Annotated in this window: 97 protein-coding genes, 1 tRNA gene, 3 pseudogenes and 1 other annotated feature (2 of these 102 only partly in view); of the genes and pseudogenes, 68 read left to right on the top strand and 33 right to left on the bottom strand. The window is 64.1% G+C overall.

Translation table 11 applies throughout. The features are described 5' to 3' along the window. From U6958_RS07340 to hisA, 28 genes are all read left to right on the top strand, one after another. Positions 1-2,591: the 3' portion of a bifunctional glycoside hydrolase 114/ polysaccharide deacetylase family protein gene (locus tag U6958_RS07340; RefSeq protein WP_016445566.1), read on the top strand. 229 nt of this gene lie to the left of the window's left edge; 2,591 of the gene's 2,820 nt are visible here — the last part of the coding sequence; its start codon lies beyond the left edge, outside the window; the stop codon is at positions 2,589-2,591. Next, positions 2,557-6,405: a tetratricopeptide repeat protein gene (locus U6958_RS07345; RefSeq protein ID WP_074921476.1), complete on the top strand. Its 3,849-nt coding sequence runs from the start codon at positions 2,557-2,559 to the stop codon at positions 6,403-6,405. The genes U6958_RS07340 and U6958_RS07345 overlap by 35 nt, the downstream gene beginning before the upstream one ends. 25 nt (positions 6,406-6,430) lie before the next feature. Further along, on the top strand, positions 6,431-6,982 hold the full coding sequence (locus U6958_RS07350) for a hypothetical protein (protein WP_016445568.1): 552 nt from the start codon (positions 6,431-6,433) through the stop codon (positions 6,980-6,982). A gap of 22 nt (positions 6,983-7,004) precedes the next feature. Beyond that, a complete protein-coding gene (locus U6958_RS07355) occupies positions 7,005-8,384 on the top strand; it encodes a PelD GGDEF domain-containing protein (protein WP_016445569.1) in 1,380 nt (459 codons plus the stop codon). Beyond that, positions 8,377-9,399, top strand: a complete 1,023-nt coding sequence (locus U6958_RS07360) for a hypothetical protein (RefSeq protein WP_016445570.1) — start codon at positions 8,377-8,379, stop codon at positions 9,397-9,399. The genes U6958_RS07355 and U6958_RS07360 overlap by 8 nt, the downstream gene beginning before the upstream one ends. Further along, the gene (gene pelF / locus U6958_RS07365) at positions 9,396-10,952 is read left to right on the top strand and encodes a GT4 family glycosyltransferase PelF (protein WP_074921475.1); all 1,557 of its coding nucleotides are present in this window, start codon (positions 9,396-9,398) and stop codon (positions 10,950-10,952) included. The genes U6958_RS07360 and pelF overlap by 4 nt, the downstream gene beginning before the upstream one ends. Beyond that, the gene (pelG, locus tag U6958_RS07370) at positions 10,952-12,325 is read left to right on the top strand and encodes an exopolysaccharide Pel transporter PelG (RefSeq protein WP_016445572.1); all 1,374 of its coding nucleotides are present in this window, start codon (positions 10,952-10,954) and stop codon (positions 12,323-12,325) included. Before pelF ends, pelG begins: the two co-directional genes overlap by 1 nt. A gap of 208 nt (positions 12,326-12,533) precedes the next feature. Further along, positions 12,534-13,340 (top strand): amino acid ABC transporter substrate-binding protein, encoded by an 807-nt coding sequence (locus U6958_RS07375; protein ID WP_016445573.1) that lies wholly within the window; start codon positions 12,534-12,536, stop codon positions 13,338-13,340. A gap of 131 nt (positions 13,341-13,471) precedes the next feature. Next, positions 13,472-14,125 (top strand): amino acid ABC transporter permease, encoded by a 654-nt coding sequence (locus tag U6958_RS07380; protein WP_012207336.1) that lies wholly within the window; start codon positions 13,472-13,474, stop codon positions 14,123-14,125. Then, positions 14,106-14,894 (top strand): amino acid ABC transporter ATP-binding protein, encoded by a 789-nt coding sequence (locus U6958_RS07385; protein WP_269431530.1) that lies wholly within the window; start codon positions 14,106-14,108, stop codon positions 14,892-14,894. Before U6958_RS07380 ends, U6958_RS07385 begins: the two co-directional genes overlap by 20 nt. A gap of 218 nt (positions 14,895-15,112) precedes the next feature. Next, a complete protein-coding gene (locus tag U6958_RS07390; RefSeq protein ID WP_016445575.1) occupies positions 15,113-15,952 on the top strand; it encodes an ABC transporter ATP-binding protein in 840 nt (279 codons plus the stop codon). After that, positions 15,949-16,731: a lipid asymmetry maintenance ABC transporter permease subunit MlaE gene (gene mlaE / locus U6958_RS07395; RefSeq protein WP_074921474.1), complete on the top strand. Its 783-nt coding sequence runs from the start codon at positions 15,949-15,951 to the stop codon at positions 16,729-16,731. Before U6958_RS07390 ends, mlaE begins: the two co-directional genes overlap by 4 nt. A gap of 43 nt (positions 16,732-16,774) precedes the next feature. Continuing rightward, positions 16,775-17,260 (top strand): outer membrane lipid asymmetry maintenance protein MlaD, encoded by a 486-nt coding sequence (mlaD, locus tag U6958_RS07400; protein ID WP_016445577.1) that lies wholly within the window; start codon positions 16,775-16,777, stop codon positions 17,258-17,260. Next, positions 17,257-18,057: a VacJ family lipoprotein gene (locus U6958_RS07405; RefSeq protein ID WP_047473033.1), complete on the top strand. Its 801-nt coding sequence runs from the start codon at positions 17,257-17,259 to the stop codon at positions 18,055-18,057. The genes mlaD and U6958_RS07405 overlap by 4 nt, the downstream gene beginning before the upstream one ends. A 115-nt stretch (positions 18,058-18,172) precedes the next feature. Next, positions 18,173-18,814: a phospholipid-binding protein MlaC gene (locus U6958_RS07410; RefSeq protein ID WP_016445579.1), complete on the top strand. Its 642-nt coding sequence runs from the start codon at positions 18,173-18,175 to the stop codon at positions 18,812-18,814. 20 nt (positions 18,815-18,834) lie between these two features. Continuing rightward, a complete protein-coding gene (locus tag U6958_RS07415) occupies positions 18,835-19,122 on the top strand; it encodes a lipid asymmetry maintenance protein MlaB (protein WP_016445580.1) in 288 nt (95 codons plus the stop codon). A gap of 73 nt (positions 19,123-19,195) precedes the next feature. Next, a complete protein-coding gene (locus U6958_RS07420) occupies positions 19,196-20,125 on the top strand; it encodes an ABC transporter ATP-binding protein (protein ID WP_013800798.1) in 930 nt (309 codons plus the stop codon). Then, a complete protein-coding gene (locus U6958_RS07425; protein WP_016445581.1) occupies positions 20,122-20,877 on the top strand; it encodes an ABC transporter permease in 756 nt (251 codons plus the stop codon). The genes U6958_RS07420 and U6958_RS07425 overlap by 4 nt, the downstream gene beginning before the upstream one ends. 126 nt (positions 20,878-21,003) lie before the next feature. Then, the gene (locus U6958_RS07430) at positions 21,004-21,252 is read left to right on the top strand and encodes a BolA family protein (RefSeq protein WP_012207326.1); all 249 of its coding nucleotides are present in this window, start codon (positions 21,004-21,006) and stop codon (positions 21,250-21,252) included. A 104-nt stretch (positions 21,253-21,356) separates the two neighbouring features. Further along, complete coding sequence (gene murA / locus U6958_RS07435; protein ID WP_016445582.1) at positions 21,357-22,625, top strand: UDP-N-acetylglucosamine 1-carboxyvinyltransferase; 1,269 nt, start codon at positions 21,357-21,359, stop codon at positions 22,623-22,625. Next, on the top strand, positions 22,622-23,266 hold the full coding sequence (hisG, locus tag U6958_RS07440; RefSeq protein ID WP_017405470.1) for an ATP phosphoribosyltransferase: 645 nt from the start codon (positions 22,622-22,624) through the stop codon (positions 23,264-23,266). The genes murA and hisG overlap by 4 nt, the downstream gene beginning before the upstream one ends. Before the next feature lie 13 nt (positions 23,267-23,279). Then, positions 23,280-24,596: a histidinol dehydrogenase gene (gene hisD / locus U6958_RS07445; RefSeq protein ID WP_034364866.1), complete on the top strand. Its 1,317-nt coding sequence runs from the start codon at positions 23,280-23,282 to the stop codon at positions 24,594-24,596. A gap of 77 nt (positions 24,597-24,673) precedes the next feature. After that, positions 24,674-24,979: a hypothetical protein gene (locus tag U6958_RS07450; RefSeq protein ID WP_174538854.1), complete on the top strand. Its 306-nt coding sequence runs from the start codon at positions 24,674-24,676 to the stop codon at positions 24,977-24,979. Further along, on the top strand, positions 24,976-25,413 hold the full coding sequence (locus U6958_RS07455) for a PIN domain-containing protein (RefSeq protein WP_012207320.1): 438 nt from the start codon (positions 24,976-24,978) through the stop codon (positions 25,411-25,413). Before U6958_RS07450 ends, U6958_RS07455 begins: the two co-directional genes overlap by 4 nt. Before the next feature lie 53 nt (positions 25,414-25,466). Further along, on the top strand, positions 25,467-26,591 hold the full coding sequence (gene hisC, locus U6958_RS07460; RefSeq protein WP_074921556.1) for a histidinol-phosphate transaminase: 1,125 nt from the start codon (positions 25,467-25,469) through the stop codon (positions 26,589-26,591). After that, positions 26,588-27,193 (top strand): imidazoleglycerol-phosphate dehydratase HisB, encoded by a 606-nt coding sequence (hisB, locus tag U6958_RS07465; RefSeq protein WP_016445588.1) that lies wholly within the window; start codon positions 26,588-26,590, stop codon positions 27,191-27,193. Before hisC ends, hisB begins: the two co-directional genes overlap by 4 nt. 81 nt (positions 27,194-27,274) lie before the next feature. Beyond that, the gene (hisH, locus tag U6958_RS07470) at positions 27,275-27,943 is read left to right on the top strand and encodes an imidazole glycerol phosphate synthase subunit HisH (RefSeq protein ID WP_017405475.1); all 669 of its coding nucleotides are present in this window, start codon (positions 27,275-27,277) and stop codon (positions 27,941-27,943) included. Positions 27,944-28,004: 61 nt separating this feature from the next. Continuing rightward, positions 28,005-28,745, top strand: a complete 741-nt coding sequence (gene hisA, locus U6958_RS07475; RefSeq protein ID WP_016445590.1) for a 1-(5-phosphoribosyl)-5-[(5-phosphoribosylamino)methylideneamino]imidazole-4-carboxamide isomerase — start codon at positions 28,005-28,007, stop codon at positions 28,743-28,745. An 85-nt stretch (positions 28,746-28,830) separates the two neighbouring features. Here the strand turns inward: hisA and U6958_RS07480 are convergent, their stop codons facing one another. Continuing rightward, entirely contained in the window at positions 28,831-30,015 is a 1,185-nt protein-coding gene (locus U6958_RS07480) for a spherulation-specific family 4 protein (protein WP_074921473.1), read from the bottom strand. 85 nt (positions 30,016-30,100) lie between these two features. On the opposite strand from U6958_RS07480, the gene U6958_RS07485 reads away from it, so the two are divergent. Then, positions 30,101-31,003 carry a D-hexose-6-phosphate mutarotase gene (locus U6958_RS07485; RefSeq protein WP_223275110.1) on the top strand — a complete coding sequence of 301 codons (903 nt, stop codon included), beginning with the start codon at positions 30,101-30,103 and terminating at the stop codon, positions 31,001-31,003. Positions 31,004-31,073: 70 nt separating this feature from the next. Here U6958_RS07485 and U6958_RS07490 read toward each other — a convergent pair whose 3' ends face one another. Then, on the bottom strand, positions 31,074-32,225 hold the full coding sequence (locus U6958_RS07490) for a S1C family serine protease (RefSeq protein WP_012207313.1): 1,152 nt from the start codon (positions 32,223-32,225) through the stop codon (positions 31,074-31,076). 317 nt (positions 32,226-32,542) lie between these two features. On the opposite strand from U6958_RS07490, the gene U6958_RS07495 reads away from it, so the two are divergent. The 9 genes from U6958_RS07495 (at position 32,543) to U6958_RS07535 (ending at position 53,275) form a co-directional block, all read left to right on the top strand. Beyond that, the gene (locus tag U6958_RS07495; protein ID WP_083393585.1) at positions 32,543-37,057 is read left to right on the top strand and encodes an IPTL-CTERM sorting domain-containing protein; all 4,515 of its coding nucleotides are present in this window, start codon (positions 32,543-32,545) and stop codon (positions 37,055-37,057) included. Positions 37,058-37,383: 326 nt separating this feature from the next. Further along, complete coding sequence (locus tag U6958_RS07500; protein ID WP_074921470.1) at positions 37,384-38,004, top strand: hypothetical protein; 621 nt, start codon at positions 37,384-37,386, stop codon at positions 38,002-38,004. A 124-nt stretch (positions 38,005-38,128) separates the two neighbouring features. Continuing rightward, the gene (locus U6958_RS07505) at positions 38,129-41,845 is read left to right on the top strand and encodes a hypothetical protein (RefSeq protein ID WP_350337305.1); all 3,717 of its coding nucleotides are present in this window, start codon (positions 38,129-38,131) and stop codon (positions 41,843-41,845) included. A gap of 13 nt (positions 41,846-41,858) precedes the next feature. Further along, positions 41,859-46,343 (top strand): Ig-like domain-containing protein, encoded by a 4,485-nt coding sequence (locus tag U6958_RS07510; protein ID WP_074921468.1) that lies wholly within the window; start codon positions 41,859-41,861, stop codon positions 46,341-46,343. 109 nt (positions 46,344-46,452) lie between these two features. Further along, positions 46,453-50,679, top strand: coding sequence for an RHS repeat-associated core domain-containing protein (locus U6958_RS07515; protein WP_167368400.1), 4,227 nt, complete (start codon positions 46,453-46,455; stop codon positions 50,677-50,679). 11 nt (positions 50,680-50,690) lie between these two features. Continuing rightward, on the top strand, positions 50,691-51,107 hold the full coding sequence (locus U6958_RS07520; protein ID WP_143044522.1) for a hypothetical protein: 417 nt from the start codon (positions 50,691-50,693) through the stop codon (positions 51,105-51,107). A 543-nt stretch (positions 51,108-51,650) separates the two neighbouring features. Then, the gene (locus U6958_RS07525) at positions 51,651-52,025 is read left to right on the top strand and encodes an RHS repeat-associated core domain-containing protein (RefSeq protein ID WP_074921465.1); all 375 of its coding nucleotides are present in this window, start codon (positions 51,651-51,653) and stop codon (positions 52,023-52,025) included. A 250-nt stretch (positions 52,026-52,275) separates the two neighbouring features. After that, positions 52,276-52,584, top strand: coding sequence for a hypothetical protein (locus U6958_RS07530; RefSeq protein WP_143044521.1), 309 nt, complete (start codon positions 52,276-52,278; stop codon positions 52,582-52,584). Positions 52,585-53,074: 490 nt separating this feature from the next. After that, the gene (locus tag U6958_RS07535; RefSeq protein ID WP_143044520.1) at positions 53,075-53,275 is read left to right on the top strand and encodes a hypothetical protein; all 201 of its coding nucleotides are present in this window, start codon (positions 53,075-53,077) and stop codon (positions 53,273-53,275) included. 1,178 nt (positions 53,276-54,453) lie between these two features. Here U6958_RS07535 and U6958_RS07540 read toward each other — a convergent pair. Then, complete coding sequence (locus U6958_RS07540) at positions 54,454-55,845, bottom strand: LamG domain-containing protein (protein ID WP_083393583.1); 1,392 nt, start codon at positions 55,843-55,845, stop codon at positions 54,454-54,456. Positions 55,846-55,923: 78 nt separating this feature from the next. Further along, positions 55,924-56,601 carry a hypothetical protein gene (locus tag U6958_RS07545; RefSeq protein WP_143044519.1) on the bottom strand — a complete coding sequence of 226 codons (678 nt, stop codon included), beginning with the start codon at positions 56,599-56,601 and terminating at the stop codon, positions 55,924-55,926. Positions 56,602-57,349: 748 nt separating this feature from the next. On the opposite strand from U6958_RS07545, the gene U6958_RS07550 reads away from it, so the two are divergent. The 3 genes from U6958_RS07550 to pdxA all read left to right on the top strand — a co-directional run bounded on the left by U6958_RS07550 (position 57,350) and on the right by pdxA (position 60,663). Beyond that, on the top strand, positions 57,350-58,675 hold the full coding sequence (locus tag U6958_RS07550) for an MFS transporter (RefSeq protein WP_043789739.1): 1,326 nt from the start codon (positions 57,350-57,352) through the stop codon (positions 58,673-58,675). 74 nt (positions 58,676-58,749) lie between these two features. Continuing rightward, on the top strand, positions 58,750-59,511 hold the full coding sequence (locus U6958_RS07555; RefSeq protein ID WP_016445595.1) for a Nif3-like dinuclear metal center hexameric protein: 762 nt from the start codon (positions 58,750-58,752) through the stop codon (positions 59,509-59,511). A gap of 90 nt (positions 59,512-59,601) precedes the next feature. After that, complete coding sequence (pdxA, locus tag U6958_RS07560) at positions 59,602-60,663, top strand: 4-hydroxythreonine-4-phosphate dehydrogenase PdxA (RefSeq protein WP_043789741.1); 1,062 nt, start codon at positions 59,602-59,604, stop codon at positions 60,661-60,663. Between the two features lie 92 nt (positions 60,664-60,755). On the opposite strand, the gene mscL is transcribed toward pdxA, so the two are convergent. Next, on the bottom strand, positions 60,756-61,184 hold the full coding sequence (gene mscL / locus U6958_RS07565) for a large conductance mechanosensitive channel protein MscL (protein WP_012207302.1): 429 nt from the start codon (positions 61,182-61,184) through the stop codon (positions 60,756-60,758). A 149-nt stretch (positions 61,185-61,333) separates the two neighbouring features. On the opposite strand from mscL, the gene petA reads away from it, so the two are divergent. The 6 genes from petA (at position 61,334) to U6958_RS07595 (ending at position 65,665) form a co-directional block, all read left to right on the top strand. Further along, complete coding sequence (gene petA / locus U6958_RS07570; protein ID WP_016445597.1) at positions 61,334-61,930, top strand: ubiquinol-cytochrome c reductase iron-sulfur subunit; 597 nt, start codon at positions 61,334-61,336, stop codon at positions 61,928-61,930. Between the two features lie 14 nt (positions 61,931-61,944). Continuing rightward, positions 61,945-63,360, top strand: a complete 1,416-nt coding sequence (locus tag U6958_RS07575) for a cytochrome bc complex cytochrome b subunit (RefSeq protein WP_016451018.1) — start codon at positions 61,945-61,947, stop codon at positions 63,358-63,360. A gap of 17 nt (positions 63,361-63,377) precedes the next feature. Then, positions 63,378-64,133 carry a cytochrome c1 gene (locus tag U6958_RS07580; RefSeq protein ID WP_016445599.1) on the top strand — a complete coding sequence of 252 codons (756 nt, stop codon included), beginning with the start codon at positions 63,378-63,380 and terminating at the stop codon, positions 64,131-64,133. Between the two features lie 104 nt (positions 64,134-64,237). Further along, entirely contained in the window at positions 64,238-64,849 is a 612-nt protein-coding gene (locus tag U6958_RS07585; protein ID WP_012207298.1) for a glutathione S-transferase N-terminal domain-containing protein, read from the top strand. A 110-nt stretch (positions 64,850-64,959) separates the two neighbouring features. Continuing rightward, positions 64,960-65,490: a ClpXP protease specificity-enhancing factor gene (locus U6958_RS07590; RefSeq protein WP_017405520.1), complete on the top strand. Its 531-nt coding sequence runs from the start codon at positions 64,960-64,962 to the stop codon at positions 65,488-65,490. Between the two features lie 99 nt (positions 65,491-65,589). Further along, positions 65,590-65,665 (top strand) — tRNA-Thr (locus U6958_RS07595). A gap of 69 nt (positions 65,666-65,734) precedes the next feature. Here the strand turns inward: U6958_RS07595 and U6958_RS07600 are convergent. Next, on the bottom strand, positions 65,735-66,040 hold the full coding sequence (locus U6958_RS07600; RefSeq protein WP_016445601.1) for a hypothetical protein: 306 nt from the start codon (positions 66,038-66,040) through the stop codon (positions 65,735-65,737). Positions 66,041-66,350: 310 nt separating this feature from the next. On the opposite strand from U6958_RS07600, the gene secA reads away from it, so the two are divergent. The 4 genes from secA to U6958_RS07620 all read left to right on the top strand — a co-directional run bounded on the left by secA (position 66,351) and on the right by U6958_RS07620 (position 72,160). Then, positions 66,351-69,098, top strand: a complete 2,748-nt coding sequence (gene secA, locus U6958_RS07605; RefSeq protein WP_074921463.1) for a preprotein translocase subunit SecA — start codon at positions 66,351-66,353, stop codon at positions 69,096-69,098. A gap of 150 nt (positions 69,099-69,248) precedes the next feature. Then, the gene (argJ, locus tag U6958_RS07610) at positions 69,249-70,481 is read left to right on the top strand and encodes a bifunctional glutamate N-acetyltransferase/amino-acid acetyltransferase ArgJ (protein ID WP_074921462.1); all 1,233 of its coding nucleotides are present in this window, start codon (positions 69,249-69,251) and stop codon (positions 70,479-70,481) included. 165 nt (positions 70,482-70,646) lie between these two features. Next, a complete protein-coding gene (locus tag U6958_RS07615; protein WP_047217092.1) occupies positions 70,647-71,603 on the top strand; it encodes an ATP-binding protein in 957 nt (318 codons plus the stop codon). A 50-nt stretch (positions 71,604-71,653) separates the two neighbouring features. Then, positions 71,654-72,160, top strand: a complete 507-nt coding sequence (locus tag U6958_RS07620) for a (deoxy)nucleoside triphosphate pyrophosphohydrolase (protein ID WP_016445605.1) — start codon at positions 71,654-71,656, stop codon at positions 72,158-72,160. Positions 72,161-72,170: 10 nt separating this feature from the next. Here U6958_RS07620 and U6958_RS07625 read toward each other — a convergent pair whose 3' ends face one another. From U6958_RS07625 to pilB, 6 genes are all read right to left on the bottom strand, one after another. Continuing rightward, entirely contained in the window at positions 72,171-72,425 is a 255-nt protein-coding gene (locus U6958_RS07625; protein ID WP_074921555.1) for a DNA gyrase inhibitor YacG, read from the bottom strand. After that, positions 72,425-73,180, bottom strand: a complete 756-nt coding sequence (gene zapD, locus U6958_RS07630; RefSeq protein ID WP_016445607.1) for a cell division protein ZapD — start codon at positions 73,178-73,180, stop codon at positions 72,425-72,427. The genes U6958_RS07625 and zapD overlap by 1 nt, the downstream gene beginning before the upstream one ends. An 89-nt stretch (positions 73,181-73,269) precedes the next feature. Then, entirely contained in the window at positions 73,270-73,908 is a 639-nt protein-coding gene (gene coaE / locus U6958_RS07635) for a dephospho-CoA kinase (protein WP_016445608.1), read from the bottom strand. A 14-nt stretch (positions 73,909-73,922) separates the two neighbouring features. Further along, the gene (locus U6958_RS07640; protein ID WP_016445609.1) at positions 73,923-74,816 is read right to left on the bottom strand and encodes an A24 family peptidase; all 894 of its coding nucleotides are present in this window, start codon (positions 74,814-74,816) and stop codon (positions 73,923-73,925) included. Beyond that, complete coding sequence (locus U6958_RS07645) at positions 74,816-76,033, bottom strand: type II secretion system F family protein (protein ID WP_016445610.1); 1,218 nt, start codon at positions 76,031-76,033, stop codon at positions 74,816-74,818. Before U6958_RS07645 ends, U6958_RS07640 begins: the two co-directional genes overlap by 1 nt. Before the next feature lie 38 nt (positions 76,034-76,071). Next, on the bottom strand, positions 76,072-77,814 hold the full coding sequence (gene pilB / locus U6958_RS07650) for a type IV-A pilus assembly ATPase PilB (RefSeq protein ID WP_034364744.1): 1,743 nt from the start codon (positions 77,812-77,814) through the stop codon (positions 76,072-76,074). Positions 77,815-78,066: 252 nt separating this feature from the next. Here pilB and U6958_RS07655 point away from each other — a divergent pair, with 252 nt between their 5' ends. After that, positions 78,067-79,179, top strand: coding sequence for a site-specific integrase (locus U6958_RS07655; protein WP_016445612.1), 1,113 nt, complete (start codon positions 78,067-78,069; stop codon positions 79,177-79,179). Positions 79,180-79,432: 253 nt separating this feature from the next. Here the strand turns inward: U6958_RS07655 and U6958_RS07660 are convergent, their stop codons facing one another. Next, complete coding sequence (locus tag U6958_RS07660) at positions 79,433-79,681, bottom strand: helix-turn-helix domain-containing protein (RefSeq protein WP_016445613.1); 249 nt, start codon at positions 79,679-79,681, stop codon at positions 79,433-79,435. A 119-nt stretch (positions 79,682-79,800) separates the two neighbouring features. On the opposite strand from U6958_RS07660, the gene U6958_RS07665 reads away from it, so the two are divergent. Next, on the top strand, positions 79,801-80,934 hold the full coding sequence (locus U6958_RS07665; RefSeq protein WP_016445614.1) for a hypothetical protein: 1,134 nt from the start codon (positions 79,801-79,803) through the stop codon (positions 80,932-80,934). A 2-nt stretch (positions 80,935-80,936) separates the two neighbouring features. Beyond that, positions 80,937-81,410, top strand: a complete 474-nt coding sequence (locus U6958_RS07670; protein WP_143044518.1) for a hypothetical protein — start codon at positions 80,937-80,939, stop codon at positions 81,408-81,410. A gap of 102 nt (positions 81,411-81,512) precedes the next feature. Here the strand turns inward: U6958_RS07670 and U6958_RS07675 are convergent, their stop codons facing one another. From U6958_RS07675 to U6958_RS07685, 3 genes are read right to left on the bottom strand one after another with little or no spacing between them, the layout of a single operon-like run. Beyond that, on the bottom strand, positions 81,513-83,711 hold the full coding sequence (locus tag U6958_RS07675; protein ID WP_016445615.1) for an ankyrin repeat domain-containing protein: 2,199 nt from the start codon (positions 83,709-83,711) through the stop codon (positions 81,513-81,515). Positions 83,712-83,713: 2 nt separating this feature from the next. After that, a complete protein-coding gene (locus tag U6958_RS07680) occupies positions 83,714-83,914 on the bottom strand; it encodes a hypothetical protein (protein ID WP_227468498.1) in 201 nt (66 codons plus the stop codon). 48 nt (positions 83,915-83,962) lie between these two features. Further along, entirely contained in the window at positions 83,963-84,130 is a 168-nt protein-coding gene (locus U6958_RS07685; protein ID WP_074921461.1) for a hypothetical protein, read from the bottom strand. Positions 84,131-84,396: 266 nt separating this feature from the next. Here U6958_RS07685 and U6958_RS07690 point away from each other — a divergent pair. Together U6958_RS07690 and U6958_RS07695 are read left to right on the top strand one after the other, a co-directional pair. After that, a protein-coding gene (locus U6958_RS07690) for an IS3 family transposase (RefSeq protein WP_390889472.1) occupies positions 84,397-85,622 on the top strand; the annotation gives its coding sequence in 2 pieces (ribosomal slippage) (positions 84,397-84,685 and positions 84,685-85,622; 1,227 coding nt in all). Beyond that, positions 84,675-84,791 (top strand) — a sequence feature (AL1L pseudoknot). Its footprint overlaps the gene before it by 117 nt. A 79-nt stretch (positions 85,623-85,701) precedes the next feature. After that, a complete protein-coding gene (locus U6958_RS07695) occupies positions 85,702-86,670 on the top strand; it encodes an IS5 family transposase (RefSeq protein WP_016445619.1) in 969 nt (322 codons plus the stop codon). A gap of 532 nt (positions 86,671-87,202) precedes the next feature. Here the strand turns inward: U6958_RS07695 and tnpC are convergent. Beyond that, positions 87,203-88,198 (bottom strand): annotated as a pseudogene (gene tnpC / locus U6958_RS07700) (IS66 family transposase); the annotation flags it as partial. A gap of 353 nt (positions 88,199-88,551) precedes the next feature. Here tnpC and U6958_RS07705 point away from each other — a divergent pair. From U6958_RS07705 to U6958_RS07720, 4 genes are read left to right on the top strand one after another with little or no spacing between them, the layout of a single operon-like run. Then, positions 88,552-89,982 (top strand): TolC family protein, encoded by a 1,431-nt coding sequence (locus U6958_RS07705; protein ID WP_016445621.1) that lies wholly within the window; start codon positions 88,552-88,554, stop codon positions 89,980-89,982. After that, positions 89,979-91,013 (top strand): HlyD family secretion protein, encoded by a 1,035-nt coding sequence (locus tag U6958_RS07710; protein WP_016445622.1) that lies wholly within the window; start codon positions 89,979-89,981, stop codon positions 91,011-91,013. The genes U6958_RS07705 and U6958_RS07710 overlap by 4 nt, the downstream gene beginning before the upstream one ends. Beyond that, entirely contained in the window at positions 91,010-92,194 is a 1,185-nt protein-coding gene (locus tag U6958_RS07715; RefSeq protein ID WP_016445623.1) for an ABC transporter permease, read from the top strand. The genes U6958_RS07710 and U6958_RS07715 overlap by 4 nt, the downstream gene beginning before the upstream one ends. Before the next feature lie 57 nt (positions 92,195-92,251). Next, positions 92,252-93,388, top strand: a complete 1,137-nt coding sequence (locus U6958_RS07720; protein WP_390889473.1) for an ABC transporter permease — start codon at positions 92,252-92,254, stop codon at positions 93,386-93,388. Here the strand turns inward: U6958_RS07720 and U6958_RS07725 are convergent. The 5 genes and pseudogenes from U6958_RS07725 to U6958_RS07745 all read right to left on the bottom strand — a co-directional run. Continuing rightward, positions 93,324-93,594, bottom strand: a pseudogene (locus U6958_RS07725) (MFS transporter); the annotation flags it as partial. The gene U6958_RS07720 and the pseudogene U6958_RS07725 overlap by 65 nt on opposite strands. A gap of 316 nt (positions 93,595-93,910) precedes the next feature. Further along, the gene (locus tag U6958_RS07730) at positions 93,911-95,677 is read right to left on the bottom strand and encodes an oleate hydratase (RefSeq protein WP_016445625.1); all 1,767 of its coding nucleotides are present in this window, start codon (positions 95,675-95,677) and stop codon (positions 93,911-93,913) included. A gap of 32 nt (positions 95,678-95,709) precedes the next feature. Further along, positions 95,710-95,982 carry a 3-hydroxyacyl-CoA dehydrogenase family protein gene (locus tag U6958_RS07735; protein ID WP_346727161.1) on the bottom strand — a complete coding sequence of 91 codons (273 nt, stop codon included), beginning with the start codon at positions 95,980-95,982 and terminating at the stop codon, positions 95,710-95,712. A gap of 92 nt (positions 95,983-96,074) precedes the next feature. Further along, positions 96,075-96,474, bottom strand: a pseudogene (locus U6958_RS07740) (3-hydroxyacyl-CoA dehydrogenase NAD-binding domain-containing protein); the annotation flags it as partial. A 4-nt stretch (positions 96,475-96,478) separates the two neighbouring features. Continuing rightward, complete coding sequence (locus U6958_RS07745) at positions 96,479-97,087, bottom strand: TetR/AcrR family transcriptional regulator (RefSeq protein WP_016445627.1); 609 nt, start codon at positions 97,085-97,087, stop codon at positions 96,479-96,481. Between the two features lie 112 nt (positions 97,088-97,199). Here U6958_RS07745 and U6958_RS33325 point away from each other — a divergent pair, with 112 nt between their 5' ends. The 3 genes from U6958_RS33325 (at position 97,200) to U6958_RS07760 (ending at position 98,564) form a co-directional block, all read left to right on the top strand. Further along, entirely contained in the window at positions 97,200-97,391 is a 192-nt protein-coding gene (locus tag U6958_RS33325; protein ID WP_390889471.1) for a transposase, read from the top strand. Between the two features lie 318 nt (positions 97,392-97,709). Beyond that, the gene (locus U6958_RS07755) at positions 97,710-97,976 is read left to right on the top strand and encodes a hypothetical protein (RefSeq protein ID WP_143044504.1); all 267 of its coding nucleotides are present in this window, start codon (positions 97,710-97,712) and stop codon (positions 97,974-97,976) included. A 33-nt stretch (positions 97,977-98,009) separates the two neighbouring features. Then, positions 98,010-98,564, top strand: a complete 555-nt coding sequence (locus tag U6958_RS07760) for a hypothetical protein (protein WP_016445629.1) — start codon at positions 98,010-98,012, stop codon at positions 98,562-98,564. On the opposite strand, the gene istB is transcribed toward U6958_RS07760, so the two are convergent. After that, the gene (gene istB, locus U6958_RS07765; protein WP_016445630.1) at positions 98,544-99,335 is read right to left on the bottom strand and encodes an IS21-like element helper ATPase IstB; all 792 of its coding nucleotides are present in this window, start codon (positions 99,333-99,335) and stop codon (positions 98,544-98,546) included. The two genes, U6958_RS07760 and istB, sit on opposite strands and share 21 nt — an antisense overlap. Positions 99,336-99,351: 16 nt before the next feature. Continuing rightward, the gene (istA, locus tag U6958_RS07770; protein ID WP_051170575.1) at positions 99,352-100,890 is read right to left on the bottom strand and encodes an IS21 family transposase; all 1,539 of its coding nucleotides are present in this window, start codon (positions 100,888-100,890) and stop codon (positions 99,352-99,354) included. Between the two features lie 285 nt (positions 100,891-101,175). On the opposite strand from istA, the gene U6958_RS07775 reads away from it, so the two are divergent. The 4 genes from U6958_RS07775 (at position 101,176) to U6958_RS07790 (ending at position 102,464) form a co-directional block, all read left to right on the top strand. After that, complete coding sequence (locus tag U6958_RS07775) at positions 101,176-101,367, top strand: hypothetical protein (protein ID WP_143044503.1); 192 nt, start codon at positions 101,176-101,178, stop codon at positions 101,365-101,367. A 109-nt stretch (positions 101,368-101,476) separates the two neighbouring features. Further along, a complete protein-coding gene (locus U6958_RS07780) occupies positions 101,477-101,854 on the top strand; it encodes a BPSL0761 family protein (protein ID WP_016445633.1) in 378 nt (125 codons plus the stop codon). Between the two features lie 214 nt (positions 101,855-102,068). Beyond that, positions 102,069-102,194 (top strand): hypothetical protein, encoded by a 126-nt coding sequence (locus tag U6958_RS07785; RefSeq protein WP_264567131.1) that lies wholly within the window; start codon positions 102,069-102,071, stop codon positions 102,192-102,194. A 72-nt stretch (positions 102,195-102,266) separates the two neighbouring features. Further along, positions 102,267-102,464, top strand: a complete 198-nt coding sequence (locus U6958_RS07790) for a hypothetical protein (RefSeq protein WP_016445634.1) — start codon at positions 102,267-102,269, stop codon at positions 102,462-102,464. 220 nt (positions 102,465-102,684) lie between these two features. On the opposite strand, the gene U6958_RS07795 is transcribed toward U6958_RS07790, so the two are convergent. Further along, positions 102,685-103,266 carry an NHL repeat-containing protein gene (locus U6958_RS07795; protein ID WP_034399618.1) on the bottom strand — a complete coding sequence of 194 codons (582 nt, stop codon included), beginning with the start codon at positions 103,264-103,266 and terminating at the stop codon, positions 102,685-102,687. 136 nt (positions 103,267-103,402) lie between these two features. After that, positions 103,403-104,983, bottom strand: a complete 1,581-nt coding sequence (locus tag U6958_RS07800; RefSeq protein WP_016445636.1) for an AAA family ATPase — start codon at positions 104,981-104,983, stop codon at positions 103,403-103,405. A gap of 119 nt (positions 104,984-105,102) precedes the next feature. Here U6958_RS07800 and U6958_RS07805 point away from each other — a divergent pair, with 119 nt between their 5' ends. Next, positions 105,103-105,861 (top strand): helix-turn-helix transcriptional regulator, encoded by a 759-nt coding sequence (locus tag U6958_RS07805; RefSeq protein ID WP_016445637.1) that lies wholly within the window; start codon positions 105,103-105,105, stop codon positions 105,859-105,861. An 18-nt stretch (positions 105,862-105,879) separates the two neighbouring features. Here the strand turns inward: U6958_RS07805 and U6958_RS07810 are convergent, their stop codons facing one another. From U6958_RS07810 to U6958_RS07840, 7 genes are all read right to left on the bottom strand, one after another. Beyond that, on the bottom strand, positions 105,880-106,746 hold the full coding sequence (locus U6958_RS07810) for a hypothetical protein (RefSeq protein WP_016445638.1): 867 nt from the start codon (positions 106,744-106,746) through the stop codon (positions 105,880-105,882). Beyond that, positions 106,746-109,499: a hypothetical protein gene (locus U6958_RS07815; RefSeq protein WP_016445639.1), complete on the bottom strand. Its 2,754-nt coding sequence runs from the start codon at positions 109,497-109,499 to the stop codon at positions 106,746-106,748. The genes U6958_RS07810 and U6958_RS07815 overlap by 1 nt, the downstream gene beginning before the upstream one ends. Then, complete coding sequence (locus U6958_RS07820) at positions 109,499-110,110, bottom strand: condensin complex protein MksE (RefSeq protein ID WP_016445640.1); 612 nt, start codon at positions 110,108-110,110, stop codon at positions 109,499-109,501. Before U6958_RS07820 ends, U6958_RS07815 begins: the two co-directional genes overlap by 1 nt. Then, complete coding sequence (locus tag U6958_RS07825) at positions 110,107-111,366, bottom strand: hypothetical protein (RefSeq protein WP_016445641.1); 1,260 nt, start codon at positions 111,364-111,366, stop codon at positions 110,107-110,109. Before U6958_RS07825 ends, U6958_RS07820 begins: the two co-directional genes overlap by 4 nt. A 489-nt stretch (positions 111,367-111,855) precedes the next feature. Then, complete coding sequence (gene mcrC, locus U6958_RS07830; protein WP_016445642.1) at positions 111,856-112,977, bottom strand: 5-methylcytosine-specific restriction endonuclease system specificity protein McrC; 1,122 nt, start codon at positions 112,975-112,977, stop codon at positions 111,856-111,858. Then, positions 112,977-115,181 carry an McrB family protein gene (locus tag U6958_RS07835; RefSeq protein WP_016445643.1) on the bottom strand — a complete coding sequence of 735 codons (2,205 nt, stop codon included), beginning with the start codon at positions 115,179-115,181 and terminating at the stop codon, positions 112,977-112,979. Before U6958_RS07835 ends, mcrC begins: the two co-directional genes overlap by 1 nt. Before the next feature lie 144 nt (positions 115,182-115,325). Further along, positions 115,326-115,343, bottom strand: the final stretch of a protein-coding gene (locus U6958_RS07840) for a DEAD/DEAH box helicase (RefSeq protein ID WP_016445644.1). Its footprint extends 2,658 nt past the window's final position; 18 of the gene's 2,676 nt are visible here — the last part of the coding sequence; its start codon lies off the right edge, out of view — the gene reads right to left on this strand; the stop codon is at positions 115,326-115,328.

A 115,343-nucleotide genomic window follows, 5' to 3' on the forward strand; every position in this document is an offset into this window, starting at 1 on the left:
TGCTGCCCGAGCGCGCCTACTTCGGCAAGATTCCCGAGGCCTGGAAGATGGCGCGCAACGGCGCCTGGCAGTCCATCGTCCTGGACCAGACACCCGCGCAGTGGCCCGCCTTCTTTGCCGACGAGGTGATCGCGCCGCTGTGGAAGCAGGGCTTTCGCGGCTTCTTCCTGGACACGCTGGACTCCTACCGCCTGGCCACGAATTTCGACGAAAAGGCCCAGCAGGACGGCCTGGTGCGCGTCATCGAGACGCTGCACCAGCGCTATCCCGGCATCCGCCTGATCCTGAACCGGGGCTTCGAGATCGTGCCGCGCGTGAGGGACAAGGTACAGATGGTGGCGGCCGAGTCGCTGTTGCGGGGCTGGGATGCCAGCCTCAAGCGCTATGTGAGCGTGCCCGAGAAAGACCGCGAATGGCTGCTGCAGCAACTGCAGACCATCCGCGAGCGCGACCGCCTGCCGGTGCTGTCCATCGACTACGTGGCCCCGCATGACCGCGACGCCACGCGCGAGACCGCCCGCCGCATTGCGCAGCTGGGCATCATCCCCTGGGTTTCCGATGCCGGGCTGCAGACCCTGGGCATAGGCCAGGTGGAGGCGGTGGCGCGCAGGGTGTTGATTCTCTACAACGGTGCCGACTATCCGTCCATCAACGGCGCATCGGCGCACCGCTTCCTGGAAATGCCCCTGAACTACATGGGCTACGTCGCCGACTACGCCGATGTGCGCGAGCCCCTGCCCGAAGGCGTGTCGCGCGACCGCTATGCCGGCGTGGTGAGCTGGTTCGGCGGCGCGGTGCCCGAGATGCGGGCCAAAAGCGTGCGGCAGTGGCTGGCCAACCAGGTGCAGCAGGGCATGCCGCTGCTGGTGCTCAATACGCTGGGCCTGTCCCAGGACCGCACCATGTCGGCCGCCCTGGGCACGCGCAGCACGGAAGCGGCACCCGTGTTCCCGCTGCGGCGCGCCGAAAAGGCGCCGGTCATGGGTTTCGAGATACAGCCGGCCGAGCCAGCGCACGATTACGAAGGCTGGGAGTTCACGCCGCAGATGGCCAGGGGCAGCCGCGAGTTGCTGTCCTTCGACGACAAGCGGGGGCGCCGCTTCGTGTCGGCCGCCATCACGCCCTGGGGCGGCTTTGCACTCATGCCCTATGTGGTGGTGGGCATGCCGGGCACCGACCAGTCGCGTTGGGTGATCGACCCCTTCGCGCTGTTGCGCGAGGCGCTGCGCCTGCAGGACTTTCCCGTGCCCGACGTCACCACCGAGAACGGCCGCCGCCTGCTGCTGGCCCATGTGGACGGGGACGGCTTTCCTTCCAAGGCCGAGCTGCCGGGCACGCCCTTCGCGGGCGAAGTGCTGCGCCGCGAGATCCTGGAGCGCTACAGGATTCCGCACACCATCTCGGTCATCGAGGCCGAAGTCTCGCCGCAGGGCCTGTATCCGCAGTGGGCCGACCAGCTGGAGGGCATTGCCAAGCGCATCTTCGCCATGCCCCATGTCGAGATCGCCAGCCATTCCTATTCCCATCCCTTCTTCTGGGAGCCCGGGGCAGCGCCCGACGGGGATGACAGCAAGGAGGTGAACCTCAACCTCCACATCCCCGGCTACCAGATGGACATGAACCGGGAGATCAATGGCTCGGTCGACTACATCCGCAAGCGCCTGGCGCCGCCCGGCAAGCCGGTGGACGTGTTCCTGTGGACCGGCAACACGGCGCCCAGCGCCGAGGCCCTGGCCATCTCCGACGCGGCGGGACTGCTCAACATGAATGGCGGCGACACGGCCATCACGCGCAGCAATCCCTCGCTGACGGAGGTGCGCAGCTGGGGCCTGCGCAAGGGCGGCCATCTGCAGATCTATGCGCCCGTCACCAACGAGAACATCTACACCAACCTCTGGCACGGGCCGTTCTACGGCTTCGAGCGCGTCATCGAAACCTTCGAGATGACCGACGCGCCCCGGCGCATGAAGGCCGTGGACATCTATTACCACTCCTACTCCGCCAGCAAGCAGGCCAGCATCAAGGCCCTGCACAAGGTCTACCAGTGGGCGCTGGCGCAGCGGCTGAACCCGGTCTACAGCTCCGAGTACATCCGCAAGGTGCAGGATTTCTACGAATTCGCCATCGGCCGCGACGCGCAGGGCTGGCGCCTGCGGGGCCCGGGCCAGTTGCGCACGCTGCGCATGCCGCCCGGCATGGCCCTGCCGTCCATGGCTGCCAGCCGCGGCATCGCCGGCTATGCCAAGGGCACGGACGGAAACTACCTTCACCTGGCCGGCGGCGCCGGATACCTGGTGCCGCAGGATGCCGCAGGCGCGGCCGCCTCCGCGGCGCGCCCCTATCTGGTGGATGCCAATGCCCGGCTCACGCAATGGCTGCCCCAGGCCGATGGCGGCGTGCGCTTGACCCTGCAGGGCCATGTGCCGCTGGAGCTGCGCATGCACCTGCCGTCCGGCTGTGCGCTGAGTTCCCTGAACGCCGCCAATCCCCTCATTGCCGTGGCGGGTGCCGATACGGGCAGCTCCAACCTCCGTTCCTTCAGAAGTACCCATCACAGTGTTGAACTCCAAGCGCAATGCCGGGGGCTCTGAGCGCCCCGTCACGGTTCCCTTCTGGCTGATCGTGCTGCTGGCGGTACTGATCGGCGGCGCCCTGTGGATGCTGTTTCCCAAGCAGGATCTGGAGCGCCGGCTCTCCGTCACCGGAGATGATTCCGAGCTGTCCTACAACTACCTGAGCAACCTGCTCAAGAGCGACCCGGGCAATGAAAACCTGCGCGCCCTGCTCAAGGCCAAGGAGGAGCGCCTGAAAGCCATCAAGCTGGCGCGCGAAGAGGCAGCCAAGCAGGCGCTGCCCAGCGCCGCCGTCCAGGCCTGGGAGCGCTGGCAGGCCGCCTACCAGAACTATCTGGAGGCGCAAAAGCAGGACCATCGCGCCGGAGGGCAGGCCGATGCCCTGGCGCTCCAGGTGATGCAGGCGCTCAAGGAGGTCCCGCTGGCGGGTCTGACCCAGGAGCAGGCGCTGTACCTGGCCTCTTCGGCGCTGGTACTCAAGGACGCACCGCTGGCCCTGGGCATCTACGACGACGTGGCAGAGCGCCAGGCCGATCCCGCGCGCAAGGCGCAGGTCTATGAGTCCGCTGCGCGGCAGGCGCTGGGCATGTCCCTGTACGAGGAATCGGCCCGGCTGCTGCGTCAGGCCAGCGCCACGACCGAGGACGTCCAGCAGTCGCGCGCCTATCTCTGGCAGGCCCTGCAGGTGCTGCAGTCCGGCAACCGTGCCAGCGAAGCGCTGGCGCTGGCGCGCCAGCAGGAAGAACTGTTGGGCAGCGACCCGGAAACGCTGCGAAGGCTCATCGGCCTGGCGCGTGCGGCCGGCAACCGGGCCGAGGCCGAGCGCTATGCCAAGCGGCTGCTGCAGCTGTCCCTGCTGCAGCAATGGCAGGTGCAGGTGGCAGGCGCTTCGGGAGCAGGCCCGGCCTTAGCGTCCACAGTGGCCGACGACGGCGCCTGGGCACTGCAGCCCGTGGCCTGGACCGCCCCGGGCTGGCGCATGCTGCGCACGGCCGACCCCGCACGCAAGCCGCCGCCGGGCCTGCCCTTTGACGACAAGACCTACCAGCTGGGCTACGAGGTGTTCCTCGAAAACCGCAACCTGGAAGATGCCTGGCGCGTGGCCACGGCCGCCGTGCGCCAGGCGCCGCAGGACATGGCCTGGCGCGAGCGCCTGGCCCAGGTGTCCGAATGGATGGGGCAGCAGCAGCAGGCCCTGGACAACTGGCTGGTCATTGCGCAGAACACGGGCCGTGAAGATGCCTGGAAGACGGTGATGCGCCTGGCGCCGGGCCTGTTCGACGACCGCGCCCTGATTGCCGGCCTGCGCCACCAGTTGAGCCGCCGTCCCCAGGATGCCGCGCTGCTGCAGGCGCTGGTCCAGGCCTATGAGCGCCAGGCCGAGCCGGGCGCGGCCATCGACTATCTGCAAAAGCACGGCAGCACGCCGCAGTCGCAGATTCTGCTGGCCCAGCTGGCCGAGCGCGCAGGCCGTTCGCCGCTGGCGCTGCAGGCATGGAAGCGCGTGCTCAGCGATCCCGAGCAGCGCACGCCGGCCCATGTCATGCCCGCCGCCGTGCTCGCGCTGCTGCAGGGCGAGCCGGCGCTGGGCCTGCGCTGGCTGGAAGACGCACAGACGCGCGTTCCGGCCGGCATGCAGGACGAAGGCGAGTACTGGCGCCTGCTGGGCGACCTGGCCCAGGACCAGCGCCAGGAGGCGCTGACGCTCAAGGCCTACCGCCGCCTGCTGCAGACGCCGCACGCCGGCATCAGCGACTACGACGAAGTGATCCGCCTGCTGCAGCGCACCGACCGGCGCGAGGCGGCCCAGATGTCCCTGCATGCCTGGGAGCAGTTCCAGGACGTGCGCCATCTGACACAGGCCTTCTACCTGCTGGAGGACCAGGAGGACTGGACGCAGATCGGCCGCCAGGTCGAGCGCATCATGGCCGACCCGGCCTTGCTCAAGCGCCTGATGGGCCAGCCCACCTTCTTCCAGATCCTGGGCGCCTACTACCAGCGCACTGCGCAGCCGAAAAAGGCCATGGAAGCCTTCGAGAAGGGCCTGGCGCTGGACCCCGGCTCCACGCCGCTGCGCCAGGGCCTGATGTGGCTGCTGATCGACACGCAGAACGCGGCGGCCCTCAAGCTGCTGCTGGCGGCGGCCGAGCCCGTGTGGGCACGTGATGCCGACATGCACGGCGCCCTGGCGGCGGCCTACATGACGCTGTCGCGCCCGGCCGTTGCGCTGGAGCGGTATCTGAAGCCGCACCGCACGGAGCATGCCGACGACTTCCTGTGGATGATGCAGTACGCGGATGCGCTGGAGCAGAACCAGCAGGCGGACCAGGCCTGGAACCTGAGGCAGCAGCTGTGGCAGCGCGAGAAGGCGCGCACGCGTGCGCAGCAGGGCCCTTCGGCCGATGCGGCCCGCCGCTGGCTGACCGCCGAGGGCCTGGACGAGGTCCAGCGCCAGGCACGCAGCCGGCTCATGCTCTTTCATACCCAGGGCGATGCCGAATTCGCCCTGATGCGCGAGCTGCTGCGCATGGACCTGGAAGGCGGGCGCCGCGAGCATTCCGCCGCTGCGGCCGAGCTGGCCATCGCCTGGCTGCAGGAGCGCGGCGAATACCAGGCCGAGCGCGGCTACCTTTGGCAGCAGTACGCGCGCAGCCGCAGCAAGAGTGCCAGCGCACCGCTGTGGGCCGAGATCACGGTGGCCCTGGCGGAAAAGGATGTGGCCCAGGCCGGGCAGCTGCTGCAGCGCCATGACGAGGCACTGCCGCGCTACGACCGCATCAACGCGGCGGCCATGGTGGGCGATGTGCGGCTGGCGCAGACCGCGGGCTTCGAGAGCATGGCCTACCAGCCCGACGACGATCCCCTGCACCTGGGGCTGACCGAGCAGTTGCTGGCCTTCAGCGACTACGGCGGCCTGCAGTTGCGCAATCGCCGCATGGACGCCATCGACGAGCAGGTCTCGCGGCTGCGCTGGCATGTGGGTCTCAACCCCCGCTGGGCGCTGGACCTGGATGCCGAGGACGTGCGCCGCACGGTCAACAAAAGCACCCTGGTGCGCGGACCCTCCCAGGAGCGTGGCATCGGCCTGCGCCTGACGCGCAAGACGCAGTCGGCCTCCAGCGAGTTCATGCTGGGCCGGCGCGAAAGCCTGGAGAGCTACACGCCGATGCAGTTCACGCAGACCTACAACGTGGACAGCCGCTGGAGCCTGCAGGCATCGCTGGGCCGGCACCTGGCCACGCAGGAAACGCTGGCCATGCGCATGGGCGGCATGAAGGACCGCGTGTCGCTGGGCAGCAGCTACCAGCTCTCGCGCCTGGACCAGATCACGCTGGAGCTGGCATCGGAGCGCTACCGCGTGCAAAGCGGCGCCCGCGTGGGCTCCGGCAACCATGCGATGCTGCAATACCTGCACACCTATCGCAGCGAGGCACCCACCCTGCAGTTCGGCGCCTTCACCTCCTGGCACCGCTACAGCCGCACCGACCCGGCGCTGCTGCAGGGCAGGGATGCGGCCATCCTGGGCTACCTGCCTGCGTTCAACGATCCCACCATCGACTATCTGTTGCCGCGCAGCTTCCGCTTCTCGGGCCTGCAGATGATGTTCAACACGGGCTACGAGCAGCAATACACGCGCGCGCTGCGGCCCTATGCCAGCCTGGCCCTGACGCACCACAGCATCAACGGCGCGGGCTACGAGCTGGGCATGGGCCTGGCCACCAGCCTGTTCGGCGCGGACCACCTCGCGCTGGGCCTGAACCTGTCCAAGTCGGGCATCAACACCGTGGGCAATACCCGCGAGCTGTTGCTCACCTACCGCCTCCACTACTGATCCGAAGACTTCAAGGAGCCTTTCCATGACACACCGCACTTCTTTTGCCTCCCGCCTTCGCGTGCTCACGGGTATGGCCCTTGTCGGCCTGCTGTCTGCCTGCTCGACCATCGACCGGGGCACGGCGCCCGCTCTGGAGACGAACGCCAGCTGGGCCGTGCTGCCCTTCGAGAACCACACCGAGACACCCATGGCCGGCAACCGCGCCGCCGCCATCGCCACGGCGCTGATCAATGCGCGCGGCGTGGGCCAGGTCAAGCGCTACACGGGCGATGCGCTGCAGGAGACGCTGTTCGACGGCCGCGACGCCAAGCGCCGCGAGGACGCCCTGGCCTGGGCGCGCGGCGAAGGCGTGCGCTATGCGCTGACGGGCGCGGTGGACGAATGGCGCTACAAGGTCGGAGTGGATGGCGAACCGGCCGTGGGCGTGACGCTGGAGATCGTGGACGTGGGCACCGGCGCCACCGTGTGGAGCGGCGCGGGCGCGCAAAGCGGCTGGAGCCGCGAGGCCCTGGCCGCCGTGGGCCAGAAGCTGATCCGCAATCTGCTGGGCACGGGCCTGGCCAACGCCCGATAAGCGCATCGAGGAACGATTTTCCATGCCAGACCAAGCCACCACGCCCAAGGCGGCACCGCATCCCGATGCACCGCGCCGAGCCGGCATTGCCGCGGAATTCAGGGGTTCGCCCCTGGGCCTGCTTGTGCAGACAAGCGCCAAGCCCTGGGTGGTGGTGGGAGAGACGCTGCTTTTGCCGTTGCTGGCCCTGTTGGTCGGCATGTGGGCCAACCCCGCCAATCCCCTGTGGGTGGAGGCGGAGTTTCCCTGGGCCTGGCTGGCGCCCGTGGTCGTGGCCCTGCGCTACGGGCCCGTTGCCGGCCTGTCGGCGTCCGGTGTGCTGCTGCTGGCATGGCTGGGCGTCAACCAGCGGGATCTGTCGCTGTTTCCCGAACAGTATTTCCTGGGCGGCCTGATCCTGGTCATGGTCGTGGGCGAGATCTCCAGCCTGTGGCGCGCGCGCATACGCCGTGCGCGCACGGCGCAGAACTACATGGACCAGCGCACCGAGCAGCTGATCCGCCAGCACTACCTGCTGCGCCTGTCGCATGACCGCCTCGAGCAGGAGCTCATAGGCCGTCCCGTGTCCATGCGCGACGCCATCAACGTGCTCAGCGGCCTCAGCGGCGCCGAGGGCGATGCGCAAAGCCTGCTCAACCTGCTGGCGCGCTTCAGCCAGATCAGCGTGGCCAGCCTGGTGCCCGTGCGCAACGATGTGCTGGACCCCACGCCCATTGCCCAGCTGGGCGGCGAGCGGCCCATCCATGTCCATGACCCGCTGGTGCGCCAGGCGCTGGACAGCCATGTGCTGTGCCATATCTCGCAAAGCATGGCGCAAGGCCAGCAGACGCAGTACATCGTCGTGGCGCCCATGCTGGACCTGGAGGGCGAGATCTACGGCCTGCTGCTGGTCGAGGAAATGCCTTTCTTCGCACTGCAGGAAGAAGCGCTGCAGACCATCAACCTGCTGCTGGGCTACTACACCGACAGCGTGGCTGCCAACAGCCTGGCCGCACCGCTGCTGCAGGCCTATCCCGACTGCCCGCCGCACTTCGCCTTCGAGGTGCAGCGCATGGAGCATGTGAACCGCAGCGCGCGCCTGAGCAGCGTGGTGGTGGCGCTGGAGCTGTCGCCGTCGGCCGTCCAGGCGCAGATGGCCCAGCAGATCATGCGGCTGGAGCGCATGCTGGACCGCTCCTGGCTGCAGGAGCGCGATGGCCGGCAGCTGCTGGCCATCTTCATGCCGCTGGGCACCAACGCCACGGCCGAGGGCTACCTGAACCGCATCGAGGCCTGGCTGGCCCAGCGCGGCGTGGCCTCGCTGGCCGATGCGGGCATCTTCCCGCGCACCATCTTGCTGGACCGCTGCTCGGCCATCAGCGTGCTGGAGCGGCTGCACCAGATGGGGCAGGGCCATGCTTAACCTCAAGCTGGCCCTGGGCGCGCTGGCCGCGGAAATCGCCTCCTGGAGCAGCCTGTGGCTGCTGCGCAGCCAGTCGGATGCCGCCCTGCTGGGCTATCTCATGGCCCATGGATTGGCCAGCGGCCTGCTGGCGCTGTGCCTGGCGCCGTTCCTGGCCACCTCGGCCAGGTCGGTGCGCCAGCGCCTGGCCCTGGTGGCGCTGATGGGGCTGTTTGCCTATGCCGTGCCGGTGGCCGGCATCCTGGGCGCCGTCGTGGCCACCATTGCGCTGCACACGCAGCGCGGCCCGCGCGGTGGCCAGCGCTTTCCGGTGATGCCCCTGCCCGATTTCGACCCGCACCAGCAGTCCGGCACCAGCCGCCGCCAGGCGGGCCTGCAGTCCTTCCTGGCCAATCCCAATGTGCCCGTCGCCTCGCGCATGCGGGCCATGGTGGCGCTGGGCAGCGTGCCGGGGCGCATTGCCTCGCCCATGCTGCGCACGGCGCTGGGCGATTCCAGCGAGGACCTACGCCTGCTGGCCTACAGCATGCTGGACGCCAAGGAGCGCGAGATCAGCAAGACCATCCATCAGGAGCTTCAGCTGTTCGAGCATGCCCGCCAGTCCGAGGGCGATGCGCCCTGCGGGCCGCGCGGACTGCAGGCGGCTCGGGCGCTCACCGACCTGTATGCGGAGCTGGTCTACCAGGGCGTGGCGCAGGGCGATGTGCGTGACCACGCCATCCAGCAATCCCTGCACTACTGCGACCTGGTGCTGGCCCAGCGGCCCGACAACGCGCTGCTGCTGTTGCGCCGTGGCCGGCTGTTGCATCTGCAGGGCAGGCAGGTGGAGTCGCTGGCCTGCTACGAGCGCTCGCTGGCGCTGGGCATGGAGCCCGCGCGCGTCGTGCCCTACCAGGCCGAGCTGCTGTTCGAGCGGCGCGAGTTCGCCAAGGCGCAGGCGCTGATGCGATCGCTGGACATCGAGCATGCCCTGCCGCGCCTGAAGCCCAGCATCCGCTACTGGAGTGCCTCATGAGCCGTGCGAGCCAGTTCCCCACGGCGGCCAGTGCGGACATCGCGCTGCTGCTGGAGGGCACGTTTCCCTATGTCAGCGGCGGCGTGTCCAGCTGGGTCAACCAGATCCTGCAGGCCTATCCCGAGCACCGCTTCGCCATCGTCTTCCTGGGAAGCCGGCGCGAGGACTATGGCGATTTCCGCTACGCGCTGCCGCCCAACGTGGTGCACTTCGAGCAGCATTTCCTCTTTGACGCCCTGCACTCCAACATCCAGCCCGCGCCCTCGCGCGGCCATCCCGAAGCCCTGGCCAAGGCCCGGGAGTTCCTGCAAGCGCTGGAGGCACATGACGGCAGTGCCGAAAGCCGGGCCAAGGTGCTGGCGGCCATGCGCTCGATTGCGCTGGAACTGCAGCCCGGCGGCAGCCTGCCGCTGGAGGATTTCCTGCACAGTGAATTCGCCTGGGACCTGATCCGCGACAGCTACCGGCGCCACTGCACCGATCCATCGTTCGTGGACTTCTTCTGGACCGTGCGCATCATGCTGCAGCCGCTGTGGCTGATGGCGCGCATCGCCCACGGGCTGATCCCGGTGCGCGTGCTGCATACGGTCTCCACGGGCTATGCGGGGTTTCTGGGGGGGCTGCTGCACCATTCGCGCGGCCTGCCGCTGGTGCTGTCCGAGCATGGCATCTACACCAAGGAACGGCAGATCGACCTGCTGCAGAGCACCTGGATCCGCGACAACCGCAACATCTTCCAGCGCGACCCCATGGAGGTGTCGTTCTTCCGGCAGATGTGGATCCGCTTTTTCGACTGGATGGGGCGCTTTTGCTATGGCGCGGCCGACCCCATCATTGCGCTGTACGAGAACAACCGCCTGCGCCAGGTGGCCGATGGCGCGGCGGCAGAGCGCACGGTCAGCATTCCCAACGGCATCCGCATAGAGCGCTTTGCGCCGCTGCGCGCCCAGCGGCCGGCTGGGACGCCGCCCGTGCTGTGCCTGATCGGCCGCGTGGTGCCCATCAAGGACATCAAGACCTTCATCCGCGCCATGCGCCGCGTGGTCAACCGGATGCCCCAGGCCCAGGCCTGGGTGGCCGGCCCCACGGCCGAAGACCCGGCCTATGCCGATGAATGCCAGAACCTCGTGGACAGCCTGGGCCTGCAGGCCAACGTACGCTTTCTGGGCATGCAGAAGGTGGAGGAGTTGCTGCCCAAGGTGGGCGTGGTCGTGCTGTCGTCCATCAGCGAGGCGCTGCCCCTGGTGATTCTCGAAGCACAGGCCGCCGGCGTGCCCGTCGTCAGCACCGACGTGGGCTCGTGCCGCCAGCTCATCGACGGGCTGGGGCCCGAGGACCAGGCCCTGGGCTCGTGCGGGCGCGTGGTCGGCATTGCCAACCCCGAGGCACTGGCCGATGCCTGCCTGGAGCTGCTGGCATCGCCCGGGCAATGGCAGGCCGCCAGCGCGGCCGGGATTGCGCGCGTGGAGCGCTACTACTCCGACCGGCTGCTGTTCGAGCGCTACAGGCAGGTCTATGACAGGGCGCTGCAACAGTCCGAGGAAAAACACTGATGGCTGGCATTGGATTCGAACTGCGCCACCTGCTGCGCAAGAACACGCTGACCAGCGTGCTCCAGGCCTACGCCTATGCGGGCGTGATCGGCTCGGGGCCGTGGGTGTTCTCCATCATCGGCATCCTGCTGGTGGGGGTGTTCAGCGTCAGCGTGGTGGCGCCGCCGCTGCTGGTCACGCAGTTCCAGACCTCGGTCACCTACCTGGTGGCCAGCAGCCTGATCCTGACCGGGGCGGCGCAGCTGGCATTCACGCGCTTTGTCTCGGACCAGCTGTTCCTCAAGAAGGACGAGAGCATCCTGCCCAACCTGCATGGCCTGCTGCTGGTGGTCGTGGCCACTGCCAGCGCGCTGGGCACGCTGGCGCTTTTCGTGGTGCTGCCGGGCCAGGGCCTGCTGTACCGCGTGCTGATGCTGGCGGGCTTCACGCTGATGTGCGTGGTCTGGGTCATGACCGTGCTGCTGTCGGGCCTCAAGCACTACCGGGCCATTGCCGGGCTGTTCGGCGCCACCTACCTGCTCATCGTGCTGCTGGCGCTGCCGCTGCGCTACTGGGGGCTGGAAGGGCTGCTGGCCAGCTTCGTGATCGGCCACGTGCTGCTGCTGGCCGGCATGTGGCTGATCGTGCTGCGCAGCTTTCCGCTGCAAAAGCGCTGGATCGCCTTCGACTTCACGCAGCGCTCGCTGATCTTTCCGGCGCTGATCGCCATCGGCGTGCTCTACAACCTGGGCATCTGGATCGACAAGTTCATGTTCTGGTACTACCCGCCGACCTCGCAGCAGATCATCGGTGGGCTCAGGGCCTCGCTGATCTACGACCTGCCGGTGTTCCTGTCCTACCTGTCCATCATTCCGGGCATGGCGGTCTTTCTGGTGCGCATCGAGACCGACTTCGTCGAGTACTACGACAAGTTCTTCGATGCCGTGCGCGGCGGCGGATCGCTCGAGTACATCGAGTCCATGCGCAACGAAATGGTCTACGCCATCCAGGCGGGCCTGGGCGAGATCGCCAAGGTGCAGACGCTGGCCGTTCTCGTCACCCTGGTGGCCGGACCGGCCATCCTGCAGTTGCTGGGCATCTCCCAGCTGTACCTGCCGCTGCTGCATGTGCAGGTGGTGGGCGCCGGGCTGCAGGTGGGCGTGATGGCCGTGCTCAACGTGTTCTTCTATCTGGACGAGCGGCGCATCGTCTTCATGCTGTGCCTGCTGCTGGTGGTGCTGAACATCGCCTTCACGGGCATTTCGCTGGCGCTGGGCGCCGCGTTCTATGGCTACGGCTTTTGCCTGGCCATGCTGGTGACGCTGTGCGTGGGCCTGTTCATGCTCTCGCGCGAACTCAACCGGCTCGAGTACAAGACCTTCATGCTGCAGTGACCGGCAGGCATCTCTCGCCCTTTGCCGATTTGCACGGTCTTGATCCAGCGTGTTGGCGGGGGGCGCCGGTCTGCGCGACAATACGGGATTCGGCGCCGGCACCCAACCGAGACAAAGGTTCCGCCAAGGAACCATTCATTACAACGATTGCGCACCTTGCGTGCAGCGGCCGCCGCCTTTCGCTTTTTCCACTCCAAAGCTTTAAGCCATGAAAAAACGCACCCTCTTGGCCATGGTGGCCCTGTCTGCACTGCTGGCAGCCTGCGGCAAGAACGAGTCCGCATCGACCGCCGCCGCGCCGGTTGCCGCCCCCGTGCCGGCAGCCATGACCAAGTTGGTGATCGGCCTGGACGACAACTTCCCGCCCATGGGCTTTCGTGACGACAAGAACGAGATCGTCGGCTTCGACATCGACATGGCGCGTGAAGCCGCCAAGCGCATGAACGTGGAGGTGGACTTCAAGCCCATCGACTGGAGCGCCAAGGAGGCCGAGCTGGTCGGCAAGCGCGTCGACGCGCTGTGGAACGGCCTGACCATCACCGAAGAGCGCAAGAAGAACATCGCCTTCACCGCGCCCTACATGGAGAACCACCAGATCATCATCGTGCGCGCCGACTCCGACATCAAGGACAAGGCTGGCCTGGCCGGCAAGGTCGTGGGCGCGCAGGATGGCAGCTCGGCCGTGGACGCCATCAAGAAGGACGCCGCCGTGGCCGCCAGCTTCAAGGACCTGAAGACCTTCGGCGACAACATCACCGCGCTGATGGACCTGTCGGCCGGCCGCCTGGACGCCGTCGTGGTCGACGAGGTCGTGGGGCGCTTCCACGTGGCCAAGAAGGCTGGCGAGTACCTGGTGCTCGAGGACAACTTCGGCACCGAGGACTACGGCGTGGGCCTGCGCAAGGAAGACACCGAAGTTCTGGGCAAGCTCGAAGCCGCGCTGGCCGAGATGAAGAAGGACGGCAAGGCCGCCGAAATCGCCTCCAAGTGGTTCGGCAAGGACATCATCAAGTAAATCCGGCACACCATGCGACCGGCAAGGCCAGCCTGGCATTGCCGGTCTTTTGCGTTCTGGGACGCACGCGCCCGTGGCTGCCCGGATCCTGCCGATGCCGGCGGGGCCGCGCACCGCACTGAGGCCATTCGATGGAATATGTAATCTCGCTCATGGGGCCGCTGTCCGCCGGCGCCCTGGTCACCCTCAAGCTCTTCGTCATCACCCTGGCGCTGTCCATTCCCCTGGGACTGTCGCTGGCGCTGATGCGCATCTCCCGCTTTCCCGCCCTGAGCCGGCTGGTCGGCGGCTACATCTGGCTGATGCGCGGCACGCCGCTGATGCTGCAGATGCTGTTCATCTACTTCGCGCTGCCCTTCGTGCCCGTGATCGGCGTGCGCCTGCCCGATTTCCCGGCCGCCGTGGTCGCCTTCGCGCTGAACTACGCCGCCTACTTCGCCGAAATCTTCCGCGCGGGCATCCAGTCCGTGGACCGCGGCCAGTACGAGGGCGCCAAGGTGCTGGGCATGAGCTACGGCCAGACCATGCGCCGCATCATCCTGCCGCAGATGTGGGCGCGCATCATCCCGCCTGTGAGCAACGAGACCATCACCCTGGTCAAGGACACCTCGCTCATCTACGTGCTGGCCCTGAACGATCTGCTGCGCGCGGCGCGCGGCATCGTGCAGCGCGATTTCACCATCACGCCCTTCGTGGTGGCCGCAGGCTTCTATCTGGTCATGACTCTCGTGTTGACCTGGATCTTCCAATACCTAGAAAAACGCCATGCCAAATACGACGCGTGATAACGCGCCCGAGACCATGATCTCGGCGCAGAACATCTGCAAGGGCTTTGGCGGCGTGCCGGTGCTGCGCGGCGTTTCGCTGGAGCTGGCGCGTGGCGAGGTGGTGGCCATCATCGGTCCCTCGGGATCGGGCAAGAGCACCTTTTTGCGCTGCCTCAACCACCTGGAAACCATTGACAGCGGCCGTGTCGCCGTCGAGGGCGAGGTGCTGGTGGACAGTGGCGCGGACGGCCGCGCCCACTACGTGCCCGAGGCGCAGATCCGCCAGATTGGCCGCAAGATGGGCATGGTGTTCCAGTCCTTCAACCTGTTCCCGCACCTCACGGTGCTGGAGAACATCATCGAGGCGCCGATCGTCGTCAAGGGCCTCAGGCGCGAGCAGATCGTGCCCAAGGCCGAGGCGCTGCTGCACAAGGTGGGCCTGCTGGAAAAGCGCGATGCCTATCCCAACCGTCTGTCGGGCGGGCAAAAGCAGCGCGTGGCCATTGCCCGGGCCCTGGCCATGGAGCCCGACATCCTGCTGTTCGACGAGCCCACCTCCGCGCTGGACCCCGAGCTGACCGGCGAGGTGCTGCGCACCATGCGCGAGCTGGCGCAGGAGCACATGACCATGCTGGTCGTGACCCACGAGATGGGCTTTGCCCGTGAAGTGGCCAATCGCGTGATCTTCATGGACAAGGGGGAGATCGTCGAGCAAGGCCCTGCGGAAGCATTCTTTGCGGCGCCGCAGCACACGCGGACCCAGGCATTCCTGCAGAACATGTTGTAAAAAAACATCTGTCCAGTCCGGATTTTCCCCAGGTCCAGAGAGCGTGCAACGCTTGTGTAGCAAGCAAAGCATGCTCTTTTTTTTATGGCGGTTTCTGCCATGACTTTTTGAGAAACATACACGGATGTATGTTTATCTCAGGGGGTGGTGAGCAAGCAGCGGCACCTGTCTGCACAATAGCGGGCTTGCCTGCGAACATTTATCGACCGCACCACAGCATGATCCCAACCGCCTCTTTCGTGGAGTTGCGCAACGTCACCTTCGGCTATGGCGAGCGTGTGATCCTGCGCGACCTGTCGCTGCAGGTGCCGCGCGGCAAAGTCACGGCCCTGATGGGCGCATCGGGCGGGGGCAAGACCACCGTGCTGCGCCTGATCGGCGGCCAGCAGCATGCCCAGCAGGGGCAGGTGCTGTTCGATGGCAAGGACGTCACCACCATGGACGCCGCGGGCCTGTACGCTGCGCGTCGGCGCATGGGCATGCTGTTCCAGTTCGGCGCCCTGTTCACCGACATGAGCGTGTTTGACAACGTGGCCTTCCCGCTGCGCGAGCACACCGACCTTCCCGACGAACTGGTCCGCGACATCGTGCTAATGAAGCTGCATGCCGTGGGCCTGCGCGGTGCGCGCGACCTCATGCCCAGCGAGATATCGGGCGGCATGGCCCGCCGCGTGGCGCTGGCGCGGGCCATTGCACTGGACCCCGAACTGGTCATGTACGACGAGCCCTTCGCCGGGCTGGACCCCATTTCCCTGGGCACCGCTGCCCAACTGATCCGAGAACTCAACGACGCCATGGGCCTGACCTCCATCCTGGTGTCCCATGACGTGGAGGAAACCTTCCATGTGGCCGACCATGTCGTCATCCTGGGCAACGGCGGTGTCGCCGCCCAGGGCTCGCCCGAGGAAGTCAAGGCCAATCCCGATCCGCTGGTGCAGCAGTTCATCCACGCACGCGCCACCGGCCCCGTACCCTTCCATTACCCCGGCGTGAGTGCCGAAGAGGATTTCGGCACGCCTGAAAGCCCGGTCAAGGCCAACGGCCGGAGGCGCGCATGAACCGGCTGCATCCCGCTAGCATCGGCGCGGCAGTGCGCCACCAATTGACCCAGCTGGGCATGGGCACCCGCCTGTTCGGCCGCCTGCTCGCGCTGATGGGGCCGGCGCTGGGCAGGCCGCGGCTGATTGGCGACCAGATCCATTTCCTGGGCAACTATTCGCTGGCCATCATCGGCGTGTCCGGCCTGTTCGTCGGTTTCGTGCTGGGCCTGCAGGGCTACTACACCCTGCAGCGCTACGGCTCGGCCGAGGCGCTGGGCCTGCTGGTGGCGCTGTCCCTGGTGCGCGAGCTCGGCCCCGTCGTCACGGCGCTGCTGTTTGCCGGCCGTGCCGGCACGGCGCTGACGGCCGAGATCGGCCTCATGAAGGCCGGCGAGCAGTTGTCGGCCATGGAAATGATGGCCGTGGACCCCGTGCGCCGCATCCTGGCGCCGCGCTTCGTGGCCGGCCTGATCGCCATGCCGCTGCTGGCCGCTGTCTTCAGCGCCGTCGGCGTGATCGGCGGCTGGCTGGTGGGCGTGGTCATGATCGGCGTCGATGGCGGTGCCTTCTGGGGCCAGATGCAAAACGGCGTGGACTGGTGGTATGACCTGGGCAACGGCGTTCTCAAGAGCCTGGTGTTCGGCGTGGCGGTGACCTTCATCGCGCTGCTGCAGGGCTATGCAGCCAAGCCCACGCCCGAAGGCGTGTCCCGCGCGACCACGCGCACGGTGGTGATGGCCTCGCTGGCCGTGCTGGGGCTGGACTTCCTGCTCACGGCCACGATGTTCAGCCTTTGACCTGGCACCGAAGCCACCCCCGCAAAACAAGGAAAAACAAACCATGCAGCAATCCAAGAGTGATGTCTGGGTCGGACTGTTCGTGCTGATCGGCGCTGCGGCGCTGGTGTTCCTGGCGCTGCAGTCGGCCAACCTGCTGAGCCTGAGCTTCCAGAAAACCTACACGCTGACCGCGCGCTTCGACAACATCGGCGGACTCAAGCCCAAGGCGGCCGTGCGCAGCGCGGGCGTCGTCGTGGGCCGCGTGGAATCCATCACCTTCGACGATCAGGTCTTTCAGGCCAGCGTGACCATGGCCATGGAAAACCGCTACGCGTTTCCCAAGGACAGTTCCCTGAAGATCCTGACCAGCGGCCTGCTCGGCGACCAGTACATCGGCATCGAAGCCGGCGCAGATGACCACAACCTCAAGGATGGCGACCGCGTCGTCGCAACCCAGTCGGCCGTTGTGCTGGAAAATCTGATCGGACAGTTCCTCTACGGCAAGGCCGAGCAGGGTGGCAGCTCCGGTGCAGGAGGCAAAGAATGACAACCAACCATGAACAGGCGACCGTGGGTCGCCCTGCAGTCCAGGCAGCATCCTGGCAGCGCGCAGCCATGCTGGGCACATTGGCCGCCGCTTCGCTGCTCGCCGGCTGCGCCACCGCGCCGGGCGAGGCCCGCAATCCCCAGGACCCGTTCGAGCCGTTCAACCGCAGCGTCTACTCGTTCAACGACGGCCTGGACCGTGCCGTCCTGAAGCCGGTGGCCACGGCCTACCGCGACGTCACTCCGCGTCTGGCTCGCGATGGCGTGAGCAATTTCTTCTCCAACCTCAGCGATGTCTGGTCCTTCGTGAACAACGCGCTGCAGGGCCAGGCCGAAGGCGCCTACAACTCCGTCGTGCGGTTCTCGGTGAATACGGTCTTCGGCCTGGGCGGCTTGCTCGACATCGCCAGCGAGGCCGGCATCGAGCGCCAAAAGCAGGACTTCGGCCAGACCCTGGGTCGCTGGGGCGTGCCCACCGGGCCGTACCTGGTGCTGCCGCTGCTGGGCCCGTCCACGGTGCGTGACACTGCGGCTCTTCCGGTGGACGCCTGGGGCAACCCCATGTCGGCGATCAACGACATCCCGGTTCGCAACAGCCTGTATGTGCTGCGACTGGTGGATACACGTGCCCGCCTGCTCAATGCCTCCGACACGCTGGACTCCGTCGCGCTCGACCGCTACAGCCTGACGCGCGATGTCTACCTGAACCTGCGGCGCGGCAAGTCGGGTGATGACGGTCGCATCGAGGATTACGACGACGATGCCGGCAAGCTGCCGCCCGAAGACGGCGCGAAGTAAGCAGTTCGTAACATCCCGAGATGAAAAACGGCCGCTGCCTGACATGGCGCGGCCGGAAAAATGTGCAATATCAACCCGGTCCGGGGCATGAGGCCCTGCTGGGAAAGGAAGAGTGATGATCAATCGACGTGCCTGGAGCGCTGCCGCTGCAGCCATGCTGGCCATGGGAACCCTTGGCGCGGCACTGCCGGCCCGCGCAGCCGGCGAGACCCCCGATGCGCTGATCAAGCGTGTCTCCACCGACGTGCTGGAAACCATCAAGAAGGACCCCTCGCTGCGCGAGGGCGATGTCTCCAAGGTCAATGCGCTGGTCAATGACAAGGTCATGCCGTATGTGAATTTCCGCCGCATGACCTCCGCCTCGGTGGGGCCGGCCTGGCGCCAGGCCACGCCTGCGCAGCGCGAGAAGCTGGAGACCGAGTTCAAGGCCCTGCTGATCCGCACCTATTCGGGCGCGCTGACGCAGGTCAGCAACCAGACCATCAACGTCAAGCCCCTGCGCGCGGCAGCCGGCGACACCGATGTGCTGGTGCGCACCGAAGTGCTGGGCCGCGGCGAGCCCGTGCAGCTGGACTACCGGCTCGAGAAGTCCGGCGACGGCTGGAAGATCTACAACCTGAACGTGCTGGGCGTGTGGCTGGTGGAAACCTACCGCAACCAGTTCAGCCAGGAAATCAATGCCCGCGGCATCGACGGCCTGATCGAGACCCTGGCCACGCGCAGCAAGATGCCGGCCACGCCGCCCTCCAAGGGCTGACAGCCGCGGACGCACGCGCCATGCTGCAGCTCCCCCGTGAACTGACCTACCGCCAGGCGCGCAGCTGTCTCGTGCAGCTGCGGCCCCAGGTGCAGGCCTTCGATGGCGCCCAGGTGCGTGTCGATGCCAGCGGTGTCGAGGTCTTCGACTCGTCCGCACTGGCCGTGCTGCTGGCCTGCCGCCGCACCGCGAAGGCGGCAGACAAGCAATTGGTGGTCGTGGGCCTGCCGCAGGGCCTGCAGTCCATGGCGGCGCTGTATGGCGTCGACGGGCTGCTGGCCGACACGGCCGCATCCTCCCCCTCCTGAGCCGGCGCAGCGCGCCGCTGCAAAGAGCCCTGCAAGGCAGGTTTGGCTGCAAGGGCCTAGAATCGCGCCTCGCATGTCTGCCGTCTCATTCCAATCCATCTCCAAGACCTACCAGACCCCCAAGGGGGCCTTCCAGGCGCTCAACCACGTGAGTCTGGACATCGAGGAGGGCGAGTTCTTCGGCCTGCTCGGTCCCAATGGCGCTGGCAAGACCACGATGATCAGCATCCTGGCCGGCCTGTCGCGCGCCACCAGCGGCCGCGTGCTGGTCCAGGGCAGCGACGTGCATGCCGACTACTCGGCTGCCCGGCGCAAGCTGGGCATCGTGCCGCAGGAGCTGGTCTTCGATCCCTTCTTCAATGTGCGCGAGGCGCTGCGCTTTCAGTCCGGCTATTTCGGCGTCAGGAACAATGACGACTGGATCGACGAGCTGCTGCACAGCCTGGGGCTGACCGACAAGGCCAATTCCAACATGCGCCAGCTGTCCGGCGGCATGAAGCGCCGCGTGCTGGTGGCCCAGGCGCTGGTGCACAAGCCGCCCATCATCGTGCTCGACGAGCCCACGGCCGGCGTGGACGTGGAGCTGCGCCAGACGCTGTGGCACTTCATCGCACGCCTGAACCGCGAAGGCCATACCGTGCTGCTCACCACCCACTACCTGGAAGAGGCCGAGGCGCTGTGCAGCCGCGTGGCCATGCTCAAGCAGGGCAACATCGTCAAGCTCTCGACCATGTCGGATCTGCTCAAGTCCGCCTCCTCCAACGTGCTGCAGTTCAAGACCGATACCGCCTTGCCGCCGGCCCTGGCCGCGCGTGCGCGGGTGACCGGCCGCATCGTGCAGATACCCGCCAACGACGCCAGCGATGTGGAGCGCCTGCTCGCCGCGCTGCGCGAGGGCTCCGTCGTGCCCGAGGACGTGGAAATCCGCCGCGCCGATCTGGAGGACGTCTTCATCCATGTGATGAATGAGCAGGGACAGACTTCGCAGGGAGCTTCGGCATGAACGGCTGGCAGACCCTGCTCAAGAAGGAAGTGCTGCGCTTTTGGAAGGTCAGCTTCCAGACCGTGGCCGCACCCGTGCTCACGGCCGTGCTCTATCTGCTGATCTTCGGCCATGTGCTCGAAGGCCGGGTGCTGGTGTACGACCGCATCAGCTACACGGCCTTCCTGATCCCTGGCCTGGTGATGATGAGCGTGCTGCAGAACGCCTTCGCCAACAGCTCCTCCAGCCTGGTGCAGAGCAAGATCATGGGCTCCATGGTCTTCGTGCTGCTCACGCCGCTGTCGCACTGGGCCTGGTTCGGGGCCTATGTGGGAGCGTCGGTGCTGCGCGGGCTGCTGGTGGGCGCGGGCGTGTTCGTCGTCACGCTGTACTTTGCCATTCCCGAATTCACGGCGCCGCTGTGGATTCTGGTCTTCGGCCTGCTGGGCGCGGCGCTGCTGGGCACGCTGGGCGTGATCGCCGGCCTGTGGGCCGACAAGTTCGACCAGATGGCGGCCTTCCAGAACTTCCTGATCATGCCCATGACGTTCCTGTCGGGCGTGTTCTATTCGATCCAGTCCCTGCCGCCTTTTTGGCAAAAAGTCAGCCATCTGAACCCGTTTTTCTACATGATCGACGGTTTCCGCTACGGCTTCTTCGGCCAGAGCGACGTATCGCCCTGGGTCAGCCTGGCCATCGTCGGCTCGGCCTGGCTGGCGGTGAGTGCCCTGGCCGTGCATCTGCTGCGCATCGGCTACAAGATCCGCGGCTGAGGTTTTTCCTCAGGCTGCGGCGGGCGCTGTGCCGGCATTTTCGAACCCACCCATGAACAGGCGGCCGGCGCCCGGCGCCGCCGCCAACCAAGGCCATGCCGCGATGCATGGCAGGAAAGCTTCCCCATGACTGCAGACCAACTCAAGGAACTGATCGCCACCGGCCTGCCTTGCGAACACATTGCGCTGGAAGGCGACGGACGGCACTGGTTTGCCACCATCGTCTCGGCCCAATTCGAGGGCCAGCGCCTGCTGCAGCGCCAGCGCCTGGTCTACGCCACGCTGGGCCAGCGCATGCACACCGACGAGGTCCATGCCCTGTCCATGAAGACCTATACGCCCGCCGAGTGGGCTGCCCAGGCCGGCCAGGCCTGAGCGCACAGCCCGGTCACGACGCCTCAGACTTTCTGCCGCAACTGGTCGATACGGCCCGTGCGGCATCTCCTTTTTCCCGATTTCCAGATTCAAGTCTGTCAGCCATGGACAAACTCCTGATTCGCGGTGGCCGAGCGCTGCATGGCGAGGTGACGGTCTCCGGCGCCAAGAATGCCGCCCTGCCCGAGCTGTGCGCCGCGCTGCTGTCGTCCGAGCCCGTCACCCTGCGCAATGTGCCGCGCCTGCAGGACGTGGCCACCATGCTCAAGCTCATCCGCAACATGGGTGTCGGCGCCGAGCACGATGACAGCGGCACCGTGCGCATCCACGCCGGCTCTCTGTCCAACCCCGAGGCACCCTACGAACTGGTCAAGACCATGCGCGCCTCGGTCCTGGCCCTGGGCCCGCTGCTGGCCCGATTCGGCCAGGCCCGCGTGTCGCTGCCCGGCGGCTGCGCCATCGGCTCGCGCCCCGTGGATCAGCACATCAAGGGCCTGCAGGCCATGGGTGCCGAGATCGTTGTCGAGAACGGCTACATGCACGCGTGCCTGCCCGGGCATCTCAAGCGTCTGCAGGGCGCCCGCATCACCACCGACATGGTGACGGTCACGGGCACCGAGAACTTCCTGATGGCCGCCGTGCTGGCCGAAGGCGAGACGGTGCTGGAAAACGCCGCCATGGAGCCCGAGATCGGCGACCTGGCCGAAATGCTCATCAAGATGGGCGCAAGGATCGAAGGGCACGGCACCAGCCGCATCGTCATCCAGGGTGTGGAGCGGCTGAGCGGCTGCGAGCACCAGGTGGTGGCCGACCGCATCGAGGCCGGCACCTTCTTGTGCGCCGTGGCGGCCACGGGCGGCGAGGCGCTGCTGCGCAATGGCCGTGCCGACCACCTGGGCGCGGTCATCGACAAGCTCAAGGACGCTGGGGCCGAAGTGTCCGCCGAGGAGGGCGGCATCCGCGTGCGCGCTGCCGGCAAGCTCAAGGCCCAGAGTTTCCGCACCACCGAGTACCCGGGCTTTCCCACCGACATGCAGGCGCAGTTCATGGCGCTGAACTTGGTGGCCGAAGGCTGCAGCATGGTCACCGAGACCATCTTCGAGAACCGCTTCATGCACGTCGACGAGATGCTGCGCCTGGGCGCGCAGATCACCACCGACGGACGCGTGGCCACCATCACCGGCAGCCAGTCGCTGTCGGGCGCGGCCGTCATGGCCACCGACCTGCGCGCTTCGGCCAGCCTGGTCATCGCCGGCCTCGTGGCCAAGGGCGAGACCCTGGTCGATCGCATCTATCATCTGGACCGCGGCTACGATCGCATGGAAGACAAGCTGCGCGGCCTGGGTGCCGACATCGAAAGAGTTTCCCAATGACCATCACGATTGCCCTGTCCAAGGGCCGCATCTACGACGAAACCGTGCCGCTGCTGGCCGCTGCCGGCATCTCGGTCACCGAAGACATTGAAAAGTCGCGCAAGCTGATCTTCGAGACCAACCAGAGCCACGTGCGCGTGGTGCTGGTGCGCGCCTCCGACGTGCCGGTCTACGTGCAGTACGGCGGCGCCGACCTCGGCGTGGCCGGCCTGGACTCCCTGATCGAGCATGGTGCCCAGGGCCTGTACCAGCCCCTGGACCTGAAGATCGCGCGCTGCCGCGTCAGCGTCGCCGTGCGCAACGGCTTCGACTACGCGCTGGCCGTCAAGCAGGGCGCCCGCCTGCGCATCGCCACCAAGTATCCCGAGATCGCGCGCAACTTCTTCGCCACCAAGGGCGTGCACGTGGACATGGTCAAGCTCTACGGCTCCATGGAACTGGCCCCGCTGACCGGCATGGCCGACGCCATCGTCGACCTGGTGTCCACCGGCAACACGCTCAGGGCCAATGACCTGGTCGAGGTCGAGCCCATCATGGAGATCAGCTCGCGCCTGGTGGTCAACCAGGCCTCGCTCAAGCTCAAGCAGGCCCCTCTGCGCAAGATCATCGATGCCTTCGCATCGGCCATTCCCCAAGACTGAAGCCCTCTGCACCATGGAATACCAAGCCGCTCCCGCCCGCCTGTCCACGCTTGACGCCAACTTCGAACACGATTTTGCGCAGCGCCTGCATTGGTCGGCGGACACGGACGCGGCCATCGAGCAGCGCGTGGCCGACATCCTGGCCGATGTGCAAAAGCGCGGCGATGCGGCCGTGCTGGAGTACACGGCGCGTTTTGACGGATTGCAGGTGGACGGCATGGCAGCGCTGGAGCTGACGCAGGCCGAGCTCAAGGCCGCCTTCGACAGCCTGGGCGATGAGCAGCGCGATGCGCTGACGGCCGCCGCCCAGCGCGTGCGCACCTACCACGAGGCACAAAAGCGCGCCAGCGGCGAGAGCTGGAGCTACCGTGACGCCGATGGCACCCTGCTGGGCCAGAAGGTCACGCCGCTGGACCGCGTGGGCATCTATGTGCCCGGCGGCAAGGCGGCCTATCCGTCCAGCGTGCTGATGAATGCCATTCCCGCCCATGTGGCTGGCGTGCAGGAAATCATCATGGTCGTGCCCACGCCGCGCGGCGAGAAGAATGCCCTGGTGCTGGCCGCCGCCTATGTGGCCGGCGTCACGCGCGGCTTCACCATCGGCGGCGCCCAGGCCGTGGCGGCCCTGGCCTACGGCACGGCCACCATCCCCAAGGTGGACAAGATCACCGGTCCCGGCAATGCCTATGTGGCCAGCGCCAAGAAGCGGGTGTTCGGCACCGTGGGCATCGACATGATTGCCGGCCCCAGTGAAATCCTGGTGCTGGCCGACGGCAGCACGCCGCCCGACTGGGTGGCCATGGACCTGTTCAGCCAGGCGGAGCATGACGAGCTGGCGCAAAGCATCCTGCTGTGCCCCGATGCCGACTACATCGCCGCCGTCCAGCGCGAGATCGACCGCCTGCTGCCCGAGATGCCGCGGCGCGCCATCATCGCCAAGAGCCTGAGCGACCGGGGTGCCCTCATCCTCACGCGCGACATGCAGGAGGCCTGCGCCATCAGCAACCGCATCGCGCCCGAGCACCTGGAAGTCTCCAGCAACGATCCCCACCAGTGGGAGCCGCTGCTGCGCCATGCAGGCGCCATCTTCCTGGGGGCCTACACCAGCGAGAGCCTGGGCGACTACTGTGCCGGCCCCAACCATGTGCTGCCCACCAGCGGCACGGCGCGCTTTTCCTCGCCGCTGGGGGTCTATGACTTCCAGAAACGATCCAGCCTCATCGAGGTCAGCGAGCAGGGCGCCCAGACCCTGGGCCGCATCGCCTCGGTGCTGGCGCATGGCGAAGGCCTGCAAGGCCATGCGCGCGCGGCCGAAATGCGCCTGAAGTAGACACTCGCTTCCTATTGGACGAAGGCGCCGTCACCGAAAGGGGCGGCGCTTTTTGCTGCCTGAACGCTAGAGCAAGTATGTCAAGAATCGACACGAAATCAGTGGAGCACGAATTTCGTGTAGACTTGCACCCTGTGAAAAACCTCACCATCACCGTCGAAGACAGCGTGCTCGAATGGGCGCGCATCGAGGCCGCGCGCCGCGGCACCAGCGTCTCGCGCATGGTGGGCGACTTCATGGCCGAGATGCAGCGCCGCGAGGACGCCTACGAGCGCGCCTACCTGGCCTGGCGCACCGACGAGCGCGGCTGGGACGGCGGCCAGCCGTCATCCACGCAGCCCGCCCAGCGCAGTGCCGCGCTGCGCCGCGAGGGCCAAGCATGAACACCGTCTTCGTCGATACCTCCGTGCTGGTCGCTGCCGAAGACACGGGGCAGGGCGCCTTGCATGCCGCCGTGCTGCAGTGGCTGGACCTGCTGTGGCGCACGCGCAGCGGGCGCACCGGCAGTCAGTCGCTGTGCGAGTTCTATGAACAGGTCACCACGGCCGCCCAGCCTTTGCCGCAGGGCGATGCGCGCGCCGCCATCCGCCGCTACCAGACCTGGACGCCCTGGAAGACCGATGCCGCCACGCTGGAGACCGCCTGGGCCGTGCAATCGCGCCACCAGCTGGCCTTTGGCGACTGCCTGGCCGTGGCCTGCGCCCAGCACAGCGGCTGCGAGCAGATGCTGACCCTGCACCTGCCGCACGGCACCCAGTTCGGCGGCGTCGCCATGGTGCACCCGCTGCACCAGGCGCCGCCGCAGCAGCAGGCCTGAGCGGCTTCGCTGATGGATTTCTTCCCCCACTGACTCGTGAAAGTGTGCATGCCATGACAGCTTCCATTCCGCAGGTTCAGGCCCTCGCCCTGGAGCGCATCCGCGCCGATGTCCGCTCCATGCATGCCTACCATGTGCAGCCCTCACAAGGCCTGCTCAAGATGGACACGATGGAGAACCCCTTCCGCCTGTCGCCCGAGCTGCAGGCCGCGCTGGGCGAGCGCCTGGGCCGGCTGGAGATCAACCGCTACCCTGGCGAGCGCCAGGAAGTGCTCAAGGACATGCTGGCCCGCTACGCGCAGGCGCCGGCCGGCAGCGCCGTACTGCTGGGCAATGGCTCGGACGAGATCATCACGCTGCTGGCCCTGGCCTGTGCCCAGCCCCACGCCGAGGGCCGCGCCACCATGCTGGCGCCCATGCCGGGCTTCGTCATGTATCCCATGAGCGCCAGGCTGCAGGGCCTGGACTTTGTGGGGGTCGACCTGACGGCCGACTTCGAGCTGGACGTGCCCGCCATGCGCGCCGCCATTGCCGAGCACCGCCCCGCCATCACCTATATCGCCTATCCCAACAATCCCACGGCCACGCTCTGGGCCGAGGCCGATGTGCAGGCCGTGATCGACGCGGTCGGCGCCATCGGCGGTCTGGTCGTCATGGACGAGGCCTACCAGCCCTTCGCCCGCCGCAGCTGGGCAGAGAACATGCGCGCCGACCCGGCCCGCAACGCCCATGTGCTGCTGATGCGCACGCTCAGCAAGTTCGGCCTGGCCGGCGCGCGCCTGGGCTATCTGATCGGCCCGGCCGCCATCGTCGGCGAGATCGACAAGGTGCGCCCGCCCTACAACATCAGCGTGCTCAACTGCGAGACGGCCATCTTCGCGCTGGAGCACGAGGCGCTGTATGCGCAGCAGGCCGTGGCCATCCGCGCCGAGCGCCAGCCGCTGATCGACGCGCTGACCGCGCTGCCGGGTGTGGAAAAGATCTGGCCATCCGAGGCCAACATGGTCTTGCTGCGCGTGCGCGATGCCGCGCGTGCCCAGGCCGAGATGAAGGCCCGGGGCGTGCTGGTGAAGAACGTCAGTGCCATGCACCCGCTGCTGGCCAATTGCCTGCGCCTGACCGTGGGCACCCACGAAGAAAACGCCCAGATGCTGGCGGCCCTGAAGGAATCCCTATGAGCAATGCAGTCCCCGCACGCACCGCCGAAGTGCAGCGCAACACCGCCGAGACCCGGATCAAGGTCGCCATCAACCTGGACGGCACGGGCAAGGCCAGCCTGCACTCGGGCATCGGCTTTCTGGACCACATGCTCGACCAGATCGCGCGCCATGGCCTGATCGACCTGGACATCGAGTGCGAGGGCGACCTGCACATCGACGGCCACCACACGGTGGAGGACATCGGCATCACCCTGGGCCAAGCCTTCGCCAAGGCCGTGGGCGACAAGAAGGGCATCCGCCGCTACGGCCACGCCTATGTGCCGCTGGACGAGGCCCTGAGCCGCGTGGTCATCGATTTCTCGGGCCGTCCCGGGCTGCACATGGACGTGAAATTCACGGCCGGCAGCATCGGTCAGCTCGACACCCAGCTGGTCTACGAATTCTTCCAGGGCTTCGTCAACCATGCGGGCGTGACCCTGCACATCGACAACCTCAAGGGCTTCAATGCCCACCACCAGTGCGAGACCATCTTCAAGGCCTTCGCACGCGCCCTGCGCTTTGCGCTGGAACATGACGAGCGCATGGCCGGCGTCATCCCCTCGACCAAGGGCGCTCTGTAAAGAGAAGCGATTGGCATCGGCCAGAACTTGATCTGACCGGGCAATCCCGCCGAAAATCCGACAGAACACGCGCCACACGCTATGAGTTTGACTGACAACACCGTCGCCGTCGTCGATTACGGCATGGGCAATCTGCGCTCGGTTTCACAGGCCGTGCGCACGGCCGCCGCCGATTCCGGCTGGCAGGTCGTTGTGACCTCCGATCCCGAGGTGGTCCTGGCCGCCGACCGCGTCGTGCTGCCGGGCCAGGGCGCCATGCCCGACTGCATGCGCGAGCTGCGCGAATCCGGCCTGCAGGAAGCCGTGCTGCATGCCGCTGCCAACAAGCCCCTGTTCGGCGTCTGCGTGGGCATGCAGATGCTGCTGGACCACAGCGACGAAGGTGACGTGCCCGGCCTGGGCCTCATCCCCGGCAACGTGCGCAAGTTCGATCTGGCGGGCCGCACCCAGGCCGATGGCAGCCGCTTCAAGGTTCCGCAGATGGGCTGGAACCGCGTGCACCAGACGCACAACGCCGGCCATGCCCACCCGCTGTGGCGTGGAATTCCCGAAGACAGCTTCTACTACTTCGTGCACAGTTTCTATGCCGTGGTGCAGCAGCCGCAGCATTGCGCTGCGCAGGCCGACTACGGCGGGCGCTTTGCCTGCGCCATCGCGCGCGATAATATTTTCGCCACGCAGTTTCACCCCGAAAAAAGCGCTGACCAGGGCCTGGCCCTGTTCCGCAACTTTCTGGGCTGGAAGCCCTGAATCCCCTTTTCTTCCCCGCACCGGCCGCTGAATCCCAGGCCTTCATTGCTCGCAAACCATCATGCTGCTCATTCCTGCCATCGACCTCAAGGACGGCCACTGCGTACGCCTCATCCAGGGTGATATGGACCAGTCGACCACGTTCGGCGAAGACCCGGCCATCATCGCCCGCCGCTGGCTCGACGCCGGCGCGCGCCGCCTGCACCTGGTGGACCTCAATGGCGCGTTTGCGGGCCAGCCCAAGAACCTTGCGGCCATCAAGGCCATCCTCAAAGAGGTGGACGGCCGGATTCCGGTGCAGCTCGGCGGAGGCATCCGCGATCTGGACACCATCGAGAAATACATAGATGCCGGCATCAGCTACGTGATCATCGGCACCGCTGCCGTGAAGAACCCCGGCTTTCTGCAGGACGCCTGCAGCGCCTTCGGCGGCCATGTGATCGTCGGGCTCGACGCCAAGGACGGCAAGGTCGCCATCGACGGCTGGAGCAAGCTCACGGGCCAGGACGTGCATTCGGTGGCCAAGCGCTTCGAGGACTGGGGTGTGGAGTCCATCATCTACACCGACATCGGCCGCGACGGCATGCTCACGGGCATCAACATCGATGCCACCGTCAATCTTGCCCAATCGCTGAAGATCCCCGTCATCGCCTCGGGTGGCCTGGCGGGCATGGCCGACATCGAGGCGCTGTGCAAGGTCGAGGACGAAGGCATCGAGGGCGTGATCTGCGGTCGCGCCATCTACTCGGGCGATCTCGACTTCGCCGCAGCGCAGGCTCGCGCCGACGAACTCACGGCCTGAGCGGCCTGCGCCTTCTCGATATTCGCGGGCGCCTGTCCCTGACAGGCGCCCGCGCTGCATTCAGCGCCGGGGTTTCAAGCGGCCTCTACGAGCAGGCGGGAAGGGCTTGCCCGGCATTGGTGGCGCGCACGGTCTGCACAAAGGCTTCCCAGTAATTCGGCAGCCCGGCCCAGGGGTTGCCCACGCCGGTGCTGGGCTCGAACTCCAGCTGGGTCACATAGATCCATCCCGCCTGGTAGCGTGCCGAGGCGGCCGACTGCACGGCCGTCTGCATGGCCGCGCAGCCCGACACGTTGTGCACCAGCGAGGCCTGGTGGCTATTGGCCAGCCCGTACAGCCAATCGAAACTGGTCGTGCGCGGATCGTAGGTGGCGTACGTGGAGCCCTTGCCCTCGAACGTGGTCAGCACATCGGCCACATCGGCATAACCGGCCACGGGCACGAGGCCTGGGTTGCCGATCACGATCAGGTCGGGATTCTTGGCCTTGATGTACTGGTAGATGCTGCGGTAGAAGTCCAGCCGGTTGGCGGTGGCCGCCATCTCGTCAATGAAGAAGCCCTTGACCAGGCCTGCGCCGTAGTGCGTGAAATAGTTGTCGATATTGGCCTGGATGCTGGCCAGCGATCGCGTGCCCGTGCCATAGCTGGAGCTCACATAGCCCACCAACTGCCCGCCCGCGTTGGCAAAAGCGGTTGCGGCGCGCGTGATGTTCGCATCCGGGCCACTGAAAATGCCGTTGGCCGGGTTCAGGATGGCCGTCATCTGCACGTTCGGATTTGCCTGGGCGCTGGCTGCCAGCGCATTCCAGGCCGTGGCCCCCGCGCCCGTGGGATAGAAATACGCAGGCACCAGCACCCGCAGCGGCGCAGGAGCCGGGCGCAGATAGAAGGTCTGCGAAGCGCTGCCCGTGCGGCCTGCCACGGTGGCGCTGGCCTGCACCTGCTGGCGGCCCGGCGTGGCGCCGGTCAGAAAGGCAGTTGCCACGCCGGAGCTGGTCAGCGCCGAGGTGCTGACGCCTGTGGCTGCGCTGAAGCTCACCACGGTTCCATCGGCGGCATTCACGCCATCTGCGAGAACACCTGCGCGCAGGGTCAGTGCCGAGCCTGCAGTCACCACATCCCTGGCGGCCGGGGCCGTCCATTGCACGGTGACCGAGGTCACTCCGGGCTGGCCGGTGCCGCCGCCATCGCCCCCGGTGCCGCCGCCAGCGCTGCTGTCACCACCACCGCCTCCGCCGCAGGAAGCCAAGGAGGCGGCCAGGGCGAGCATGCCGAGTCGCAGGACAAGAGGAGAGGGAGCGTGGGAGCGTTGCATGACAGAGGAAGGCTGGGCGGGGGAAAGGCTATATTCAAGCATGAAAGTTACATCTTCCTTTCCCGCAGTAACAGCTTTACCTGCGGCCGCGCAAGCTCCCGGCGCCTGCGCTGATGCATGGCAGGGCCTGCCCGCCATCCGCCTGCGCCTGGCCTGCGGCGATGCTGCCCTGGTGGCCTTGCAAGGGGCACAACTGCTCTCCTGGCAGGCAGATGGCGAGGAGCAACTGTTCCTGAGTCCCCTGGCGGCCCATGACGGCCACACACCCATACGCGGCGGTATTCCGGTCTGCTTTCCCCAATTCAACCAACGCGGCCCGCTGGTCAAGCACGGCTTTGCGCGCACCCTGCCGTGGCAGGCTGATGCAGCACAGGCCGAGGTTCTTGCCGGCGATGGCTTGTTCCTGCGGCTCAGGCTCGCCGACACGCCGCAGACGCGCGCCGTCTGGCCGCCTTCCTTCGAGACCTGGCTGGAGGTGACGCTGTTGCCCGGCCGGCTTGACGTGGAGCTGGTAGTGCACAACCGGGGCGACACGCCTTTGGTTTTCACTGCCGCCTTGCACAGCTACCTGCGCGTGGCGGACGTGGAGCAATGCCGGCTGCAAGGCCTTGACGGCCTGCCTTACTGGGATGCCGTGGCCGACACCCATCCCACGCAGCACGGTGACGTGCGCTTTGGCGAAGAGCTCGATCGCGTCTACCCCCGGCCCGGGAACGCCATGGAGCTGGCCGCACCTGGCGGCGGCTTGCGGATCTCGCAGGATGCCGCCTGGACCGAGACCGTGGTCTGGAACCCCGGCCCCGCGCTGTGTGAACGTCTGCCCGACATGCCGCCGCAGGGGTGGCGGCAGATGCTGTGCGTGGAGGCCGCCGCCATCGATGCGCCCGTGCATGTGGCGCCCGGCGCGCAATGGCGCGCGGCCCAGCGCCTGCACAAGCTGTAGCTCAGCACCGGCCCTGCAATGAAAAAGCACCTGTGAACAGGCGCTTTTTTCGTTGGGGCGGGGGGCCGGGTCAGCGGCGCTGCATGCGCTGTGCCGACTGCGCAGGGCGCAGGCCCGGGGTGATCTGCAGTTCCACGGGGCCTTCGCCCCGGCGCACATCGAATTTCGCGGCCTCGCCGGGCTTGAGCGCGGCCACGGCGGTCAGCAGCTCGGACACATTGCGGATGGGCTTGTCGCCCACCTGCACGATCACATCGCCCGGGCGCATGCCGGCCTGGGCAGCGGGGCCTGCCTGCAGCACGCCGGTGATGATCACGCCGGAGTCGGCCTTCACGCCAAAGGTCTCTGCCAGCTCCGGCGACAGCTCATTGGGCTCCACGCCGATCCAGCCGCGCACCACGCGGCCGTCCTTGACGATGCCGTCCAGCACCAGCTTGGCCGTGGACACGGGAATCGCAAAGCCGATGCCCATGCTGCCGCCCGAGCGCGAATAGATGGCGGTATTGATGCCCAGCAGATTGCCGCTGGCATCCACCAGCGCGCCGCCCGAATTGCCGGGGTTGATGGCGGCGTCGGTCTGGATGAAGTTCTCGAAGGTATTGATGCCCAGCTGGCTGCGGCCCAGGGCGCTGACGATGCCGCTGGTCACCGTCTGGCCCACGCCGAAGGGGTTGCCGATGGCCAGCACGCGGTCGCCCACGTCGATCTGGTCGGAATTGCCCAGAACGATGACGGGCAGCTTGTCCAGGGCGATCTTGAGCACGGCCAGGTCGGTCTCGGGATCGGTACCGATCACCTGGGCCTTGGCCTGGCGGCTGTCGGTCAGCGTGACCTCGATGTCATCGGCGCCCTCGACCACGTGGTTGTTGGTCAGGATGTAGCCGTCGGTGCTGATGATCACGCCGCTGCCCAGGCCTGCCTGCTCCTGCGTGCCCTGGTCGCCGAAGAAGAACTGGAACCACGGATCGTTGCTGCGCGGATGCCGTACCGCCTTGCTGGTGTTGATGCTCACCACGGCCGGCGCTGCCTTCTTGGCCGCAGGTGCAAAGCTGCCCGGGCTGACTTCTCCGACGGGCGTGGCCGGCGCCTCCAGCAACGCAATGCCCGCGTTGCTGCGCACGGCGCCGCGGCGCAGCCAGTCCGGCTGCAGGGTGGCAACGACGAAGTAGGCAGCCACCAGGATGGTGACCGCCTGCGAAAACAGCAGCCAGGTGCGTTTCATGAAGTGTGGTGTTCTGTGCGGGAGGACAAGGCCCCATTGTGAGGCATGTCGTACACAGGGCGGTGGTGGGCGCGTTCGCTGGGGCGCTGGGTGATCGATGAATCACCGGACAACCGACATTGCTATATCGGGATGTGCCGATTTTTTCCTTTTACTGAGGCGCTGATGGGCGTGTCAAATTTTTTGTTGCGCCATTTGAAAATGGGACAAGTCTTATTTAAATTGGCTTGCTAATTATTTTTCAAGTCACGATTTGATACGGATGAGGAAATTCAATACAATCGCGGCCCAATGAATAGAGCGGGGACGGAGGGGCTATGGAGTGGAAAGACTCGGGGAGGATTGCGCCCAGATGGCTGCTGCTATTGGTTGGCGCGGTGTTTGCGATTGCAGGAACCATCGGCATTGCCTTTGCACAGGCCGCCGATGCAGTATGTGCCGAAGTCAAGATTGTCATAGAGCAAAAACTCTCGCTGGAGCGCCAGGCATTTGACGCCAGGATGGTGATCACCAATGGCCTGGCGGACCAAAAGCTGGAGAACGTCAGCATCACGCTGCAGTTCCTGGATGCGAACAACCAGACGGTGATCGCCACCACGGATCCCGCAGCCTCCGGAGCCCGCTTTTTCTACCGCACGGATGGGGTCGAGGGCATCACTTCCCTGCAGGGCGGCACCATCGCTCCCAAGGCCGTCGCCAATGTCCGATGGCTGATCATTCCCGCAGCCGGCACGGGCGGCCGCGATCCCCAGGGTGCGGTCTACTACATAGGCGCCAGGGTCACCTACACGCTGGATGGCAAGACCGACACCGTGGAGGTGGCACCAGAGTCCATCGTCGTGCGGCCCCAGCCTGAACTGGTGCTTGACTACTTCCTGCCCCGTGATGTTCCGGGTGATGATGCCTTCACACCCGAGGTCGAGCCTTCCGACCCCTTCACGCTGGGCGTGCGCATCAAGAACAGTGGTGGCGGCACTTCGTACAAGACCAAGATCGATACCGCGCAGCCCCGCATTGTCGAAAACCGGCAAGGGCTGCTTGTCAAGTTCCAGATTCTGAGCGGCTATGTCAACGATGCGCCAGCAGGCAAAAGCCTGCTGCTCGACTTTGGCGACATCACGCCGGGATCGTCCCTGCATGGGCGCTGGAACATGGTGTCCAGCCTGGCCGGCAAATTTGTCGAATTCACGGCCGGATTCACCCATGCGGATTCGCTGGGCGGTGCCCTGACGTCCCTGATCAAGACCGTCAATACCCATCAATTGGTCCAGGATGTGCGTGTCGATCTTCCGGGACGCGACAAGGTCCGCGATTTTCTGGCCCTGGATGGAGATGTCTACCGCGTCTATGAATCCGATGGCGTGGATACCGAGGTCAGCGATCAAAGCCGATCCGCCCAATTCGTGCCCTCCGGTGCCACCGCCAGCCTGCAGTTCAATCCCGTGGCCAATGGCATGGCCTATGCGCGCGTGCCCGATCCCTCCAGGGGCACCCGTCTTCCCCTGCAGGTGGTCCGCTCCGACGGCTACGTTGTTCCTGGCGAAAACGTCTGGCTGTCCAGGCAGCGCAACGAGGACCTGAGCTGGAGCTATTACCTGAACCTGTTCGACGTGAACACCACGGGCCGCTACACCATCGGTCTGGTCGCTGGCGAGGCACAGGCCAGCATTGCCGGCGCGGCCTTCGAGGACCGCAATGCCAACGGGCTGCGCGATGCAGGCGAGCCCGCCATCCCCGTGCTCGAAATCAAGCTCACCGGCACGCGGGCAGGCACCGGGGAGTCGGTGCTGGCCACTGCCCACACCGATGCCCAGGGCCAATTCCGATTCGATGGACTGCTGCAGGGCAGCTATGCGCTGTCGGCTGCCGTCAGCGAGGGGCTGGTCGATGGCGCTGCGCTTGCGGGCACGGCGGGCGGTCAGTCCGCACCGGGACGCATATCGGGCATTGATCTGGCCACCGGTACGGCGGCTGCGGGCTATCTGTTTGCAAAGCGCTCCGCCAAGGCGACCGGGCCAGATCCCGAACCGGAAGCGGACACTGGCATCAGCGTGACGGCGGCACCGGCCACCATGGCGCGCGACGGTGGCTCCACGGTCACCATCACGGCACGCAATGCCGGGCCGGCCATGGCAGCGGCCACCGTCGTCCATGTGGACCTGCCCCAGGGGCTGGAGATCGCCAGCCAGTCGGCATCGGCGGGCAGCTATTCGCAGGGCCGCTGGACCCTGGGCGACATGGCTAAGGACTCCGCCCCCACCCTGGTGCTGCAGGTGCGTCCTGCAGCAGGCTCCACGGCCAGGGAATTCCTGCTGGCCGCGCGCATCGGCGCGGCCACCCGCGACCCCGTCACCGGCAACAACGCGGCCAGTACCCTGCTCAGGCGCGAGCAGGAGGCCTTCGTGGCCGCTTCGCAGACCCTGGACCAGGGCCTGCGTGTGCTGGCCTATGCCGCATGCGGCGCCGATACCGCTTGCACGGACGGCAAGCGCCAGGCTCTGCAGGATCTGCTGGCGCAGGCCGATGGCTCGGTGCAGTTGGCGGTCACGCCAGGTGAGCTCCGCAAGGCCTTGCGTGCCGGCGACTTCAGCGCGCTCTGGCTCCATGGATCGGTGGACGACCTGGCCGCTTCCCAGATGGAGGAAGTGCGGGCCGCCGTCTACCGCGGTGCCTCGCTGGTCATCGATGGCGCACCGGGCGCGTTGCCGGACACCTTGGCCGACGTCTGGGGCGGCAGCCGCTCAGGCCAGCCATTGCCTGCGGGCGTCTCTGTGCACCTGGGCGATGCAGGCTTGGGCGATGCGGCGCTGGCGCTGCAAGGCCGGGCGTGGGCGTTGCAGAACGAGGGTGCAGGCTCGGAACTGGCCCGCTATGGCACAGGGCAGACCGCTGCGTTGGGCGTGGCCCACGGCAAGGGCCAGGTTCTGGTGATCGGCTTCGATGCCCTGGCGCAAGGCGCGGTTGCGGCTTCGTGGAAAGACTGGACCAAGACGCGCTTCACTGCCCTGGTTCCGCCTGTGTCCGAGCCCATGCTGGCGCAATCCGCCGTGCGCGTCAGAACCAGCATTGCCAACCGCAGCACGCAAGCCGTTGCGCTGGAGCAGGCCATGACCCTGGCCAGTGGCATGAAGCTGCGTTCCTCCTCGCCGCAGGCCGTGGTCGACGGTGATCGGGTCAGGTGGACCCTGGAGCCCGCCTCCCAGGCCGAGTTGCAGGTGCAGGCCTGGCTGGACCTGCCCGGCACCTCGCTGGCCACCACGGTCGAGACGCAGTTGCGCAAGGCCGGCGACAAGTCGCTGGTGGACAGCTGGTCGCAGCCGGTCACCGTCATCGCAGAACCTCAAGCCGCCGCTAACACCCGGGCTGCAGTGGCTGCGCTGGCGCAGGCCACGGCAGACCAGCGGCAGGCCGTCGAGGCATTGCTGGGCCAGGCTCGGGTCGCCATGGAGCAGCAAAAGCCGGCCCAGGCCCTCTCGGCCCTGGTGCAGGCCCAGCCCCTGTTGAGGGCGCTGCCATCCCACGGTACCCGGAATATGGCCCTGCAATCGCTGGCGCAGTGGATAGGCCTGGTCGCTGCCCAGTGGCAGGAGGAGGCCGCGCGGGATTGGACGCTTTCCATCGTGTCCGGCGACCTGCAGTCCGCCAGGCTGGAGCAGCCGTTTGCGCTGCCGCTGCAGGTGCGCCTGCAGACGGCTGACGGCAACCCGGTGGCGGGGCAGGAAGTCACATTCGACGCTCCCGCCAGCGGGGCCTCCGCACGCTTTGCCGGCGGCAGCCGCCAGGCGCGCGTGCTCACCGACGCACAGGGCCTGGCACGCAGCCCGGCGCTCACCGCCACGGGCACTGCGGGCAGCTTCACCGTATCCGCCGGCGTCGAGGCCTTGCCTGGCGGCGTGCGCTTCACGCTGGGCAACCTGGATGGCACGGCGCCCGTGCTGCGCATTGTCAAGCTGGCAGGGGACGGGCAGACGGCCACCGTGGGGACGGCCTATGCGGCACCCGTACGTGTCAAGGTCACCGATGCGAAGGGCGCCGCCGTGGCCGGCCACGCCGTGGTGTTTGCGCTGCCGGATAGCGGAGCGAGCGCCATGTTTGACGGCGGCACGCTCGCAGCGCAGGCCGTCACCGATGCAGCAGGCGTTGCCGCTTCGCCCGGGCTTCGTGCCAATGGGCTGGCGGGCGCATTCGAGATGCGCGTGACGGCAGCCGGTGTGGGCGAAGCCTTGCGCGTGTCCCTGCAAAACCAGGCCGCGCCTGTGGGCGGCAAGGATGTGGCCCTGCCCACACCCAGCGGCTCCGGCACGCTGAAAGCCTCGGTGGCGGGCGGAGGCGCCAGCTGCCGCTTCAACCCGGACGAGACGGCCGTACGCAAGCCCGAGGGCTGGCTGCCGCTGTTCAACGTGCTGCTCTTCCCTCATGGTGTGTTCGACTACGAACTCACCGGCTGCGACGTCGGAAGCACGGTCACCGTCACCACCGAGTGGCCCAACCTGTTCGGCATCAGCAGCTACCTGAAGTTCGGGCCCACGCCCTATTCGAAGGGCCGCAGCATCTGGTACGCGCCCAGGAACCTGTCGATCAACGGCAACCGCATCAGCTACACCATCACCGATGGCCAGTTGGGCGACGACGACCTGCAGGCCAATGGCGTCATCAAGGACCCGGGCGGCCCCGTTATTCAGTCTGGGCCGTTGCCTGAGGATCAGTTGACGGCGGTGCCTGGCCTGGAGGCGGCGGGCCTGGCCCTGTTGTCCGCCCTCATGGCCTTGGGCGCCTGCCTGCAGCACAGGCGCCGACGCGCCGCACGTGCAGGCGCGGGGATGGATGCATGAAGTTGCTCCGTTTTCCGGGCGCTGGCCTGGCGCATGCAATGGCGGTGTGCGCAGCCGTCCTGGTGGCTGCACCATTGCGGGCGCAGACCGATGCCGAGCCGCAGTCCTGTCGGGCAGACGCGCATGCCGTACGGGACGCAAGGGCAGCCGAGTCCCCTGTGACGTGGCCCCGTCAGCTGCCGCCTCTGGCGTTGACCCCTTCCTGCTGGATGAGTCCGGCCGAGTGGCGGCAGCGCCTTGTTTCCCCTGGCGCACAGGCGGCCTTGCTCGTCGACGTTCGGCCGGCGCAGCACAGACGCGCTACCCCCGTCGCGCAGGCCCTGCAGATGGATTTGCCGCAGCTGCAAGGCAAGCGCTTTCTGATGCAGGAGGAAGTCATCCTGCTGGGCACCGGGCTGGACCATGCGGACCTTGACTCGGCATGCCGGCAATTGCGCAGCCAGGGCTTTGGCCGTGTGAAGGCCTTGCTGGGCGGCGCGGCGGTGGCCCTGCATCCCACGGCATCGGCCAGGCTGCAGGACCTGTCCGCCAGCGACTGGATCGCCAGCCTGGGACAAGGCATTGCATGGACGGTGCTTTCCCTCAGCAAGGCCCTGGATGCAGCGCCGGCTGTGCAGTCACCCGTTGACGAACAACAAACGCACCGTCTGGTCGCCACGCACGATCTGGCCATCCAACTGAACGCCATGGCCAGTGGCAAGGCACGAAGCGACCAGTCAGGGGGCCCCGCATCCCGGGCTTTGGTGGTCATAGCCGACGCTTCGACGGAGCCTGAGCTGCGTGCCCGATTGGCCGCGCAACGGGCCTCTTTGGGTGAGCGGCCTGACGCAGTGCCCGTGTACTGGCTGCTGGGCGGCTGGCAGGCCTATCAGGCCCAGGTGGCGAGCATGCAGGCCATCGGAACAACGGCAGGCCACCGGCTTCAGGCGGCATGCGGGCGGTTTTGAGCAAGCACAACGATTGAACGAGTCAAGTATTGGGGGAGAAGTGGCGATGCAGTACAGCGTGCGAACGGATGGGTCTGTGGGTGTGTGCAGAAGGGCGAATCCTTTGCGTTGGCAGGTCCTGGCCGTGACCGCGCTGGCCCGCATGGCAGGCGTGGTGAAGGCATGGCTGGCTGCCTGTCTTGCGCTGGCATTGCTGCTGGTCTCTCCCGCCTGGGCCCAGACCACGTTGAGCGGCACCATCTCCAGCCCAACGATATTGCGTGCCAGCCAGTCGCCTTACCTGATGCAGGGCGACGTGGTGCTCGATGGCGATGCAACGCTCACCATCGAGCCGGGTGTGACCCTGCGCATGGCCCCCGGCGCCAGTTTCCTGCTCAGGAAAGGTGCGTTGCAAGCCGTGGGCACACCTGACAAGCCCATCCTCATCACCTCGGCCGCCACAACCCCTGCGCCCGGGGATTGGCGGCAATGGCGCATGACGGCCGGCACGCGCAGCGGCCAGACGCTGCTGGACCACGTCACCATCGAATACGGCAGCGGCATGGTCATCGAGAACGCTGCCCCTTCCATCAACAACACGGCCTTCAATCACCACAGCGGCCCGGCCATCGGCATTGATCTTGCGTCCTCGCCGGCCGGCAAAGGCAACTCAGCCAAGGGCAATTCGCTGAACGCGATAACAGTCCCCTCGGGCACTATTCGCTCCCAAGTCATCTGGGGCATGGTCGGCATTCCCTACCTGGTGCAGCAGGGCCTCATCCAGATAGGTCAGGCGCCCTTGTCCATCGAGCCCGCCAGGCTTCGGCTCAGTCCCGGCGTGGTCGCCATGCTGAGGGTCTCGCTCAACGCGCCTGCACCTGCACAAGGCGTGGTAGTGGACATCACCAGCAGCGTGCCCTCGGTGGCATCTGCCGTGTCGCGGGTCACCGTTGCGCCGGGGCAGACCAGCGCGGACCTGGAGGTACAGGCCAGCACCCTGGGCGCCACCCGCATCACCGCAAGCCACGCCACGCTGGGCTTGGCCGAAACGCAGATCGAAGTCGTCAACCTGCCCTCGCTGGGCCTTGTCCCCGGCAGCCCCACGGTCGGTGTCAACCGGCCGTATCCCATGACCGTGTCGTTGCCCGCGCCGGCACCCGTCGGTGGTGTGAACGTGCAGTTGGGCAACTCCGACGCCAACGTGCTCTCTGTCCCATCGTCCGTGCTGGTCCCGGCCGGGCAACAAGGCGCCAGCTTCGAAGTGATGGGCCTTGCCGATGGCAGCAGCCGGCTGACAGCCCAGGCCGAAGGCCATGCCAGTGCGCTGGCCACGGTCTCCGTGCGTGGCAAGGCACTGGTGCTGCCGGCCAGCGTCATCGTGGCGCCTGGTGCGCAGGCCAGCGTGACCATCGAAACCACTGAGCCAGCTCCCACGGAAGGGTTGGCCGTCAGCCTCGTGCTGGAGCAATCAGGGTTGGCGCAGGTACCTGCGTCTGTGCATATCCCTGCGGGGCAGAGCAAGGCAGCCTTCACGGTGGCAGGCCAGACCCTGGGCATGACCCGTATCACAGCCACTGCTGCCGGCTATCAGCCGGCGCAGGCCATGCTGCGCGTGGATGCCATCAGCCTCAATACTGACCCAGCTGCCGACCTGGTGATGAATGAGGAACTGACCAGGGTCCTGCGTGTGCAGTTGAGCAAGGCGGCTCCACAAGGCGGCGTCACGGTGTCTGTGATCAGCCGTGATCCGGCGGTTGCCGGCGTGAGCCCTGCCGAGGTGTTCATTCCCCAGGGACAGATCTATGGGACGACGCCGATCACCGTCAAAGCGCTGGCTGTGGGGCAGACAGTGCTGGATTTCGCATCTCCAGGCTTGATCGCCAAGGCGATGAAGGTGGATGTGAAGGCGAAGTTCGCGCTGAGGCTCACGAGGTATGGAGGAAGCAAGCTGATCGTAGGCAAGGGGCTGTACAGCGTCTCGGACGAGTTGTATGTGGAGCGGCTGGTCAACGGTGTGGTCAGCAACGGAGCTGATGCGGTGACGGTGAACCTGCGCTGTGTGGCGGAGGAGATCTGTGAGACGCCAGCGACGGTGACGATTCCTGCGGGACAGAGCCGGGCCTACATCAATGTGGGAGGCCTGGAGTTGGGCTCCACGCAGATCGAGGCCTCTGCGGAGGGGGCGACGGCTGCTGCACCCATGCCGGTGGAAGTCATCTTGCCGCAGATGCGGTTTGAAGGCCTGGATGGACAGCGGTCTACGGTCAGTCTGAGGGACAACTTCTATGTGGTGCTGAGCGTACCCGGCGCGTACTGGTCAGAAAGTCAATATGCGATCAAGCCGATGACGGTACAGGTGGGCCTGGGGGACCAGGACCCGGCTGGTGTGGTCACAGGCATCTACTCTGCTGCCAATGGGGGTAGCCTGATCTCGCAGATGGTGATCGATCGAGGGCAGAGGGGCACGGGCTGGGTCTACGTGGAACGCCCTGTTTCAGCGGGAACCTACAGGGTGCAAGCGCAGGTGCAAGGCCTTGTTGAGAGCAAGTCGAATGTGCAGACCGTGGTGGCTGCCAGCCAGGCGCTGAGGCTCACGAGGTATGGAGGAAGCAAGCTGATCGTAGGCAAGGGGCTGTACAGCGTCTCGGACGAGTTGTATGTGGAGCGGCTGGTCAACGGTGTGGTCAGCAACGGAGCTGATGCGGTGACGGTGAACCTGCGCTGTGTGGCGGCGGAGATCTGCGAGACGCCAGCGACGGTGACGATTCCTGCGGGACAGAGCCGGGCCTACATCAATGTGGGAGGCCTGGAGTTGGGCTCCACGCAGATCGAGGCCTCTGCGGAAGGGGCGACGGCTGCTGCACCCATGCCGGTGGAAGTCATCTTGCCGCAGATGCGGTTTGAAGGCCTGGATGGACAGCGGTCTACGGTCAGTCTGAGGGACAACTTCTATGTGGTGCTGAGCGTACCCGGCGCGTACTGGTCAGAAAGTCAATATGCGATCAAGCCGATGACGGTACAGGTGGGCCTGGGGGATCAGGACCCGGCTGGTGTGGTCACAGGCATCTACTCTGCTGCCAATGGGGGTAGCCTGATCTCGCAGATGGTGATCGATCGAGGGCAGAGGGGCACGGGCTGGGTCTACGTGGAACGCCCTGTTTCAGCGGGAACCTACAGGGTGCAAGCGCAGGTGCAAGGCCTTGTTGAGAGCAAGTCGAATGTGCAGACCGTGGTGGCTGCCAGCCAGGCGCTGAGGCTCACGAGGTATGGAGGAAGCAAGCTGATCGTAGGCAAGGGGCTGTACAGCGTCTCGGACGAGTTGTATGTGGAGCGGCTGGTCAACGGTGTGGTCAGCAACGGAGCTGATGCGGTGACGGTGAACCTGCGCTGTGTGGCGGCGGAGATCTGCGAGACGCCAGCGACGGTGACGATTCCTGCGGGACAGAGCCGGGCCTACATCAACGTGGGAGGCCTGGAGTTGGGCTCCACGCAGATCGAAGCTTCCGCTGCGGGGATGGATTCCATCTATATCAACGTGGAAACAGTGGCACCGACGTTGCGTCTGCAGTCAGTTCCGGCTTCGTTGAAAGCCGGGCAGAAAGCGAATTCCATCTATGTGTCTGCCGAAGTACCCGGGGCCTATTGGTCAACAAGCCAATATCCGTCAAATCCCCTGACCATCACCTTCACCAGTTCCGTTCCTTCCATAGGCAACGTCACAGACACCGTGACCTGGAACGCCAACACTGGTAGTTCTACCTACGCCACCTTCACGGCCGTCGCCCCCGGTACCACCCAGATCACGGCCAGCTCGCCCGGGTTCACGCCTGCCACCAGTGCGTCGATCACGGTGAATCCATAAGAAGGAGACGACCATGCAACGCTCCCGATTTTTCCAACATGCCCGCTCCGTCCTGTCGGAGCCCGGCTGGCTCAACCCGCTGACAGTGCTGCAGCGGCGGTCCGTGGCGGCATTGGCCGTCGTCCTGGGCATGAGCACGGCCATCGCAGCCGATACGGCCCAACTGACCATTGCCGATGGCGTGATCGTCAAATTCGGCCAGGGCGCCGGCATCAGCGTGCGCAGCGGCCTGCAAACGGGATCTTCCGTGGTGCTGACCAGCAGCCACGACGACGCGCAACTGGGCCCGGTGCAGGCGCAGGGGCCACAGTCCCGGGCGCCACAGGCCGGTGACTGGCTGGGCGTGCTGGTGGCGCCTGAAGCCGCTCCCGCCAGCCTGAAGCTGGACGGCCTGGCCGTTCGCTATGCCGGAGGCACGGACGGCTTGCCCGGCCACATGGCAGGTGGTGCCGCTCTGGTACTGGCGGGTGCAGGCTACGGCTTCGAACGGCTGCAGTTCACGGACAACGCCGTGGGAATCCGGGTGGTCGGCAGCGGCAGTCCCCGCATCATGCGTTCGCGCATCGCTGGCAACGGCGTGGGATTGCTGGCAGAGCAGGGCGCCACGCCGGCCGTTGGTGAATCAGATATCTCGGGCAACAGCCAGTTCGGCATACGCAACACCAGCCCGGCCAGCATCGTCCAGGCCCAGGGCAACTGGTGGGGCCACGCCAGTGGTCCGCGAGATGCCGTGGGCAATCCGGCAGGGCAGGGCAATGCGGTCAGCACGGGCGTGGACTATGGCGCCTACTTGACGGCCGAGCCCGTACTGGCCTGCACCATCGTTCCCACGCAAGGCTATGCCACGCGCGTGCGTGCCGTGCAGTTGCGCCTTGACTGCCCGCAGGCCGCGCAGTTCCGCCTGCAGGAAAGCGATCAGTTCGACAGTGCTGCATGGCAGAGCATGACCGGCCATCCCATGCTGGCAAGCTACACGCTGTCCATGGGGGCGGGGGACAAGATGATCCATGTGCAGTTCCGCACGGCACAGGGCGGTATCAACCAGTTCTCGCTGGCACAACCCATTGCCTACGCACCTGAAGGTCCTTTGGTGCAGTTCGCCCAGCCAGCCGCTGGTGCCGTGCTGGAGCAGGACACGACCATCGCCATCAACGTGGCCGATCCTGAAGGCGTGCAGCAGGTGGAAATCCTGGTGGATGGCCAGCGCCTGGCCCTGCTGACCGAAGCACCTTTCCAGACCACCTGGGCGCTGGCTGCCGTGCGCAACGGCAACTACACCCTGCAGGCCAGGGCCACCAATGGCATAGGCCTGAGCAACACGGCAACGCGCCCCGTGCAGGTGCAGAAAAAGGGAGGTCAAGGTCCGGTCATCACCGCCACTTTGGCAGGCGCGGCGCTTGTGCCCGATGCGACCATCTCCGCGCCGGGCGAATTGGCCGTGTCCGCGCAAAGCCCCATCGGCATTGCCAACGTCAAGGCCACCATCAACGGCCTGCAGATCTTCGAGCGCAGCGGTGGCAACACCAGCCCTTTCAACCACAGCCAGTTCATCGACTTTGCACAACTGCCCAATGGCGCGCATCGGTTCAGCATCACCGCCACCGACTCGGACGGCATTGCGGCCGTGCTGGACATACCGTTCACGCTCAGTCTCAGCGCACCACCTGCCCCGGTCATTGCGCAGCCCGTCAACAACGCACAGGTGTCCACGCCGCAACTGGCCGTCTCCGGCACGGCCATGGCGGGCTCGCAGGTGCAGCTGTATCTGGGCGGCCAGGCCGTGGGCAGCCCGATGGCCGTGCCAGCCAATGGCAGCTTCTCCGGCAGCCTGACCCTGCCAGCCGAAGGCGCGCACCGCATCGAAGCGACGGCCAGCAATGCGCGCGGCACCAGTCCCAGGAGCGCGGCGGTTGCCGTGACGTATGCCATCGCGGCTCCGACGGTGAACTTCACCGTGCCCGGCCAGGATGCCATCGTGGTCGGCAGCACGGCCGTCGGTGTCGCCGCCTCGGCACCGGACGGCATTGCCAAGGTCGATTTCTTCGCCAACGGCAGCCTGATCGGCTCGGCCACGCAGGCTCCGTACAGCATGCAGTGGGATACGTCGGGCGTGGCCAACGGTGCCTTCACGCTCAGGGCCGTGGCCACCAGCAAGGCAGGCAAGACCGGTGAAGCCACGCGCTCCGTCATCGTGAACAACAAGCCGCCCGAGCCTGAGCAGCCCAAGACGCCCTACACGGGCACGGTCAGCTCCGTCAGCCCGGCGGTCTCGTACGGCGCGCAGCGCGTCGTCATAGCCGGTGCCGCCGTGTCACGCGCCAGCGGACAGCCCATGCCCAACGCAGCATTGCGCATGGTGCTGGACATCTCGGGCTTCAAGCGGCGCATAGGCATCGCCACCGACGACAGCGGCCAGTACCGCTACGAATTCGTGCCCACGGCCAATGACAACGGCACCTACATCGTCTCCGTCATCCATCCGGAAGAGACCACCACCACCGAGCAGGGGCGCTTCACCATCAACCGGCTGAGCTTCGACCTGGCCAGCTACCAGCTCACCGCGCCGCGCGGCTTTGCCGCCAGCATCACGGTCAACGCGCGTGCCAGCGCAGGCACGGGCGCCACCGGCGTGCGCTGGGCCGTGGTTCCGGCACAGCAGCCCAGCGGCAGCCTGCCGCCGGGCATCAGCGTGGAGCCGGGTGCGCCGGTCAATGTGGCCGCAGGCGCCTCGGTGCCCATGGTCATCCGCTTCACGGGCAGTGCATCGGCCGGGGAGACGGGCACCGTCGTGCTCACGGCCTACGCCAGCGAAACAGGGGACACGCCCCGGGGCAGCTTCACCATCCACTACCGGCTGGTGCAGGCCTTGCCCGAGCTGTTTGCCAACCCCACCTACATAGAAACCGGGGTACAGCAGGAAAAGACGGTCACCGAGAGCATCACCATCGGCAACCGTGGCCTGGTGGCCGCCCAGGACGTGAAGGTCCAACTGGTGGACAAGGATGGCAAGGCCGCGCCTTCCTGGATCTTCCTGTCCAGCGCCAGCCACATCGGCGCCGTGGACGTGGGCGCCCAGGTGCCCATCCAGGTCACGGCCAGCCCGGGCAAGGACGTGGCCGACGGCATCTACAACTACCGACTGCAGATCACGGCCAGCAACCAGGGCACGGGCACCATACCCGTCTCGGTGGCCGTCACGCAAAGCGGGCAGGGCGGGCTGAGCTTCCATGCCACCGACCTGTTCACAGAAACGCTGGACGCGGGCGGCAAGCCCATACCGGGCGTGGCCAACGTGCGCATACGCCTGCAAAACGATGCCGTGCTCACCTATCTGCGCACCCTCACTACGGACGCGCAGGGCAAGGCCGTGCTCACCGACCTGCCGCCCGGCACCTACACCTACCGCGCCAGCGGCCCGCGCCATGCCGACAGGTCGGGCCGCATCTTCGTGCGCCCGGGCGTCACCACCTCGGAGCGCGTGCACCTGCAGTACCAGACCATCAGCATCGACTTCAGCGTGACGGAAACCACCATCAAGGACGAGTACCAGATCACCCTGGAAGCCACCTTCCAGACCCAGGTACCGGCCCCCGTGGTGCTGCTGGAGCCCCTGTCCATCAGCCTGCCCGAGCTGCAGGTGGGCGAAGAATTCACGGGCGAGCTGACGCTGACCAACTACGGCCTGATCCAGGCCGACAAGGTCGTCTTCACACCGCCGCAGTCCGACGAGTACTACCGCTACGAATTCCTGGCGGACATCCCCAAGACCCTGGCCGCCAAGCAGCGCGTGGTCATTCCCTACCGCATCACGGCCGTCAAGCTGCACCCGCGCAGCATGGGCTTCAGGCAGGCACGTTCGGCGGAGATGGGTGCCGTGCAGAGCATCGTGGTGAATGCGCGCAATGCGGGCAGCTGCGCTGCCTATGCCATGTGGGCCATGGTGGAGTTGGCGTGGATCTGTGCGAATGGAGAAGAGGAATCGCGCTCGCTCTCGGCCACTTTCAACAGGCTCGTTGGCGGCGCGTGCGGGAACACCGGCATCGGAGGGATTGGCGGGACTGGAGGCCATGGCGTGGGTGGTGGCATTGGTGGCTGGGGCAGTGGCGGGACTGGTGGTGGCGGAACACCCATCGGCTTGACGCAGGGCTGCACGCCCTGGTGCCTTGGTGGTGGCTGCAGCTCCGAAGGCAGTGGCCCTGGAGGAGGGCGGGGTGGCCGTGGAGGCAGTTCAGGTGCTGGCGGCCAAGGCGGTGGGATGGGCGGCGGCCCCTTGCTGGGTGGCCATGGCGGCGGATTCGGCGGTGGCAGTGGCTCGGGTGGCAGTGGATCGAGTGGCAGCGGTGGCGGCGCGGGGGGCGGTGGGGCCGGTGGTAACGGGCCTGGTGGCGAAGGTCCTGGCGGCGCCGGGCCAGGAGGAGACGGGCCAGGAGGAGATGGACCCAATGCGCCGGGAGACGACGGACCCGGGGCGGCCGGCCCTCCCTCGTGTGGGAGTTGAGATAGGCCGGCCTGTCATCCGGCAGGCCGGTCCAAGGGCGCAGCCATCAAGACGCTGCGCAGGGGATTGGAGAGGGGACCCATCAGCGGTCCAAAGGGAAGCGCAAAAAATGACTAAGGCACTGAAACATTTGATTGATCTGGCCCAATATCCAGACAAGCGCGCCGCAGCGCGGCGGGCCTTGTCCTGGACTTTCGGGCGAATCTTTGCCTGGGCGTTGGCCCTGCTGAGCCTGGCAGTCCTGCAGGCACAGGCAAGCGAGTATCCGTACATCAAGTGGCCCAACGGTGAATACCGGGAGGTCAACACCGATCTGCAGGTCAAGGTACTGGGCGGAAGCATTGACATTGCCCGCACCTGGACGCTCGGGCGCTGGTGGCTCAACCCCGCATGGGCGCCGCTGGACTTCGAGCTGGATCCCCTGGGCAGGGAGGCCAAGACCATCCAGCGCGCAGGCACGCTGTATGAAAGAAGCGGCCAGTCGGGCCTGTTCATCGCCAAGGACCGAGTGGATGCGCCCACCTTCATCCGGCAGGTCAGCCGCAATGGCCAGGATGGCTGGCAGTGGTATGACCGCCGTGGCAACACCATCGACTATGACGCGCAGGGGCGCATTCAGGGCTATGCGGATTTCAACGGCATTCAGGTCCGGTTCAGCTACGACAGCACGTCCAGCATCCGCATCCTTGACCACCATGGGCAGGTCGCTTTCAAGCTCACCTTGGCCGATGGCCTTGTCACCAGCATCGAAGACCGTGCAGGCAGTACCGTTCGCTATACCTGGGCTGGATCGGGCAGCGCCAGGCGCCTGACCGAAGTCCTGGATGCGAGGGGCAACCGCTGGACATACACCTATGACGGCAACGGCCAACTCACCAGCCGCACGGACCCGCTGGGGGGCAAGGTCACGGCCCAGTACAGCGCCAGTGCGCCAGCACCCGCTGCCCAGTTCACGCTGGGCAACCTGGGCATCACCCTGGATCCCACGGGAACCAGTGGCACCACGCAGAAACTGCAGACCAACTGGGGAGGCGGGCGTGTCGGCAGCTTCAGTGACCGCCAGGGCACCACAACGGGCTCGGTGCAATACCTCAGGGAATCACGAAAATTCATTGCCACGCTGACCGATCCTCGTGGCAATCGCTTGGTGGTCCACTATGACAAGGACGGCCTGGAGTCGGGTCGCAGCCTCAATGACAAAACCATCCTCCAAAGAAGTTGGGATGGCAATTACACCGACAGGCTGGTGGACGAGCGCGGCAACACCCGCACCACCTATTGGGACTACAACCGGCGTCCGTTGAGGATTCGCTACTCTGATGGCAGCGAGGAAAGCTACACCTACGATCCCGTGCATGGCGAAACCACCAGCCATACCAATGAACTGGGTACCGTCACCGCCTGGCGGCATGACAGCAAGGGGCGTGCGTTACAGCGCATCGAAGCCCAGGGCACTGCGCTGGAGCGCATCACGGCATGGGAGTACGACGAGCTGGGGCAAATCGTCCGGCAGACCCTGGGCACAGGTGCTCAGGCCAGCGTCACCACCTATACCTACGACAGCAACGGTAACCGCCAAACGGCCACGGATGCCGAAGGCGGAACATGGCGCTACACACACACCGTCACCGGGCAAATCGCCAGCATCACCAACCCCCTGGGCCACACCACACGCCATGAATACGACAGCCATGGCAATCGCATCAAGACCATCTATCCCTCGGGTCTGACATCCTCGGCCCGCTTCGATGCACTAGGCAACGAAACCCAGAGCATGGATGGCGAAGGCCATGCCACCGTCGCTACCTATGACAGCCAAAGCCGCCTGGTCACGGCCACCAACGCCTTGGGCCACGCCTACCGCTATGAGTACAACGCCTATGGCGACATCGTTTCGCAGAACACGCCCACAGGTAACCGCCATGAACTGGGCTATGACAGCCTGGGCCGCGTCGCCAGCTACAAGAACCCTGCGGGTGACGGCACCCAGTACGAATACGGCGCCCTGGGCACCCCCCAGGCCAACCTGCTGCAAGCCATCAATTACCCAGGCGGCCTTGCCGAGTTGGGCCAGTATGACCAGCGGGGGCGTCGCACCTCCATCATCCGCAAGGCACGCAACGGCGAAAGCCTGATCCTGCACTACAGCCTTGACAGTGCAGGACAGACAGCCGCCATCACCAGCCCGGGCGGCAAGACAACCATCTATGAGCACGACGCACTGGGCCGTGTGGTCAAGTCCATTGACGCGAACGGCCAGGCCACCCAGATGGCCTACAACCTGCTGCATCAGATCACCCGCGTCACCGATGCCAACGGCAACGTGCATACCCGGCAATACGACCGGTTGGGCCGCCTGACCGAGGAAATGCGCCCGGAAGGTGGCAAAACCACCTATGCATACGATGCCGCGGGCTTTCTGGTCAAGAAAACCAACGCGGCAGGAGATGTCAGCAGCTACACCTACAACAGCGATGGCCTGTTGACTCTGCTCACCCGCACCAGCCCGCAGGCCGGGCAACCGGGCTTGAGCAGCAGCATCACCTACCGCTATGACAAGGCTGGCCGCCTTGCCGGCTACGAACAAAAGGATGGCAGTGCCAGGCTCATCAGCCAAGCTGATTACAACCGTGACGCCCTGGGCCGCATCAGCCAGGAGCAACTGATCTATGGCGACGGCGCCAACCGCGTCACCGCCACCCTGGCCCAGGGCTGGGATGCCGATGGCCGCAAAACCAGCCAGGGCTATCCCGACAGCAGCGCCGCCGCCTTCAGCTACGACAAGGGCCACCTGAAGGAGGCCACTCAACCCGGCAGTACCGACAAGATCACATGGGCCGACTACCAGTGGATGCTGCCCACCAAGGTCCAGTACCCGGGCGCCAGCAGAAGCATTGCCTACGACGGCTTCTACAGAATCCAGGGCATCCAGGTCCAGGCAGCCTCCAGCACCAATCTCCTGACGCTAGGCTACCAATACGACGCCGAAAGCAGCATCACACGCAAGACGCTGCAACTGGGCAGCGATGTCAACGGTAGTGTGGATTACGCCTACGACGCACTGGACCGCCTGACCCAGGCGCGCCCCAGCACCAGCCTGGCTGGCCTGGGCCTGCCCCAGGAGCAATACGGCTACGACGCCGTTCACAACCGCATCAGCAGCCTGCACCAGCCCGGTGAATGGCAATACGCCAGCGGCAACCGCTTGACTCAGCGGGGCCTGGGTACTGACCTCGTGCGCTATGACTACACCGCCACGGGTCATATCCAGAGCGCCACGCGCAATGGCAGCGTCACCACCAACGTCTATGACGCCAACGATCGAAGGGTTGCCGTGGAGCAGGACGGGCAGCTCATCGCGCGCTATCAGTACGACCCGTTCGGGCGGCGTATAAGCAAGACGGTGGGGGCGGGGCAGGGTGGCCAAACCACGTGGTTCGTGTATGGCCCCCAAGGACTACTGGCGGAGTTGGATGCGAACGGGAAAACGGCCAGGACCTATGGCTGGCAGCCCGGCACGGATTGGGGTACGGAGCCGCTGTGGCAGGCCGACCATGCCAGCGGCCAGAACTCCAGCAGCAGGACCTACCACTATCTGCACAACGACCACCTGAGTACACCGCAGGTCGCCAGCGATGCGACAGGGCGCTCAACCTGGCAGGCCTTGAGCGAGAGCTTTGGGCACACGCTGGAGCGTAGCGGGAACCGTACGCGGATGAACCTGCGGTTTGCGGGGCAGTATTTTGACGAAGAGACAGGTACGCATTACAACCAGCAGCGGGACTATGCTCCAGGCTTGGGGCGCTACATTCAGCGTGATCCGATCGGGTTGAGCGGTGGGATCAATGTTTATGGGTATGGCTATGGCAATCCGCTAGCGTATGCTGATCCGAATGGGCTTGTTCCTATTGTTCTGACGCCTTGTGTTACCAGTCCACAGGGAGCCATGGCATGCGCAGCCATAATAGGAGCGACTGCAACTGCTGTTGCCAATGTCTGCTCGAATGCTGTAAGTGCGATAAATGATTGGATGTTTTCTGATGGAAAAGAGACCGATAAGGATAAAGCTGACAATGCTATTAATGGGCTAACGAATGGGCTGAATAACGAAAAAGACTCCAAGGGACGGGATACCCCAGGCCAATATATTAAGCCTGGAGGTAGCGCTAAGGGTGATTTTGATTCGCTGCCGGGAGAAACTAGTTCCAATGGTCAAAAAACATTGCCGGACGGCAGTGTGGCAGGAATTCATCCGTCGACAACTACTGGGTTGGATACATTGCATATCCATCGTCCTAGCGGAAGTAGGAATATAAAGATTAGATATCCGAAGTAAGGTTTTCGAAAATGAAACGTGTTTATGAGCTTGAGGCTTGGTCAGTTCCAGGGAAATTGCTGCCCCCAGAGTACGGGAAAGATATCCTTCAGAAGGAGATTTGGCAGCAAGGTATTCCCAAGGATGTATTCCTCGGAATGAGTGCAATTCCTGATCCAATTGATTGCCGAAATCTAAAATTGGCTATTGAATCTGGCGAAATAACCAATGAGCGGTTTAGAGAATTTTGCAGTGAGTATGCTATGTCTGATGATTTGGAATCAGAAGAGTCAGCGGCAAGATTTCTCGAATATGTGAATGGTCGATGTCTGGCTTGGATACATTTACCAGAAGATGAGGTATCGGCCCTGCTGCCAATAATTGTAAAGATACTTGCGGAGCGTGGGCATATTGTCATTGATCCGGAAAGTGGTGTAGCGATCAGTTAATGATGAATGATATGATTAGTCAATTTCATGATTCAATGGTTGGTAAAAATTTGATCGTGCTTGCGAGTAAAATGCTATTATGGATTGAAGATAGATCATTTCACTGAGATTGTGAAGAAATATAAAAAGGAAAATGGCCGGAAATAACAGTATCAGTCTGATCAGTAGAAATGAGATTGCGGCAATCGATTTGTCCAAGGGAGCGAATTTGGCTGGTGCATCAGCAAGACGCTGGGAGCGGAGCAGGGTGGCCAAATCACGTGGTTCGTGTATGGCGCTCAGGGACTGCTGGCGGAGCTGGATGCGAACGGGAAAACGACCAAGACCGATGGTTGGCAGCCCGGCACGGATTGGGGCACGGAGCCGCTGTGGCAAGCCGATCATGCCAGCGCCCAGAACTCCAGCAGCAGGACCTACCACTACCTGCACAACGACCACCTGAGCTCACCGCAGGTGGCCAGCGATGCGACAGGGCACTCAACGTGGCAGGCCATGAGCGAGAGCTTTGGACACACGCTTTAGCGCAGCGGCAACCGCACGCGGATGAACCTGCGGTTTGCGGGGCAATATTTTGATGAAGAGACGGGGACGCATTACAACTACTATCGGGACTATGCCCCTGGCTTGGGGCGCTACGTTCAGCGTGATCCGATAGGGTTGTGCGGTGGGATCAAGGTATATGGGTATGGCTATAGCAATCCGTTAGCGTATTTTGATCCGAATGGGCTTGTTCCTATTGTTCTGACGCTTTTTGTCACCAGTCCGCAGGCGGCTATGGAATGTGCCGCACTGGCATGGGGTGCTGCAACTGCTGCCGCCAATGCCTGTTCGAATGCTGTAAGTGCGATAAATGATTGGATGTTTTCGGATGGAGGGGGCGATGAAGGAAATAGATTTCCCGACCGTGATCTTCCATGAGACCCAAAACACGGAACACCAATGCCTGATCCGGAGGCTGAGGGTAATCCACATACAAAAAGATGGTTGTCGTGGCAGGTACAACCAAACTCGTGAACTTGATAGCAATGGGAAATCGTTTAGAGACATAGATTTTACCGATCATTGGCACGGTCATCCGAATCCGCATCAGCATGAATATGAACAGAATCCCACGGTTAGAACCCTAAGTTGTGGCAAAAATCATAAACCAGTTTACTGAAAGATTTTGATGGAAAGTACGCTAAATGATTTCCCTTTCACTGGAGAAGCATGTTGCAAAGTTATCTCTAAAGGATCTCATCCTTCTGAAATTTGGACGCTTAAAGACATTGAAACCATGTCAAAAAGTGATGCTGGAAAACTGGCCTTTCTATGGCAAGAAACAAGAGGGAAGTCAATGGAGATTAGTACAAAGGAATTGTGCGATGCTTTGATTTTTGCATCACAAGTTATTTGTTTGGATATAATTTCAACTGAAAAGTCTTCTAAGCAATTGCTTATAGATGATGGTGAGTTAATAGAGTGGCATAATATTTAATGCAATGATGCTAAGGATTCATATAGAGATCTAATGGCAAGCCGACCCTGCCAGCGGCCAGAACTCCAGCAGCAGAACCTACCACTACCTGCACAACGACCACCTGAGCCCCCCTCAGGTGGCCAGCGATGCAACGGGCCGTTCATCCTGGCAGGCGTTGAGCGAGAGCTTTGGGCACACGCTGGAGTGCAGCGGCAACCGCATGCGGATGAACCTGCGGTTCGCGGGGCAGTATTTTGATCAAGAGACGGGGCGCATTACAACCAGCAGCGGGACTATGTCTCAAATGTTGGTAATTTCATTTTTCAACTAGAAAATAAAGGTAGAAGATTGGATTGTGTGATATGGACAGTTGTGACTATTTGGTCTATATCATGTGCATTGACAAGCGCTTTGATTCATGAGTGATTGGTTGCTCAAAAGAGTATTCGTACGGTTACACATTGAGGTCAATAGTTCTTATTGAGGAAGTTCTTGGAGAAACTGGATCATGGCAGGCGGGCCTGAACTTGGCTATCCTATGGCCAGTGCTGTCACATCGCAAGTATCTGCAGCTTCTTTAAGTTGGCCTGCTGGTTGGGTGTTTATAAAAGGATTGATATGCAGAGGATTCTCCGATAAAATGAAAAAGAGATTATTGGAATATGGATTATTTAATATACGTAGTGATTTTTTCCGGGATCGCAATTGATTTGCTATCTTGTTTTTTGAATATAAGGAGGGTGATGTATGGTCGCGGCGCCTCCGGTTTGATAGGTGTTTCTCTAATATTGTGTTACTTTTTGCCACTTATTTCCATTAAAAATCCTATAGTCACGAAATATTATTTTTTGGATTTTTTGATTCTATTTTTCGTACATATATTTCTTGTTATTATTATTCCAAGGATTTATAAAAGCCACAAGGTTTGTTAGATTGATTGTGCATGCTGTAACGTCGAATAATTCCAGTGAGTAAAAAAGATTCTGTGGATCAGCATCCTCTCTGGGACATTTTTCTGACCGATCCACGCGTCATTTTCCTCTGCGCCTCAAAGTGCATTGATATGGTTTTTGACGATATGGACGTCGGCTTGTTTCTGGAGGGGGATTGCATGTTCTCCCCATGCAGGACTTTGGCGGGATGGCGTGGTGAGTTCTGGCGTCGGTTTGTGGGTAATCTTTGTGTTGCCAGACAGTGGCCTGCGCCTTTAAGTGCTGTGCCGCCGGGTGACGATGACATGCTGCGCGCCCGCTTTGCCCGCCCCCAAAGCCGCGCTCCCCACACAGCTACAGTACAAACCCTAGAATCCCCCGACGACTGCGCCACGCCGCGTTCGCTGTTGCGCCGGCTCACAAGCCGGCCCCAAGAGAGAGCCAAGTCCTCCGATCCCGAAGTCTTGCAGAACGATCTGCCGCCGCACGCCCATCCGTTGCCGTGGCATCCACCGCGCCGTCCTGCTGTTCGATCCCTGGAAAAAACCATGACTACACCAGCCCCAGCGCCTTCACCCGCCCGGGCGATCCCGGCTACCTGCACAACGACCACCTGAGCACGCCCTAGGTTGCCAGCGATGCAACGGGTCGTTCATCCTGGTAGGCCTTGAACGAGAGCTTTGGGCACACGCTTGAGCGCAGCGGCAACCGCACTCGGATGAACCTGTGGTTTACGGACAGTATTTCAATTAAGAGACGGGGACTCATTACGATGCAGGATGAGCAGGATAAATTGAAGGCTTGCAGCATGACTATAACCATCATCGCCCGCACGGTTTGCTTGGCCACCTGACCCTAAGCGAATTCGTCAAAAAGAGGTTGGATCAAAAAATGGAAAGTCGCTCAACTCCAGTTTTGAAGCGACCGGGTATGTGGAAAATGCCAGCGATAAATCTCATCGCGGAAAATCCGACGCCCGGGTGGGAGGGGTGAAGCCGCCGATGTAGCGAGCCACTCCCTTCGTGATGCGCAATTCATCCACATTGGCGTTGAGGTACGAATCGCCATACCCAAGACTTTGGCCAAACTGCGTAATGAGGGCTGAGTTGTTTAAATCACGTGAAAGTGTCAATCGATTCATCTCTACTCCATTACGGTAGCTGTAGAGCTGATTGCCTAGGCGTGAAACGGCAAAGTGAGCCCATTGATTCTGTGCCACATCATGCAGCCCCATGCTAAACCATGCGTTGCCCGCTGTTGGACTGGCATATTGAAAACCAATTTCTGCATCGTTGTTGATGATGCTGTAGTCATGATCGGCTCCGCTGGTTCTTTTGGAAAGCACCGTCCCGTACAGTGACGTTCCGCTCCAAGCTCGCAAATACAGCCAAAACTCAATGGTGAAGTCCGAGCTGGAGAGATTCATGTCTTCCGAATATGGAACATGCAACATCGATCCGCTGCCATTAAAGCGCACGCTCGCAGTGCCTAATTTTTTAACATCCCCCATCGTGAGCACCGTACCGCTTCTGGATACATTTTTCCCCGTCTCTTCGAAAAAGGTGGTTCCAAAATTCTCGCCGTCAAAATGCATCAGCAGTACGACTGCACCAACCCCCATTTCGACGTCAAATGACTCCAATACATTGCTGTCGGGATCAAAAGCCTGAACCGCGAACTTGTAGTACCCATTGGCAGCGGTACTCACGCCGCTGATGAGGCCTTGCGCATTCAGCGTCAGCCCTTCCGGCAGTGTTCCTGCAGCAAGCATCCAGACAACAGATGAGGATGAAGACGAAACGACTTGGCCGGAAAGCTGGCTGAAATAGCTCTCTCCCCGTGCCGCAGAAACCAGAAGGCGCTTGTCCGTCGGCACCGACACTGTCGTCTCGCCACGCACGACGAGGGTTGCGAGTACAGAGGAGAAGTTCTCGGCGTGAGCGGTCAAACGGGTCGCACCGGCAGCCAGACCAGTCACATCAAAACCGGCACATTGCTGCCCAGCCTGCAAGACAACCGATGCAGAGACATTCAGTACCGAAGGATTTGCCACTGTCAGCTGAACGGGGACGTCGCGAGCTTCGGGATTCGGCAGACACACAGTCATGGCAGTGCGAACGCCTTGATTAAGCACGGCACTCGAAGGCGCCAGACTTAGCAAAGGCATATCTCGCACTTCAACCTGAGCCTCCGCAATGCCCAGACTGACATGACTGACGGTGATCTTTGCGAGGCCAAGATTGTTGGCTTGAACTTTAAGATCCGCGCTATGTTGCCCCTCTGGAATGAAGATGCTGGTGCTTGTTGAGGCAACTGAAGGATTGCTGCTACCTGCGTCCAGAGTCATGCCACCAGAAGGCGCCGCTGTATCGATTGATATCTGAAGAGAGCTTTCAGTACCAGGATTGAGTTTGAGACTGGTGGGCTAAATAGCAAGAGCCCCTTGACCCACATGAATCAAGCCCTGTTGCACGAGATAAGGGATACCCAGCAAACCCCAAGTTATTGAATTTCGGATATGGCCGGGCGGCACAACGATCGCATTAAGAAGATTTCCGTAAGCCGAGTTGCCGTTTCCCACGGGAGAAGACTCCAGATCCATTATCACTGCAGGCGCGTTGTGATGATGAATGATCGTATTGGATATTTGTGGAGACGAAGCCTCGATGGCGATACCCCCACCATATTCAAAATGTACATAGACCAACCGTGTCAGCGAATTGTTGGTGCCAGCCGTAAAACGCCATGTCCCCCAATCCCCTGCAGCGGGAGTGCTTTCGGCGGAGGTAATCACGATCGGTTTGGTTGAGGTGCCAATAGCGTTGAAAGCACCTTTTTGAAGAGTGAAGCTGGCATCCTGTGCCATGCGAATCGTCACGCCGGGCTCGACGCTCATGGTTGCGTCATTGCCCAGCACGACGGCGCCTTGGAATGTATAAGGCGACTGTGCGGCGCGCAGTGTGATATTGCTTTCAATGCGGCCAGTGATTTCTGTGAGGCTTTGGGCTATAGATTGACTGCTGCTCGCCAGCATTGCGAGCAGCAAAAGAAATTTAGCGCCAGCTTGACGGGCTATGCGCTTCACTTTGAACAATTCACTCACCGCACGACCTCTATGTGTTGAACCAACCGGAACGCGAGTATGGATGAAGTACAGTCCGCATACCCATTCTTGGTATTTGTTGGTTGTCGTTTTTTTGCAATATGCGGGCCATGGCTTTTGCGTTCCGCCGGAATCGGCTGGGCTGGACTTCTTGAAGAGTGAAATTGACAGCCGTGACCCTTCATCGGGAATACCTGCGTCGGCGAGCGGCGGTGATCAGCGAACCAGATGCTCACGCAGCAGCCTGTTCATGTCCGCAAAAATAGGATTGGTCTGACCGTCATGCCTTTTCGCGGGCAGAGTCTGGAGGGCTTGTGAAGGAAGCCGATCCAGGGCCGATTCAAAGGCTCCTTGCCTGCGACCCGCAACAGACGCCGCAAGGGTTATGAACGATCAATTCCATCGGGCTGGCGCGATGCAAGCGCTGCACCGTTGAAGAGCGTTTGCGCGCCTGCCGGTAAGCCCGCCATCCCATGACCCATACGCCAGAGCGGGTAGACGGTCCGCCGTGATGCTGCGCCCAAGGGCGCCAAAGCCGCGCTCCCCACACAGCTACAGTACAAACCCTAGAATCCCCCAACGACTGCGCCACGCCGCGTTCGCTGTTGCGCCGGCCCACAAGCCGGCCCCAAGAGAGAGCCAAGTCCTCCGATCCCGAAGTCTTGCAGAACGATCTGCCGCAGCACGCTCATCCGTTGCCGTGGCATCCACCGCGCCGTCCTGCTGTTCGATTCCCTGGAAAAAAACCATGACTACGCTTGACCAAGCGCAGCCGGGCATGGCCCCCGCTGTTGCGACCGCACGTCCTCTCAACCGACAGGACTACAAGACCCTGGGCCTGTCGGCCCTGGGCGGCACCCTGGAGTTCTACGACTTCGTCGTTTTCGTTTTCTTCGCCAATGTCATCGGCAAGCTGTTCTTCCCGGCCGAGATGCCGGACTGGCTGCGCCAGCTGCAGACGCTGGGCATTTTTGCGGCGGGCTACCTGGCCCGGCCCATCGGCGGCATTCTGATTGCGCACTTTGGCGACATCCTGGGCCGCAAGAAGATGTTCACGCTGTCCATCTTCCTGATGGCCGTGCCCACGCTGGTGATCGGCCTGCTGCCCACCTATGCCTCCATCGGCATTGCCGCGCCGATTTTGCTGCTGGCCATGCGCGTGCTGCAGGGCGCGGCCATTGGTGGCGAGATGCCGGGCGCCTGGGTCTTCGTGGCCGAGCATGCGCCTGCGCGCCACTACGGCTTTGCCATCGGCTCGCTGACTTCGGGCATCACGGGCGGCATTTTCCTGGGCTCCATCATCGGTGTCTGGCTCAACAGCACCTACAGCGCCGAGGAGATCCACGACTGGGCCTGGCGCATGCCCTTCATCCTGGGCGGCGTGTTCGGCCTGGTGTCGGTCTATCTGCGCAAGTTCCTGCATGAGACCCCCATCTTCCAGGAGCTGATGGCTCGCAAGCAGGCCGACCGCGAACTACCGCTCAAGACCATCGTGCGCGACCACCGCCAGGCCTGCGTGCTGGTGGCGCTGATGACCTGGGTGCTGTCCACGGCCATCGTGGTGGTGGTGCTGTTCACACCGGCCTATCTGCAGAAGGTCTTCCACATCGACGCGGCCCTGGCCATGAAGGCCAATGCCGTGGCCACGGTGACGCTGACGCTGGGCTGCGTGTTCTGGGGCTGGCTGTCCGACAAGATGGGCACGCGTGTGGCCATGGTCACGGGCTGGCTGGGCATGACGGTGACGGCCTATGCGTTCTATCTGAACCTGCCGGGCACGGCGTCCTCGCTGGTGTGGAGCTACGCGCTGGTGGGCTTTTTCGTGGGCAGCATTGCGCTGCTGCCGGTGGTGGGCGTGCGCGCTTTCCCGGCCGAGGTGCGTTTCACGGGCCTGTCCTTTGCCTACAACATGGCCTATGCGGTGTTCGGCGGCATGACGCCCATGCTGGTGTCCGTGTGGCAACAGGTGGATGTGATGGCGCCGGCCCACTATGTGGCGGCCATGGGCATCCTGGGCGCGGCCATCGGCTTCTGGCCCCTTGCCTGCCGTGGTTGGCAACCCAGGCGCGGCTGAGCTTGGCAGTGGAATGAAGGGCAGCATGGCTGCCCTTTTTCCTGGGCGCCGCATGGATCGCTGACAATCCTTTCATGAGCACCACGCGACAAGAACTCCTGGCCCACTTCGACGGTTTGCTGCAGCCCGAGCGCTTCAAAGACTATGGTCCCAACGGCCTGCAGGTGGAGGGGCGCGGCGAGATCCGCCGCATCGTCAGCGGGGTGACGGCCAGCCGCGCGCTGATCGAGGCGGCCATCGAGGCGCAGGCCGATGCCATCTTCGTGCACCACGGCCTGTTCTGGCGCGGCATGGATGGCCGCATCACGGGCTGGCTCAAGGAGCGCATCCGCCTGCTGCTGGCCCACGACATCAATCTCTTTGCCTACCATCTGCCGCTGGATGCCCATCCGCAATGGGGCAACAACGCGCAGTTGGGCGTGCAGCTGGGGCTTGAGGGCCAGGCAACGTTTGGCGAGCAGAACCTGGGCTGGATGGCGGCAGCGGATTTTGCCGATGCGGCTGCGTTGGGCAGGCATGTGGAGCAGGCGCTGGGGCGCACGCCTGTCTGCGTGGGGGGAGAGCGCCTGCGCCCCAATCACCCCATTCGCCGCATTGCCTGGTGCACGGGCGGCGCGCAAGGTTTCTTTGAGGCCGCGATTGCCGCTGGGGCCGATGCCTTCATCACGGGCGAGATTTCCGAGCCGCAGGCGCATCTGGCGCGCGAGACGGGCGTGGCCTTCCTGGCGGCAGGCCACCATGCCACGGAGCGCTACGGCGCGCCGGCCCTGGCGGGTCAGGTGGCATTGGAGCTGGGGCTGGAGCACCGTTTCATCGAGATCGACAATCCGGCCTGATGCAGTTCCATCCTTGGCGCATCCCTTTGGCGGAGCCTTTTGCCGCAAGCGTGGTGCGAATGACCGGCTTGCCTGATCCGGATACTGAAAATGCCTGATTTCACACAGTCCACGGCCTTGATGGCCATCACCCAGGGCGACTCTGCCGGGGTGGGGCCCGAGACCATTGCCAAGGCGTTCATGGACGCGCCCGAGCAGATGCGCGGCTGCTTCGTCGTCGGCGAGTTGCAGACGCTGCGCCGGGCAGCCGCCGTGGCGGCGCGTGCGCGCGATGGCGACAACGCCATTCCCATGCCCGTGGCCGTCATCGAGTCGGCCGAGCAACTGTGGCAGGTGCCGCCCCATTGCGTCCCTTTGCTGGAGCTGCCCGGGCTGCCCGGTCCTGCGCCCTGGGGGCAGGTGAGCGCCAGCGCCGGTGACGCGGCCGCGCGCTGCGTGGTCTGGGCTGCGCGGGCTGCCTTGCGAGGCGAGATCGCGGCTCTGGTGACGGCGCCGCTGCACAAGGAGGCGCTGCATGCCGCAGGCGTGGACTTCCCCGGCCACACGGAATTGCTGCAATTCGAGGCGGCCCGGCACGCGGGCGTGGAGCTGTCGCACATGCCGGTGCGCATGATGCTGGCCAACGATGAGCTGCGCACGGTGCTGGTCAGCATCCATACCTCGCTGCGCAAGGCGATCGATGCGGTAACGAAGGACAACCTGCTGCAGACCTTGCGCATCACGCATGAGGCCCTGTCTCGCAGCCTGGGCCGCCCGCCGCGGATCGGTGTGGCAGGGCTGAACCCGCATGCGGGCGAGGGCGGCCTGTTCGGCAGCGAGGAGGTGGAGATCATTGCCCCGGCCATCGCCCAGGCGCGCGCCGAGGGCCTGGACGCCCACGGACCTTTTGCGCCCGATACGGTGTTCATGCGCGCCCGCAATGCTCCCGGCCATCCCGGCGAGTTCGACGCGGTGCTGGCCATGTACCACGACCAGGGACTGATTCCCGTGAAGTACCTGGGCGTGGAAAAAGGCGTGAATGTCACATTGGGGCTGCCGCTGGTACGCACCAGTCCGGACCACGGCACGGCTTTCGATATTGCGGGGCAGGGTGTTGCAGAGGCCGGAAGCCTGATTGAGGCCGTGCGAATGGCGCGCAAATTGGCGGCTTGAATGGCTAGCCCAAGCATCGGGAATCCGCAGTAATGGAAAACGCCCGTGGCAACCATGCCACGGGCGTTTTGATTTGCGTCAAAACACGGATTTCAGCGCTTGAGGCTGTCGCGAATCTCGCGCAGCAGCACGATGTCTTCGGGGGTGACGGGCGCGGGAGCGGGGGCTGCCGGTGCCTCGCGGCGCAGGCGGTTGATCTGCTTGACCATCATGAAAATGATGAAGGCCAGGATGATGAAGTTCACTGCCACCGTGATGAAGTTTCCATAGGCAAATACGGGGACGCCGGCCTTCTTGAGCGCATCGAGCGTCATCGCCGTTCCGGGGGGTACGCTGCCCAGCACGACGAACAGATTGGAGAAGTCCAGCTTGCCGAAAACCAGGCCCACGACCGGCATGATCAGGTCGTTTACCACGGAATCGACGATTTTGCCAAACGCTCCACCAATGATGACGCCCACGGCGAGATCTACCACGTTTCCCTTAACTGCGAACTCACGAAATTCCTGCATCATGCCCATGGCTGGCTCCATCTGGAAAGAGTTTGAGATAGCGCAGTATTGCGCGGCTTTGGAGCCTGTCAACGGCACAAGCAGCATGGAATAACCATACTCGCCCCGCTACAATTTATTGTTGACCCCAACTCAAGCGACGTAGTTCGAGGAACCCCATGAGTGACACTCCAATCGACTCCAGCAAGCGGACGTGGATCATCACGTCGGCGTGCGCTGGTGCGGTGGGCGGCGTGGCGACAGCCGTCCCGTTCGTGAGCACCTTCCAGCCATCCGAGAAGGCCAAAGCCGCCGGGGCTGCAGTGGAGGTCGATATCTCCGCCCTCAAGGACGGCGAGAAGCTCACGGTCGAGTGGCGCGGCAAGCCCGTCTGGATCATCAAGCGCACGCCTGACCAGATCAAGGAGCTGCCCGAACTGGACAGCCAGTTGGCCGATCCCCAATCCAAGCGCCACCCTGAAGAGTTCACGCCGCCCTATGCGATGAACGAGGCCCGCTCGATCAAGCCCGAAGTGCTGGTCGTCGTCGGCATCTGCACGCATCTGGGCTGCTCGCCTTCCGACAAGTTCCAGCCGGGCGCCCAGCCCTCGCTGCCCAGCGACTGGAAGGGCGGCTTCCTGTGCCCCTGCCATGGCTCGACCTTCGATATGGCTGGCCGTGTCTTCAAGAACAAGCCGGCTCCCGACAACCTGCAGGTGCCGCCGCACATGTACCTGTCGGAGACCAAGCTCCTCATTGGTGAAGACAAGGCTTGAGGGAGACAAGAACAATGGCCCACGAATTCAAGGACATCGATCCGAATGCGCCCGCCGGCGCCAAGCTCACGAACTGGTTCGAGAACCGTTTTCCCACGGCTTTCGACGCCTATCGCGTGCACATGTCGGAGTACTACGCTCCGAAGAATTTCAACTTCTGGTACATCTTCGGCTCGCTGGCGCTGCTGGTGCTGGTGATCCAGATCGTCACCGGCATCTTCCTGGTGATGCACTACAAGCCCGACGCCGAAAAGGCGTTCGCCTCGGTGGAGTACATCATGCGCGATGTGCCCTGGGGCTGGCTGATCCGCTACATGCACTCCACGGGTGCGTCGGCCTTCTTCGTCGTCGTCTATCTGCACATGTTCCGCGGTCTTCTGTACGGTTCGTACCGCAAGCCGCGCGAACTGGTCTGGATCTTCGGCTGCGCCATCTTCCTGGTGCTGATGGCCGAGGCCTTCATGGGCTACCTGCTGCCCTGGGGTCAGATGTCGTACTGGGGCGCCCAGGTGATCGTGAACCTGTTCTCGGCGATTCCCTTCATCGGCCCTGACCTGGCGCTGCTGATCCGTGGCGACTACGTGGTGGGCGATGCCACGCTCAACCGCTTCTTCAGCTTCCACGTGATCGCCGTGCCCCTGGTGCTGCTGGGCTTGGTCGTGGCCCACTTGCTGGCGCTGCACGATGTGGGCTCCAACAACCCGGATGGCATCGAGATCAAGGGCCCCAACGCGCCCAAGGACGCCAAGGGCCATCCGCTGGACGGCATTCCCTTCCATCCCTACTACACGGTGCACGACATCTTCGGCGTGACGGTGTTCCTGTTCCTGTTCTCGGCCGTGGTGTTCTTCGCGCCCGAGTTCGGCGGCTACTTCCTGGAGTACAACAACTTCATCCCGGCCGATCCGCTGAAGACGCCTTCGCACATTGCGCCGGTCTGGTACTTCACGCCGTTCTACTCGATGCTGCGTGCCATCACCAGCGAGATGATGTACGTGCTCATCGCCTGCGTGGTGCTGGGTGCGGGCTTTGGCGTGCTCAAGTCGCGCCTGCCGGCCGCCGTCAAGGGTGTGGTCGCCATCGTGGCCCTGGGTGTCATCGCCATGATGCTGTCCATCGATGCCAAGTTCTGGGGTGTGGTGGTGATGGGCGGTGCCGTGATCATCCTGTTCGCGCTGCCCTGGCTCGATTGCAGCCCGGTCAAGTCCATCCGCTACCGCCCGAGCTGGCACAAGTATCTCTACGGCATCTTCGTGATCAACTTCGTGATCCTGGCCTATCTCGGCGTGCAGCCGCCTTCGCCCATCGGCGAGCGCGTGTCCCAGGTCGGAACGCTGTTCTACTTCGGCTTCTTCCTGCTGATGCCCTGGTGGAGCCGTCTGGGCAAGACCAAACCCGTTCCCGATCGTGTGACGTTCAAGCCGCACTGAAGCTGGAGAGAACAACAATGAAGAAACTGATTCTCACGTTGATCGCGGCCCTGGGCATCGTGACTGGTGCACAGGCTGCCGAAGGCGGCATCGCCTGGGACAAGGCCCCGGGCAAGACGAATGACACGGCATCGCTGCAAAACGGCGCCAAGCTGTTCGTCAACTACTGCCTGAGCTGCCACTCGGCCGCATTCATGCGCTTCAACCGGCTGCAGGACATCGGGCTGACCGAGCAGGAAATCAAGGACAACCTGCTTTTCACCACCGACAAGGTCGGCGAGACCATGAAGGCGGCCATCAACCCCAAGGAAGCCAAGGAGTGGTTCGGCGCCAATCCTCCGGACCTGACGGTGATCGCACGTTCGCGTGCCGGCCACAACGGCACGGGCGCCGACTACCTCTACACCTTCCTGCGCACCTTCTACCGCGACGACACCAAGGCCACGGGCTGGAACAATCTGGCCTTCCCCAGCGTGGGCATGCCCCATGCGCTGTGGCAACTGCAGGGCGAGCGCCGCGCCATCTTCGAAGAAGCCGAGGAGCACGGTGTGAAGACCCAGGTTTTCAAGGGGTGGGAGCAGGTCTCTCCTGGCAGCATGAGCGCAGTGCAGTACGATCAGGCAGTTGGCGATCTGGTGAACTACCTGCAGTGGATGGGTGAGCCGGCACAGAACAGCCGCACCCGCATTGGCGTGGGTGTGCTGCTTTTCCTGGCGGTCTTCATCTTCATCGCATGGCGCCTCAACGCCGCGTTCTGGAAAGACGTCAAATAAAACCGTGACTGCAGAAGGCCGTGCAAGCAATTGCTGCGGCTGAACTGTGTGCAGAGTGGGCGCCGCGAGCGACCCACTCTTTTTGATTTTTAGGAGCCTCCACCATGATGGTGCTTTATTCGGGAACGACCTGCCCCTTTTCACACCGTTGCCGCTTCGTCCTGTTCGAAAAAGGCATGGACTTCGAGATCCGCGATGTGGACCTGTTCAGCAAGCCTGAAGACATCAGCGTGATGAATCCGTACGGCCAGGTGCCCATCCTGGTCGAGCGCGACCTGATCCTGTACGAATCGAACATCATCAACGAGTACATCGACGAGCGCTTCCCGCATCCCCAACTGATGCCCGGCGACCCGGTGGACCGCGCCCGCGTGCGCCTGTTCCTGCTGAATTTCGAAAAGGAACTGTTCGTCCACGTGAGCACGCTCGAGGAGCGCAACGTCAAGGGCAACGAAAAGGCCATCGAGAAGGCCCGCGCCCACATCCGCGACCGCCTGACGCAGCTGGCTCCCGTGTTCCTCAAGAACAAGTACATGCTGGGCGAGAACTTCTCCATGCTGGACGTGGCCATCGCCCCGCTGCTGTGGCGCCTGGACTACTACGGCATCGAGGTGTCCAAGAACGCCGCCCCGCTGCTCAAGTACGCCGAGCGCATCTTCTCGCGCCCTGCCTACATCGAAGCGCTGACGCCTTCCGAGAAGGTGATGCGCAAGTAATTTGCATCGGTTGACGACTGATTGCGCGGGCAGGGAAGGCGGTCAACCGGTCGCCATCCTGCCCGTTTTCGTGTTCCGACCACTCAGACCACTCATTTCCTGGGATCGTCATGACTGCCCCCGAAGCAACTTCCACCCGCCCCTACCTGATCCGGGCACTGTACGAGTGGTGCACCGACAACGGCTTCACGCCCCACATCGCCGTGCGTGTGGACCGCAATGTGCAGGTGCCGCGCGAGTTCGTGCGCGACGGCGAGATCGTGCTCAACGTCAGCTACGACGCCACCAGCGGCCTGCAGATGGGCAATGATTTCATCAGCTTCACGGCCCGCTTTGGCGGCAAGCCCCGCGAAATCATGGTGCCCGTGGAGCAGGTGATGGCCATCTACGCACGCGAGACCGGGCAAGGCATGGCTTTCCCGGCGCCGGAGCCCGAGGCCGAAGCCGACAACGATGTTTCGCCCGGGCAGGCATCCGATGAGCCTGTGCCACAGGACGCCGCCGCTGAGGTGCCGGCCGAGCCTGCATCCGACGAGCGCGTGGTGCAGCTGGTGAGCATCCACAGCGAAGGTGATGACGAAGAGCCCCCGCGTACGCCGCCGCCTTCGGGCACGCGGCCTTCGCTGAAGCTGGTCAAGTAGGTTTTTCGCATCAGCGCGCATGCCGTTGCTCCCGCAAGCGTGCTTGGCCCCATCGGGAAAGTCCGAGGCAGCATTTTTCTGCGCTAGAATGCGTGCTTCGCCGGTTTAGCTCAGTTGGTAGAGCACCCGCCTTGTAAGCGGTAGGTCGTCAGTTCGAATCCGACAACCGGCACCAGAAGGTCTCCTCAGGAGGCCTTTTTTCATTTCCGTGCCCCGATTCCGGCTGCCGCTCTTCAGTGGCCGGTCAGGCCTGGACCTTGAGGCGGATCTCGGCCACATCCCAGCCCTTGGTGCGCAAGTGGGCGGCCATGGCCGGCAGCAGCTGGCGTATCTTGGCCGCTGCCGCGTTGTTGCGCACCAGCAGGCACCAGGTGCTGCCCTCGATGGGGCCTGCCTGCAGGCTGTCGCGCAGCAGCGGTGGCACCAGGGGCAGGATGGCCGTCAGGCGATTGCTGGAGTCGCGTGTGAGCTGGGCGAGCCGGGCCAGTGTCGGCGAGTTCTCGACAGCGTGCAGGGCGGTGACGGCGTGGTTGCGGCGTGTGAAGGTCATGGGCTTGAAGGCTGGTCAGGCAGCGTAGGCATGCGCCAGCCGGGACCCTCGTTATAGCAGCATCTGCAGGGCGGCGCGGGTCCGGGAATTCGGGTTCAGGGCTCTGCGGCCGCATGCGTCGGCCTGCCTGGAAGAGGGTTGGACAGAGACAGTTAGAATCAATTGTTCGGTTCTCGCTTCAGCCCGGCCGCATGTGTTCTCCAGCAGGGTACTTGCAGGCAGGTGGAGCGGCCCCATCTGAAATCCAACAATCTAGGGATTCCAGGCACACCGCAGTCCGCTTCAGCGGGTGGCGGTGTGTCTTTTTCGCATGGCCACCAACTTCCTCACCAAACTATTCGGCAGCCGAAACGATCGGCTTCTCAAGCAATACCGCAAGACGGTCGTTCGCATCAATGCGATGGAGCCCGACTACGAGAAGCTCAGCGACGAGGATCTGCGCGCAAAGACGCAGGAATTCAAGGAGCGTGTGGCCAAGGGAGAGTCGCTGGACGACCTGCTGCCCGAAGCCTTCGCCGTGGTGCGCGAAGGGTCCAAGCGTGTCATGAAGATGCGCCACTTCGACGTCCAGTTGCTGGGCGGCATGGCACTGCACTACGGCAAGATCGCGGAAATGCGCACCGGCGAAGGCAAGACGCTGACCGCCACGCTGCCGGTCTACCTGAACGCACTGTCGGGCAATGGCGTTCACGTGGTGACGGTGAACGACTATCTGGCCAACCGCGATGCCACCTGGATGGCCAAGCTGTACAACTTCCTCGGCCTGTCGGTGGGCATCAACCTGCCCAACATGCCGCGCGAGGAAAAGCAGGCCGCCTACAACAGCGACATCACCTACGGCACAAACAACGAATACGGCTTCGACTACCTGCGCGACAACATGGTCTACGAGTCGGGCGACCGCGTGCAGCGCGTGCTCAACTACGCCATCGTCGACGAGGTGGACTCCATCCTGATCGATGAGGCCCGCACGCCGCTGATCATCAGCGGTCAGGCCGAGGACCACACGGCCATGTACGTGGCCATGAACAAGATCGTGCCCAACCTGGTGCGCCAGGAAGGCGAGGCCGATCCCCGCACGGGCGAAGGTGTGACCAAGCCCGGCGACTTCACGGTGGACGAAAAGAGCCACCAGGTATTCCTGACCGACCAGGGCTACGAAGCCGCCGAGCGCCTGCTGGGCCATGCCGGCATGATTGCCGAGGGCGCCTCGCTCTACGACCCGGCCAACATTACCCTGGTCCACCATCTGTATGCGGCGCTGCGCGCCAACAATCTCTACCACCGTGACCAGCACTACGTGGTGCAGAACGGCGAGATCGTCATCGTCGACGAGTTCACGGGCCGCCTGATGGCGGGCCGGCGCTGGAGCGATGGCCTGCACCAGGCTGTCGAGGCCAAGGAAGGCGTGACCATCCAGGCCGAGAACCAGACCATGGCCTCGATCACCTTCCAGAACTACTTCCGTCTCTACGGCAAGCTGGCGGGCATGACGGGTACGGCCGATACCGAAGCCTACGAATTCCAGGAAATCTACGGCCTCGAAACCGTGGTGATTCCGCCTAACCGTCCCAGCAAGCGCGACGACCAGCTCGACCGCGTCTACAAGACCACGCGCGAGAAGTACGAGGCGGCGATCCGCGACATCCGCGAATGCCATGAGCGCGGCCAGCCCGTGCTGGTGGGTACGACCTCGATCGAGAACTCGGAAATCATCGACGAGCTGCTCAACAAGGAAAACCTGCCCCACCAGGTGCTCAACGCCAAGCAGCACGAGCGCGAGGCCGACATCGTGGCCCAGGCCGGCCGTCCCGGCATGATCACCATCGCCACCAACATGGCCGGTCGTGGTACCGACATCGTGCTGGGCGGCAACATCGAAAAGCAGGTTGCGGCTGTCGAGGCCGATGAATCCCTGCCCGAAGCCGAACGCCAGCAGCGCATCGAACAGATGCGCGCCGACTGGAAGATCGAGCATGACAAGGTTTCGGCCCTGGGTGGCCTGCGCATCATCGCCACGGAGCGCCACGAATCTCGCCGTATCGACAACCAGCTGCGTGGCCGTTCGGGCCGCCAGGGCGACCCCGGCTCCTCGCGCTTTTACCTGAGCCTGGACGATGCGCTGATGCGCATCTTCGCGGGCGACCGTGTGCGCGCCATCATGGACCGCCTGAAGATGCCCGATGGCGAAGCCATCGAAGCCGGCATCGTGACCCGCTCCATCGAAGGCGCTCAGCGCAAGGTCGAGGCCCGCAACTTCGACATCCGCAAGCAGCTGCTCGAATACGACGACGTGTCCAACGACCAGCGCAAGGTGATCTACCAGCAGCGCAACGAGATCCTCGATGCCTCGGACCTGCACGAGATGATCACGGTGATGCGCGATGACGTGGTGTCTGACCTGGTGCGCCAGTACGTGCCCGCCGAGTCCATGGAAGAGCAATGGGATCTGGCCGGCCTGGAAAAGGCGCTGGAAAGCGAATGGCGCATCCAGCTGCCGCTGCAATCGCAAGTGCAGTCCGCGCATGCCATCACCGACGAGGAGATCCTCGAGAAGGTGCTGCAGGCTGCCCGTGAAGTGTTCGAGGCCAAGGTTGAGCTGATCGGACGCGAGAACTTCACTCAATTCCAGCGCGCCGTGCTGCTGCAAAGCTTTGATACCAACTGGCGTGACCACCTGTCCGCGCTGGACTATCTGCGCCAGGGCATCCACCTGCGTGGCTATGCCCAGAAGCAGCCCAAGCAGGAATACAAGCGCGAGGCTTTCGAGCTGTTCCGCCAGCTCATCGACCAGGTCAAGACCGAAGTCACGCGCGTGCTGATGACCGTGCAGGTGCAGTCGCGCGAACAGGTGGAGCAGGCCACCGAGGCTATGGAGCAGCGCAGCGCCCACAGCCTGGAGCACATGACCTATGGCGCTCCCTCGGATGGCGACATCGGTGGCTCCGTCGAAGACGAGCCGCTGGAGTTGCCCGAAGGCGCTCGCGTGGGCCGCAATGATCCCTGCCCCTGCGGCAGCGGCAAGAAGTACAAGCAGTGCCACGGCAAGCTGTCGTGATGCGGCCGGCGTCGTAAGACGCCGCAAGACACGGAAAACGGCACGGATGCACTCCGTGCCGTTTTCTTTTTTAAGGTCGATGAAATACGTGCCGCCCCGGTTTGTTCCGATAATGGAGCGCGTTTTTCTTTCACTGTAGGAAGCCCCTCAATGCCTGTGAATCTCTCCGCTCCCGTGCACGCCGACCTGTTGGCGATCAACGGCGTTCGCATCGGCGTCACCGAAGCCGGTGTGCGCAAGGCCAACCGCAAGGACCTGTCCGTGTTCCTGCTCGACGAGGGCGCTTCGGTGGCGGGTGTGTTCACGCAGAACCGTTTCTGCGCAGCGCCCGTGCAGGTCAGCCGCGAGCACTTGGCCCAGACGTCCGGCGCCATCCGTGCCATGGTCATCAACACAGGCAATGCCAATGCCGGCACCGGCGCTGACGGACTGGCGCGCGCGCGCCGCACCTGTGCGGATCTGGCTGCGCTGCTGCAGCTCAAGCCCGAGCAGATCCTGCCGTTCTCCACTGGCGTGATCATGGAAGAGCTGCCCGTGGATCGCATCGCCGCCGGCCTGCCAGCTGCCATCACAGCAGCCAAGGCCGACAACTGGGGCACGGCCGCCGAAGGCATCATGACCACCGACACCCTGCCCAAGGCCTTCAGCCGCGCCGTGGACATTGGCGGCAAGCGCGTGAGCATTACCGGCATCAGCAAGGGTGCAGGCATGATTCGCCCCAACATGGCGACCATGCTGGGCTTTCTGGCCACCGACGCCGCCATCGCACCTGAGCTGCTGCAGCCTCTGGTCAAGGAGCTGGCCGACGGATCTTTCAACCGCGTGACCATCGACGGCGACACGTCGACCAACGACTCCTTCGTGCTGGTCGCCACGCACAAGGCCGGCAATGCGCAGATCACTTCGCTGACCAGCGCCGAAGGCCAGACCCTGAAGGCCGCATTGCTGGATGTGTCGCGCCTGCTGGCCCAGGCCATCGTGCGCGATGGCGAAGGTGCCACCAAGTTCATCACCGTCAAGGTGGAGGGCGGCAAGACCGAGGCTGAGTGCCGCCTCGTGGCCTATTCCATCGCGCATTCACCCCTGGTCAAGACGGCCTTCTTTGCCAGCGATCCGAACCTGGGCCGCATCCTCGCGGCGGTGGGCTATGCTAGCATCGACGATCTGGACCAGACCAAGATCGACCTGTACCTGAACGATGTGCATGTCGCAGTCAATGGCGGCCGCAACCCTGCCTATCAGGAGGAAGACGGCCAGCGCGTGATGAAGCAGCAGGAGATCATCGTGCGCGTGCTACTGGGCCGAGGGCAGGCCGAGCAGACCGTGTGGACCTGCGATCTGAGCCACGACTACGTGAGCATCAACGCCGACTACCGCTCCTGACTCTCCACCCACCGTGCCGCAGGCAGTCGCTGGGCATCTGCCTTGCCTCTGCCAGCCTTCAATGGCGGCCGGCGCGCAAAAGCTCTGGCGTTGGCATGAGATCCATCTCGATTCCCGGGCATATCCAGCGTCGGTGGCCGTGAGATCCGTATTCGAGAGACATCCATGACATTGCCCACAGAAGCCGTCGCCGCCCCCTTGCTGCAACTCGTGCAGCGCGCCGAGCAACTGATGCAGCGCATCGAGGCCATCCTGCCTCAGCCGCTGCAATCCCCCGCAGACTGGAATACCGCCATCGCCTGGCGCTATCGCAAGCGCGCCAACGGCTGCGGTTTGCTGGAGCCCGTGCGCCATGTCGGCGCCATGCAGCTGTCCGACCTGCAGAACATCGATGTGCAAAAGGACAAGATCGCGCGCAACACCGAGCAGTTCGTGACCGGCCGCACGGCCAACAACGTGCTGCTCACCGGCGCGCGCGGCACGGGCAAATCCTCGCTGATCCGTGCCTGCCTGCATGCTTTTGCTTCGCAGGGCCTGCGCCTGATCGAGGTGGACAAAGCCGATCTGACCGACCTGCCCGACATCGTCGATGTGGTGGCCGGCCGGCCCGAGAAGTTCGTCATCTATTGCGACGACCTGAGCTTCGAGGAAGGCGAGCCTGGCTACAAGGCCATGAAGTCCATTCTGGATGGATCGGTCAGCGCCGCCAGCCCGAACGTGCTGGTCTATGCGACCAGCAATCGCCGCCATCTGCTGCCGGAGTACCAGTCCGAGAATCTGACCTACCAGCGCGGCGAGGATGGGGAGTTGCATCCCGGAGAGGTGATCGAGGAAAAAATCTCGCTGTCCGAGCGTTTCGGCCTGTGGGTGAGCTTCTACCCGTTCAGCCAGGATGAGTACCTGCGCGTGGTGGCACAGTGGCTGGAGGCCCTGGGCCTGGACCAGGCCACGATCGAGGCGGCACGCCCGGAGGCTCTGGTCTGGGCGCTGGAGCGCGGTTCACGCAGCGGTCGCGTGGCCCACCAGTTTGCCCGCGACTATGCGGGCCGTGCCGAGCGCCCGAACCAGCGCCAGACCGGCATCGCCGATGTCCAGGGGTTGGCTGAAGAGGCTGAACTCTGAGCACCTGCTGCCTGGCCCTGGGCTGGGCAGACTTTTTTGCGAAAGATCAAGTGACTGAAAAAGAAATCTCCCCCAAGGCCCGCGCTGAGGCGGCCGAGTCGCAGGCGCCAGTGCGGCGCAAGCACACCGAAGTCGCCGTTGGCGTGCTGCTTCGCGAGTCCGATGGCGCGTTGCTGATCACCAGCCGTCCGCCGGGCAAGCCGTATGCAGGCTACTGGGAGTTTCCGGGCGGCAAGATCGAAGCCGGTGAGACCGTGGAGCAGGCCTTGCGCCGCGAGATGCAAGAGGAACTGGGCGTAGAGATCGCGGCCGCTGAAGTCTGGAAGGTGACCGAGCATGACTATCCGCATGCCCTGGTGCGCCTGCACTGGTGCAAGGTCACGCGCTGGAGCGGGGAGTTCGAGATGCGTGAAGGCCAGCAGATGGCCTGGCAGCAACTTCCGCTGCAGGTGCATCCGGTGCTGCCAGGTGCCTATCCGGTGCTGCAGTGGCTGAGCGAGGAACGCGGGCTGCCTTTCGATGCCGGGTTCTACGAGGCAGGCCAGCCGAAAGCCTGATCGGGCCTGATCAAGGCTCGGTGCGAGGATCGCCGAAGGGCGCATCCTCGGGCGGCATCGATGCAGGCACGCGGAATTCCTCATTGGCCCATGCGCCCAGGTCGATCTGGCGGCAGCGTTCGCTGCAGAAGGGGCGGAAACGGTTGGCTGGTGCGAACAGGCTGGGGCCTGCACAGGTCGGGCAGCGCACCGTGGGGCCGGCAGAAGAGAGGCTGGCGGGCTGGGGGGCGGGGGCGCTCGAGGGCATGTCGGCCGTCTTGTCCATCAGCTGCAAAGCGTGACCTCGAACGAGGCATCTTCGCTGCAGGGTTGAGGCTTGGCGCCGTTCTCGGGGCGGAGCAGGCGCACCGAAACCAGCAGGCGGTTGCCGCTGATCTCCGGAACCAGATTCAACGACGGGTCTATGCGCAGGCGCAGCAGCTGAAAGCTGCGGCCGGGCGGCATGGCCTGCTGGAACACGCCTTTTTCGGCAGCCACCCATTGCGGCACGCCGGTTTCGCGCAGCAGCTTGAGCAGCAATTGCAGCGACTGACCCAGCGGGGTCAGGGTGCTGGCCCAGTCCTCCAGATCGCGCAGGCGTATCTGGGGATCATGGAACTGCCAGGCGTGATAGGCAGGAAGGTCGAAGCCGCAGGTGCCGCCGGGGATGCCGATGCGGCTGCGCACGGCCATCAGCCACTCGTTTTCAGTCAGGGTCTGGCCCGCCTTGCCGTTTTGGGCATTGAGCTGGGCAAAGCACTGCTCCACATGGCGTGAGACCTGGTCAAGCATGTGCTCGGCAATGTCGGGATTGCCGCGCAGGCTGTCGAGCAGGCTTTTGTGGCGCTCAAGGTCCTTGAGCACGTCCGTCTTCAGGTCGGTACGTGCCGCTACGTCCATGATCTCGAAGATGGTGACCAGCGCAAAATGGTGATCGATGGAATGAGCGCGCGACAGCAACTCGCTCAGGCGGCGATATAGCTGTTCCAACCGGAGGTAGGTCCTCAGGCGCTCATTGAAAGGATATTCGTACAGGATCACGCTTGCTGGGCTCCTCGGGGTGCACAGGAATCAGCTGTCTACGTCGTGCACATGCTGAATTACACGCACAGGCCAAGCCATGGCGTGCATCATAGCCCGAACCATGCAGAGATTCGATCGGTGCATGCGCGCAAAGCCTCTATCGTCATGGCCTCGTCGTTGTAGAGCACCCAGTCGGCGGCTGCCAGCCGTGCCGCACGTGTGGCCTGGGCCGAGATGATGGCCTGCACCGCCTCGCGTGGCAATCCGTTGCGCGCGATCACGCGAGCGATCTGCGTTTCGGTGCGGCAGTCAACGACCAGCACCGCATCAAGCATGGCAGGCCAGCGGCCGGACTCCACGAGCAAGGGAATGTCATGCACGATAAGTCGGCACCCAGCCACTGTGGCCTGCTCCACTTGCCGGGACGTCTGCTGCGCCACGAGGGGATGGACGATGGCCTCCAGCTGCTGTCGTGCCGAGGGCTGCTGAAAGACCAGTTCGCGCATGCGCGTGCGGTCCAGGGCGCCGCTGGCGTCAATCAGTTCGGGCCCGAAGACGCGCGCTATCTCGGGCAGAGCAGCACCTTCGGGGGCGGTGAGGCTGCGAGAGATCTGGTCGGCATCGATCACGGCCGCTCCGCGCAAGCCCAGTTGCGCTGCGACGGTGCTCTTGCCGCTGCCAATGCCGCCCGTCAGGCCCAGCCGAAACGGGCGTGCAAGCAAGGGCGGGGCGATGCTGGGGGCCATGCCGCAGTGTTGAATCAAAGGCCCAAGGCCGCCAATAGGGATTGCAGCATCTGCTGCGGTCCGAACACCATGGCTGCAAAGCCGGCGCCCGCCAGAAAGGGGCCGAAGGGAACATAGCCGCCCTCACGCAGGCGGCTGTTGATCTTCAACGCGATGCCCACGATGGCGCCAATCACCGACGAGATCAGGATGATGGGCACGAGTGCCTGCCAGCCGAACCAGGCGCCCAGCGCGGCAAACAGCTTGAAGTCGCCGTAGCCCATGCCTTCCTTGCCGGTGGCCAGCTTGAAGGCCCAGTAAACCAGCCACAGCGAGAGATAGCCCGCTGCAGCGCCCCATACCGCGTCGGCCAGAGGCACGGCGGTCCAGTGCAGCGCCGACGACAGCAGTCCGGCCCACAGCAAGGGCAGGGTGATGTCGTCGGGAAGCAGTGTGGTGTCCCAGTCGATCAATGCCAGGCTCAGCAAGGCCGCACTGAAAAGGCACCAGGCAGCGCCTGTGGGCGTGATGCCCCATTGCGCCGCACAGTAGGCAAACAGCGCGGCGCAGGCCAATTCCACCAGCGGATAGCGGATGCTGATCGACGCCTTGCATTCGGAGCACCGGCCTCGCAGCGCCAGATAACTGAGCACGGGAATATTCTCGTACCAGTGGATGGCATGGCCGCAATGCGGGCAGCGCGAGCGGGGGCGGCTCAGGCTCAGGGGCGCCTCGGCAGGCGGCGGCGCTGTGGCGGGCGATGGCGTGGCGGAGGATGAAGATTGCTCTTGCGCCCATTGGGCGCATTCCGCATTCCATTGCTGCTCCATCATGCGGGGCAGCCTATGCACCACCACGTTGAGAAAGCTGCCAACCAACAGGCCCAGCAGGCCGCCCAATGCAGCCTGCATCCAGAGTTCCAAAACCATCAGACCACCTGGCCCAGCTTGAAGATGGGTAGATACATCGAAACCACGATGCCGCCGATGAGGGTGCCCAGGAAAACAATGATGATGGGCTCCATCAGACTGGACAGGCCAGCCACCATGTCATCGACCTCTTCTTCATAGAAATCGGCCGCCTTGCCCAGCATATGGTCGATAGAGCCGGATTCCTCGCCGATGGCGCACATCTGCAGCACCATGGACGGAAAGACATTGGCATTGGTCATAGCCACGGTGAGACTGGTGCCGGTGGAGACTTCCTGCTGGATCTTTTCCGTGGCATTGGCATACACGGCATTGCCGGATGCGCCGCCGACAGAATCCAGTGCCTCGACCAATGGGACGCCCGCGGCAAACATGGTCGACAGCGTGCGCGTCCAGCGTGCGACGCAGGATTTCTCGATCAGCACGCCAAAGACCGGCACCTTCAGCAGCGTACGGTCCATGAATTGCTGCATGCGCTCGTTGCGCTTCCAGGCCTGCATGAAGAAGTAGAGACCGCCGCCAATCACGCCGAAGATCAACCACCACCATTGGACAAAGACATCGCTGATGCCCATCACGAACAGCGTCGGTGCCGGCAGGTCGGCGCCGAACGAGGTGAACACTTCCTTGAAGGCCGGGATCACGAAGATCATGATGATGGTCACGACGATGAAGGCCACGACGATGACCGAGATCGGGTACATCAGCGCCGATTTGATCTTGGACTTGATGGCCTCGGTCTTCTCCATGTACGTGGCCAGGCGGTCCAGCAGGGCTTCCAGGATACCGGCCGCTTCGCCCGCCTCCACCAGATTGCAGTAGAGGCTATCGAAGTACATGGGGTGCTTGCGATAGGCCGCGTTCAGCGAGGTGCCGGTCTCCACGTCGGCGCGAATATCGGCCAGAAGGCGCGTCACGCTGGGGTTGGTGTTGCCCCGTCCGACGATGTCGAAGGCCTGAAGCAGCGGGACGCCCGCCTTCATCATCGTTGCCATCTGGCGGGTGAACAGCGCAATGTCCTTGGGCTTGATCCTCTTGCCGCCGCGTGTGCGGCGCTTCTTGATCTTGCTGGGCAGCACGCCCTGGCGGCGCAGCATGGCCTGGACCTGGTTGATGCCCCCGGCCCGGGTCTCGCCTCGGATGATCTTGCCGTTGCGATCCTTGCCTTCCCATTCGAAGACAAATTCCTTGATTCCCTTGGACGCGGCTGTGGCCATCGTGCTCCCTCGTTTGTTGTCTGCGCTGTCCGCGCTATTTACTCATTGGTGACTGCCAGCACTTCTTCGAGCGAGGTCAGTCCCTGTCTGGCCTTGTGCAAACCCGATCCACGCAGCGACCGCACGCCTTCGCGCTTGGCCTGTGCGGCGATCTCCAGTGCACTGCCGTCCTGCAGGATGATGCGCTGGATTTCCTCGCTGATAGGCATCACCTGATAGATGCCTACGCGGCCCTTGTAGCCGTTGTTGCATGCCGGACAGCCGACGGGCCTGTAGGTGACCCAGCTGCCGTCAATGTCCGCATCGTCGTAGCCTGCATCGATCAGGGCCTCCCGCGGAATGTCAGCCGGCTCCTTGCATTGAGGGCACAGGCGCCTGGCCAGGCGCTGGGCGGTGATCAGGATCACGCTCGATGCGATGTTGAAGGGCGCAATGCCCATGTTGCGCATGCGCGTCAACGTGGTCGGTGCGTCATTGGTGTGCAGGGTGGACAGCACCAAGTGGCCGGTTTGCGCTGCCTTGATCGAGATGTCGGCCGTTTCCAGATCGCGGATTTCACCGACCATGATGATGTCGGGATCCTGGCGCAGAAAAGCCTTGAGCGCAGTGGCAAAGGTGAGGCCGGCCTTTTCGTTCACATTGACCTGGTTGACGCCGGGCAGGTTGATTTCCGAAGGATCTTCCGCCGTGGCGATGTTCACGCCGGCCTTGTTCAGCAGGTTCAGGCAGGTGTACAGCGACACTGTCTTGCCAGAGCCGGTGGGGCCTGTGACCAGAATCATTCCGTAGGGGCGGCTGATGGCTTCAAGCAGGCGTGCCTTCTCCTCGGGTTCATAGCCCAGGGCGTCGATGCCCATCCTGGCCGAGCTCGGGTCCAGGATACGGATCACGATCTTCTCGCCGAAAAGCGTGGGCAGCGTGCTGACGCGAAAGTCGATGACGCGGTCCGGGCCGACCTTGAGCTTCATGCGCCCGTCCTGCGGGACACGCTTTTCCGAGATGTCCATGCGCGAGATCACCTTGATGCGCGAGGCCAGCTTCTCCTTGATGGCAATGGGCGGCGATGCAATTTCACGCAGCTCGCCGTCAATGCGAAAGCGCACGCGGTACTGGTGCTCGTAGGGTTCGAAATGCAAGTCCGACGCGCGCATGTTGAAGGCGTCGAGCAGCATTTTGTGCAGGAACTTGACAATGGGCGCATCTTCGACGTCTGCTGCGGCCGAGTTGTCCTTTTCCTCTGCCACCTCATCAGGCTTGAGGTCGCCGAACTCGAAGTCGCCGCTGCCGCCATAGCTGTCCATGGCCTCGCTGGCGCTTTTGTTCTGCTGCGCGATCAGTCGCTCCAGCTTGTCGGCCTCGACGATGATCCAGTCCACGCCCAACTGGGTGGTGAACTTGATCTGCTCGGCGGCTTCCTGCTGCGTCGGGTCGGCGGTGGCCACCGTGAGGCGGTTGCCGCGCTTGCTCAGAGGCAGGACGCGATAGGTGCTGATGATCTTGGCGTCCAGCAGATCCTGCGGCAGGCGCATGGCGTCGACCGCATCAAGATCGAGCAGCGGCGCGCTGAACATGGTGGAAACCGTCTCCGCCACTTCCAGGGCAGAGAGGGTGCCGGCGACGCTCAGTTCTGCAATGAACGAGGTGCGATTGGTGGCGGCCTTGCCGGCAGCCGCTTCCGCTGCCTGTTGCGATACCTTGCCTGCTGAAATCAGAGCCCGCCCGATGCCGGGAAGCGATGCGACAGCGGATGCATTCTTGAGCGAGGAGTCAGCAACAGCCATGTAGCAAGACGTGTGAGAGGAAAGGACATTTATCCTATCATCACTGAGCACTTGGAATGCCAGACACACTGTTACACGCCTGGGTCTTGAACCTGGCGCAATGGTGTGATGGAGATGGAGTGACCAGATGGTCGGGGTGAGAGGATTCGAACCTCCGGCCTCTACGTCCCGAACGCTTAGCTCTTGTGCCGTGTTTACTGGTGTTCTAAGCTGTCCCAACATTAATTGGGACAAATTTGGGACACAAGACGCATGGGAACCATCACGAAACGAGGCGAGCTGCAGTGGCAGGCCAAGGTCCGGCGCAAGGGCTACCCCGCTCAGTCACGCACGTTCTCCTACAAGGAGGATGCCGAGAAGTGGGTTCGTGACTTGGAGCGGGCGGCCGACACGGGCGGCGTGGTGGATCGGCGCGAGGCGGAGAAAAACACGCTGGGTGCGATCTTGCTCCGGTATCGGGCTGAGGTCACGCCAGCCAAGAAGTCGGCCAGCATTGAGGCCGTGAAGATTGACGTGATCCTGAAGGATGCGGTCCTGCCCAAGCTAAAGATGTCGGCCGTCACGAGTAGTGCGGTGGCGGCATGGCGAGATCGACGGCTGAAGCAGGTCAGCGGGGCGACCGTCAATCGTGAAATCGATGTTCTGTCAGCCGTGTTCAATCATGCCCGCCGCGAATGGGACGTGCATGTGGAGAACCCGATCCCGCTCATCAAGCGGCCCGACAAGGCTCGCGCCAGGGATCGGCGATTTTCCGCCGAGGAGGAGCGCTACCTTCTCGCGGCACTCACAGGTGGCGAGCGCTTGGCGGACGGCACATTCAGCAAGGGGGCGCGCAACCCCTGGCTGCTGCCACTGGTCAAGTTGGCGATTGAGACCGCCATGAGGCGCGGCGAGCTGCTTTCGCTCTCGTGGGAACATGTGGACCTTGTGCGCCAGACGGCGCATTTGCCGGACACCAAAAACGGCGACCCGCGAACGGTTCCGCTCTCGACGCGTGCTGTGGCCATCCTCAAAGCGCTGCCGACACCAGAGGCCGATGAGGATTTTGAGGGCGAGAAAGAAGTCCAGCGCTCGGGGGCTGTCTTTCCGACAACTGCACTCGCCCTAAGAAAGGGCTTTGCGAGGGCCATTGAACGCGCGCAGGAGCAGTATCGGGCCGACTGCAAACAGGCCAAGCGCAGGCCCGTCCCGGGCTTCCTCGAAGACGTTCACTTCCATGACACGCGGCACGAGGCTGCATCACGTCTAGCTGAGAAGCTTACAAACGTTCTAGAACTGTCGGCGGTCACTGGCCACAAAGATTTGCGCATGCTGAAGCGCTACTACCATCCGCGCGCGGAAGACCTTGCCAAAAAGCTGGGTTGACGTGGACAAGCTCGTGGATAGCAAGAGTTGTCCACGTTAGATCGCCCCGGCTCGGCTCGATAGATCACCCCTGCCGCAAAGCTCCATCCTCGATAAATCGCCCCCGCCAGGGTCGATAGATCGCCCCTGCTCTATACAGATAGGGGTTCTGATAGCTTTTCAGATACTTCTACTGGTAGTTGGGCGGCGCGAATCTGTGGACAACCGCTCGCAGCGGACTTGGGCCATCCCGCAGAGCATGGGGACTCAAGCCTCAGTCCAAGACCTTGAAGCGCTCCGGATCGACAAGGTCTTTCAGCGGGATCTGCAGGGCGTCAGCCAGCAGCCCCATGTTGTCGATGGACACGTTGCGCTCTCCGCGCTCCACCTCGCTGACGTATGTCCGTGACAGCCCTGCATCCAGCGCCAGGGCTTCCTGAGAAACGTCGCGCAGACGGCGGGCCAGGCGCAGGTTGGCCGCAAAAACCATTCGAGCTGACTGCTTTTCCTTGTTCTTCTTCATGCAGCCAAGGGTGACTACTCACCTCTGCATAGGCTACAAGCGATGAGCGACATAATGTCAACCATAAGTGACTTTAAGTCGTTGATGAGCAGATGGAAGTAGCCTATGGGAGAAGCTGAATGAGGATCGCTGTTGGCCTTTTCTTCGCCGCCATGATCGTGGCTGGCTGTGCGACGACAGAGCAGCCGGATGGCAGTACCCGCGTGTCGGTGTCATTGAGTGACAAGCTGGGCCTGCAGCCTAGGAACGCACCGAGGACACCGGCCAGCGCTCCTGAGGCCGCCCCGGCCGCTGACTCGGCACGGGCTCCTGCACCGGCTGTCGGTGCAGGTCGTCAGAGTGATACCCCTTCGAGCGCTCCTGCTGCACCGCGCGTCTCGGAGACAAAGCTGGCGGGTGTCTTCGCGAAGCATCCCTACGACGGAACGTCCAAGACCTACTTCCCACGCGTGGCTGTCACGGTCACGGACTGGTCGCGTAACGACTGCTGGATCGGCACAGCCACCATTTGGTGGAGTAAGTCCAAGTCCGAACCTGTACCCGCCTTCTCGGTGTGCTGGGGGCAGTCGGTGGGGTACGCGGTCAACAACGCCGCCAACCTGCACCTCTTCATGCAGCAGACGGCGGTCGAGCACAGCGGCAATGTCCGTACCGTTGGCCCTAAGCCGCCCATGCTGTCCATCCCCGACCGGCAGCCGATCAGCGAGCGGCAGCAGCTCGCCTTCCAGGGGTTTGTCCAGCAACTGGTGCTCGACACCGGGTGGCAGCCGGGCGCACCGACCAATCTCTGGTTGGTAGGGTATGACGCCAACGCGGTCATCAAGCCAACCGTGCCTCCTGCCTCCAGCAACGGAGCGTCGCAGCCCGTGGACGCCAAGACCAAGGCGCAGCTCGAACAGGCGCTGAGCTGCACGGCCATCGGTCCACGATTTGAACTGGCTGAGTCGCTGCTCAAGCAGTCGGGATGGAATCCAGATCAAGGCGTCACGCCGGTCACGCTCACCGAGCCAGTCAAGGTCTATGGGGTCAGCGTCCGCAAGGTAGCGGTGTCACGTGACGGGGGTGAGCAAACCTACCGCAGCTACTTGCCCGGCCTTACGGTCCAGCAGCTTGCGAAATCAGGCTCGCTGAAGCTGGGCAAGGACGGCAAGACCTACGGCCGGTTGACCAAGGTCGGCGCGCTGTCGGCAGGCATGGAGGGCGGCGAGGCCACGCTGACCTGCACGGTCAACACCGAAGGTTCGGAGGGCTGAGCATGTCGATGCAATGCCCGAGTTGTGGCAGCACGCACATTCAGCCGATGGCTGTTGTGCATGCGGGCGGTACACAGGAGTTTCACGCAACGCACACGGCGGTCACTTCAGATGGGCAGTTCGTTCAAGGCAGCAGCCAGGGCGCTCAGTCCACGGTGTTGGCTCAGCATTGCGCCCCGCCTGCACCGCCGTCACCGATGCCGTTCATCATCGCGTTTGGGCTGGGTGGAGCGACGGTCTATCACGCTGCTACGGTGTGCGACCTTTTCGAGCGGGGTTGCCGGGTCGGCATGTCCTTCTTGGCGCTGCTCATCTACAACTGGAAGCAAGCGGCAGTCGGGATTGGAGTCATCGCGCTGGGCTGGCTGCTGATGAAGGGCTGGCATGCCCAGGCTAAGGCTTACAGCGCGGCGAAGCGCCAGTGGCAGCGTACGTGGTTCTGCCATACGTGTGGGCAGGCTCACCAGCGGGGATGACGGCAGCAACCGATTACGGTAACTATCGTAATTACCGTAATCGCCTGATGAGCCGACGCTCACAGTCCCGAGCCAACAGGTGCAAGTGCGAAGGGCCTGCCGTCAGCAGGGATTTCGGCTCAGGTAGTTCAGCACCCGCCTCGACTGAAAGGCTCGCGCGATCAGCCAACTGTCTTGCCCATGTGCATCTGGTCTGAGTGGCTCACCACCCCGTTGGATCATCAAATCAAACAGCTCGGTCAAGTCGTGTTCGGCCGCCAGCATCAGCGGCGTTCGGCCAGGAACCGGATATTTGTGAGATGCGTTCGGGTTGGCTCCTGCTTCCAGGAGCGCTGCTGCGATTCGCATCAACTTGGGAACGGATTGCCTTGACACGTGCTGGTCAACCAGCGCCTTGGCCACAGCAACTGCCAGTTCTTGATGCGAGCGCAGCGCGGCTGTGCTCGAACCGAAGGCGCCCGCGACTCCAACACCGAATCGGCGTAACGTGTCCTGAAGCACCAAGTCTGGCTCCTGCATCATTCGCGCAGTCAAGGTGACCAGCATCCGCGTTGGGTTCACCTTGCCAGACAACCGACTCACCAGGTAGTACAGCGGTGATTGGCTGTCGGTCAACGCGCGCTGCTCAACATCTGCACCTTGCATGATCAGGGTCTTGACGACATCCGCCAGCCCCAGATCGATTGCGCACATCAATGGCGTTAGTTGCTTTCGCCGGGTAACCGCATTGATCGTGGAGCGTTGATGGTGCCTTTCCAAAAGCAGGTCCAGGACCTCGCGCTTCCCGGTCTGTTCTGCGTGCTGAAGTGCACAGAGCAGTGCGGATGCATTGGAGCTGTCCAGTTCGTCTACAGGGGCGCCCGCGTCGAGCAGAGCTTTGACTTGCTCAACAAGCCCAAACGAAGCAAACAGGCGTAACTGTGGCCAGCGGCGAACCTGCCCATCTGCAGAATGCACGGCCCGTACGCGGCTCGGTGTCTTGAGGTCGGGTTTCAATTTGGCAATAGCGTCTCGGTCGATGAAGAGCCATCCTTGAATGGGCTCATCTGCGAGATCTTGCTGGCACTCCGCGAATCGTCCGCATGCTGGAAATTCGAGTGGTAGCTGCAGTGCGAGCTGATCAAGTTCCCAATCTTCGAGAACCGATCCGGCTTCAGGCTTGCGGTACAGCCCGAGTGTGATGCCCACGTGCTTGAGCTGCTTCAGGAACACCCGTTCCTTCGGTAGAAAGGCCGACAGGCATGACGCTTCGGAAATGATGTCCTTGACTTGGTGCCCTGCTCGGTAGCACGCCTGTTCGAACGCTTTCTTGTAGTGCGGAAGCGCTTCCTGATACTGCCCGGACAGCACATGCCAGCGGCCTTTCATCCAGCTGTAGTGATACGCGGTGCGTCCCTCTGGGTCGCTGGTTGTGGCCAGCCGCTCCAGTGCTTCGATTTGCTGCCATGTGCGCTCTTGATCGCCGGGCAGCTTTGCCGACGTGCGGCGGAGGTCGTGCCAAAGCTGTCGGCCAGGCTCAGCGAGTTCGGGCCATGCGTGTCCGGCGCGGACGACCAACTCGGATAGCTGCTTCTCTATGGGCCTCCTGGGCGGAGTGGTCCCTTGTACGTAAAGGTGCAACAACGATCGCAGCGGTGCCGCCGATTGCTTTTCTAGCCTCGACAGGGCAGAAGCAATCATCAGCCAAACAGGGCAGGCAGGGATCGGCTTCCAGCATTCGATCAACCTTTGGTAGAACAGCTTGATGCTTTGCGCTGATGGAATGTCGGTGCCGGTACGCCACTTTCGGACCTTTTCCTGCTCGACCCGAGCCGATCCAGTGCTTCCTGGATACAGCAGTTTCTCTACGGGGCCTCCGACGGCGCTGTCCAGCCATTCGAGCGTCACCTGCAGTGGTTGCAGGTTGTCCGCGAGCAAGAGCTGCAAATCAGGGCCCGGGATGTCGGCGCTGATTTGCCGCAGCAGTTGTCCGCCGGACGGAGCAAAGAAGTGCTCGACCAATACTGGAAGGACATCGTTGCGTCCCAGGGCATCCAGTGACACGTCCAGCACAAGCGTCGTGTAGGCAGACCGAACGGCGGCAACCCATCGCTCAAAGATTTGGCGGGTTGGCTCTCCGACGACTGTTGCAATGCTGTCAACGAGTAGTTCGGCGATGACCGTATCCAGTCGCTCCCAGTCGAAATCGCCCTCTCGGGCCAAGCGTCCAACGTCGCTGCCGGTCTTGTCGGCGTCAATTGCTCCGGCCAAGGCCGAGATGCATTCGCCGAATCTGGGGTACGGGGGTTGTTGTCTTGTCATGGTCACTTGATCGCGGCGATGCGGCGAATGTCCCTGCGGAAATTCAGGTTGGCCCGGCAGTCGCTCGGAGTTCCCGGCACCGCAAGCCTGCGGCCATTCGGCGCGACTAGCTTGCCATGTGTTTTGCCGTTCACGTACTGCCAACCTGAGCGGACCAGTGTCCGCACCAGGGCGGAGACCGTCTTGTCATTGCTGTATCTCATGTTCAACTTCAGGCCTGGCGCCATCGCTGGCGCCAGGCTCAGCTCCGGTTACTTCGAGCCCTTGGCGCCGCTTTGATTCGTGGCAGCGGCGCTCTGTGCCCGCGCAGCGAAGCTACCAGCTGGCACTTGTCCGCCGTTGGCCTTTGCGGTGGAGGATTGGATGCGAGCGGCTGCCTGGCTGGACATCGGGGTGGACTTGGCAGAGGACTTGGACATGGAAACCTTTCAATGGTGACGTTGCGCACATCGGCAACAGTCGAAAGGTTAGATTTCTTGCGGCAGTTCGTATCCCGCGCGACCGCTGAAGAAATTTTCTGTTTTGGTCTTCTTGCGGCGGCTGCGTCCCGATCCGCCCACTCCTAGAAGGGTGGGCTGCGCCGCGCCATCAGCGCCACTAGTTTGCAGCGCTCTGAGTTGCGCCCATGCTCAACCTGAATCGCCCCGGGTTTCGAGGAGGCTCAACACTCTGAGAGGATTGAGCCATGAGCAAGTCGAACAAGTTCTCGCCCGAGGTGCGTGAGCGCGCGGTGAGGATGGTGCAGGAGCACCGAGGGGAGTACGCGTCGCTGTGGGCGGCCATCGAGTCCATCGCGCCCAAGATTGGCTGCGTGCCGCAGACGCTGAACGAATGGGTCAAGCGCGCGGAGGTCGATGCCGGCGTGCGCGAGGGCGTGACGACCAGCGAGGCCCAGCGCGTGAAGGAACTGGAGCGAGAGAACCGAGAACTGCGCAAGGCCAACGAAATTCTGAAGCTGGCCAGCGCGTTTTTCGCCCAGGCGGAGCTCGACCGCCGCATCAAGTCCTGAAGGACTTCGTCGACCAGCATCGCCAGCAGTTCGGGGTCGAGTCGATCTGTCGCGTCATGCAGATCGCCCCGTCGGCGTACTGGCGCCATGCGGCCCGCCAGCGCAACCCGGCGCTGTGCTCGCGTCGCGCGCAGCGCGATGCGAGCCTGGTACCTCAAGTCCGGCACGTGTGGCAGGCCAACATGCAGGTCTACGGCGCGGACAAGGTCTGGCGCCAACTCAACCGTGAGGGTGTGGCGGTGGCGCGCTGCACTGTCGAGCGACTGATGCGTCAGCAAGGTCTGCAGGGCGTGCGCCGAGGCAAGGCGGTGCGCACCACCGTCCCTGACCCCAAGGCACCATGCCCGCTGGACCGGGTCAACCGGCAGTTCCGTGCCGAGCGGCCCAACCAGCTGTGGGTCTCGGACTTCACCTATGTCTCGACCTGGCAGGGCTGGGTCTACGTGGCGTTCGTGGTGGACGTGTTCAGCCGGCGCATCGTGGGCTGGCGCCAGAGCAGTTCGATGCACACCGAGTTCGTCCTCGACGCGCTGGAGCAGGCGCTGTACGACCGCAAGCCCGGCCAGGCGCAAGGCCTGGTGCATCACTCGGATCGCGGGTCGCAATACCTGTCCATCCGCTACAGCGAGCGCCTGGCCGAGGCCGGCATCGAATCGTCGGTGGGTTCCAAGGGCGACAGTTACGACAACGCCCTGGCCGAGACCATCAACGGGCTGTACAAGGCCGAGGTGATCCACCGGCGCGGGCCGTGGAAGAACAAGCAGGCGGTGGAGCTGGCAACGCTGGAATGGGTGGCTTGGTTCAACCATCACCGACTGATGGAGCCGCTGGGCTACATCCCGCCCGCCGAGTTCGAGGCCAACTACCATCGACAACGCGCTGGTCAGGCCGCGACCGTCTGACTTAAGGCTACGCTGATTAAGGTCAGCCTTGCGGGTTGATCGGGTGGCAAGGCAAGCGGTGCTTCGCGATGATGCCTGCATGAAGCAAGCAACACTCGCAGCAGCAGCCGATCAGGGCGCGGAGTTCGAGCGATTTCGCAGGCCAACGCGGCGCGATGTGTTCCTGCAGACGATGGACACCATCGTGCCGTGGGCTGAGCTGTGCGAAGTCATCGAGCCCCACTACCCGAAGGCCGGCAGGGGCCGTCCGCCCATTGGCCTGGAGCGCATGCTGCGCATGTACTTCGTGCAGCACTGGTTCAACCTCGCCGACGAGGCCTGCGAGGAGGCGCTGCTGGACAGCACGGCGCTGCGCCGCTTCGTGGGCATTGACCTGGGCCGCGAGCGCGTTCCCGACGGCACCACCTTGCTGAAGTTCCGCCGGCTGCTGGAGGACGACAAGCACAAGCTGGGCGCCGCACTGTTCACCAAGGTCGGTGAAGTGCTGCAGAGCAAGGGCATGAAGGTTGGCACCGGCACCATCGTGGATGCCACCATCATCTCGGCGCCGAGCTCGACCAAGAATGACAAGGGCGAGCGCGATCCCGAGATGCACCAGACCAAGAAGGGGCAGCAGTACTTCTTCGGCATGAAGCTGCACATCGGCGTGGACAGCGAGACGGGCCTTGCGCATAGCGCGGTGGTGACGGCGGCTAACGTTCACGACAAGCACCCGCTGCCCGAACTGCTGCACGGCCAGGAGCTGGAAGTCTTCGGCGACAGTGCCTACGCCTCCCAGCAGGCGTTGATCGCGGCCAAGGCACCGAAGGCCAAGGACCAGACGAATCAGAGGGTCCGAGGCACAGGGTATCTGGCCGACTTGGAGCGCATCGTCAACCGCATCAAGTCCAAGACGCGCTCTCGGGTGGAACACGTGTTTGCCGTGGTGAAGCGCCAGTTCGGCTTCAGCAAGGTCCGCTACAAGGGCCTGGCGAAAAACGCGACGCGAGCGTTCGTGGCGCTGGGTTTGGCGAACATCTACCTGGCGCGCAAGCGTCTGGTGGCATGAGTGCGTCCACAGTGGGCGTGCGACGCGCCTGCCACCTTGAAAAGGCTGAAGAATGCGGCGTTGACTTGGAGCAACCGGATCACGTCAGCCAAGTCGGGCGTCAGCACGACGCAGTGTCGAAATCTCAGGCTTGTTCAGCGTAGCCCTAAACATCCTTTTGCCTATTCCCGAACGCGCTGATGCGCTAATGCGCTTCCTCACAGGAGGCAGCTCGACCCAGGCCTCGTGGAAGTTGCCACTGAGCCCCGCCACCTTCCCTGACATCCGGCGCCGGGGAAGTTGCAGCCAGCCGTCGTCCTGCAACTGGCGCAGCGCTGCTGCGCGGGCGGCCAAGATCAGGCAGTCGTCGCGATGGCTTCCGTCTTGGTGGCGGAAGTGCGGCCGGCGCACGAATTCCTTCTTGGCGTTGTTGACGGCAATCAGCGGCTCGCCGCAGCTAGGGCACTCGCAGCCACACCTGGCACCATTGCGATCGGCACGTAAGCGCGCGGTGAAGTCATCTTGACTGCCGCATCGCCAGTCTCATGGCAAGTCAAGCGCTGGGTGACCAGCGATGCGGCAGCAGCTCGGCGATCCTGCTGGCCGGTTGCGTAGGCAGGCGGTCCAGCACGTTGCGCAGGTAGGCGTAGGGGTCGTGGCCATTCAGCTTGGCCGAGTGGAGCAGGCTCATGACGGCCGCGGCGCGCTTGCCCGCACGCAGGCTCCCCGCGAACAGCCAATTGGATCTTCCGATCGCAATTGGACGGATCTGGTTCTCCACCCAGTTGTTGTCCGCGGGCAGGCGTGCGTCATCGAGGTAGCGCACCAGCGCGGTCCATCGACCCAGGCTGTAATCGATCGCCTTGGCTGTGGCGGATCCTGGTGGCACCTTCTGTCGCTGGCCTGTTAGCCACATGTGCAACGCGTCGGCAATTGGCTTGGCCTTTTCCTGCCGAACTCGCCAGCGCTCTTCGGGGTCATGGTGTGCGATCTCTCGCTCAACGTCGTAGAGCTTGCCGAACAGCGCCAATGCCTGCTCGCCCACCGGGCTCTTGTGATTGGCCCAGAGCTCATGGAACTTGCGCCGCGCGTGCGCCAGGCAGCCCGCCTCGGTCACGCCGCTGGCGAACAAGGCTTTGTAGCCCGAGTAATCGTCGCACACGAGCGTGCCGCGCCAAGCGCCCTCACCGGGGTGCCCGAGGAACTCGGCCGGGTGCCGGCCGGCGCGGCTTTCGGCGAAGTCGAACACCACCAACCTGTCCGCCTGCAGGCCGGTGCTGCAGTAAGTCCACAGGTAAGCCCGGTGCGTCTTGCCCGCGCCGGGATCGAGCATGGCCACCGGCGTTTCGTCGGCATGCAGCACGGGCTGCGTGAGCAGCTCGGCCTTCATGGCGTCAACCAGCGGCTGCAGCTGCACGCCGCAGGCGCCCACCCACTGCGCCAGGGTCGAGCGCGGGATTGCAAGGCCGGCGCGAGCAAAGATTCCTTCCTGGCGGTACAGCGGCAGGTGATCGGCGTACTTGGCCACCAGCACCGGCCTCACAGTACCTTGGGGTACCTGCCGCCGGCGGTGTTCGCCGCGCAGTGGCGCCAGCGAGCTGGCGCCACTGCGCAACCAATCGAACCCATTACGATTCAACCCACGGACTCTGAACCGTCGCGTTGCTGATCCTGGGGGCAGCGCAACCGCAACCGGCGACGAGCCGCTGGCGCAGTCTAGGTCCTATAAAAGAGCTGTCTCAGCAGGCTTGCGCTCGCACATGCCCACCGGTAATGATTTGTCTCGTGTAGCGGCCGGCCGACGCTGAGAAAATCGATCTCTTGCCGAGAGATTTCCAGCTGAAGAGGCAGGACATCCTGTTGTTTTCCCTCTACACTATTCAAGAGAGCCTGGAGCCATTCATGAAGTTCAGCTGCTATCCCGTGACCCTGTGCCTGCTGCTGGCAGCGGCGTTGCCGATTCGGGCGCAGACGACTGCCGCAGCTCAGGCCATGAGTTTTGAGCAGGCCAGGGCGGCGTTTCTGGAGCGTTCGGATCAACTGGCGGCCTCGGCCAAGGCCGTGGACAGCGCCCGCCTGCGCCGCGAGGGCATGCAGGGGCTGGGCGGCCCGTCGGTGGCCATCACCGGCATGGGCTACCGCTATTCGGCCAATGTCGACCTGGACCCCGACCCGGCGCGCCGCGCCCTGGGCAATGGCATCTCGCACCTGCCGCCGCAGCTGGGCGGCGCCGTGGGGCAGTTGCCCAGCCTGCCGGCCAATTACGACCTGCAGCGCAAGAGCAATGTGGCCTCGGCCAGCCTCTCGGCCGTGTGGCCCATCTACATGGGCGGTCTGGGCGATGCGGTGCGCGGCGAACTTGACGCCATGACCGATGAAGCGCTGGCCGATGCCGCCACCAGCGCCGACCAGCTCAACACCTTGCTGGTGCAGCGCTACTTCACGGCCCAGCTGGCCGAGCGCGCCGCGGCCCTGCGCCGCCGCGCGCTGGAGGGCGTGCGCGCCCACGACGACGCGGCCCAGCGCATGCTCAAGGCCGGCGTGATCGCCCAGGTCGAGCGGCTGCAGGCCAGCGCGGCCCTGGCCGATGCCCAGCAGCAGGCGCGCAAGGCCGACGACGATGCGCGCCTGGCACGCAGCGCCTTGCTGCGTACCGTGCACGTAGCAAGTGGGGTGGGCGGTGTGCGCCCCAGCTCCCCCTTGTTCGTCAGCAGCGAGGCCTTGCCGCCGCTGCAGCAGTTTCTGGACGCGGCTCAGAGCCACCACCCGGGCCTGAGCAAGGTGGCGGCCAAGCGCCGCCAGGCCGAGTCGCTGCACGATGCCAGCGAAGCGCTGCGCAAGCCGCAGGTGCTGGCCTTCGGCATGCGTGAAGTCAATACCTCGGGCAAGCCCAACTGGGTGGCCGGCGTGGCCGTGCGCTGGACGCTGTGGGACAGCATTGACCGCGACAAGCTCTCGGCCGCCGGCCAGCGCAAGGTGGAGCAGGCCGAACTCACCGACGCTCAGGTGCGCTCCGACATCGCGCTGCTGGTCGAGAAGAACTGGCTGGCCGTGGAGCAGTCGCGCACCCAGTATCTGTCCGGCCAGGCCCAGGAGGATCTGGCGCGCGAGCTGCTGCGCTTGCGCGCGGCCGGCCTCAAGGAGGGCACCAGCACGGCGCTGGAGCTGATCGACGCCCAGCTCAACCTGGCCAAGGTGCAGACCGAACGCGCCGCCGCCGCCAACCAGTATGTGCAGGCCCTGGCCGCCTTGCTTGAAAGCACGGGACAGACCGACGACTTCACCCGCTACATGGCCCGTGCCGATATCCAGATCAAAGCAGACGCTCCATGAATACACCCGTACCGACCCCGTCACCCTCCAGCCCTGAAGTGCCGAAGCAGGCCAGGCGCCTGCCTGTGGCCGCGCTGATCGCCATGGCCGCCGTGCTGATCTTCATCATCTGGGGCTTCTGGCGCGCTGCCCAGCCTGCGGCCCCGTATTTCCAGGGCCAGATGGAGGCGCGTGAGGCCGATATCGCGCCCAAGGTCACGGCCCGCATCTCCAAGGTGTATGTGAGCGAGGGTCAGATCATCCAGCCCGGCGACCTGCTGGTGGAAATGGACAGTCCCGAGGTGCAGGCCAAGCTGGCCCAGGCCCAGGCGGCCCGGGATGCGGCCCAGGCCGTGGCCGCCAAGGCCAGCAACGGTGCCCGGCCCGAGGAGGTGCAGATGGCCGGCCTGAGCTGGCAGCGCGCCCAGGCAGCGGCCGAGCTGGCCAGGACCTCGTACGACCGCGTGCAAAGCCTGTTTAATCAAGGGCTGGTTTCGGCCCAGAAGCGCGACGAGGCCCAGACCAACTGGCGCGCCTCGGATGCCCAGGCCCGGGCTGCCAAGGCACAGTACGACATGGCGGCCAGCGGTGCGCGCGCGGAGGACAGGACCGCCGCTGCCGCCCAGGTGCGCCAGGTCGATGGCGTGGTGGCCGAGGTCAAGGCCGCCGAAGCCGAGACCCAGCTGCGCAGCCCCGTGGGTGGCGAGGTGGCGAATGTGCTGGCCAAGCAGGGTGAACTGTCGCCCCAGGGCGTTTCGGTGGTCACCGTGGTGGACCTGAACGACCAATGGGTGGTGCTCAATGTGCGCGAGGACCAGCTGCAGCGCTTTGCGATGAAGAGCCGCTTCACGGGCCGGCTGCCGGCGCTGGACAACCGTGAGGCCGAGTTCGAGGTGTACTTCCTCGGCGTGCTGCCCGACTTCGCCACCTGGCGCACCACGCGCGGCAGCCAGGGCTTCGATGCGCGTACCTTCGAAGTGCGGGCGCGGCCAGCCAAGCCTATCGAGGGCGTGCGCCCCGGCATGAGCGTCATTGTCGAGGGTGGTGCGTGAGTCCCTTTGCCGCCAGCCTGCGCCGCGAATGGACCAGGCTCAGGGCCAGTCCCTGGGACTTGGCCATGGTCAGCTGGGTGCCTTTGCTGACCATGGCGCTGATGTGCTGGATTTTTTCAACGGGTCAGCCCTACCGCCTGCCTATCGCCGTCTGGAATCAGGACCATTCCGCGCTGTCGCGTCAGCTGGTGCGCATGCTGCAGGCAACGCCAGGGCTGGAGGTGCGCCAGAGCGTGCTCAATCGCGCCGAAGCCGCCGATGCGCTGCTGCGCATGGATGTCTATGGCGTGGTGCATATCCCGCCCGATCTGGAAACCCAAGTCAAGCAAGGCAGTGGCGGCGTGGTGACCTTGCTGCACAACGCACAGCTGGCCACGGCATCCAGCCTGCTGCAGCGCGACCTGAGGCAGGTGGTGGGCACTTTGTCGGCCGGCGTGGAGATGCAGGCGGCGGCCAAGCGCGGCTCGCCGCACCAAGTCTTGCAGGTGCGGATCGAGCCGATCACGACGCAGTTGCTGGCGCTGTTCAATGTCTCCACCAATTACGAGCAGTTTCTGGCTGCGACGCTGGTGCCAGCGCTGATTCATATCCTGGCCATGACGGCGGCAGCCTGGTCCGTGGGGCGAGAGCTGCGCGAACGCACGCTGGGCCAGTGGCTCAGCCCCTACGCGCAAAAGCCGGGATGGCTCGATGTCACTGGCTCCCTGCTGGGCAAGCTGACGCTGCCTGCGGTACTGCTGTGGGGCTGCGGCATGGCGGCCTTGCTGTATCTGGCGCAGCTGCGGGGCTGGGCAGTTGCCGGTAGCACGGGTTGGATTGCTGTGGGCCTGGCCGCGCTGGTGGCCGTGAGTCTGGCTGCAGGGGCGACGTTGGCGGCCGTCACGCTGTCGCTGCGCACGGCATTGTCCGGTGCGGGCCTGCTGTCGGCGCCCGCTTTTGCGTTCAGCGGCATTGGCTTTCCCTTGCTGGCAATGACCAGCAGTGCCCGAGGCTGGGCATTGGCCATGCCCTACACCCATTACGCCAGACTGCAGATCGAGCAGTGGCAGATCGGGGCGCCCGTGGTGCAGACCCTGCCCGTGGTCTCCGGCCTGCTGCTGGCGACCCTGGTGCTGCTGGCGTTGGCGTCAGCGGGTTTGCTGCGCGCTTTGGGCAGGCCCGAGAAATGGGGGGGGCGCTGAGTCATGCCCGAATCCAACACCGGTTTTTTCAGGCTCTGGCTGGACAATCTGCAGGCCATGCTGCGCGACAAGGGGGCGTTCTTGCTGCTGGTAGGAGCGCCGGTGCTCTATGGCTTTTTCTATCCCTGGTTTTACAGCACGCAGGTGGTGCAACGCGTGCCCGTTGCTGTAGTGGTGCAGGACCACTCCAGTCTGGCGCGGCAGATGTTGCGCTTTGCCCAGGCCAGCCCGCGCATCCATCCGCAGCTGGTCACGGCCGATGAAGGCGAAGCGCGCGCGGCCGTGCTGCGCGGCGAGGTCATGGGCTATGCGCTGCTGCCGCGCGATCTCAAGCGCGATGTGCTGCGCCGCGCGAATGTGGTGATTCCGGTCTACGCCAATGGCGCCTATCCCTTGGTCAGCAAGCAGGTGCAATACGGTTTTGCCGAGGCTTTCGGCACCGTCTCGGCCGGCGTGGAGATCAAGCGTCTGCAGGCCGGTGGGCAGAGCGCACCGCAGGCGGCCGTGAGCCGCTCGCCCGTGAACGCCCAGGCCGTGGCCCTGTTCAACCCCACCGAAGGCTATGGCAGCTTCGTGGTGGCGGCCGTGTCCGTGCTCATCCTGCAGCAGACGCTGCTGATGGGCAGCGCGCTGCTGGTCGGTACCTGGCGCGAGCAAGGTGCCGACCGCGTTGGCTCGCGCCAATGGCTGGCGCGGCTTTTGGCACTGTGCGTACCGGGCTGGCTGGCCGGGCTGTTCTATTTCGGCTGGATCTTCATCTGGCAGGACTTTCCGCACGGCGGCAACCCCTGGGGCGCGCTGGCGCTGCTGGCCTGCTTTGTGCCGGCCGTCGTGGGCTGCGCCTGCCTGCTGGGCTGGTGGCTGGCCGATCGCGAGCGGGCCCTGCAAGTGGTGCTGTTTTCCTCGATTCCACTGGCGTTTCTGGGAGGCTTCACCTGGCCCGTCGAGGCCTTGCCCGAGCCGCTGCAGTGGCTGCGCTGGCTGTCGCCCAGTACGGCGGGCATAGAGGCCTCGCTGCGCTTCAATCAGCTGGGTGCGCCTTTGCAAGCTGGCCTGTCGCAACTGTCCTGGCTGGCCACCATGGCTCTGTTGACCTGGGCGGCCGTGCTCTGGCTGGGAGCGCAGCCGCAGCCTGCACCTTGGCCCGCTCGGCGGGGCGGAAGCACTCGGTCAGCAAGGCCGTGGCGCCGATAAAGCCGAAGTTCCAGCCCACGCCCAGCAAATCAGCGAGCCCCAGAAAGTGAAACAGCTCCAGACCCAGCAAGGCAAGCATGCTGGCCGTGGCAATCATCAGCATGCCCAGAGCCGCGATGGGGCGCTTGCCAAAAACGTGCAATCAGCTTGCCCGTGAAGAAACTGGGCACAAACATGGCCAGCACATGCCACTGTATGCCCATGGCGGTGGTCATCGGCCCGGGAAGAATGGTCGTGATGCGCCGGGCGGTCACGCCCAGCGGCCTGCCCGTCGGCATGGGCGGCCGAAGCGGCATAGCGCGCCGGATCGGCCTCGAAGGCGCGGTCCTACTCCACCTGATGCGCCGCCGTGGCGGGATGGACCGGCACGCCGCAGACCGGATCCTTGGCGTGCACACGGGGAGCTGCCTCGTCAGCTCGGCCCTGATGCGCATGAGCGCCGCGGGACGGAACCACGGCGGAAGGATGCGGTTGTTCGGCCATGTCGCGCCTCTCCCGCATCGGCGGGCTCGCCGCTACTCGTCAATCCGAGATCAGGTGGTACTGCTTGAGCAGTTCGGCGATCTCGGTGCCTTCGAGCTTGTTCAGCAGCAGCTTGCGCAGGAACGCCGGGCCGGGAATGTCCAGTTCCTTGCCGTCGCGCAGGCGGCCGGTCGCCGCCAGCAGCGTGCGCACGTCATAGGTGGAATTGAACACCTCCGGCACACCGCGCTCCACACCCAGCAGGGTATACACCGCTTCCATCGGCGTGCGCACCGAATACTCGGTGGTGAAGATGCAGTCGCGCTGCCTGGACTCGGCGAACTGGCCGATGAAGGCGAAGTTGACCGCGCCCTCAGGCACCACGTCCGGCCGGTCACCAGCCTGGCGCGGCATGAAGAAGGCGGTGATGTACGGCATCATCACCGGCACCGTCCTGGCGCCGGTCGCGGCCAGCTCGTCGATCTCCTCCACCGGAACGCCCAGGTGGTAGAGCCATTCGCGGGTGATCTCCTCGCCGGTGCATTCCTGCATCGGCTTTTTCACGTAGTCGCCGGGCGTGTCCACGAACAGCGCGTAGACCCAGACCACGATCTGGTCCTTGGGCTGCTGCTTGAAGTGCGGCTGGCGGTTGACCGTCCAGCTCAGCAGCCAGCTCGAATCGCGCACGCTGACGATGCCGCCGGTCACCACCTTGCCGCTGAACGGGTCGCGTTTGGCGATCTTCTGGATGTACTGCGGGATGCGCGCGTCCAGCGTGGTGACGGTGGCCGACTCCCACTTGGTCTGCGGGATGTGCGCGCCGAACACGTCGGGGCGGCCGAAGTCCGGCGCCCTGGCGGCGATGCGCCGCCACAGGTCCCAGGCCGGCGCCGGGCCTTCGTCGAGCCGAGCAGGAGTGTGGTGATCGCCGTTGTCCGAGTTCTCGGTCAGCGAGCCGATGGTCATGAACACCAGGTCGTCCGGGCCGAGGTCCACGCCGCCGTCGGCGCCATCGCGCTTCCAGTGGATCCGCGTGGCCTGCTTGCGTCCGGGGGCGATGTCGAAATCGACGTCGGTCACCTCGGTGCCGTACTGGAACTTCACGCCGTGGCCTTGCAGCCACTTCACCAGCGGCAGCACCAGCGACTCGTACTGGTTGTACCTGGTGAACTTCAATGCCGAGAAGTCCGGCAACCCGCCGATGTGGTGGATGAAGCGGTGCAGGTACAGCTTCATCTCCAGCGCCGAATGCCACTCCTCGAAGGCGAACATGGTGCGCCAGTACAGCCAGAAGTTGCTGTCGAGGAAGTCGCGGCCCAGCACCTCGTCGATGCGCTTGTTCTCCATCTCCTCGCGCGTGGCCAGGAACAGCTTGATCACGTCCTTCTGCGCCTGCTCGCTGAGCGTGAACAGGCCGTCGGTGCGCGCATCTTCGCCTTGGTTCACCGTGGCGCGCTGCAGCGAGTAGTTGGGATCGTCCTTGTTGAGCCAGTAGAACTCGTCGAGCACGCTGGCGCCTTCGATCTCCAGCGAGGGGATCGAGCGGAACAGGTCCCACAGGCACTCGAAATGGTCCTCCATCTCGCGCCCGCCGCGGATCACGAAACCCTTCTCGGGCACGTCCAGCCCATCGAGCGCGCCGCCGGCGATCGCCTGCTGCTCCAGGATGGTGATGCGCTCGCCGGCCACGCCACCGTCCCGGATCAGGAAGGCCGCACCCGCGAGACTGGCCAAGCCCGATCCGACGAACCACGCCGTCTTCCGGTCGGCGCCTTCGGGCTTGCGCGGGCGCACGAAGGCCTCATAGTTTCCGCTGCTGTAGTGCATGACAAATTCCTTTTCTGACGGTTGTTGAAGAGTCAGGCGGCTGGCCGGTAGATGTAGGAGCCCTCGCCAGACGCGACGCCGAGCTTGCCCTGGTCGATGACGTTTTCCTTCAGCCAGTCGGCGAGCTGGCGCATCTGTGCGTCGCCGTGCGAGAGCATACTGTAGGGCGTGGTCAGGCCGATGACGTCGTAGATCTGGAACGGCCCCAGCGGCGCGCCGGTGGCGGTGCACCAGACCTTGTCCACGTCGTGCGGGTCGGCGTATCCGCCGGCCGCCAGTTCCGCCGCCGCGTTGAGCAGGGGCACCAGCAGCGATTGAGTACGTCGCCGGCTTTTTCCTTGCGTACCGGGATCGGTACCATGCCGATGGCAGCGGCTAACGCCACGACCGCCTCGAAAACGGCCGCCGATGTGTCGGCAGTGCCCATCACTTCTGCGGTGTTGAACTTCCAGATCTGGTGGGCGAAATGCAGGGCGAGGAAGCGGTTCGGGCGACCGGTGGCCTCCTTCATCGAGCTGGGCAGCAGCGTGGTGGAGTTGGTGGCGAAGATCGTCTTGGCGCAGTCGCCCCAGTGCGGCGTCGGCCCTGCCTTGCACACCGGGCACTTCCTTCTCGTAGGTCTCGACCAGCTCGGTGAACCGCTCTCGCGCCTTGGCGATGGCCGCATCGTCGATGTCGTAAACCGACACCTCGATACCGCTGTAGGCGCTCTGGAAGGCGATCTGCGAGCCCAGCACGCCCGTGCCCAGCGCCGTGACCTTGCTAATGCTGCTCATCATGACGCTCCTGTCTGGCATCTGTTCAACGTGGTGGGTTCACTGCCAGGCCCACGAAATATCCATCCACAACTTGCCGGACCTGCGCGCGCAAGTCGTCCATCGGTGCGTGGTCGGGGTGGGCGCCGGTGGAGGCGCGCGAGACCGCCAAATGAGCAGCGCCGAAGATCAAGATGCTGGCCACGCGAGCCGACTCCTGGTGCGCCGGCAAACCGCGCTCAACGGCTTGCTGCACCAGGCGCGCCGCTACGGCGGCCTCCAGGTCGGCGAGCAGCGCGAGGCCTTCGAGACGGTACTTATCTCCCGACGGACCGAACATCAGCTGGCGCTGGTAGACCGCCAGGTTCTCGGCGTGTCGGCCGCCCAGTTGCAGGATTGGCGCGACCATGGCGACCACTGCATCCACTGGATCACTTAACGCATGAGCCTGCGCCGCTCCTTCCGCCAAGGCCGCGCACAGCGCCTGGTTGAGGACCACCAGCAACAGTTCCTCCTTGGATGCTGCGTAGCGGAACAACGTGCCTGCCGCCACATCCGCCCGCTCTGAGATCGCTTGAGTGGTCACACTGGCGAAGCCAGATTTTTCGAATAGCTCCGCTGCTGCCCGGAAGATGCGGGAGTGCTTGTCCTGCATGTTCCGGTCACGCCGACCGGGTCGAACTGCCAGTGACATCGATACCATGAAGTCGATTATTGAGCGCGCTCATTAATGAGCATACTCCTTTTAATCAAAGTCAAGCTCTGCCGTGTGGCGAGCATGCGCTTCCCCCCGGGCGCACTGGCCTCAGATCTACAGCACCGACCCGCTGGAGCGGCTCAACGCCGAGATCAAGCAAGCGCAGGACCAACGTCGTGGCCATCCTATGAAGCTCGATGGTGAGACGTCGGCGTCCTCGGCGTCCTCAGTAGGGCCGGCGGCTTTCGCGACTCTTGCGTGACCAGTGCCCTGTTCAGCGCTCGTCTCCCGGCGGTCAACCGTCGAGCGGCTGCCGGGGGCAAAGAGCGACGCAGGTGAGGGCGCCTTGGCTCCCAGCGCGCGTGTGTAGGCAGCAAGGAAGGCCTTCGCAGGCGGCGGGCCACCGACCTCTTGAGCCTTGGCGGCTTCAGCATCCATTGGAAAGCTGTCGACCAACGCCTTCCAACCCTCGTGACGCCCCTTGCGTGGGCGACCCGACAGATGCAGCGTCTGCCAGGCAGAGATAACGGAAGCGGGTAGCACCCTTCCGAGAGCCGCTTCAGCTGTCAGCATCAGCCCTATGGCTGCATCAATGTTGCCCAACGGGCGCGGCGGCTACATCGGCTGTGGTCACGTGCTCAAGAGCCTGTTGCTGGGCCAGTCCGTATCTCTGGTGGACATCACAGTCAACGGAAAGCCGGACACCACCGTCGGCTACCAGGGCCGTCGCCTGATCGCGGGTACGAACAGCGCCACCTGTGCCGGCCTGCTTCGAATGCCCGACGAGAGGCTGGTTGTTGCTGCCAACGATGGCGGCCAGGCCGTCGTCATGTTCTTCGACCGGTGAGACCCACAAGCAATGATCAGGAGGACGATTCACATGAACTCAACCAAGCACATCGAGCAACGTCGACGGTTCCTGCAGCTGGCGGTTCTGCCCGCAGCATTGTTGTCAGCTAACCCTGCCCACGCCGTCCTGGAGTGGCTCGCTGAGAAGGCGGCGGAGAACCGCAGAAAGCGCTACGAGGCGATGCCAGACAAAGCACTCGTCGATGCGTTCTACGTGATGCTCGAGGACGGAAAGAAGGAGAGTCTCACGCCCGCTTTGGTCCAGGCTGGGTACCGCCTGAAGGATCTGAATTTGGGCATGCTGACCCTGTCCAGGCGCATGGACACGGACCAGCCGATCGAAACCCCCAGCTCGATCATGCGGAGCTACGTCCCTGACGCCGATACTGATCCTGTCGCAGCGGTCTACGCTGCCCTGGGCAAGGGGCGCGGCAACACGGTCAAGGCCTACAAGCCGGTCTTCGCAGGAAAGCTCAGCCGGCTGTCACCGACCGCCGTAATAGAGCCACCGATGTTCGCCGTAATGGAGCCAGGAACAGGTGGGTGGAACGGGCGTCCCGAGGGGTTACGCTGGGGTGGATTTTGAAGGCTTTTGCGGTGCCGGTTTCCCTGCTGCCGTGGCGATCTGCTTGGGCGCCCGGTACGACTGCCCGTCCAGCACCAGGCAGTAGGCGTTGTGGCGCAGCCGGTCCAGGCTCGCGCTGGCCAGCAGCCGGTTGGCCGGGAAGGCCTGATCCCATTCGGTGAAGTCCAGGTTGCTGGTGACGATGGTGGCGGCCTGCTCGTAGCGCTCGGCGATCAGGTCGTGCAGGTCCTCGTCAGCCGGCGCGCGCAGCGGCTTCAGGCCGAAGTCATCAATGATGAGCAGCGGCACCCGGGCCAGCGTGGCCAGCTTGCGCTCGTAGCTGCCCGTGGCGCGCGCCGCGTTCAGGCTCTGCGTCAGGCTCGCGCAGGTCGTGAAGACCACGTCCACGCCCTGGCGCACCGCGCAGTGGCCCAGCGCCTGCGCCAGGTGGCTCTTGCCAGTGCCGCAGGGTCCGACGATGAGTACCGGTGCCTTCTCGTGCAGGTAGCGCCCGGTGGCCAGATCGTGCACGAGCGCGCGGTTGAGCTGGGGCAGCCGCTCGAAGTCGAACTGCTCCAGCGTCTTGGTGGTGCGGAACTGCGCGCGGCGCAGCCGGGTGCTGAACTTCTTCTGCTCGCGTCGGGCGATCTCGTCGCTGATGAGCAGGGCCAGGAAGTCGGTGTAGGCCATCTTGGCCTCGATGGCCTGGCGGTTACGGGCTTCGAGCGAGTCGAAGATGCCGGACAGACGCAGCTGCTTCAACTGCGGTGCCAGCTCGGGGGCGGGGTTCATGGGTCTACTCCTTCGGTCAATGCAGCAGGTCTTGCTGCGGGTGGGGGATGAGTTCAGCGAACAGCTCGGTGGCCGGCCGGGTGAAGCGGGTGCGGCCATAAGCCTCTGGCGTGGGCGCAGGGACGTCGGCGCGCTGGTCGGCGCCGGTGGCCAGGATGGTCTTGACGGTGCGGTAGTGCGGCGAGCCGTGCGCCAGTGCGCGGGCGCAGGCCGCCTCCAGCCGGGCGGCTCCATAGGGCTTGAGCAGGGCCAGCACGCCCTGCGCCGCGCGCAGCCGCTCCAGGACCTGATCGCGCAGCAGCTGCTCGATCAAGGCCGCGCAGGACGCGCCGATGCGCTCGGCCTGGGTCGCGCACCAGGCCCGGTCGCGGCCGAAGAAGGCTTGCGCCTCGGGCGGCAGGTGCTCGCGCACGCTCACGCGCTGGCCGGGCTTGAGTCCTCGGGGATGGGTGGCGACGTGGCGGTAGTCCTCGAACAGCGCCACGGCCGCGTCGGTGGCGCGCAGCCACAGGGTCTTGCCCACCAGCGTGAACGGCGCCGAGTACAGCACGCGCTCGAACTGCACATGGCAGTCGCGGTGCACGTTCACGCGGTGCCAACTGCCCAGGTCGGGCGCCTGGCTGGGCAGCGCCTTCAGCAGCGGCGCTTCCAGCGCGAACAAGGCCAGCGGGCTGCGCCGCGTGGTGCCATGGCAGCGCTCGCCAGCCTCCTCCAGCACCCAGGCCCGGGCCTGCGCGTTGAGGTCGGCCAGGTCGCGGAAGGTCCTCAGCGGCAGGAAGTTGCCCTTGAGGTACTTCACGCCCGATTCGACGACGCCCTTCTTCTGCGGGTCGTGCGGCGGGCAGGGGTCGATCTTGAAGCCGTAGCCTTCCGCGCATTCGGCGTAGGCGCGCTGCACGGTGGGGTCCTGGGCGCAGGCGCGGGTGATGGCGCACTTGGCGTTGTCGATGATGACGCGCGCCGGGACGCCGGCGAACCACTCGAAGGCCCGGCGGTGGCAGCCCAGCCAGGTGGCCACGGTCTGGTCCCAGACGAACTCGACGTACTGGTGGCGGCTGCTGGCCAGCGTCATCACGAAGGCCCAGGTGCGCCGGGGCTGGCCGTCGGGGTGGATGAGCATGGGGCCGGCGCCGAAGTCGACCTGGGCGGCGTCGCCGGGCTCGAAGTCGAGGCGGCAGGTGGTCTCGGGCGGCAGCCGGCTGCGGATGTCGGCCACCAGGCGGCGCACGGCCGAGTAACTGCCGGCCCAGCCGTGCTGGCGCTTGAGCGCCGCGTGGATGGCCGTGCCCGAGACGCTTTGCTCGACCCAGGCCGCGATCCTGCCGCGATGGGCCTCCAGCGTGGAGATGGTGGTGCGAGCCTTGCGCGGGCTGCCTAAAGCGGCGGCTATGGCCTCGTCATCGGGCAGAGGCAGCGAGACGTCCAGCCAGCCCCGCTCGGTGGCCAAGCGGCGCCACTGCGCCGCCTTGGGCCGGCCCATGACACGGGCTGCTGCAAGGTCGCGGTCGGAGTCGCCCTGGCGCATGCGCAGCAGGGCCTGTCGGTAGTGATGCATCTCGAATCTCCTGCGCGCCATCCCTGGCCCTCCGGGCAAATGACCCGAAGGGTAGAGATGGCGTCGCTCAGTTCGAGACGCCCGTCACCCGTGCCAGCTGGCTTCTATATGCCGATCCGGCGCCGGCTCCATTACGCCGATCACGCAGTGGCTCCAATATGCCGGTCAGTCACTGGCTCCTACATGCCGATCACGGACCGGCTCCTATATGGCGGTCGGTGACACCGGCTCTACAACCTGCCCGTGGTGCCCGGGCAGAGGACGGCTGAATGGTTCGGCAGTGACTTGGCCTATATCGAATGGTCGCCCGAAGGCCGGGTTGTGAGCTTGCTGCTGCACGCCTTCCAGTCCAGCGTGTCACTCGGCGAGATGCTGCATCGCTATTCGATGGTGATCTACGGACCAATCAACACACGTCACGTTGAGAATCAGATCCGCAACAGCGAGTTCTCTGACTTCGAGCTTCGCAAGCTTTGAGACCGTCCGAGCCGCCGGGCGGCAGTGCCAAGAAGAAGCGGGCAGCGTTTGTGGAACCTTCTGTTCGGTATCCACACGGCATCGACGACCACGCGGTGTGGGCTTTGCCATGACGACACCTGATGAACGCCTTCGGGCTCTGCGCTATGCGGAGGAGCTGCTGGGCCGCATTGTGGATGACGCGCACGTGCCCGCTGCCGTTCGCCAGCGAGCGCGCGACCTGGCAATGGCCTTTCCTGGACGGCGGGAGTTACTCGCCGGCATCGAGACGCCGGGAGCGAGGCTCACCCCGATCGGCGCGCAGGCCATCATCGATGCCGGCGTCTTCTTCGCTCGGATCGGCCGGCCCGATATCGACGACGAAGAGACCCGCACGCTTCTTGATACCGTGATGCGCCACTACCCTACTAGCCGGGACGGATGGCGGGATGCGCAGCACCTTCAGTCTGTACCCCTGGCAGACTTTCTGGCTGAGGAGAGCACGTAGGCCGCCCACGAGCGCGCACGGCAACTGATTGTGGGGCGGCTGGGCGGAGTGTTTTTTCCCGTGCCGGAGGTGGTGCTTGAACCAGCGGCCGGCCCAGGTTTTGGATAAGCTGCTCAATGATTCAGGTAGCCAACCTGCTGCTGCTGTGCATGGCGGCTCGCCATCACCGCGGTGGCCCGCGACGCGGCCTCCACGCTCGCTCTGGAGAATCGACATGCACATTCTTTTCATCCTGCTGCCGCTGGCCTTGGCTATCGCCTTTCCATGTCTGGTCCGTCGCGCTCAGCTTTCGGGCTTGCGGGAAGCTGCTATGGCCGATCCTCGGCAACTCGGTGACTGAGCCTGGTTCAACGTCTGCCAGGTAGTCCGGGCGACGCAGGCTCTCAAACTAAATTCGACGGCTGGAGATCAGATGAAGATCCTGCGCAAGAACGGCAAGACGGCGATCAAGCTGATGACGCCATCGGGCGTCGTGGCCATCATCGCTGCAGACACATCCGCTGAACTCTTGGCGGCGATGCGCCGCAAACTCGAGCGCAAGTTGCAACGATCAGGGCATTTGCGTGCTCAAAGCTGTCCGGATGCCGGATCTTCTACGGGAAGCGAGTGATCGGCCCAACGGCACGTCAGCCAATTGGGCTCGCCTCTGGGATCCAGACAGAGCGCTTCCGTGGCAACGGCGCCGAGCTCCACTGGGAGGTTGATTTAGATCTGGTGGCACGGTCTATCGTCTGTGCGACTTGTGTATTGATGCAGTCATAAGGTTTCGCTTCCCATCCAACTGATTCAGGCCCGCCGCAGCCCAGGCGCGCCGTTTGTGCTGACTTGGTTCAATGCCAGCGCTGAAGGAGCATTCCCGTGGCAGAAAATTTCACGACGGACAGACCGTCCGCGGCGTAGAGGTCACCATTGGCGTCGACGGCGATACTGCTGGGCCCTTCATTGAACAGGCGGTTGCCAGTCGAGTTCGAAATCACCGATAGCAACTTGCCCTGTGGGTCGAACTTCTTCACGGCATGGGCCTTTTCGTCGGCCACGTAGATGTTCCCGTCCCGGTCCACGCAAAGCCCCGCGGTGCTCTCAAGCTGCTTCGCGTCACCGAATGACAGTCGTCTTGTCCCGTCGCTGGATTGGACAACGATACGGTGATTTCCCCAGTCTTCGATAACGATGTTGCCGCCGCTGAGGGCAATGGACTGAGGCAGATACCACTCGCCTTCGCCCGCGCCTTTCGGCAGTTGCCAGACGGCGACTCGCGCCCCCTCGGCTGAAAACTTCTGGAGACGATTCAGACCTGCTTCTGAAACGTAGGTCGCGCCGCTTCCATCGACGGCCACATGCCCGAGGTCGCGGAACCCAGCCTCGCTCCCGCCAATACGAGCAAGAACTTCCCCGCGAGGCGACAACTTCAAAATCTCCTTAAACCAACGGGCCTCCGCGAATGCCGGGGCGATTCAACCGGCACACTGCCTGCAAGCGTTGTTGGCCACAAATGGCGGCTGCGCTGAAACGCTCACAACCGTACTGTGCGTGCGCCTTGGCGCGGTCTCATGCCGTGAACCCCAGCGGTTTGCGAGTTGCGGCAGACAGGTCCGGCAGGTCGCACACCCGAATGTGATCCCGCTCGTCCCGTGCTGCCCGCCCCAGCGCGCGCTTCAACGCCAGCCCCAAGGTTCGCGGCGGCAAGTTCTTCAGCTTGTCCAGCACCTGGTCGTCCAGCGTCGGCGCAAAACCTGACCCCCAAGGGCTCTCGGCCCGCATGCGGCCATACATCTGTCGAGCGATGTGGGCCACCTGCTCTGGCGTCGGGGCCTGTACATGCAGCACCGTCATGCGCGACAGCAGCGGCGCCGGGATGCTTTCGATGCTGTTGGCTGTGGCGATCCAGTTCACGTGGCTGGCATCGATGGCGAAATCGCGGATCGAGAGGTCGATGAAGTGGCGCGCGCTGCGAGGTTCCAGCAGGGTGTAGAGCGCCGCGAGCGGGTCGTACTGACGTTGCTGGTCGGTCTTGTCGAGCTCGTCCAGCACGATCACCGGATTGGCCAGCGGCTGGTAGGCCAACAGCTCAAACACCACGCCAGGCTCCGAGTTCGACCAGAACGATTCCGACCCGGCCAGCGGCGAGCTGGACTGGGTGCTGGCCATGTCGATTACACGGAAGGGAAGGCTCAGCCGCGCAGCCAGCCAGCGGGCGGCCTCTGTCTTGCCAATGCCGGCAGGGCCGACCAGCAGGATGGGCGACCATGCAACACGTCCATCGCCGATCGCATGCAGGGCGAAGTGGTCGTGCATGACTTCCGCCAGCTCAGCGAAGTTGGGGAAATCGCGCTGGAAGTCTTCGATCAGCTGTGTCCAGACATCGGGCAGTTCGCCCAGTTTTCGGCGTTCGTGGCCAGCGGCCCGGATGCGCTCGGCAATGTACTGCGCCCGCTTGGCCTTCTCGTCGGGCTTGGCGCGGTGACGCTCGACAAAGCTGCGCAGGCCTGCGGCGTCCAGAAATGCGATTTGGGGTGTTGCCCGAGGTGCCTGCGGGGCGGGCTGATCCGGCGCCGCTGCTGGTGGCTTCATGTCTGGCAGAGACTGCACCAGCGCGTGCACGGCGTCGTCGATGGACGGATCGAGCGGCTCACCACGCACCGACTTCTCTGGCTTGGTGGCGGCTGGCAGCAGCCCTGCAGCTACAGCCAGTTTGTGATTGCGCTTGAGGTCTTCGGCGAAGAGCCCGATGGTGGCCTCGTGCTGCTTGCAGCGTACTCCCTGGCCTGCGTTCGCATCGCCACCAATCACCGGCGCCGAGCAAACTGGGCAGTGTTGTTGGGCAGCATGCCGAGCGGCTTCGATCAGATCCAACAAAGCCCTGTCTCTGTTGATGCTGGCGCCCACTAGTTCCACCCGCAGGCTGAGCTTGTCGCGCTGGGTGGTGGCGCAAAACAGCGGTAGGTGGCGGTAGTCGGCCGGCTTCATCAGCAGCTCGCACTGGCCCACGAAATGGGCCAGCACCGCCAAGTGGCCAGGGGCGGGCTCCACCACCTGCTTGGCCAGCCATGGGTGCTCGGCTTTCAAGCCCGCCACGCGAGCTTGGTAGGCGGCGCGGCTCATGGGGCGACGGCTGTTCGGACGAGTCATGGTGGTCTCTTTCGATTCACTATAAATTACTATAACAAGACATGACGCGATGATCCAGTGTTCGCTTGCTGCGTTGGACTTGGTTATAGTGATTTACTGTGATTCTTTTGGAGGCCGACATGTCTGCCTTGAGCAGCGAGCAACTCCCCATACTGGCCGGCGCGCTCTTGCGTCTGCGAGGCCTCACGTTGGCAGCGGTGTTTGACGCCACCGGCATTCGCGCGGCCAACCTGTCAGCATGGCTGAAAGGCAGACCGCAGGTCATCTCTGCGGCGCGCGTGACGGCGTTGCTTTACCACCTGGGTGTCCAAGGTGGGCAGCTTCGGTCAGACATGGTTCACACCTGGAGCGACCAAGGTGAATGGGCACACCTGCGCACCGTTTTCAACCTGCTTCAGGAGCCAGTGGCGCCCCGATGCTTGTTTCTCGATGAGCATCCGGGCATGTCCCATACAAGATTTCTGCAGTGGGGCGAGGCATGGGTTCGGCTGTCTCTCACGCCGGGGCCGACTGCGCAGGACGATTTGGCCGCGATGGTCAGCCCCGACCGAATGATCGTGCTGCCCGTCGCGCTGGAGGGCATCCCCACGCAAGACCCGCCAGCGACCGCTTCTGCGCTCTTGAGCCTCGCCGAGCAGAGTGGGCAGGAGATTCCTACTGGCGAACTGGCCCATGGCTTCATGCAACGCCTCGGGGCGCCACCTGGGCAGGACTTTGTGCTCACGAACGGCGACTCATTGGGCTGGCGCATTTTGGAGGTGAGCTTGCGCAGTGCGATGCGAAGGGGGTTGAGCCCCACCCAATTGGCATTGAAGATAGAGACGATGCGTCTCGATGAAGACGACTTCCCCCGTCCAGGCAAAGCCAAACCTGGCTGAACTGCCGAACGAACGCGACTAGGACGCGGGCAGCCAGACCGCTTCCTGCTCCAGTGCCATTCCCAGGTGCTGCATCTGCTCGGTCAGCTCGCGCACGGACGGCGGTAGTTGCGCTACGGCGGTGGTGAAGTGGCGCAAGGTGTCCCGCCATAGCTGGACGCTGCCATAGCGCGCCAGCTTGCTTTCCCACTGCGGCATCAGCCAGAAATCGCAAGCATCGCCCAGCGCTTCACGAAGTCGCGCGAAGTTGCTCAGGCCCACGCCGTCATAGTCGGCAAAGAGGATCACCTGGCTGGCACGGGGGCGATGACCCAGCCATGACAGTAGCCTGCCGTCGAGCTGCCCGCCGTAGTACAGCAGCGTGGCCTGCGTGCCTTCGGGCAGCCAGTCCGTACGATCAAACAAGGCTTGGTTCTCGACGAGCCAGAGCGCTTGCTCTGAGTGCCAGGCGTCATCTGACTGAATGGAAAGTGAGGCCGCACCGAAGTCGCGTGTGGCAGCACTCAGTGGCAACTCCGCGCCCCTTTTGACCTCACGCCAGCTGACTGTGTCGCCGACCGCCTTGAGCAGCGGGTAATGGCTGCCGTGTTGATGGCGCCGGGCCTTGCTGTCGCGGGCATGGGCCACGTGCTGTGCGCGCAGAGGGAGCTGTTCGGCGATTGACGGCTCCACCTGAGGGGAGAGCTGCGACACGTGAGCGTCGAACACCGCCTGATCGCAAACGCTGTACACGTCTCCTCGGCCTTGGCGCAGACAGTTCACGGCACCTGTTTGCCGGGCAAATTGATCCAGGGCCATGCGCTGTGCAGAGGTGAACTGGCTGGCGGGTAAGGGGCTCTTGCCTTGCAGCTTGAGCAACGCCGCGCGCAGGGCTTGCTCGGTCATCAGGCCTCCACGGGTTCGATGATCTGCCAGCTGAAGCGGCTGATCTGGTTGCTGCCCTGCCGATGATGAATGGGCACACAGTAGCGCACGGTGGTCAGTGGCGCTGGGGAGGCGAAGATCAGCGAGAAGCCGAACTCGGCAGCGGTCTCGATCAGGCTGCGCTGGTTGCGCGCATCCAGCGCCAGGGCTTCGTCCAGATAGCAAATGCCTTGGATCGGGCGCCGCTGATCCTGCATCAGGTGCAGCATGGCCAGGCCCGTCACCAGCTTGGCCATCAGCACCGTGCCGTTCGAGGCGGCGCTGTCGAGGTCATCGAAGGCTTCCGGCTCGCGACCCGCCTTGCCCACCCAGAAACGCAGGCGGAACAGGTCGGCCACGCGCAAACCATGGCGGGCGTTGCCTTCCTCGATGAGCAGCGTCTTCGCACGGTTGAGCTGGTCATCATCCAGCACGCTCTGCTGGTTGAAGAGTTCGAAGGTCTCGCCATTGCCAACCGTGGCAGCCGTGCTGATGAGCAGCTCAATGGCCTCGACGAGTGCGGTTTCGTCTTCGGGTTCGATCTTGAAGACCGCCAAATCGGAGAGCTGGCGTCCGCTGATCTTGCGGTTGAACTCGCGCATCCGGCGCTTGAACGCGGCCAAGCCATCGCGCAGTTCGCGCAGGCAAGCCGCGACGTTCACCACCGCCGACCGCACCTTCTTTTCCAGGGCCTCGGCTTCCTGCGGCAGGTGATGGGCAAACTCTACCAGACGGGCGATTTCGGCCTCGGGATCGCCGACGAACTGGTACTTGGTGAGCCCGCCCGTGTGGATTTCCCCCAGCACGCGGCGGATCAGGTCATCCAGCTCCAGCAACTGCCGACAATCTGCCTGATAGGTCTGCAGGCGCTCGGCCAGCTGGTCCAGCGCGAACTCCGGCTGTGCCAACCAGGGGTGGTGGGGTGAGTCGGACAGCCACGTGAACGGGCCTTCGTGATCGATGCGCTGGTTGCGGCGTTGCTCGATCTGCCGGTGCTGTTGCCCGAGTGAATCCAGATCCTTCTGCCTCTGTTGACGCTGCTGATCCAGCGCCCGGTACCGGGCAGCCGATTGCGCCAAACTGGTGGCCAGCTCGGCGAGCTTCTGGTCGAGTGTCACCAGCCGCGCTTGCCGCTCAGCGTCGCTGTCTTGCAGGGCCTGCATCTGGCTGTAGTCCCGCAACTCGGCATCCAGCTTCAGCAATTGCTGCTCCAGCGCATCCCGCTCGCGCTGGACAATTTCCAGCGCTTGCGCCGTCGCCAGCTGCTCCTTCAGTTGCACCTGCTGTTGCTGCAAATCCCCCAGCAGCTCGCCCAGCTCGGCCAGGCTGCGCTGTTGGTGCTGCTCAGGCAGGGCGGCGATGCGCAGCTGTAGGCCCGGCAGGCCAGCATGCTCGCTATCGGCATCGCCAAAAGCCTTGGAGAGCGCCAGGCCATCGAGCTGGAAGTCTTCGGCGCCCAATGTCAGCACGGGTCTGGCCAGCACCTTGTTCAGGGCTGTCAGTTGATCGCGCGGCAAAGCGCCTGCCAACTGCTGGTGGAGGTTGTGGCCTTGCGTGCGCATCTCCTGTGTCAACTGGGCCACCTCTGTGTCCACACGGAGCAGCTCGCGTTCGATGGATGCCAGTGGTCGGCTTTGCGCCTGGCCCAAGCGAACCACGAGCGCATCGCGCTGCTCCTGCACGTCGCGGCGGCACGCCTCCAGAACCGCCCGGCTTTCCACCAGAGCGAATCGTTGTTGTAAGGCCTGCAGCTGTTGGCGCTCCTGGCGAAGCTGCTTCTGCTCCAGCTCCCACTGGCTCTGCTCCCGCACGGCCTGGCGATCCTGCTCTCGCAAGCGGTCCAGCTCGCCATCGCACTGCTGCAGCTCGTGCTGAAGGGCTTGCTGGCGTGATTCGAAGTGCTGCTGCCACTGGCCCAGGGCCTCATCGATCATGGGCCGCCAGCACAGCAGCTTGCCGCGCAGGGTCAGTCGAGTATCTTGCTTGCGCTCCAGTTCAGCGAGGCTGCCTTTCAGGCGTTCGGCGGCCAGGTACTGACTGCGCTCAGCGTTGAGGTCGGCAAAAGCCTTGTCCCACTCCGCCTTGAAGTCGATGCTGGCGTCTGGCAGATCACGCCGGAAGATTTGCAGCAGGTAGTCCTTCACCTCGCTGGAGCGCAGCTTGTCCAGCCGCAGCGTCCGGGTGAGCACGCGCTGGAAGACGCTGGCGTCACTGGCATGCTCCAGGCGGAACACGCAAAAGTCTTGCGAGCCGCTGAGCTTGCGGTTGCGGCCGCCGTACACCATGTCAGCAAACTCGCTGCCGCTGTAGCTAAACACGCGGCGCCCATGGGTGGCCAGATGGCTGGCCAGCTTGGGCTGTGCCACGAGCGAGCCATCTGGCAGGCAGAACTCTTCCACCTTGAGCGGGCCGGCGTAGGCAAAGTACTCATACTCGAAGCTCACGCCTTTGCCGACGCAACCGAGCACCACGGTGCCGGATTCCGGCAACGACACCTCCAGCAGCACATAGGCGCTGTTGTTGGGGAAGTAAAACCGCCTGCTCTTCTCCACGTCGTGCGCGCCAAAGTCCATGCGGCGCCTGTCAATGATCAGCAGGAACTGCAGGGCATTGATCAGGCTGGTCTTGCCCGTGTTGTTGGGCGCCACCAGGGAGACTGCGCCATCCAGCGGAAGCTCGGCGCGGGAGTAGCCTGCGCTGCCCAGCAAAACCAGGCGTTGAAAGCCGTGCTGCATCAGTCGATCTCCTCGTCGTTCAGCACGTCGTCGCTGCTTTCCTCAGGGGCAGCATCCGCCTCGTTGTCGTCATCTCGGGATGCTGCGGCCAGGCCCTCAAAGTGGTCCAGGTAGCGGCAGACGGCGGGCAACAGCCGCCAGCCTGCCGGCTCCGCCACTGCAAATCCCAGCGTGCAGGCGCGGCCCAGCAGATCGATCAGCCCATCGGGAGACAGCCCTTCGGCGTCCAGCAGGTCTTTCTGCTGTTCGTGCACCTCGGCCAGCCATTCCCGATCAATGAGCCAGTCAGTGAAGCGCTGTAGCGCTTTGCCGGCATTGGCTTGGGCGTCGAAGATGACCATGAACAGCAGCGCCAGTTGACGGCTGACCTTGCCTATGTTGCTGCTGGCATCGGTGCTGTGGAACCAAGCAAAGCCTCGCGCATCCACGCGCAGCTCAAAGCCCAGCGCTGCGAAAAGACCTGCGTATGCCGGCTCGTGCTGCTCAAATTCGGCCCAAAGTGCAGGCTCGGCCATGCGGTTCAGGTGCTTGCCGGACAGGAACAAGCGGAAGAGCTCGGCCAGTGCTGGCATCTGCGCCAGTTGCGGCGTCAGTGGATGAGGCGTCGTCATTCCGGATGGCTCACTCGGTGAGGATGGTGCAGCACGCGGATGGCCTGCAAAGTGGTGGTCTCAGGATGCTCGCTGGCTTCGATCTGCCAATTGCTCTCGTGCTGCAGCTCATGGAACAGCCGCAGCAGCGTCGCATCCTGCAGATGACCGTGATGGGTATGCAGCCAGTCCAGCAGGCTGTCCACTGGTAGGCTGCTTCTCAGCTGCTGCCGGATTGCCGCCTCGTCTACGTGCTCCAGCAGCTGCGGGGCGTTGCCGGGCTCATCTTGCGGGAAGGCTACTGACTGCGGTTGGTACTGCTGCGCTGCGGCCATCACGGCGCGCACCTCATCGCCCAGCTGCAAGCGGAAGCCCCGCTCGTTGCGCCAGACGGGCAGTGTTGTACCTGCGGCATGCCGCGACAAGGCTCGGCGCAGACCCCGCTTGCGCACCTGGCCCAGCAGCAGGCTAACCGCACTGGTCAGCGCATTGTGTTGCCGCATTTCCTCGCGCAGTGGGAGCACCGTGTCGGCGCATTGTTGGGCGATCAGGCGGCCGAATCGCCGCAGCTCCTTGGTCTGGTGCGCCACCTGCCTGAGCTGCAGGCGATGTGAGTACAGCCCGCCTTGAACCGACAGCTGCTCAAAGGCCAGGTCCAGCGAGCGTTCGGCGTCTTCCAGGTAACGGTAAAACGTGCCTTGCGGGCCGGTGTCCATCATCTGGTTCATCGGCTCCACGTAGTGGTCATAGGCCTCCAGCACACGCCGGTAGCGCTGGGCGATGGGCATGCTGGCGTCGGCGCTCTTTGCGTCTTCAGCGAGTTCCAGCAGCGCGTGGCGGTCTTGGTCCAGTTGCAGGCTGATTTGGCGGAACAGTTCAGCAAGCTTGTTGGCTGCGCCTCGTGCCCGGTCCATGTCGATGCCCTGCATGCCCTCGTTGAGCGCCTCGGTAGCCTCGCGGATGGCGGTAACGCGCGCTTGCAGCACAGCGGCCAAGCCCAGTTCATGTTCACGTGTGAGCCCACGCACGAAATCCAGCACGTAAGCATTGAGCTGTAGGTCGCTGCTACGGGCACACGGTTGCAGGATGTCCGCATTCACCATGGCGCGTAGCGCCCCGCCCTGCGCCTCGGCGTCTAGCTGCGGGGACACTTTCGCGATACAGCCCAGCACTTGATCACTGGTCAGCACCGCAAACTCGCGCGACAGCCGCACCAAGACTTCGACGGTGTCCCAGTGGGTGTACAGCGCGTAAACAAGTGAGCGAGGGTTGGCCATCTCAGTTCAACCTCGCTGGTGTGCTGGCAATGCCATTTGCGCTCGAGTCCATGCTGCATGCTGCGGCCCACCGCCGCACCTGGCGGCATCTCGGCCCATGGCCGCAACGGGTTCTCAGCTGGCACGCCATGCTGGACGCAGCTTGAGCTCGCGTTGTCCCCATCAGCCGCTTCCCGCCAAACCTGCCGGTTTTGTGCTCAGCGGCCACATTCTTTGAGCTCGAAGATGCGAGCTCAAAGAATGTGCCGAACGCGGTGGGGACAGCCTGCTTGCGACCGTGCGTCCAGCATGAATGTGCGAAAGACGGTGCCAGCCTATGCGCGAAGAACGCTGCCTTCTGTGTGCGAAACAGGTGGGTGCAATGTGCGAAGTCTGTGCGAAGAGGCCTCTGATGAATGTGACAACAATGTGCTGACACCCCGCCGCACAGTGTGGCGTCATGTCGGCCAACAGTGTGGCAACCGAGGGCCAGGTTCGACCACGATCGCATCAGCATGACACCTCGAAGCACCGCAGCAACTGCGCACGAATGTCGGCAGGCTTGGCTGCCAGGTCTACGGTCACAAAGCGGATCGGGTGCCCCTGGATGACGACCGTCTCATCGATCATCGTTCCGACGGAAGGGTGCAACAACAAGCCGCTTGCCGTGTCCGCCCGTGGGTCGCCGCAACCGACCTGTGACCTCAGATAGGCATACATCTGGTAGATGTAGCCGCTGCGCAGGCTTTGCTCTCGATACCACCCTGCCGTGACGATGGAGGTGAACTTGGTGTCGATGACGATACGTCGTCCCGAGCCGCCATGGTCGAGCACCACGTCGGTCCGCATGGCGGGCAAGATGTCATCAATACCTTCCGTCTTGGACGAGATTTCCCACTGCAGCGTGGCGCCGCAACGAACATGCCACCCGAGTGGACTGAGTACCACGGCATACAAGCCGCCAACGGCGCGCTCAAACAGACGACGAACCCAAGCCTCCTCCCGGCCAGGCATCGCCAGCACGTTGCCGCCTGCGGATTCCGTGGGTAGCGCCAGGTCATGGGCAAGCTTGGCTGCTGCCACCATGAACTGGTCGTCCGCATCATGGCGTCCGAATCGATCAGCGCTCATCTGGGCGCGGGTCGGCGGCTGGCCTGCGACGCCTCGGGACCACATCGCAGCAGCAAGAGATCGGCACCGATGGGCGACAACTGGCTTCTTGACCAGGCGGGCGACGGACTCCAATGCAGCGCGGACGAAACGATTCCGTGGCGTGTCGATGGTGAGCTCCGCAAAGCGGCAGGCCACCAAGCCGCGATCCAGCAACTGGCGCCGCTCAGTGGTCAGCACATCGATGCGCCCGCGAACGCGGCCGAGCCACTCTTCCCGAGATCGGTAGCCCAGGCTCAGCTGACGGTATAGCCGAGTCTCAACGGCATGAGCCAAAATTTCTGCCACCAGATCGGGCAACTCATCTGGGCTTTCTTCGACGGCCACATGGGCGGTGCCGCCAGTCCGAAACAGGTCCGACGCATACAGCATCAATAGCCACAGGTTCCGGACAGGAATGCGCCCCACGAATCCGGGCGTGAACCCTGATTCGGCGGAAATCGGTGGCGCGATCAGACCCATCACCAGCCCTGCAGCAACCGTGCGGCGGCCTGACGCGCCTCCTCTGGGGAGTCAAACCAATACTCTTCCAGCAGGGGGCCGATTTCTGTGTCCACGACTTGCTGGAACCATCGCCGGGTGCTGCCCGCATCCAGCCGATGCACGGGCGTGACATAGCTGTGACCGATTCGGAACTGCTTGCCCAAGCGTGCATCCGCTGCAATCTGCTCGTTCAGCTCGGCCATGCGTCGCTCAATGTCTGTCGCCAGTGCGTCATCCACACCGCAGGCTGAAACCACCCAGTTCCGCCACGCTGGGCCGAGGCGAGGCTCAAGGCCTACAAACGCAAAGCGGCGCCGCAACGCCAGATCAACCAGCGCCAACGACCGATCCGCGATGTTCATGGTGCCGATCACATGAAGGTTCTCGGGGATGTGAACCGGCCGACGTACGCCGTCAGCATCCGGGTAGCACAGCTCCAACGCCTCGCTGGGGGTGCGCTTGCCTGCCTCCAGCAGCGTCAACAGTTCACCAAACACCTGGGCCGGATTGCCTCGGTTGATCTCCTCGATGACGACGACGAACTTGGCTGCGGGCTCCTTTTTCGCAGCCTTGATTGCCTCCATGAAGACGCCATCGGCGAGCGTCAGCTTGCCTTCACCAGTAGGCCGCCAGCCACGCACGAAGTCCTCGTACGAAAGATTTGGGTGGAACTGGACAGCTCTGACCTTGCTCTCGTCCTTTTGACCCATCAAGGCAAAGGCCAATCGCTTGGCCAGCCAGGTCTTGCCAGTGCCGGGAGGCCCCTGCAGGATCAGATTCTTCTTGGTGCGCAGCCGATCCAGCATCTGCTCAAGCTCAGACTCTGGCAGGAAGCAGCCGTCACGCGTGATGTCTTCGAGCGAGTAAGGAACGATGGGCGCCGGAGACTGGACGACCTCGGCAGCAAGCTCATCGCCTGAGTCACCGTTGGTCATGTCAGGCGTGGCGTCATCCTCCTGATGAGCAGGCGTCGCATCCTTGAACTGCCAGGATGCCAGCGACAACTCCGGGAAGCTGTGTACAGGGTAGTCGTCCTCCGCGAACCGCGTGCGCAAGTCGTCGGCCAGTTGCAGATACGTGGTCGCATCACAAGGCGCTTGCGGCGCTGGTGTGGTGATCGTGATGCCGAGGCGCTTCTGGATGTAGTGCCGCGACTGGCTGTCCAGCGTTGGAAACTCCCATGGAGCAGTCCAATACAAACCAGTGGACAGGTTCCACGCCACACCCCAGACTTGGGTGGCGGCATCATAGGCCTCGATGAACTCATCGCGAGTGCCTGGCTCCTCGTCTTCTACCAGCGCCTGCGCAGCAGCAAAGACACGCCACAGGGCATCAATGTCTCCGGCTCCTCGCTTGTCCGCGTAGCGGAAGAACCAGGACCGCTGGTTGTTGAGCACGGGGATGCCTTCGAACGTCGAGGGCACAGGCACTGTGACGCCAAGCAGCTTCGCCAGCTCTGCCGCAATCAGCTTGCGGTTGGCGTCCGTCATGCCTCGGTTGAATGTGCCCATCACCGTGAACGGGCAGATGTCCTGCAGGGGGCCGCTGCTTCCATCTGGGAATTTGTCCTGCAGATAGCCCAGGCCCTGCACACGCTGAGCAATCTGGTGGATGCCTTGAATGAGCGGCACTCGGTCGCTTGCGTAGGCCAGCAGCTTCTCGGCTATGGCCTCGTAGAAGTCTGCCCACTGGAAGAGAGTGCCGAAGCGGTCCTTCCAGTACGGCGCGTTGCGGAATCGCTCGATGTCTTGGGGCTTGCCGTTGAATGCGAACTCGATCAGCGCATCCGCATTCCATTCGCCGGGTACAACGCGCCAGATGGTGGGGCGGTAGGTGTAGAAGTACCACTCGCGCACGCCATCGGCGGGCTGCCACTGCACTTTGACGCGCTCACCGTCCTGTGGGTTGTCGGTGATGACGCCGATGGCCTTGATGCCCATGACAGACACCGTCTGCTGACGGTTGTCGAAAGGCAGACCATGCTTGCGCACATACGCGGCCTTGATGGCAATGCGCTCACCAGGCCGCATGGAGCGAACCAGCGCCTGCTCCTTCTGGCTGGGGCTGCTGATCTCCCAGATGCCTTCTTTGAGGAAGCGGGCGCTCTGGTCATCGGTGTGACCAAAGCTGGCCCCGACGAACCAGGTGGTGCCGGACGGCTGGCTGCTGATTTGTTCAGTCATTTTTATCCCTTTGTCCTATTTGTGCCTTCAGCGGCAAGCTAGCGCAACTGTCGCAGCCGTGCGTCTGAGCGGGCGTTGACCTGGACACCATCTGCTCGAATCAGCCACAGTGCGATACATGTCCCCCCGTTTGCCTTTCAGGCGTTATCCGATTTTCTGAGC

This window comes from Delftia lacustris, assembly GCF_040267515.1.
GTDB classification, from domain to species: Bacteria; Pseudomonadota; Gammaproteobacteria; order Burkholderiales; family Burkholderiaceae_C; genus Comamonas; species Comamonas tsuruhatensis.

Excerpts from the sequence above, each read along its gene's own strand:
- U6958_RS07350 (WP_016445568.1), top strand. The coding sequence starts at position 6,431 with ATGACACACCGCACTTCTTTTGCCTCCCGCCTTCGCGTGCTCACGGGT.
- U6958_RS07355 (WP_016445569.1), top strand. The coding sequence starts at position 7,005 with ATGCCAGACCAAGCCACCACGCCCAAGGCGGCACCGCATCCCGATGCA.
- U6958_RS07360 (WP_016445570.1), top strand. The coding sequence starts at position 8,377 with ATGCTTAACCTCAAGCTGGCCCTGGGCGCGCTGGCCGCGGAAATCGCC.
- pelF (WP_074921475.1), top strand. The coding sequence starts at position 9,396 with ATGAGCCGTGCGAGCCAGTTCCCCACGGCGGCCAGTGCGGACATCGCG.
- pelG (WP_016445572.1), top strand. The coding sequence starts at position 10,952 with ATGGCTGGCATTGGATTCGAACTGCGCCACCTGCTGCGCAAGAACACG.
- U6958_RS07375 (WP_016445573.1), top strand. The coding sequence starts at position 12,534 with ATGAAAAAACGCACCCTCTTGGCCATGGTGGCCCTGTCTGCACTGCTG.
- U6958_RS07380 (WP_012207336.1), top strand. The coding sequence starts at position 13,472 with ATGGAATATGTAATCTCGCTCATGGGGCCGCTGTCCGCCGGCGCCCTG.
- U6958_RS07385 (WP_269431530.1), top strand. The coding sequence starts at position 14,106 with ATGCCAAATACGACGCGTGATAACGCGCCCGAGACCATGATCTCGGCG.
- U6958_RS07390 (WP_016445575.1), top strand. The coding sequence starts at position 15,113 with ATGATCCCAACCGCCTCTTTCGTGGAGTTGCGCAACGTCACCTTCGGC.
- mlaE (WP_074921474.1), top strand. The coding sequence starts at position 15,949 with ATGAACCGGCTGCATCCCGCTAGCATCGGCGCGGCAGTGCGCCACCAA.
- mlaD (WP_016445577.1), top strand. The coding sequence starts at position 16,775 with ATGCAGCAATCCAAGAGTGATGTCTGGGTCGGACTGTTCGTGCTGATC.
- U6958_RS07405 (WP_047473033.1), top strand. The coding sequence starts at position 17,257 with ATGACAACCAACCATGAACAGGCGACCGTGGGTCGCCCTGCAGTCCAG.
- U6958_RS07410 (WP_016445579.1), top strand. The coding sequence starts at position 18,173 with ATGATCAATCGACGTGCCTGGAGCGCTGCCGCTGCAGCCATGCTGGCC.
- U6958_RS07415 (WP_016445580.1), top strand. The coding sequence starts at position 18,835 with ATGCTGCAGCTCCCCCGTGAACTGACCTACCGCCAGGCGCGCAGCTGT.
- U6958_RS07420 (WP_013800798.1), top strand. The coding sequence starts at position 19,196 with ATGTCTGCCGTCTCATTCCAATCCATCTCCAAGACCTACCAGACCCCC.
- U6958_RS07425 (WP_016445581.1), top strand. The coding sequence starts at position 20,122 with ATGAACGGCTGGCAGACCCTGCTCAAGAAGGAAGTGCTGCGCTTTTGG.
- U6958_RS07430 (WP_012207326.1), top strand. The coding sequence starts at position 21,004 with ATGACTGCAGACCAACTCAAGGAACTGATCGCCACCGGCCTGCCTTGC.
- murA (WP_016445582.1), top strand. The coding sequence starts at position 21,357 with ATGGACAAACTCCTGATTCGCGGTGGCCGAGCGCTGCATGGCGAGGTG.
- hisG (WP_017405470.1), top strand. The coding sequence starts at position 22,622 with ATGACCATCACGATTGCCCTGTCCAAGGGCCGCATCTACGACGAAACC.
- hisD (WP_034364866.1), top strand. The coding sequence starts at position 23,280 with ATGGAATACCAAGCCGCTCCCGCCCGCCTGTCCACGCTTGACGCCAAC.
- U6958_RS07450 (WP_174538854.1), top strand. The coding sequence starts at position 24,674 with ATGTCAAGAATCGACACGAAATCAGTGGAGCACGAATTTCGTGTAGAC.
- U6958_RS07455 (WP_012207320.1), top strand. The coding sequence starts at position 24,976 with ATGAACACCGTCTTCGTCGATACCTCCGTGCTGGTCGCTGCCGAAGAC.
- hisC (WP_074921556.1), top strand. The coding sequence starts at position 25,467 with ATGACAGCTTCCATTCCGCAGGTTCAGGCCCTCGCCCTGGAGCGCATC.
- hisB (WP_016445588.1), top strand. The coding sequence starts at position 26,588 with ATGAGCAATGCAGTCCCCGCACGCACCGCCGAAGTGCAGCGCAACACC.
- hisH (WP_017405475.1), top strand. The coding sequence starts at position 27,275 with ATGAGTTTGACTGACAACACCGTCGCCGTCGTCGATTACGGCATGGGC.
- hisA (WP_016445590.1), top strand. The coding sequence starts at position 28,005 with ATGCTGCTCATTCCTGCCATCGACCTCAAGGACGGCCACTGCGTACGC.
- U6958_RS07480 (WP_074921473.1), bottom strand. The coding sequence starts at position 30,015 with ATGCTCGCCCTGGCCGCCTCCTTGGCTTCCTGCGGCGGAGGCGGTGGT.
- U6958_RS07485 (WP_223275110.1), top strand. The coding sequence starts at position 30,101 with ATGAAAGTTACATCTTCCTTTCCCGCAGTAACAGCTTTACCTGCGGCC.
- U6958_RS07490 (WP_012207313.1), bottom strand. The coding sequence starts at position 32,225 with ATGAAACGCACCTGGCTGCTGTTTTCGCAGGCGGTCACCATCCTGGTG.
- U6958_RS07495 (WP_083393585.1), top strand. The coding sequence starts at position 32,543 with ATGGAGTGGAAAGACTCGGGGAGGATTGCGCCCAGATGGCTGCTGCTA.
- U6958_RS07500 (WP_074921470.1), top strand. The coding sequence starts at position 37,384 with ATGGATTTGCCGCAGCTGCAAGGCAAGCGCTTTCTGATGCAGGAGGAA.
- U6958_RS07510 (WP_074921468.1), top strand. The coding sequence starts at position 41,859 with ATGCAACGCTCCCGATTTTTCCAACATGCCCGCTCCGTCCTGTCGGAG.
- U6958_RS07515 (WP_167368400.1), top strand. The coding sequence starts at position 46,453 with ATGACTAAGGCACTGAAACATTTGATTGATCTGGCCCAATATCCAGAC.
- U6958_RS07520 (WP_143044522.1), top strand. The coding sequence starts at position 50,691 with ATGAAACGTGTTTATGAGCTTGAGGCTTGGTCAGTTCCAGGGAAATTG.
- U6958_RS07525 (WP_074921465.1), top strand. The coding sequence starts at position 51,651 with ATGAACCTGCGGTTTGCGGGGCAATATTTTGATGAAGAGACGGGGACG.
- U6958_RS07530 (WP_143044521.1), top strand. The coding sequence starts at position 52,276 with ATGGAAAGTACGCTAAATGATTTCCCTTTCACTGGAGAAGCATGTTGC.
- U6958_RS07535 (WP_143044520.1), top strand. The coding sequence starts at position 53,075 with ATGGCAGGCGGGCCTGAACTTGGCTATCCTATGGCCAGTGCTGTCACA.
- U6958_RS07540 (WP_083393583.1), bottom strand. The coding sequence starts at position 55,845 with ATGACTCTGGACGCAGGTAGCAGCAATCCTTCAGTTGCCTCAACAAGC.
- U6958_RS07550 (WP_043789739.1), top strand. The coding sequence starts at position 57,350 with ATGACTACGCTTGACCAAGCGCAGCCGGGCATGGCCCCCGCTGTTGCG.
- U6958_RS07555 (WP_016445595.1), top strand. The coding sequence starts at position 58,750 with ATGAGCACCACGCGACAAGAACTCCTGGCCCACTTCGACGGTTTGCTG.
- pdxA (WP_043789741.1), top strand. The coding sequence starts at position 59,602 with ATGCCTGATTTCACACAGTCCACGGCCTTGATGGCCATCACCCAGGGC.
- mscL (WP_012207302.1), bottom strand. The coding sequence starts at position 61,184 with ATGGGCATGATGCAGGAATTTCGTGAGTTCGCAGTTAAGGGAAACGTG.
- petA (WP_016445597.1), top strand. The coding sequence starts at position 61,334 with ATGAGTGACACTCCAATCGACTCCAGCAAGCGGACGTGGATCATCACG.
- U6958_RS07575 (WP_016451018.1), top strand. The coding sequence starts at position 61,945 with ATGGCCCACGAATTCAAGGACATCGATCCGAATGCGCCCGCCGGCGCC.
- U6958_RS07580 (WP_016445599.1), top strand. The coding sequence starts at position 63,378 with ATGAAGAAACTGATTCTCACGTTGATCGCGGCCCTGGGCATCGTGACT.
- U6958_RS07585 (WP_012207298.1), top strand. The coding sequence starts at position 64,238 with ATGATGGTGCTTTATTCGGGAACGACCTGCCCCTTTTCACACCGTTGC.
- U6958_RS07590 (WP_017405520.1), top strand. The coding sequence starts at position 64,960 with ATGACTGCCCCCGAAGCAACTTCCACCCGCCCCTACCTGATCCGGGCA.
- U6958_RS07600 (WP_016445601.1), bottom strand. The coding sequence starts at position 66,040 with ATGACCTTCACACGCCGCAACCACGCCGTCACCGCCCTGCACGCTGTC.
- secA (WP_074921463.1), top strand. The coding sequence starts at position 66,351 with ATGGCCACCAACTTCCTCACCAAACTATTCGGCAGCCGAAACGATCGG.
- argJ (WP_074921462.1), top strand. The coding sequence starts at position 69,249 with ATGCCTGTGAATCTCTCCGCTCCCGTGCACGCCGACCTGTTGGCGATC.
- U6958_RS07615 (WP_047217092.1), top strand. The coding sequence starts at position 70,647 with ATGACATTGCCCACAGAAGCCGTCGCCGCCCCCTTGCTGCAACTCGTG.
- U6958_RS07625 (WP_074921555.1), bottom strand. The coding sequence starts at position 72,425 with ATGGACAAGACGGCCGACATGCCCTCGAGCGCCCCCGCCCCCCAGCCC.
- coaE (WP_016445608.1), bottom strand. The coding sequence starts at position 73,908 with ATGGCCCCCAGCATCGCCCCGCCCTTGCTTGCACGCCCGTTTCGGCTG.
- U6958_RS07640 (WP_016445609.1), bottom strand. The coding sequence starts at position 74,816 with ATGGTTTTGGAACTCTGGATGCAGGCTGCATTGGGCGGCCTGCTGGGC.
- U6958_RS07645 (WP_016445610.1), bottom strand. The coding sequence starts at position 76,033 with ATGGCCACAGCCGCGTCCAAGGGAATCAAGGAATTTGTCTTCGAATGG.
- pilB (WP_034364744.1), bottom strand. The coding sequence starts at position 77,814 with ATGGCTGTTGCTGACTCCTCGCTCAAGAATGCATCCGCTGTCGCATCG.
- U6958_RS07655 (WP_016445612.1), top strand. The coding sequence starts at position 78,067 with ATGGGAACCATCACGAAACGAGGCGAGCTGCAGTGGCAGGCCAAGGTC.
- U6958_RS07660 (WP_016445613.1), bottom strand. The coding sequence starts at position 79,681 with ATGAAGAAGAACAAGGAAAAGCAGTCAGCTCGAATGGTTTTTGCGGCC.
- U6958_RS07665 (WP_016445614.1), top strand. The coding sequence starts at position 79,801 with ATGAGGATCGCTGTTGGCCTTTTCTTCGCCGCCATGATCGTGGCTGGC.
- U6958_RS07670 (WP_143044518.1), top strand. The coding sequence starts at position 80,937 with ATGTCGATGCAATGCCCGAGTTGTGGCAGCACGCACATTCAGCCGATG.
- U6958_RS07675 (WP_016445615.1), bottom strand. The coding sequence starts at position 83,711 with ATGACAAGACAACAACCCCCGTACCCCAGATTCGGCGAATGCATCTCG.
- U6958_RS07680 (WP_227468498.1), bottom strand. The coding sequence starts at position 83,914 with ATGAGATACAGCAATGACAAGACGGTCTCCGCCCTGGTGCGGACACTG.
- U6958_RS07685 (WP_074921461.1), bottom strand. The coding sequence starts at position 84,130 with ATGTCCAAGTCCTCTGCCAAGTCCACCCCGATGTCCAGCCAGGCAGCC.
- U6958_RS07695 (WP_016445619.1), top strand. The coding sequence starts at position 85,702 with ATGAAGCAAGCAACACTCGCAGCAGCAGCCGATCAGGGCGCGGAGTTC.
- U6958_RS07705 (WP_016445621.1), top strand. The coding sequence starts at position 88,552 with ATGAAGTTCAGCTGCTATCCCGTGACCCTGTGCCTGCTGCTGGCAGCG.
- U6958_RS07710 (WP_016445622.1), top strand. The coding sequence starts at position 89,979 with ATGAATACACCCGTACCGACCCCGTCACCCTCCAGCCCTGAAGTGCCG.
- U6958_RS07720 (WP_390889473.1), top strand. The coding sequence starts at position 92,252 with ATGCTGCGCGACAAGGGGGCGTTCTTGCTGCTGGTAGGAGCGCCGGTG.
- U6958_RS07730 (WP_016445625.1), bottom strand. The coding sequence starts at position 95,677 with ATGCACTACAGCAGCGGAAACTATGAGGCCTTCGTGCGCCCGCGCAAG.
- U6958_RS07745 (WP_016445627.1), bottom strand. The coding sequence starts at position 97,087 with ATGCAGGACAAGCACTCCCGCATCTTCCGGGCAGCAGCGGAGCTATTC.
- U6958_RS07755 (WP_143044504.1), top strand. The coding sequence starts at position 97,710 with ATGGCTGCATCAATGTTGCCCAACGGGCGCGGCGGCTACATCGGCTGT.
- U6958_RS07760 (WP_016445629.1), top strand. The coding sequence starts at position 98,010 with ATGAACTCAACCAAGCACATCGAGCAACGTCGACGGTTCCTGCAGCTG.
- istB (WP_016445630.1), bottom strand. The coding sequence starts at position 99,335 with ATGAACCCCGCCCCCGAGCTGGCACCGCAGTTGAAGCAGCTGCGTCTG.
- istA (WP_051170575.1), bottom strand. The coding sequence starts at position 100,890 with ATGCATCACTACCGACAGGCCCTGCTGCGCATGCGCCAGGGCGACTCC.
- U6958_RS07780 (WP_016445633.1), top strand. The coding sequence starts at position 101,477 with ATGACGACACCTGATGAACGCCTTCGGGCTCTGCGCTATGCGGAGGAG.
- U6958_RS07785 (WP_264567131.1), top strand. The coding sequence starts at position 102,069 with ATGCACATTCTTTTCATCCTGCTGCCGCTGGCCTTGGCTATCGCCTTT.
- U6958_RS07790 (WP_016445634.1), top strand. The coding sequence starts at position 102,267 with ATGAAGATCCTGCGCAAGAACGGCAAGACGGCGATCAAGCTGATGACG.
- U6958_RS07800 (WP_016445636.1), bottom strand. The coding sequence starts at position 104,983 with ATGACTCGTCCGAACAGCCGTCGCCCCATGAGCCGCGCCGCCTACCAA.
- U6958_RS07805 (WP_016445637.1), top strand. The coding sequence starts at position 105,103 with ATGTCTGCCTTGAGCAGCGAGCAACTCCCCATACTGGCCGGCGCGCTC.
- U6958_RS07810 (WP_016445638.1), bottom strand. The coding sequence starts at position 106,746 with ATGACCGAGCAAGCCCTGCGCGCGGCGTTGCTCAAGCTGCAAGGCAAG.
- U6958_RS07815 (WP_016445639.1), bottom strand. The coding sequence starts at position 109,499 with ATGCAGCACGGCTTTCAACGCCTGGTTTTGCTGGGCAGCGCAGGCTAC.
- U6958_RS07820 (WP_016445640.1), bottom strand. The coding sequence starts at position 110,110 with ATGACGACGCCTCATCCACTGACGCCGCAACTGGCGCAGATGCCAGCA.
- U6958_RS07825 (WP_016445641.1), bottom strand. The coding sequence starts at position 111,366 with ATGGCCAACCCTCGCTCACTTGTTTACGCGCTGTACACCCACTGGGAC.
- mcrC (WP_016445642.1), bottom strand. The coding sequence starts at position 112,977 with ATGGGTCTGATCGCGCCACCGATTTCCGCCGAATCAGGGTTCACGCCC.
- U6958_RS07835 (WP_016445643.1), bottom strand. The coding sequence starts at position 115,181 with ATGACTGAACAAATCAGCAGCCAGCCGTCCGGCACCACCTGGTTCGTC.